The following is a 108,651-nucleotide window of genomic DNA, read 5'->3' as shown; positions in this document are numbered from 1 at the left end:
GCGTCTTCACCGCCCGGGTGGTCGAGCGGACCGGCGAGGGCGTGGTCGTGGCGATCGACGGCATGGCCTACCGGACCGGGCGGCACGTCTTCGAGCTCGACCCCGACGACCCGTTCCCGACCGGGTTCACGCTGCGATGAGCGGGCTACCCTACCTCGACGCCGCCACGCTGGAGCGGCTGGTGCCCGTCGGCCGGGCCGTGGCGGTCCTGGAGGACGCGCTGCGGGCCGGCCTCGACCCGGAGGCCACGCCGCCGCGGCCCATCGTGGACGTGCCCGCGGGGCAGCTGCTGCTCATGCCCGCGTCCATGCGCCGGTACGTCGGCGTCAAGGCCGTGAGCATCGCGCCCGGCAACGCGGAGCTGGGGCTGCCCCGGATCCAGGGGACGTACCTGCTGTTCGACGGCGCCACCCTGGCCCCGCTGGCGGCCATGGACGGGATCGCGCTCACCTCGCTGCGCACGCCCGCCGTCTCCGCCCTCGCCGTGCGGCACCTGGCGGAGCCGGGGGCCCGGCGGCTGGTGGTGTTCGGCAGCGGGCCGCAGGCGTACGGGCACGTGCTGGCGCTGCGCGAGGTGCGGCCGGTCGAGGACGTGACGGTCGTGGCCCGCGACCCCGGCCGCGCCGAGGCCCTCGCCGCCCGCTGCCGCGACCTGGGCCTGACCGCCCGCGCCCGGACGGATCCGCCGGCGGCGGGCCCAACGGTGGGCCCAACGGTGGGCCCAGCGGTCGGCCCGGTGGCCGAGGCGGTGGCCGCGGCTGATCTCATCGCCTGCTGCACCACGGCCAGAGAGCCCCTGTTCCCCGGTAAGCTCGCCCGCGACGGCGTCACCGTCGTCGCGGTCGGGTCGCACGAGCCGGACGCCCGCGAGCTCGACGGCGACCTCGTCGCCCGCGCCACCGTGGTCGTCGAGGCCAGGGCGTCCGCCCTCGCGGAGGCCGGCGACGTCATCGTCCCGATTCGCCGGGGTACGATCACCTCCCGTCATCTCGCCGGAAACCTCGCCGAGCTGATCGCCGGAAGGGTGGTCGCCGGTCCGGGGCCGCGCGTGTTCAAGAGCACGGGCATGGCGTGGGAGGACCTCGTGGTCGCGGCTGCCGCTTACGAGGCGTGGACATAGAAGGGATGGGCGGATGGCTGCCGAGGACCGGCTCGACCTGCCGATGGTGGGGGAGCGGCAGAGCCTGCGCGAGCAGGTCGCGCACGCGCTGCGTGCCGCGCTGATCACGGGGGAGATGCGGCCGGGGGTGGTCTACTCCGCCCCGGTGCTGGCCGCCCAGTTCGGCGTCTCGGCCACGCCCGTGCGCGAGGCCATGCTCGACCTGGCCAAGGAGGGCCTGGTCGAGGCGGTGCGCAACAAGGGCTTCCGGGTGACCGAGCTGTCCGACCGCGATCTCGACGAGCTCACCGAGATCCGCCAGCTCATCGAGGTGCCCACGGTGGCCCGGCTGGCCGACAGCTCGCGGGCGGAGGAGTTCGAGCGGCTCAGGCCCATCGCCGAGGAGATCGTCTCGGCCAGCGAGCGCGGCGACCTGCTCGCGTACGTGGACGCCGACCTGCGCTTCCACGTCGAGCTGCTGTCGCTGTGCGGCAACGCCCACCTGGTCTCGGTGGTGCGCGACCTGCGCAACAGGGCCCGGCTCTACGGCCTGTCCCAGCTCTCCGAGCGGGGCACGCTCGGCGGTTCGGCCCGGGAGCACCTGGCGCTGCTCGACGCGCTCAAGAGCGGCGACAGCACGGCCGTGGGGCAGCTCATGGGAGAGCACATCGGCCACGTACGCGGCATTTGGGCCGAGCACTGAGCCGAGCACCGGTTCTGAGCCCCAAGTTCTGACATTCAGGGATCAGACACTCCCCGATGGCGGTAATCTCGGCTGTGAGCCGACCGAGCGACGCCTCGCGCGAGCGCCAGCGGCCCCGAGATCCTGGTCCTCAGCGGACCGGCCACCCCCGACCTCCGGTGGTGGCACCTGCCTGGTCACGCGGACTCCCGCACTCCGCTGACCGTCCCCGGGCTCGGCACACCCCGCCCACCGAGGCCGAGCCCCCCGCCGCGCGCCCGAGACCCCATCCCACGGGCGCGCGGCGGCCCTCCTCCGGCTGGTTCGGCCCGGCTACTTCCGCCGCCTGCCGCCCGCCCGGGTCGAGCCCAGGCTGGCCGCCACGATGCAGATGATCGCCGCCCACTGCTGCGTGTGCAGGAACTCGCTCAGCAGCAGCACCCCGACCAGCGCCGCCACGGCCGGCTCCAGGCTCATCAGGATGCCGAACACGTGCTTGGGCATCCGCCGCAGCGCCTGTAGCTCCAGCGAGTAGGGGATCACCGACGACAGCAGGCCCACGCCCAGCCCGATCAGCAACAACTCCGGCTCCAGCAGGTCGGCCCCGCCGGTCGCGACGCCGACCGGGGCGATCGCCACGGCCGAGACGATCATCGCGAACGACAGCCCGCTCGTCCCCGGGAAGCGCTGCCCGGCCGCCGCCGACAGCAGGATGTACCCGGCCCAGCCGGCCCCGGCCACCATCGCGAACCCGATGCCGACCCAGCTCACCGACTCGGACGCGCCCCACGGCGCCAGCAGCACCACGCCCGCCGCCGCCAGCCCGACCCACAGCAGGTCGATCCGGCGCCGCGAGGCGGCCACCGCCACGCCCAGCGGCCCGAGGAACTCGATCGCCACCGCGATCCCCATCGGCAGCCGGGACAGGGCCTCGTAGAAGGTCAGGTTCATGACGGCGAGCGTCAGGCCGAAGCCGACGCCCACCGCCCAGTCGCGCCAGGACAGCCCCTTCAGCCGGGGCCGGACCACCGCCGCCATGATCAACCCGCCGGCCGCGATGCGCAGGAACACCACCGCGCTCGGCGGCAGCGCCGCGAACAGCTCCTTGGCGAAGCCGGCGCCGAGCTGCACCGAGAAGATCGCCAGCAGCACGAGCCCGGAGGGCGGGATCGAGTCGGCCGCGGTGCGCAGCAGGTTTCCGGGCCTGGGCACGCCGGAGCCGCGGTCGAAGGGGTCGTCAAGGGCAAAGTCGGTCACAGGACTCCTCTGGAACGCGAGGCAACCGGCTCAGCCTACTCACCTGGGGAGACATCCCTTGATTTAAGGTGGTACTACTGCTTACTGGATCATTTATCCGGACAAATAGACCATGGACGCATGAAATCCCCCACCTTGCCCGTGAGCCTCTCCCGCCCGCCATTGGCCCTGTCCGTGGCCTCCTTCGTCAGCAGCTTCGACCGCTTCGCCGTGAGCCCCATGCTCGTGCTCATCGCCGCCGACCTCGGCGTCTCGCTGTCGGCCTCGGTCGGCGCCGCCAGCGGCTACTACCTGGCGTACGGGCTGACCCAGCCGCTGTGGGGCCTGCTGTCCGACCGGTTCGGCCGCGTGCGGGTGATGCGCTGGGCGCTGTTCGGCGCCGCGGTGGCCGGGGCGGCCTCGGCGCTGATGCCGGTGCTGGCCACGCTGGTGGTGGCCAGGGTCGTGACGGGCGCCTGCTTCGGTGCGGTGATCCCCACGGGCCTGACGTACGTGGGCGACACCGTCCAGCCGTCGGTACGCCAGCGCGCCCTCACCGACCTGATGGCCGCCGCCGCCCTCGGCACGGCGCTGGCCACGGGACTGGGCGGGGTGGTCGCCGGGCTGGTGGACTGGCGGGTGGCCTTCACCGTACCGGCCGCCTGCGCCCTGGCCTGCGCGGTGTCGCTGCGCTCGCTGCCCGAGCCGCCCCGTGAGGAGTCGGCCCTGAAGGGCGGGACGGGAGTGCGCCGGTACCTGGGGGCGGTGCTGGGGCAGCGGTGGGCGCTGCTGGTGTTCGGGCTCGCCTTCACCGAAGGGGCGATCATGCTCGGCGCCATGCCCTTCCTGGCCACCGCGCTGCAGCACACCGGGCTGGCCGCCGCCGTGGCGGGCCTGGCCATCACCGCGTACGGGCTGGGGCTCTGGGCCTTCTCCAAGCTCGTCAAGGTGCTGTCGGGCCGCTGGCCCGCGCCCCTGCTGATGGTCGTGGGCGGCACGCAGCTCTGTCTCGGGTTCGCGATCGTGGCGGTGCACGTCAGCGTGCCGGCCGTGGCCGTCACCGCGCTGCTGCTGGGCGGCGGCTGGTCCTTCCTGCACTCCTCGCTGCAGACGTGGGCCACCTCGATCGTGCCGGAGGCCAGGGGGACCACGATCGCGTTCTTCGCCTGCGCGCTGTTCGTGGGCAGCGCGGTCGCGTCATGGGCGGCCGGGCCGCTGGCCGAGCACGGCAGGTACGGGCTGCTGTTCGGCCTGGCCGCGGGCGCCGCGATCCCGCTGACCGCGGTGGCCGCCCTCACCCGCCACCGCTACGGCGCCCTGCCGGCCGACCGCCCGGACCCGCTCCCTGAATGACACCGGGTGCCCCGGGCTACTCCCAGCGGAAGGTACGCGACACCAGCCCCAGCGACAGCACCGCCCAGACGGCGAGGACGGCCAGCGGGACCAGCGGCAGCGCCGCGCCCTCGGCGAGCACCGCGCGCAACCCGCCGGTGAGCGCCGAGATGGGCAGCGCCTCCAGGAACGGCCGCACCGCCTCGGGGAACTTCGTCAGCGGGAACACCACCCCGCCCGCCCCCAGCAGCACCAGGTAGACCAGGTTGGCCGCGGCCAGCGTGGCCTCTGCGCGCAGGGTGCCCGCCATGAGCAGCCCGAGCCCGCTGAAGGCCGCGGTGCCCAGCACGATCAGCAGTGCCGCGCCCAGGAACGACCCCTGCGGCCGCCACCCCAGCGCCAGCCCCACGACCACGATGATCACGGCCTGGATGATCTCCACGCCCACGACCGCCGCCGTCTTGGCCAGCATGAGCCCGCTCCTGGACAGCGGGGTCGCCCCCAGCCGCTTGAGCACGCCGTAGCGGCGCTCGAAGCCGGTCGCGATGGCCTGCCCGGTGAAGGCCGTGGACATGACCGCCAGCGCCAGCACGCCGGGCACCAGGAAGTCCACCCGCCGCCCGCCGCCGACGTCGATCAGCGGCGCCAGCGAGAAGCCGGTCAGCAGCAGCACCGGGATGATCATGGTCAGCAGGAGCTGCTCGCCGTTGCGCAGCATCGCGCGGATCTCGGCGCCCGCCTGCGCCGCCACCATGCGCGGGAACGGCGCCGCGCCGGGCGCCGGGGTGAGGTCGAGGGTCGAGTCGGGCGCGGTCATCGCAGCTCTCCCGCGGTGGGATGGTCGGGCGCGGTGGTCGGGCATGGGGCGGTCATCGCAGCTCCCTGCCGGTCAGCTCGAGGAAGACGTCTTCGAGGGTGCGGCGCTCGATGCGCAGGTCGTCGGCCGTGACGCCCTCGGCCGCGCACCAGGCCGTCACCGTGGCCAGCAGCTCGGGGTCGACCAGGCCCTCGATGATGTAGTGGCCGGCCGGTGACTCCTTGGCCGCGCTGCCCGCCGGGAGCGCGTTGAGCAGCTCCTCCAGCGCCAGCCCCGGCCGGGCCCGGAACCTGAGCTGCCGCTCCGCCCCGGTCAGCGAGGCCGGGCTGCCCTCGGCCACCACCCGGCCCCGGTCGATGATCACGACGTGGTCGGCCAGCCGCTCGGCCTCGTCCATGTGGTGCGTGGTCAGCACCACCGACACGCCCGCCGCGCGCAGCTCGCCCACCAGCTCCCAGCAGGCGTGCCTGGCCTGCGGGTCCAGGCCCGCCGTCGGCTCGTCGAGGAAGACCAGCTCGGGCCGGCCGACGACGGCCGCGGCCAGCGACAACCGCTGCTGCTGGCCGCCGGACAGCCGCCGGTAGGGAGTGCGTACGTGCTCGGCCAGCCCCAGCCGCACCAGCAGCGCATCGGGGTCGAGGGGCCGGGCGTAGAAGCGCGAGACCAGCCGCAGCCACTCGCCGCAGCGCATCGCCGGCGGCACGCCGCCCGCCTGCAGCATGACGCCCACCCGCGGGCGCAGCTCGGGCAGGGCGGGCGCCAGGCCCAGCACCCTGACCGTGCCCGCGTCGGCCTTGCGGAACCCCTCGCAGATCTCCACCGTGGACGTCTTGCCCGCGCCGTTGGGACCGAGGACCGCGGTGACCGCCCCACGCTCGGCACGGAGCGTGAGGCCGTCTACGGCGGTGCTGCCGCCGTAGCGTTTGACCAGGTCGACGATCTCGACGGCTGGGGAGTCCATGGCCACGAGTTTAGGGACTTCCCCAGGCGGTCCGGGCCGCAGGTGAACATGACCCCATTTGGACATGTCCAGCCCCGCCGTTCCTTTCGCGCCGTTCCTTTTGCCCGCGCGCACGGAGTGGCAGCCTGGCGGTGAGATCCCCTGCCCAGGAGGTGGCAATGTCTCGACGCAGTGAGTACGCCCCCGGAGTGCCGTGCTGGGTGGACCTGTCCAGCACCGACGTCGGCGCCTCCGCGCGCTTCTACGAGGAGGTCCTCGGCTGGCGGGCGGAGACGATCGACGACCCGGCGGCCGGCGGCTACGGCATGTTCCTCCACGGGGACCGCAAGGTCGCCGGGCTGGTCCCGGCCATGGCCGGCCAGCCGGTCTCGACCTGGGACACGTTCGTCGCCACGGACGACGCCGAGGCCCTCGCCGACCGGGTCAGGCAGGCGGGCGGCACGGTCGCGATGAAGCCCACTCAGGTCTTCGAGCACGGCATCGTGACCGTCTTCCGCGCGCCCGACGGCTCGTTCGCCGCCGGCTGGCAGGCCGGCGACCATCCGGGGGCCGAGCTGGTCAACGAGCCCGTCTCGTTCTGCTGGAGCGAGCTGGTCACCCGCGACCTGCCGGCCGCCGAGACCTTCTACCCGGCCGTCTTCGGGTGGGACCCCCGCCCGCTGGAGACGCCGCCCGGCAAGTACACCGAGTGGCACGTGGGCGGGCACGCCGTCGGCGGCATGCTGGAGATGGACCCCGGTTACCCGGCCGCGACGCCCTCGTTCTGGATGACGTACGTCGCCGTCGCCGACCTCGACGCCACGACGGCGGCGGCCGAGCGGGCGGGCGCCCGGATGCTCGTGAGCGGCGTGGACGCCACTCCCGGCCGGTTCTCGGCGTTCACCGACCCGCACGGCGCGACGATCTCCATCATCCAGCTTCACGAGATTTCCTGAAATATCTGATAACCGGGAATTCGGAGGACCGGAACGTGGTTTGATCCCTCGGCCCTCGTGGGCCAGGCCTACGAGGGAAGGGGAGCACGCATGTCCGTGGCACAAATCGCCACGCCCACAGCCGTCCAGCCGGAGACGAGGAGCCGCCGCGGGCTGTTGCTGCTGATCCTCGGCGCCCTCTCGGCGATCGGCCCGCTCTCCATCGACATGTACCTCCCCGCGCTGCCCTCCATCGCCTCCGAGATGCTCAGCGCCCCCGCGCAGGTCCAGCTCACCCTCACCGCCTGTCTCATCGGCGTCTCCGTGGGCCAGGTGATCGCCGGTCCCATGAGCGACGTGCGCGGCCGGCGGGTGCCGCTCATGGTGGGGGTGGCCGGGTTCATGGTCGCCTCGCTGCTGTGCGCGTTCGCCCCCTCGGTGCCGATGCTCATCGCCTTCCGCCTGCTGCAGGGCATGCTCGGCGGCGCGGCGCTGGTGATCGTGCGGGCCGTGGTGCGCGACCTGTACGACGGCGCCGCCATCGCCCGCATCTTCGCCACGCTGATGCTCGTCAGCGGCCTGGCCCCGATCCTCGCGCCCATCGCCGGGGCGCAGCTGCTGGCGTTCACCTCGTGGCGGGGCGTCTTCGTGGCGCTCAGCCTCGCGGGCGTCGTGCTGCTGCTGGCCGTGCTGACGGGCGTGCGCGAGACGCTGCCCCCGTCCGAGCGCGAGAGCGGCGGTCTCAAGCACACCGTGCGCACGTTCTGGCAGCTCCTGCGCGACCGCGCGTTCATGGGCTTCGCCCTGACCGGCGGGCTGGCGTTCGCGGCCATGTTCGGCTACATCTCCGGCTCGCCGTTCGTCCTCCAGGAGGTGTACGGCGCCACGCCCCAGCAGTACTCCCTCATCTTCGGCCTCAACGCCCTGGCCCTGACCGCCACCGCCCAGCTCGGCGGCCGGCTGTCCGGGCGGGTGCCGCCGACCCTGCTGGTCCGCATCGGCCTGTTCACCGGCCTGATCGGCGCGGTGCTGCTGATGACCGCCGCGCTGGCCGACCTCGGTCTCTGGGGCATCGTGGCCGGGCTGTTCGTCATCATGCTGGGCCAGGGCCTGACGCTGCCCGGCACCGGCGCGCTGGCGCTCGGCTCCCAGCCGGCACAGATCGCGGGGAGCGCCTCGGCGCTGACGGGCGTGCTGCAGTTCGCGCTCGGGGCCGCCGCGGCCCCGCTGGTCGGACTTGCCGGATCGGGCACCGCCGTCCCCATGGCCTGTGTCATGCTCGGGCTCATCACCTGCTCGGCCCTGACATTCATGATCTTGGGCCGGGCAAAGGTTAGGTAAGGCTACCCTGCGTGACAAATTCCATTCCCGTCCCTGGCCGGATCCGTTTGTGAAGCGGGAAGGAATTACGGCACACTGATGTTGTGAAAAACATGCCCACGATGGAGCCAGGCAACGAGCGCGGCACCCGCGCCCGTGTCGCCAGGCTGATTCTTGAGCATGGTCCCGTCGCGGCCGCGGCTCTCGGCGAGCGGCTCGGGCTCACGCCCGCCGCCGTCCGGCGTCATCTCGACGCGCTGCTGGCAGACGGGATGATAGAGCCTCGCACCGTGCGCCCTCGCGGACAGCGCGGGCGCGGACGGCCGGCCAAGCTGTTCGCGATCACCGACGCGGGGCGCAGTGCTTTCGAGCACGCCTATGACGACCTGGCCGGGAGCGCCCTGCGCTTCCTGGCCGAGCGCATGGGGGAGCAAGCCGTGGCCGACTTCGCCCGCGAGCAGGTTTCGAGCCTGCTGCAACGGCTGGAGCCGGTCATGCGGACGGTGCCGGCGGACCAGCGCGTGCAGGTGCTGGCGCAGGCGCTGTCGGCAGAGGGGTATGCCGCCTCGGCCAGCAAGGCCAAGTCGGGCGGCGACCAGCTCTGCCAACACCACTGCCCGGTGGCGCACGCGGCCGCGGAGTTCCCGCAGCTGTGTGAGGCCGAGACGGAGGCGTTCGCGCAGCTGCTCGGCACGCCGGTGCAGCGCCTGGCCACGATCGCCCACGGCGACGGGGTGTGCACCACGCACGTCTCCCCGCAGTCCTTGGCCGATTCCGCACATAGAGACAAGAGCAAGGAGACCGGAAGGTGACTGTCACCGACCGCCCGGAGCTGGAAGGCCTCGGGAATTACAAGTTCGGCTGGGCCGACTCGGATGCCGCCGGGTCGGCGGCAAGGCGTGGCCTGTCCGAGGAGGTCGTACGCAACATCTCCGGACTCAAGAACGAACCGGAGTGGATGCTCGACCTTCGCCTGAAGGGCCTCCGCCTGTTCGACAAGAAGCCGCTGCCTACCTGGGGCTCCGACCTCACCGGCATCGACTTCGACAACATCAAATACTTCGTGCGCTCCACCGAGAAGCAGGCCGCTTCCTGGGACGAGCTGCCCGCCGACATCAAGAACACCTACGACAAGCTCGGCATCCCCGAGGCGGAGAAGCAGCGCCTCATCGCCGGCGTCGCGGCGCAGTACGAGTCCGAGGTCGTCTATCACAAGATCCGTGAGGACCTCGAGGAGAAGGGTGTCATCTTCGTCGACACCGACACGGGCCTGAAGGAGCACGAGGAGCTCTTCAAGGAATACTTCGGCTCGGTCATCCCGGTGGGCGACAACAAGTTCGCCGCGCTCAACACCTCCGTGTGGTCCGGTGGCTCGTTCATCTACGTGCCGCCGAACGTCGAGGTCGAGATCCCGCTGCAGGCCTACTTCCGGATCAACACCGAGAACATGGGCCAGTTCGAGCGGACCCTGATCATCGTCGACGAGAACAGCTACGTCCACTACGTCGAGGGCTGCACCGCGCCGATCTACTCGTCCGACTCGCTGCACAGCGCCGTCGTCGAGATCATCGTGAAGAAGAACGCCCGCTGCCGCTACACGACCATCCAGAACTGGTCGAACAACGTCTACAACCTGGTCACCAAGCGCGCCGTGGCCTACGAGGGCGCGACCATGGAGTGGATCGACGGCAACATCGGCTCCAAGGTCACGATGAAATACCCGGCCGTCTACCTCATGGGCGAGCACGCCAAGGGCGAGACGCTGAGCGTCGCGTTCGCGGGCGAGGGCCAGCACCAGGACGCCGGCTCCAAGATGGTCCACCTGGCGCCCAACACCAGCTCCAGCGTCATCTCCAAGTCGGTGGCGCGCGGCGGCGGCCGCACCTCCTACCGCGGTCTCGTGCAGATCGAGGAGGGCGCCCACGGCAGCGCCAGCACCGTCAAGTGCGACGCCCTGCTGGTCGACCAGATCAGCCGCTCCGACACCTACCCCTACGTCGACGTCCGCGAGGACGACGTCTCGATGGGTCACGAGGCCACGGTCTCCAAGGTCAGCGAGGACCAGCTGTTCTACCTCATGAGCCGCGGGCTCGGTGAGGACGAGGCGATGGCGATGATCGTGCGCGGCTTCGTGGAGCCGATCGCGCGTGAGTTGCCCATGGAATACGCGCTCGAGCTGAACCGGCTGATCGAGCTGCAGATGGAAGGAGCCGTCGGCTGATGGGCCTGAACGAGAAGCCCCTGTCGACCCTGCACGAGAAGGCGTCCTACGACCTGGGCGACTTCGAGGTCCCGACCGGGCGCGAGGAGGCGTGGCGCTTCACGCCGCTCTCGCGCCTGAAGGGCCTGCACAACGGCAAGGCCGAAGCCGTCGGTCACGTCCGGGTGGACGTGGACGCGGCCCCGGAGGTCACCGTGGAGACGGTCGGCCGCGACGACGCCCGCGTGGGCAAGTCGTTCGTGCCCTCCGACCGGGTGAGCGCGCAGGCGTGGAACAGCTTCGAGAAGGCCACCGTGATCACGGTGCCGCGCGAGGCCGTCACGTCCAGGCCCACCGTCCTGACGCTGACCGGCGAGCCGGGCGGCGACGGTGCCGGCGCCGCCTACGGCCACATCGTGGTCAAGGTGGAGCCGCTGGCCGAGGCCGTGATCGTGCTCGACCACAAGGGCAGCGCGGTCTACGCCGACAACATCGAGTTCGTCGTCGGCGACGGCGCCAACCTCAAGATCGTCAGCCTGCAGGACTGGGCGGACGACGCGGTCCACGTCTCGCACCACCACGCGCAGCTCGCCAAGGACGCGACGTTCCGCAGCTTCGTGGTGACGCTCGGCGGCGACCTCGTCCGCCTGTCGCCCACCGTCACCTACACCGCCCCCGGCGGCGACGCGGACATGTCGGGCGTCTACTTCGTGGACGCCGGGCAGCACCTGGAGCACCGCCTGCTGGTCGACCACTCGCAGCCCAACTGCAAGAGCAACGTCGACTACCGCGGCGCGCTGCAGGGCGAGGAGGCGCACGCCGTCTGGATCGGCGACGTGATCATCAGGGTCGAGGCCGAGGGCACCGACACCTACGAGCTCAACCGCAACCTCATCCTCACCGACGGCGCCCGCGCCGACTCGGTGCCCAACCTGGAGATCCTCACCGGTGAGGTCGCGGGAGCGGGGCACGCCTCCGCCTCCGGCCGCCTCGACGACGAGCACATCTTCTACCTCCAGGCCCGCGGCATCCCCTTCGACGAGGCTCGCCGCCTGGTCATCAGGGGCTTCCTCGGTCAGCTCATCGAGAAGATCCAGATCGACGAGATCCGCGAGCGCGTGCTCAGCGCCGTGGAGGCGGAGCTCGCGCGATGAGCGGTTTCGAGAAGGTGTGCAAACTCGACGACATCCCCGACGAGGGGGTCATCGGCGTCGAGGTGGGGGAGACCCCGGTCGCGCTCGTGCGCAAGGGTGAAGACGTCTTCGCCCTGCACGACATCTGCTCCCACGCCGAGGTCAAGCTCAGCGAGGGCGAGGTCTACGACGGCACGCTGGAGTGCTGGCTGCACGGCTCGTGCTTCGACATCCGCTCGGGCAAGCCCACCGGACCGCCCGCGACCCGACCAGTGAACGTCTACACAGTGAAGATCGACGGCGATGACGTCCTCGTCTCGCTCTCGAAGGAGTCCTAAGCACATGTCCACCCTTGAGATTCGTGACCTGCAGGTCGCCGTCGACGACAAGGAAATCCTGCGCGGCGTCAACCTGACCGTGAAGTCCGGGCAGACGCACGCCATCATGGGCCCGAACGGCTCGGGCAAGTCGACGCTCGCCTACGCGATCGCCGGCCACCCCAAATACACGATCACCGGCGGTCAGGTGCTGCTCGACGGCGTGGACCTGCTGGAGCTGTCCGTCGACGAGCGGGCCCGCGCCGGCCTGTTCCTGGCGATGCAGTATCCGGTCGAGGTCCCCGGTGTGTCGGTCTCGAACTTCCTGCGCTCGGCCGTCACCGCCGTCCGCGGCGAGGCGCCCAAGCTGCGCGAGTTCGCCAAGGACCTCAAGAACGGCATGGACGCGCTGTCCATCGACTCCGCCTTCGCCCAGCGCAACCTGAACGAGGGCTTCTCCGGCGGCGAGAAGAAGCGCCACGAGATCCTGCAGCTCGAGCTGCTCAAGCCGAAGATCGCGGTGCTCGACGAGACCGACTCCGGCCTCGACGTGGACGCGCTGCGCGTGGTGTCCGAGGGCATCAACCGCTTCCGCTCCACCGGCGAGACGGGCGTGCTGCTGATCACCCACTACACCCGCATCCTGCGCTACGTGAAGCCGGACTTCGTGCACGTCTTCGCGGCCGGCCGGATCGTCGAGGAGGGTGGCCCCGAACTGGCCGACAAGCTCGAGGCCGAGGGCTACGAGCAGTACACGAAGGCATCTGCATGAGCTCCAACAGCTTCGATGTGGAGAAGATCAGGAAGGACTTCCCGGTCTTCTCCCGCGAGCTGCCCGACGGGCGACCGCTCGTCTATCTCGACTCGGGCAACTCCTCACAGAAGCCCAATCAGGTCATCGAGACCATGCGGGAGCACCTGGCGCTGCACTACAGCAACGTCGGGCGGGCCATGCACGTGCTCGGGGCCGAATCGACCGACGCCTACGAGGGCGCCCGCGACAAGGTCGCGGGTTTCGTCGGGGCGCCGTCCCGCGACGAGGTGATCTTCACCAAGAACGCCTCCGAGGCGCTCAACCTGGTCGCCTACTCCTTCGGCAACCCCGCCAACACCGATCCGCGCTTCACGCTCGGCCCGGGTGACGAGATCGTCATCTCCGAGATGGAGCACCACTCCAACATCGTGCCGTGGCAGCTGCTCGTGCAGCGCACCGGGGCGACGCTGAAGTGGTTCGGCGTGACCGACGACGGGCGGCTCGACTACACGCCCGACCTGATCACCGAGCGGACGAAGATCGTCTCGATCGCCCACCAGTCCAACGTCCTCGGCACCGTCAACCCGGTCGCCGAGGTGGCCCGGCGGGCGCACGAGGTCGGCGCGCTGATCATGCTCGACGCGTCCCAGTCCGTGCCGCACCACCCGGTGGACGTCACCGAGCTGGGCGCCGACTTCGTGGCCTTCACCGGCCACAAGATGGTCGGCCCCTCCGGCATCGGCGTGCTGTGGGGGCGGGCCGAGCTGCTCGACGCCATGCCGCCGTTCCTGGGCGGGGGCGAGATGATCGAGGCGGTCTGGATGGACCACTCGACGTACGCGCCGCTGCCGCACAAGTTCGAGGCGGGCACGCCGCCGATCGTCGAGGCCATCGGGCTCGGCGCGGCGGTCGACTACCTCACCGAGGTCGGCATGGAGGCCGTGGAGGCGCACGAGCGCACGCTGACGGCCTACGCCTTGGAGGCCCTGCGCGAGGTGCCCACGCTGCGCGTCATCGGACCCGAGTCGCTGGAGGGCCGCGGGGGCACGGTGTCGTTCACGCTGGAGGGCATCCACCCGCACGACGTCGGGCAGATCCTGGACGACCAGTTCGGGGTCGCCGTACGCGTCGGGCACCACTGCGCCCGCCCGCTGCACCTGCGCTTCGGAATACCCGCGACCACGCGGGCGTCGTTCTACCTGTACAACACCACGGGCGAGATCGATGCCCTGGTGCGCGGCCTCCATCACGTGCAGAAGGTGTTCGCATAGCCATGATCGGTGAGTCGATGTACCAGGAGCTGATCCTGGAACACTACAAGCACCCGCAGGGGCGCGGTCTGCGCGAGCCGTACGACGCCGAGGTTCACCACGTGAACCCGACGTGCGGCGACGAGATCACGCTCAGGGTCAAGGTGGGCGACGCCGGCAAGATCCTGGACGTCTCCTACGACGGACAGGGCTGTTCGATCAGCCAGGCCGCCGCCTCCGTGCTGCACGAGCTGACCGCCGGCTCGACGATCGAGGAGTCGCTCTCGGTGGTCGACGAGTTCACCCGGCTGATGCAGGGCAGGGGACAGGTCGAGGCCGACGAGGAGGTCCTCGGCGACGCGGTCGCGTTCGCGGGCGTGGCCAAGTTCCCGGCGCGCGTTAAATGTGCGTTGCTTTCTTGGATGGCCTACAAGGACGCTGTTGTGAGGAGTGCTGCCGAATGAGCAAGCCAGTGGAGACCCCGACCGGCTTCGACGGTGACGCGACCGTCGAGGAGGTCATGGAGGCGCTCAAGGACGTCGTGGACCCCGAGCTCGGCATCAACGTGGTGGACCTGGGCCTGATCTACGGGCTCAACCTCGACCCGTCCGACGGCGGGCAGCCCGTGGCCACCATTGACATGACGCTCACCAGTGCGGCCTGCCCGCTGACCGACGTCATCGAGGACCAGGCCCACTCGGCCCTGGACGGCATGGTCTCCGACGTGAAGATCAACTGGGTCTGGCTGCCGCCGTGGGGCCCGGACAAGATCACCGACGAGGGCCGCGAGCAGCTTCGTATGCTAGGCTTTAACGTCTGATCTTTTCTGCTGTTACGGCTGGCGTAAAGCGTCAGCCCGTATCAGCGTGCCAATGGGGGTTTGGGAAAGTCGGTGCTCATGCCAAGGAATATCCGATAACATCCCCGGCGTTGGCAATCAGGTACACCTGACGTCTCATCGCGCGTCTCGCATCGCCTGCGGCCGGTGCCCAGGTGTATCCCCCCTCATTCATCCCGCCCCCATGACGGCGGGTGCCCTTGAACCTGTGCGGCCCGGTGCCGCACACCCTGGCTCGTCCTTTCGCAGAAGTGACGCGCCACTTCGACGGAAAGGCACGACTTTCGTGACCATGCTTGACGCTGTCATGCCCACGCTCGGTGAGACCCCCGAGCCGGGCCCGTCCGAGTTCGAGCTGCTGGGCCTGCCCAAGCCGCTGGTGAACGGACTGGCCAAACTGGGTTTCGACAGCCCGTTCCCCATCCAGAGCGCGACCATCCCTGACGTGCTCGCCGGGCATGACGTCCTCGGCCGCGGCCAGACCGGCTCCGGCAAGACGCTCGCCTTCGGTCTGCCCACCATGGCCCGCATCGCGGGCGTGCGGCCCGCCCAGGGCCGTCCCCGCGCGATGATCCTCGTGCCCACCCGTGAGCTCGCCCTCCAGGTGCACGACGCCCTCGAGCCCCTCGGGCGCGGCCTCGGCCTGCGCATGAAGGTCATCGTCGGCGGCATGTCCATGGGCAAGCAGATCGAGGCCCTGCGACGCGGCGTGGACGTCGTCATCGCCACCCCCGGCCGCCTGGGCGACCTGATCCGGCAGGGCGAGTGCTCGCTGGGCGACATCGAGGTCAGCGTTCTGGACGAGGCCGACCACATGTGCGACCTCGGCTTCTTCCCCGTCGTGACGGAGCTGCTGGCGCAGACCCCGTCCGACGGTCAGCGGCTGCTGTTCTCGGCCACGCTCGACGGCGACGTCGACAAGCTGGTGCAGCGCTTCCTCAAGGACCCGATCACCCACTCCGTGGCGCCGGCGACCTCGCCGGTCGACACCATGGAGCACCACGTGATGCAGGTCTCGCGCGACGACAAGTTCGACGTCACGGCCGAGATCGCCAACCGCGAGGGCCGTACGATCATCTTCGTCCGCACCCAGCACGGCGTGGACCGGCTGTGCAAGCAGCTGGCCAGGGTCGGCGTCAAGGCGGGCGGCCTGCACGGCGGCAAGCGCCAGAACCAGCGCACCCGCATCCTCGCCGAGTTCCGCGAGGGCTCCGTCAACGTGCTGGTCTGCACCGACGTCGCGGCGCGCGGCATCCACGTGGACAACATCAGCCTGGTGCTGCACGTGGACCCGCCGCAGGACCACAAGAGCTACCTGCACCGCGGCGGCCGTACGGCCCGCGCCGGTGAGAAGGGCACGGTCGTCACGCTGGTGCTGCCCAACGAGCGCCGCTCGACCGACGCCCTGACCCGCCGCGCCGGGATCCACCCGTTCCGCCTCAAGGCGACCCCGGGTCACCCCAGGCTCGCCGAGGTGGCCGGCGCCCGCAGGCCGAGCGGCGAGTCCATCCCCGTGTGGGAGCCGGACGTCCGCAAGCCGCTGCGCCCGCGCCGCGAGGGCGGCACCTCCGAGCGCAGGGGTCGTCGTGGCCGCCGGGATTTCGACGGTGACCGCCGCCCGCGCCGGCACGAGGACGGCGACCGTCCGTACGGTTCCGGCGACGACCGCCGCCCGAGGCGCGAGTTCGACGGCGACCGCCGTCCGCGGCGCCACGAGGACGGCGAGCGTCCGGTCGTGGCCGCCGACGACCGTCGTCCGCGCCGGCACGAGGACGGCGACCGTCCGTACGGTTCCGGCGACGACCGCCGCCCGTTCACGTCCGGCGACGACCGCCGGCCGCGCCGGCACACCGACGGTGAGCGGCCGTTCGGGCGCACGCAGGAGCCGCGCACGTTCAGCGACGACCGCCGGCCGCGTAGCGGGTTCCGCACCGACGACCGCCCGGTCCGTCAGGACGACCGCGGCCAGCGCGGTGCCGGTTACCGCTCCGACGACCGGGGCACGCGCTTCGGCACCGACCGTGGCCGGCCGTTCTCGGCCGACCGCGACCGCGGCAGCCGCACCGACGAGCGGGGGCCGCGTGACGGCTACCGGCCCGTCGGCGGCCGTACGGACGAGCGTGGCAACGGTGGTTTCCGCCGTAACTCGGGCGGCCGTCGCTTCGAGCGCTGAGCAGGTCTGACAGCACAAACGGCGCTGCCCGTCGTCGCATGAAGGCCCGTTCGATGTGGGTGGGATCTCAGCGACAACAGGAGGCCGGGTAAGTTCCATGGGCCGATGTCCCCCGACCCCCTAGGAACGTCCGTGTTCGTTGACATGCCACTCCCGCGACTTCGCGAGTACCTGCCGGAACGCGCCGAGCCCGGCGACTTCGACGCCTTCTGGCAGCGCACGCTCGCCGAGGCCCGCACCCACGACCTCGCGGCCGAGTTCACCCCCGTGCCGTCCGAGCTGACCGTCGCCGACGTCTTCGACGTCACCTTCGCCGGTTTCGGCGGCCACCCCATCAAGGGCTGGCTGCTCCTGCCGCGGCACGCCACCGGACCGGTGTCGTGCGTGATCGAGTACCAGGGGTACGGCGGCGGGCGCGGCCTGCCGATCGACTGGCTGCTGTGGCCCTCCTTCGGCTACGCCGTGTTCGCCATGGACAGCAGGGGACAGGGCGCCGGCGGGTGGCGGCGTGGCGACACCGCCGACCCCTACCCCGGCACCGGGCCGCAGACGCCCGGCGTCATGACCAGCGGCATCCACGACCCGGACGCCTACTACTACCGGCGGCTCTACACCGACGCCGTGCGCGCGGTCGAGGCCGCCAGGGCGCATCCCGGGGTGGGCGAGGTCGCGGTCGGCGGGGCCAGCCAGGGCGGCGCCATCGCGCTGGCCGTCTCGGCCCTGGCTCCCGGCCTGGCCTGCGCCCTGCTGGATGTGCCGTTCATGTGTCACATCAGGCACGCCACCCAGATCACCCCCGAATACCCCTACGCCGAGCTCGCCGCGTACTGCCGCGCGTTCAAGGACCAGGTGGAGCGGGTCTTCGAGACCCTGGCCTACTTCGACGGGGTCAACTTCGCGGCCAGGGCCGCCACGCCCGCGCTGTTCTCCGTGGGGCTGCAGGACGGCGTCACGCCGCCGTCCACGGTGTTCGCCGCCTACAACCACTACGCCGGTGAGAAAGACATCCGGATATATCCGTACAACGGGCACGAGGGCGGCGAGTCGGCGCACGCCATGGAACGGGTCGCCAGGGCGAAGAAGGCGCTCGGATGAACAGGTGACGGCGCCGTCTCGCGTGGCGGACGCGGGGCGGCGTCACTCCATGACGCAGACTAGGCTTATCAGGCACGCAGCCGACCGACGAGAGAGACCATGAAGACCTTCGAAGAGCTGTTCGCCGAGTTGTCAGAGAAAGCCACCACCCGGCCCGCGGGCTCGGGCACCGTGGCCGCGCTCGACGCCGGCGTCCATGCCATCGGCAAGAAGGTCGTCGAGGAGGCCGCCGAGAGCTGGATGGCGGCCGAATACGAGTCAGACGACAGGGCAGCTGAGGAGATCTCGCAGCTCCTCTACCACGTGCAGGTGCTCATGATCGCCAAGGGCATCGGCCTCGACCAGGTCTACAAGCATCTCTAGGGCGCCGGGCGCCCATGACCTGGAGACAGACATCGAGAGCGAGACACGTGAGGACCTGACATGCTGCGTCTGGCAGTACCCAACAAGGGCGCGCTCAGCGAGGCCGCCCAGAGCATGCTGAAAGAGGCCGGTTACCGGTCACGCAGGGACAGCAAGGAGCTGTTCGTCGTCGACGAGGCCAACGGCTGTGAGCTGTTCTTCCTGCGCCCCCGCGACATCGCCGTCTACGTCGGGGAGGGCACCCTCGACGCCGGCATCACCGGCCGGGACATGCTGGTCGACTCCGGCGCCCCGGTCGAGGAGATCATGCCACTCGGCTTCGGCGGCTCCACCTTCCGGCTGGCCGCCGCGGCCGGCACGATGACGTCGGTCGGCGACCTCAACGGCCGGCGCATCGCCACCTCCTACGCGGGCCTGCTCGACAAATACCTTTCCGACCAGGGCGTCGACGCCCGCGTGATCAAGCTGGACGGCGCCGTCGAGACCGCCATCCGGCTCGGCGTGGCCGACGCCGTGGCCGACGTCGTCGAGACCGGCACCACGCTGCGCAACGTCGGGCTCGAGGTGTTCGGCGAGCCGATCATGCGGTCGGAGGCGGTGCTGATCAAGCAGCAGAGCGCGCCGGAGACGGCTAACGTCGAGCAGCTCGTACGCCGCTTCCAGGGCGTCGTGCACGCCCGCGACTTCGTCATGATGGACTACGACATCCGCGCCGAGCGCATCGACGAGGCCACCGCGCTCACGCCCGGCATGGAGGGCCCCACGATCTCGCCGCTGCACCGCGAGGGCTGGGTCGCGGTCCGGGCCCTGGTCCGGCGCAAGGGTCACCAGAAGGTGATGGACCAGCTGTGGGACATCGGCGCAAGAGCCATCCTGGTCACCGACATCTACGCCTGCCGCCTGTGAGATATGCCCGCTAGGCCATCGTGCCGGCGGGCATATCCGGACCGTGCGTAACGAGTCAGTCGCTTGGCGTGGTAGTGCCAGGCAAACGTGGTCCTTACTCGAGCAGGGCAACCGGCGCTGGGCGGCGGGTCGATCCCACCGCCCGCACCAGGACCCCCGACGCAGGAAGCAGGTCGCGACGAGCCAGTCGCCCCGGGCGGTCGTGCTGTCGTGCATCGACTCCCGGGTGCCGCCCGAGGTCGTCTTCGACGTCGGCCTCGGCGACCTGCTGGTCGTCCGTACGGCGGCGCACACGCTCGACTCCCTCGTCACCGCGGCCGTCCAGTACGGTCCACAGGACCTGCGCTCCTGCCTCGTCGTGGTCCTGGGGCACCAGCGCTGCGGGGCGGTCACCGCCGCCGCCCGGGCCTTACGCAGGCAGGTCACCCTGCCCGGCGAGCTGCCCCACATCGTCGAGGCCCTCCAGCCCGCCTACTTCACCGCCGACGGCCGGGTCGAGCCCATGGTCCACGCCCACATCCGGCGGACCGTCTCGCGCCTGAGAGCCGATCCCCTCCTGTACGGCAGCGTCACCGTCATCGGCGCCTACTACAGCCTGGACACGGGGCTGGTGAGCCGCGTGACCTGACAGCCCACGTCAGCGAGCACCACGGGGACGTGCTCCCCGTGGACGGCCTCTCGCTCACCGTCGAGCCCTGCCGAACCGTTGCCCCTGCTCGGGCCGGACGGCGCGGGCAAGCCGACCGCCCTCAACCTGCCGCTCGGCCCGCTCACCCCCGGCCGGGGCGCGATCGCCGCGCCCCGGCCGAGGCGGGCAGGGACCGGGAGATGGGCATCATGCTCCGGAACGCCGGCCGTGCGGCGCCATGGTGCAGGGTCGGGTCCAGCCGGGGGACCCGTTCAGTAACGCAGCTCCGCCAGCACGGCGTAGTGGTCGGAACCGGGCTCTGGGCCGTCGCCCACGACCTCGCAGCGCACCGGATGCCCCGCGCCGCCCGCCCGGGGCCAGGCGCTCAGCACGTAGTCGAAGCGGCGGTCGGGATAGAGGCCCGGCCGCGCGTACGGGTTGGCGCTGCTCCACGTGTGGCCGGGGCCGCCGTCGCCGGCCAGCTCCCACGCGTCGTAGAACACCACGCCGGGCGTGGCCGGCGCGCTGCGCCCGGTCAGCATCCTCATCTCGTCGCTGTCGGGCCCGGCGTTGAAGTCGCCGCACACCAGCGTGGGATGCCGGCGCGAGGCCGCCTCGCGGACGAACGCGGTCAGCGCCCGCACCTGGGACTGCCGCATCTCGGACTCGTCCAGCCGGAACGAGCCGACCATCGAGCTGAACACCTGTAACGGCCCGCGCGGCCCGGCCAGCTCGCAGAACAGCGCGCTGCCCGCGAACTCGCCGCCGGGCAGGCGGCGCTCGTCCTGCCGGGTGATCGGCCAGCGCGACAGCACCGCGCAGGGCACACCGTCCGCGTAGGAGGCGACGTGCTCGTAGCCGAACGACTGGCCCGCCCACTCCTGCAGCAGGACCACGTCGGCCTCCTGCTCGCGCACCACCTTCTCGATCCGCCCTGCCCGCTCGGCGAACGGGCCGTGCTCGCCCCACACGTTCCAGGTCAGCACGCGCACGCGGGTCTCGATCAGCGGTCCGTACGGCTCGGCCCAGTTCATCGCAGCCCCTCCACGGCTCTGACAGCGCGGTCCACCTGCTCGGGCCCCGTCACGATACTCGTGCCGAAGCGCAGCAGCGAGGGCTGGTACGGCGTCACGCTCGCGACCACCTTCTGCCCGCGCAGCCGCTCCACCGCCTCGAACGGCTCCATGCCCGCCACCGAGCAGCACACCAGTCCCGCCGACAGCTCCGGCGCGTTCGGGGTGGCCAGCCTGACGTGCGGGATCGCGGCCAGGCCCGCCTTCAGCCTGGAGGCCAGCTCCTGCGTGCGCCGCTGGACGCGGTCCTTGCCGATCGCCGTCATGAACGCGAACGCCTGCGGCATCGCCCACCGGTGCTCGAACGCCTTGTAACCGCCGGGCGTGACCAGCTCGGCCGTGTTCGCGCCCGGCGCGCCGCCGCCCTGCCAGGCATCGAACGCGGCCTGGCTGAAGCTGGGCACGATCGGGGCGACCGCGTCCCAGGCCCGGCCCCACACGATGCCCGTGCCGCGCGGCCCGAACAGCCACTTGTGCGTGCCGCTGGCCAGGAAGTCGCAGCCCAGGTCGGCCACGCCGTCGGCCAGCGCGCCGAACCCGTGCACCCCGTCCACGCACAGCAGCGCCCGGTCCCGCTCGTCGCGGCCCCTGTTCGCCTCGGCCAGCAGGTCGGCGACGGCGCGCACCGGCACGCGCACGCCGGTGCTCGAATGCACCCAGGTGAGCGCCACCACCCGCGTGCGCGGGCCGAGGCCCTCCTTGATCGCCGAGACCATGCGGTCGGCCGAGGCGCGGGCCGGGTCGTCGTACAGCCTGACCCGGCGGAGCTTCGCCCCCGTGCGGGCGGCCAGCAGGCGCAGGCCCTCGTGGGTGGCCATGAAGTCGTGCTCGGTGGTCAGCACGTCCTGGCCGGGGCGCAGGCCGAGACCGGAGTAGAGCAGGCCCAGGCCCATCGTGGTGCTGTCGGTGAGCGCGATCGTGTCGGCGCGGGCGCCCAGGTAGCGGGCGGCGGCCTCGCGTACGGCCTGGTCGGGCGAGCCGCCCGGCGGGGTGTACTCGGGGTCGGCGTCGAGGGCGTCGCGGTGCGTTCTGATCGCCTGCCGGACCGGGGCCGGCGCGGGTGCCAGCACGAATGCGGCGAACTGCGCGTACGCGGGGTCCAGCGCGAACTGGGCCCGCACGGACGCCCAGTCGGCGGGGTCGAAGGCGGCGCCTTTGGGCGCGGGCGTGTCACCGGTGCACGCCGCCGCGCCTGTCAGGAGCCCGGCGCCGAGCAGGGCCCGTCTGTTGAGCATGCTGGCTTCCTACCCGGCACGGTCAGCTCCTGATCGCGGCAACCTGCCTGATCAGATCGGATACGCGGACGATGCCCAGGCAGCGGTTCAGCTCGTCGGTGACCACCAGGTCGTCGTAGACGCGGGTGGAGTCCCGGCCCGCGGCCTGCATGGCCGCTATCGCCGGCGTCGTGCGCGGCACCGTGCGCGGCGGGTCGGCCAGGCGCTGCGCCGGCTTCGAGCCGTGCAGGGCATGGCCGTAGCGGGCCGCGAACGACAGCAGGAACCGGCTGCGGTCGAGGCTGCCCTTGGGCCGCTGGAACTCGTCCACCAGGATCACGCTGGTGATCGTCGGCTCGTGCCCGAACGCCGCCACCGCCTCCTCCGCCTTGGCCTCCGCCGGGAGCGTCACGGCCGGCAGCAGCAGCTCCTGCACGCGGGGGCCGAGCAGGACCGTGTCGGGCGACTCGTCGGCGATCGGCAGCGGCACCCGTACCTTGCCGTCGGGGCCCGGGGCGAGCAGGGGGCCGTGCGCCAGGCGCACGCCCAGGCCGCGGACCATCCCGACCTGCGCCTCGCGCTCCACGCCCGGGGCCATGACGTGCGCGCCGATGGCGCGGGCCAGCGTGCCGACCGCCCGCGCCACCGCGATGGCCCGGTGGTCGCCGGGGATGCGCGCCACCACCTCGGGGTCGAGGGCCAGCAGGTACGGGGACGCGTCCGCGACCAGGTCCAGGGCCGCGCCGGAGGTGCCGACGTCGGAGAAGCCGAGCAGGTACCCGATCGTGCGCAGGCCGTCGAGCCCCACCTTGAGCAGCGGCCGGTCCTGCTCCTGGCACGGTCCAGTGAGCAGCAGGATCGCCTCGCGCGGATGCCGGCCCGCCCTCCTCAGCGCCTCGTGCAGCGGCGCCAGCGCGCCCGCGCCCGACAGCACCACCCGTACCGGGAGCTCCAGCACCATCGGCAGGGGCGCCGCTCTCAGGGTGCCGGTGTTGTCCACGATGGCCGGGTGCGCGATGACAGCACCCGTGTCGAGATCCACCATGGGACTGGTGAGCAGGGAGGACACGTACAGATGGTGCTCCTGTCACAGCTGCACCAGAAGCCCCCCGAAACAAAATTTACCGACATTTCCGTTTCGGTTCCCTACTGGACCGGAGGGGAACGTCGTTCGTTAGTCTTCGCGCATGAACGCGCGTCCGGCGAGGGGCGGCGGCCGGTGGGTCACGGTGCCGCCGGAGCGTCTGCATCCATGGATCGACGGGTTCGCGGCGCGTCACGGGCCCTTCACGGCGAGCGGGGACGCGCGGGTCGTGCGGCTGCTGGCCGGCGACGGGGCGCTGGCCGAGCTGCACGTGCCCTTCCCGCCTCTGGCGCCGCCGGGGCCGCCGCACGTGAGCCGGTTCGTGGCGCACGCCGGGGCCGAGCGGCGGGTCGGGGTGTTCCTGGTGCGGCTCGGCGGCTACGCGGCCGGGGTCTTCCACGGGAGCGCGCTCGTGGCGTCCAAGGTGGGGTCGCGGCTGGTGCAGGGGCGTACGGCGGCGGGCGGGTGGTCGCAGCAGCGCTTCGCCCGGCGGCGGAAGAACCAGGCCGCCCAGGCGTTCGACGACGCGGTGGAGACGGCGGTGCGGGTGCTGACGCCGTACCTGGGGGAGCTGGACGGGGTGGTGCTCGGCGGGGACCGCAGGGCGGTGGACGCCCTGCGGCCGGACCGCCGGCTGGCGCCGCTGCTGGAGCTGGAGCGGGAGCCGTTCCTCGTGGTGCCCGATCCGCGGCTGGCGGTCCTGCGGGACACGCCCGCCCAGTTCAGGTCGGTACGCGTGCGGGTGGTCGATCCGGATCAGGCGGGGAACGCGTCCCGGTGATCGGCGAGGAAGGCTGACAGGGGGCGGGGCGGGCGGCCGGTCACGTCCCGCACCGCCGTCGTGGTCGCCGCCCAGCGGCCGTCGCCGGTCTCGGCCATGAGGGCGGCCAGGTCGCCGGCGTGGGGCTGGGGGATGCCCTGGCGTTCCAGGTGGGCGGTCATCTCGGGGACGGGCAGGTTCACGTAGCGGACCGGGCGGCCGAGGGCCCTGCCGATCTCCTCGGCGATCCGGTCGTGCGACAGGGACTCGGGGCCGGTGAGGACGAGGTCGCGGTCGGGGCCGACCGGGGCCGTCAGCAGGGCGGCGGCCACGTCGGCGATGTCGCGGGCGTCGATGTAGTTGACCGGGGTGGTGCCGTACGCGCCGTACATGCTGCCGTGCTCGAAGTCGCGCGGCAGGTTCTGCATGAAGCCGCTGGGCTGGAGGATCGTCCAGGGCACGCCCGACTTCCTGAGGTGGGCGTCGACGGCGCCGTGCATGCCCATGCCGAGCTTGGCGCCCGGCTCGGCGTCGCGTACCGACACGGCGACGATCTGCGCCACGCCCGCGCGGGCGGCCAGGTCGATGACGGCTCGGTGCGCGTCGACGTAGCCGGGCCAGAGCGAGCTGTTGAGGAAGAGCCGGTCGCCCGGGTTGAGCAGCCCGCCGATCGTGTCCGGCCGGTCGAAGTCGGCCTTGGCGTAGGGGACGCCCAGGTCCTCGGCGTCGCGCCGGACGGCGGCGAGGACGTCGTGGCCGCGCAGCCGCCCGACGAGCGCGCGGCCGATGGAGCCGGTGGCACCGGTTACCACGATCATGGGGACCTCCGTAAGTGGAATCTCGAATTCCGGTTAGCTGGACGCTACACTAAGCGGAATCGGATCGTCCACTTTGGAGTCGTACGTGCGAGCGGATGCCAGGCGGAATCTGGACAAGATCGTCGAGGCGGCCGCCGCGGTCGTCGCCGAGCGCGGCGTCAACGCGCCGATGGAGGCCGTCGCCAAGCGGGCCGGCGTCGGCGTCGGCACGCTCTACCGCCGCTTCCCCGACCGCGGCGCCCTGATCGCGGCCGTCGGCGACCACTACATCCACACGATGGCGGACGCGCTGGACACCGCCGCCGGCGCCACCGCCGACGCGTGGAGCGCGATCTGGGACTTCGTCTGCTGGGCCGCCGAGCCGGGCCGCACGGCGCTGGCCACCGCGCTGGCGGTGCTGCCGGAGGAGGCGATCGTGGACCGGGCCGAGTTCGCGCGGGTGCGGGGGGAGTGGGTGGAACGGTTCGACGGGCTCGTCCGCCGCGCGCAGGCCGAGGGCTCGATGCGGCCCGACGTCGGCGTCGAGGACCTCATCCACCTCTTGAACGTCTTCACCTGCCACCCCGACGACCTGCCGGCCCCGGTGGCCGCCGATCCGGGCCGCTACCTGCGGCTGATGCTCGACGGGATGAAGGCCGGCGCCGCCACGCCGCCGCCCGGCGCCGGAGCGTGACCGCTCCGCGTCGTTGAGACGATTCAAAAAAATCTTGAATGCCGCTATGATGAGCCGAAGTTCTCGGTGGACCGCGTTCTGCGGTCCACCTTCAGCAGCGGATCCTGCGCTTTCCGGTGGGCGGCCGCGTCCAGCGGAGCACCTCGGGCGGCGCACTCCGCTCATTCAGCAGCACGGCTCTTTCAGCAGCACGGCCTCGTGAGGATCGATGGCGACCAGGAACATCAAGGAGGTCGCGCAGCTGGCGCGCGTCTCGGTGGGCACGGTGAGCAATGTGCTCAACCGCCCGGAGATCGTGTCCCCCGCCACACGCGAACGCGTCTTCGAAGCGATCAAGAAACTCGGTTTCGTCCGCAATGAGGTGGCCCGCCACCTGCGGGTGGGCCGCAGCCGCACGGTCGGGCTCGTCGTGCTCGACGTGTCCAACCCGTTCTTCGTGGACGTGGCCCAGGGCGCCGAAGCGGTGGCCGACGACCACGACACGATGGTGGTGCTCTGCAACAGCGCCGGCGACCCCGGCCGCGAGCGCCGCCACCTCGACCAGCTCGAACAGCAGCGGGTGATGGGAATACTGATCACCCCGGTCGAGATGGAGACCCCCTGGCTGGAGGAGCTCGCCGCCCGGGGCACCCCCGTGGTGCTGGTCGACAGCCCGGCGACCGGCCTGCAGTGCTCGGTGGCCGTCGACGACCGGCTCGGCGGGCAGATCGCCGGCGCCCATCTCATTGAACGCGGGCACCGGCGGATCATGTTCGTCGGCGGGCCGCCGTCCATCAAACAGGTGGCCGACCGGCACGCGGGCGTGACCAGCGCCGTCGCCGCCGCGGACGGTGCCGTTGAACTGCTCACCTCCACCGCGCCCACGCTCACCGTGGCCGAGGGGCGGGCGATCGGCGAGCGCGTGGCGGCCCTGCCCGCCGCCGAACGGCCCACGGCGGCCTTCTGCGCCAACGACATGATGGCGCTGGGATTTTTACAGGCCATGGCCTCGCACGGGCTCCGAGTCCCAGAGGACCTGGCCATCATCGGGTACGACGACATCGACTTCGCCGCGGCGGCCGCGGTGCCGCTGTCGTCCGTCCGGCAGCCCCGGGAACTGCTGGGGCGTACGGCGATCGATCTGTTGCTGGAGGAGGTGGCCGAGCCTGAGCAGCATCGGCACCGGCAGGTCATCTTCCAGCCTGACCTGGTGATTCGCGAGTCCAGCGCGTTGCGTCGCGAGGGGTGACCCTCGGCCCTCCGGCCCTCCGGGCCTCCGGGGGCTGGTGGCTCGGTGGCTCGGGCTTTCTGCCCGCTTCTGTGCTTCTTGTGTCCGGGCTTCCTGCGTCCGGTGTCGCGGTGATCGGGTGCGCCGGTCGCCGTACGCGTTGCGCCGGACCCCTCCGTACGCCTTCCCGCCGACGCGGCGCGCCAGGGGCCGGGCGGCGCGGGGCACATGAGGCCCCCGTCCGCGTGCGCGTGCGCTTGTCCGATCGCCGAGAGGAGTCATTCCTTGACCGAGATCTACCGCAACCCCCTGGCCACCCCCGAGGACCTGGCCGGATTCCGGATGGAGGGGGACGGCGCCATGTCCTTCCCCCAGGGACGGATGCGGCTGGAGAGCCTCAGGCCGGCCTCCGACGGGCAGGCGGCCAATCTGGTGCTCTGGTGTCCCGAGGAGTTCCCCGCCGACGTGCGGATCGAGTGGGACTTCTGGCCCGTCAGGGAGCCGGGCCTGGCCATCATGTTCTTCCATGCCAGGGGCCGGAACGGTGAGGACGTGTTCGATCCCGCCCTGACCCCGCGCAACGGGCCGTACGAGCAATATCACCACGGCGACATCGACGCCTACCACGTGTCCTATTTCCGGCGCATGTGGGAGTCCGAGCGCGCCCTGCACACCTGCAACCTGCGTAAGAGCCACGGGTTTCACCTGGTCGCGCAGGGGGCTGACCCGCTGCCGGGGGTGCTGGACGCCCGGGGGCCCTATGCCGTCCGGATCGACGTCAAGGGAGGCGCGGTGAGCTTCTCAATCAACGATTTGGTCTCGTTCCGCTGGCAGGACGACGGCTCGATCGGCGGTTCCTCCCTGGCAGGAGGCAAGGTCGGGTTCCGGCAGATGGCTCCGCTGATCGGAGAGTACGCAAATCTCCGCGTATCTCGTCATTGACTTTGAGTCGATTCAACACTAATTTCGCACCAACCGCCGTTCACTCGCTTGTAACTGGGCAGGAACCACGGTGCAACACTCCACCCCCGTATCCGTGCACATGCCACGAAAGGTGGTGCCGGATGAACCACCCCGCCTTGTCAATCAGGATTCAAGCTGCCTGCTCAGAGCTGATCTGGGCGGTGCGGCTGAATCTGATCTGGCTCGTCTTCACCCTCGCGGGAGGCGTGATTCTCGGGCTCGGGCCCGCCACCGTTGCCGCCTACACCCTGGCTCGGAGGCATGCCCGGAATGAAACGATTCAGGTTTGGCGCGAATTCTGGCTCGTCTACCGACGGGAGTTCGTCCGGGCCTCGTTGCTGGTCCTGCCGGCGGCGCTGGTCGCCACCGTGCTGGTCGGCAACTACCTCTACTTCTCGGCCCTGGGGCCCGACATGGGGGCGCTGCGAATCGCGACCTTCGTGGCCCTCATCGCACTGGCGGGTGTGGGGGCGTACGTAGGGCCGCTCTACGCGCACTACGACCTGCCGCTCTGGGCCTACTGGCCCAAGGCCACCCAGCTAGCGCTGCTGCGTCCGGCATCGTCCGCGCTGTTGCTGCTAGCGCTCTCAGCCATCGCCTTCGCGACCTCGGTGGCGCCCATCCTGGCGCCGATGATCAGCTTCGGCGCGTGGATCTATCTCAACACGTGGCTCTGCCTGCGCTTCTTCCAGGAGAACGAGGCGCGCCTGCTTTCGAAAGGGAACTCATGAGCGCACCCCGTCGCCGGCGGCTCCTTGCCGGTGTGTTAACGCTAACGGCTGCCCTCACCGCCTCGGCCTGCTCTGGCGGTGGCGACGCGCCTCAGTCCGACCCGAACACGATCACGTTCATGGCGAAGCTGTTCGGTACGGCCCCTGAGCCGACCGGCGAGATGCAGCAGGCCATCGAGAAGTTCCTCGGCAAGAAGATCAAGGTCACCTGGGTCCCGAACGCCGAGTACACCGAGAAGATGAACGTCACGCTGGCCTCGGACAGCATTCCGCAGGTCGTGGTCGTGGACCCGAAGATGCCGGCGTTCGTGAAGGCCGCGCAGGCCGGGGCGTTCTGGGATCTGACCGACAAGCTGGACAAGTACCCGAACCTGAAGCCGGCGGACGCGCAGACCGCGCTCAACTCCTCCATCAACGGCAAGACCTACGGCCTCTACCGGATGCGCCCCCTGCTCCGCTCGGCGGTCGTCATCCGCAAGGACTGGCTGAAGAAGGTCGGTCTCGAGGAGCCGAAGACGATCGACGAGTTCTACGAGGTCGCCAAGGCGTTCACGGAGAAGGACCCCGACGGCAACGGCAAGAAGGACACCTACGGCCTCATCATCCCGAAGTGGCCGGGTAACTACGCCAGCGCCAGCCCGTACGACGTGATCGAGACCTGGTTCGGCGCCCCGAACGGCTACGGCGAGCGCGACGGCAAGGTCGTGGCCGGGTTCGACACCCCGGAGTTCATCGAGGCCAACAAGTGGCTCAAGAAGATGGTCGACGAGGGCCTGGTCAACCCCGACTTCGCCACCCTCGACTCCGCCAAGTGGAACGAGCCGTTCTTCCACGGCAGGGGCGGCATGATCATCGACGTCAACATCCGCTCCCGCCAGGTCCTCGACCTGTTCAGGGAGGACGGCGACCAGAACTACGGTGACAAGGTCACCATGGTCGGCAACCTGGCGCGCTCGGACGGCCAGAAGTTCTCCTACCCGTTCACGGGCTACGCCGACTCCCTGGCCATCTCCAAGCAGAGCGTGCGGACCGACGCCGAGCTGGACAACGTGCTGAAGACGCTGGACAAGCTGGCCACGAAGGAAGGCCAGGTCCTGCTGCAGAACGGCATCGAGGGCCGCAACTTCAAGGTCGAGAACGGCGACACCGCCGCGCTGATCAACGAGGACGACACGGCCGTCAAGACCGTCCAGGACAACGTGGACGACGCGTTCACGCAGCTCAGCACCAAGGGCACGATGGACATCGGCGGCATCGCCTACCAGCGCGTCCCCTCCGGTCAGCCGTACCGGGACATCCTCGCCCTGCAGAAGAAGCTGGTGGAGGAGGACCTCAAGACGGCCGTGCACAACGTCGCGCTGCCCGTGGTCCCCCCGACCCAGATCGAGAAGGGCGCGCAGATCGACAAGATCATCCCTGACGCGCGGGTGAAGTTCCTGTCGGGCGCGATCGACGAAGAGGGCCTCAAGGCCGAGATCAAGAAGTGGCACGACGGCGGCGGCACCCAGATCGTCACCGAGATCAACGACCTGCTGGCGAAGCTGCCCAAGTAGTTCACGACCCCCCGCCTGAGGGGCCCGGACCTCGTCCGGGCCCCTCATAGGAAAGGAGGCCGCTGTGGCCACCGACCTGGCGACGCCTCCGGTGAAGGCGGCGCCCAAGGCCAGGAAGCGCAGGCCGGACCGGGTGCCGCTGGGCACCGCGCTGCTGCGCTACCGCTGGCTCTACCTGATGCTCCTCCCGGGCCTCGCCTACTTCGTGATCTTCAAGTACGTGCCGATGTACGGCGTGACGATCGCGTTCCAGGACTTCCTGCCGTTCCTCGGCTACTCGGGCAGCCCCTGGGTCGGCCTCAAGCACTTCGAGCAGCTCTTCTCCGGCCCCGACTTCGGCCGGCTGATGGCCAACACGCTGATCCTGGCGCTGCTGCACATCGTCTTCGTCTTCACCGCGCCGGTCATCGTCGCGCTGATGCTGAACGAGCTGCGGGTCAACATCCTCAAGCGCTCGGTCCAGTCGCTCATCTACATCCCGCACTTCCTGTCGTGGACCATCGTCGCGTCGCTGACGTACGTGCTGTTCGCGGCCGACTTCGGCGTGCTCGCCGGCTGGATGCGGGACCTGCTCGGCGACACCGCGAAGATCGACTACATGGCGCAGGAGCAGTGGTTCCGCCAGCTGATCATCCTGCAGCAGCTCTGGAAGATGACGGGCTGGGGCACGATCATCTACCTGGCCGCGCTGGCCGGCGTGGACCCCAACTTGTACGAGGCCGCCCGCATGGACGGCGCCGGCCGCTTCCGCCAGCTCTGGCACGTCACGCTGCCCGCGATCCGACCGACGGTCGTCGTCATGGCCATCCTCGCCTCCGGCAACCTGCTGGACTCCGGCTTCGAGCAGATCTGGCTGATGACCACGTCGCTGAACCGCGAGGTGGCGGAGGTGTTCGACACCTACGTCTACTACGCCGGCATCCAGAACGGGAACTACAGCTACTCCACCGCCGTCGGCCTGTTCAAGGGCGTGGCCGGCGTCATCCTGATCTTCGGCTCCAACTGGCTGGCCAAGCGCCTCGGCCAGCGGGGACTGTTCTAGGGAGCCCGGCCATGACCACCATGACTGAGACCAAGCCCAAGAAGCTCGCGGTCAACAACAACAGCTCGCCCGGCAGCCGCGTCTTCGACGTGTTCAACGTCGTCGCGCTCGTCGGCCTGGCGCTGATCACGGTGCTGCCGCTGATCTACGTGCTGGCCGCGTCGTTCGCCAGCGAGCCGGAGATCGCCTCGCGGCCGTTCTTCCTGTGGCCGGAGAAGGTCGTCACCGAGGCGTACGAGTACATCTTCGCCACCCCCACCTTCGTCCGCTCCCTGCTCACGACCGTGATCGTGACGGCGGTCGGCATGGTGGTGCAGGTGATGCTGACCTTCACCATGGCCTACCCCCTGGCCAAGCGGTACCTGCCAGGACGCGCGCTGGTGCTGAACCTGGTCATCTTCACGATGGTCTTCACCGGCGGCATGATCCCCACCTACCTGGTGGTGCGCGACCTGGGGCTGCTCGACAGCTACTGGGCGCTGATCCTGCCGCTGGCGATCAACCCGTTCTACCTGATCATCGTCAAGAGCTTCTTCCAGGAGCTGCCGCAGGCCCTGGAGGAGGCGGCCAGGATCGACGGCTGCAACGAGATGGGCGTCTTCTTCAAGATCGTCCTTCCGCTGTCCAAGCCGATCATCGCGACGTTCTCGCTGTTCTACGCGGTGGCGATTTGGAACGACTACATGTCGCCACTCCTGTACATCACCGACCCGAACAAGTGGACGCTGCAGATCCTCGTCCGCCAGCTCACCAACACCGACGCCGCGGCCGCCCTGTCACAGATGGACCGCACCTGGGTGCCGCCGGAGCAGGGCCTGAAGTTCGCCATCATCGTGATCGCGACGCTGCCGATCCTGTTCTTCTACCCGTTCCTGCAGAAGCACTTCGCCAAGGGCGTGCTGATCGGGGGCGTCAAGGAGTGACCCGCACCGTGCTGCTGGCCGGGGACTCGACGGTCGCCTCCTGCCCGGCCTTCGAGGCGCCCATGTCCGGGTGGGGGGCGCACCTCGGGTCGTACACCGGCGGCCCGGTGCGCAACTTCGCCAAGGGCGGCGCCACCACGGCCAGCCACCGGGAAGAGGGGCTGTGGGCGGCGCTGCTGCGCGAGGTCGCGCCCGGCGACCTCGTGGTGATCCAGTTCGGGCACAACGACCAGAAGGAGCCCGGACTGCCCTACCGCGACAACCTGCGCGCCTTCGTCGCGGAGGCGCGCGGGGCGGGCGGGCTGGCGGTGCTGTGCACGCCGGTGCAGCGGCGCAGGTTCGAGGGCGGTCGGCTGGTGCCCACGCACGGGGACTACCCCGAGCGGGTGCGCGCGCTGGCCGCCGCCGAGGACGTACCGCTGATCGACCTGACCGCCGCCACCACCGAGCTGTACGAGCGGCTCGGCCCCGACGGGTCCAAGGCCCTGTTCACGCACTTCCCGCCGGGCACGCATCCGCTCTACCCGGACGGCGTGGCCGACGACACCCACTTCTGCTTCCGCGGCGCCGACGAGGTGGCCGCGATCGTCGCCGAAGGACTGAAGGAGATCTCATGACCGTACTTCGCTGGCTGGACCGACCGGGTGAGCAGGGGGTGACCTGGGGAGTTCCGTGGCCACGCGGTGCGGTCGAGCGGGGCACGCCGTTCGCGCTGTCCGACGCAGAGGGGAGCGAGGTGCCCCTGCAGAGCTGGGTGACCGCCACCTGGCCCGACGGCTCGGTCAAGTGGTCGGCCCACGCCACGGGGGCCGGGCCCGGCTCCCCGGCGTACCGGCTGGAGCCCGGCCGCGAGCCCGCCGCCCCCGACACCGCGGTCACCGTGACCCGGCAGGGCCGGGACCTGGTCGTCGGCACCGGCGTGGTCACGTGGACGATCGGCGGTGGCACGCTGGCCCGCTCGATCTCGCGCGGGAGCCGCGAGATCGCCAGGGACGTGCGCCTGGTCAGCCTCCGCCAGGCCGAGCCCACCCCCGACGAGGGCGGCTGCGTGGCCCGCGAGCAGGCAGACGGCGTCGTCGAGAGCGTCACGGTCGAGCAGGACGGCCCCGTCCGCGCCGTGGTGCGGCTGGAGGGCCGGCACGGCGACTGGCTGCCGTTCACCGTGCGCCTGTACTTCTACGCGGGTGCCGAGCACGTGCGGATCATGCACACGTTCGTCTGGGACGGCGACCCCGAGCGCGACTTCCTGGCCGGGCTCGGGCTGCGCGCCGACGTGGTCATGCGCGACGAGCCGCACGACCGGCACGTACGCCTGGCCGGCGGCGACGGCTTCCTGACCGAGGCCGTACGCGGGCTGACCGGCCTGCGCCGCGACCCCGGCGAGGCCGCCCGCCGCGCCCAGGTCGAGGGCCGCCCGGCCGGCGAGCTCGACCCGGAGGTCGCCAACCGGTTGCACCTCATCCCGGCCTGGAACGACTACACCCTCGACCAGGGCTCCGCCGACGGCTACACGCTGCGCAAGCGCACCAAGGAGGGCCACGCCTGGGTGACGATCCCGGCCGGCGCCCGCTCCGCCGGGTACGGCTACGTCGGCGGTGTCAGCGGCGGCCTCGGCTTCGGGCTGCGCGACTTCTGGCGCCTGCACCCCACCCGCCTCGACGTCCGGAACGCGGCCACCGACGTGGCCACCGCCACCGTCTGGCTGTGGTCGCCGTCCGCGCCGGCCATGGACCTGCGCTTCTACCACGACGGCATGGGCCAGGACACCTTCGCCGAGCAGCTCGAGGGCCTGGAGATCACGTACGAGGACTACGAGCCGGGGTTCGGCGACGCCCGGGGCATCGCGCGTACGCACGAGCTGAGCCTGCGCTTCCACGACGCCACGCCCGCCGCGCACGAGCTCGCCGCGCACGCCGCCGCCATGAACGAGCCCGGGCTGCTCGCCGCGAGCCCCGAGCGGGTGCGCGAGGCGGGCGTGTTCGGCGTGTGGGGCCTGCCCGACCGCGGCACGCCCGCGCACGCGAAGATCGAGGACCGCCTCGACTTCCTGTTCGACCTGTACGCGCGCGAGCGCGAGCAGCGCCGCTGGTACGGCTTCTGGGACTACGGCGACGTCATGCACACCTACGACGAGGACCGGCACACCTGGCGCTACGACGTCGGCGGCTACGCCTGGGACAACTCGGAGCTGTCGCCCGACCTGTGGTTGTGGCTGCAGTATCTGCGCACCGGCCGGGCCGACGTCTTCCGCTTCGCCGAGTCCATGACCCGCCACACCGGCGAGGTGGACGTCTATCACCTCGGCCGGTGGAAGGGCCTGGGCAGCCGGCACAACGTGCAGCACTGGGGGTGCAGCTGCAAGCAGCTGCGCATCTCCAACGCCGCCTACCGGCGCTTCTACTACTACCTGACGGCCGACGAGCGCACCGGCGACCTCATGGACGAGCTCAGCGTCCCCGAGGAGACGTTCCTGGTCATCGACCCGCAGCGGAAGGTGCGCGAGGACGTCTACACCCCGGACCCCACCGCCCTGTCGGTCGGGCTCGGCACCGACTGGGGCTCGCTGGCGGCGGCCTGGCTGACCAGGTGGGAGCGGCACGGGGACGAGCGCGCCAGGGACCGGCTGCTGGGCACGATGGCCGACATCGGCGCGATGCCGCGCCGGTTCCTGTCCGGCGACGGGCGGATGGACCTGGAGAGCGGGCGTTTCGACACCTCCCGTGACCAGGTCTCCATCTCGCACCTGTCGTCGTTGTTCGGGCTGCCGGAGATGTGCGCGGAGCTGATCGCCCTCGATCTGGACGTGCCCGGGTTCGAGGAGGCGTGGCTCGAGTACTGCCGGCTCTACCTCGCCACCCCCGAGCAGCAGGAGGCGGAGGTGGGGCAGCGGCTGAGCGGGATCTCGCTGATCCAGGCGCACAGCCGGCTCACCGCGTACGCGGCGGCGCGCACCGGCGACGCCGACCTGGCGGCCTGGGCCTGGCGCAAGTTCTTCCTGGGAGAGGGCGACCAGCTCAACCGCAACCCCTTGCAACATCAGGAGAACTGGGAGCTCACCCTGGTGGACGGCCCGGAGGTGCCGCATCCGGTGCACGAGGCGGCGTTCGTCAGCACCAACAGCGCCGCGCAGTACGGCCTGGCCGCGATCCACAACCTGGTGCTGATCGGCAAGCACTTGACAGAGCACTGATCGGAGAGGTGGGGCTCCCGCCGGGAGCCCTACACTGATCGGTATGCATGCTCCCGATTGACCGGCGTCGCACGCCCAATCCTCGTTTCCTAGCTCGGGAGTGTTCCGGTCACCATGATCATTGCCCATGATATCGAGCTGCGCGCGGGCGCGCGCCTGCTCATCGAGAAAGCCTCCTTCCGGGTCAACCCCGGTGACAAGATCGGGCTCGTCGGCCGCAACGGCGCGGGCAAGACGACGCTGACCAAGGTGCTGGCGGGCGAGGGCCTGCCCGCCTCGGGCAGCGTCACCGCCACCGGCAGCGTCGGCTACCTGCCCCAGGACCCGCGCACCGGCGACCTTCAGGTGCTGGCTCGCGACCGCATCCTGTCCGCGCGCGGCCTCGACCAGGTCATCAGGGAGCTGCGCGAGGCGGAGGTCGGCATGTCCTCCGCCGACGAGCGCACGCGCGAGAAGGCCGTCAGGCGGTACGGCAGGCTCGAGGACCAGATGCACGTCCTCGGCGGATACGCGGCCGAGTCCGAGGCGGCCTCCATCGCCTCCAGCCTCGGCCTGCCCGACCGTGTCCTGGGACAGCCGTTGCAAACGCTTTCCGGCGGTCAGCGCAGGCGCGTGGAATTGGCCCGAATTCTTTTCAGCGGAGCGGAAACTCTCCTTCTCGACGAGCCGACAAACCACCTAGATGCGGACTCAATCGGGTGGCTTCGCGATTTTTTGCGAAGTCATCAAGGTGGCTTGGTGATCATCAGCCACGACGTCGGCCTTCTTGAAGCCACGGTCAACAAGGTCCTGCACCTGGACGCCAACCGGGCGGTCGTCGACCACTACAACGTCGGCTGGAACGCCTACCTCGCCCAGCGCGAGACCGACGAGAAGCGCAGGAAGCGCGAGCGGGCCAACGCCGAGAAGCAGGCCGGGGCGCTGCTGGCGCAGGCCGACAAGATGCGCGCCAAGGCGACCAAGGCCAAGGCCGCCCAGGACATGATGCGGCGCGCGCACCGGTTGCTGTCCGGCACCGAGGAGGAGCGCAAGAGCGACAAGGTGGCGCGGCTGCGCTTCCCCGACCCGCAGCCGTGCGGGCGCACCCCGCTCATGGCCGAGGGCCTGTCCAAGTCGTACGGCTCCCTTGAGGTCTTCACCGACGTCGACGTGGCCATCGACCGAGGTCACAGGGTCGTCATCCTCGGCCTCAACGGCGCCGGCAAGACCACGCTGCTGCGCCTGCTGGGCGGGATCGAGCAGCCCGACACCGGCGCGATCAAGCCGGGACACGGCCTGAAGATCGGCTACTACGCGCAGGAGCACGAGACCCTCGACAGCGGCCGGACCCTGCTGGAGAACATGCGCTCGGCCGGCGGCGAGTTCACCGACACCGAGTTGCGCAAGGTCCTCGGCTCGTTCCTGTTCACGGGTGACGACGTGGACAAGCCGGCCGGCGTACTTTCCGGCGGTGAGAAGACCCGGCTCGCGCTCGCCATCCTGGTGCTCTCGAGTGCCAATGTCCTGCTTCTCGACGAGCCCACGAACAACCTCGATCCGGTCAGCCGCGAGCAGGTTCTCAATGCTCTGAGGTCCTATTCAGGAGCAATCGTCCTAGTCACACATGACGAGGGTGCCGTTGACGCCCTGTCACCGGATAGGGTGATCTTGCTACCGGACGGAACTGAAGACGCGTGGAGCGATGAATTTTCCGATCTTGTGGCACTTGCCTGATCTTAATTTGAGTGGGTACGGATCTTTTCCCGTGGAGTAGGTAGCCGATCCCGCTGAAATGACTGATCATGGCGGAGTAACGCTGCGGAAGTCCGGCACTACAGGAGGTACTCGTGGCCGAGACACTGAAGAAGGGCACCCGGGTCACCGGGGCCGACCGGGAAAAACTGGCCGGCGATCTCAAGAAGCGCTACGCCGCGGGCGAAAGCATCCGCGCGCTGGCCGCTTCTACCGGTCGGTCTTACGGGTTCATCCATCGCATCCTCAGCGAGTCCGGTGTGACTCTGCGCGGGCGCGGCGGGGCGACCCGAGGCAAGTCCAAGCGCTGACGGCCGCCTCGGAACGTGCGACCGCAGCCGCCCGTCCCTAGTCAGCCGCCGTCGCGCCCGGGCCAGAACCATATTCTGTAGGCTCGGGCGCGACGGTCAGCAGGACAGAGGAGCGGGCGATGGCGGAAGCGCAGGCGCAACAGCGCGGGGGGTACGCGGACGACGGCTCTGCCGCGGCAGGGAGCGGAGTTCGCTTCGAGGTGGACGGTGAGATAGCGACGATCACGCTGGACCGGCCGGAAAAGCGCAACGCACAGACGTTCGCGACATGGTCGGAGCTGGCCCGCATCGGCGAGAGCCTGCCCGGGCAGGTGCGCGTCGTCGTCGTGAAAGGTGAGGGACCGTCCTTCTCGGCAGGGATCGACCTGCGAATGTTCACACCTGAGGGGGTGCCCGGACAGGGCTCGTTCAGTTCGGCGGCCAAGACCGACGACGCCGGCTTCGAGCAGCGCATCAGACAGGCCCAAGCGGGGTTCCTGTGGCTGCGCCGCCCGGAGATCGTCTCCATCGCCGCAGTGCAGGGGCACGCGATCGGCGCGGGGTTCCAGCTCGCGCTCGCCTGCGATCTGCGGATCGTGGCCGACAATGTTTCGTTCTGCATGAAAGAGCCCGCACTGGGCCTGGTGCCCGACCTGACGGGGACCAAGCCCCTGGTCGAGCTGGTCGGCCTGGCCAAGGCGATCGACATCTGCCTGACCGCCAGGACCGTGCACGCCGACGAGGCCATACGCATCGGCCTCGCCGAGAGAGTGGTCGCCGGGGGCGACCTGGAGCAAGCGGTACAGGACAAGGTCGCGCAACTGCTGTCGACCAACCGGGACGCGGCTGTGGCGACCAAGCGACTCCTCCAGGGGGCGCAGGGACGCACCCTGGAGGAGCAGAGTGTGGCCGAGGGGATCGAACAGGCCGCACGCATCAAGGCCCTCTTCGGGTGATTCATCGCTCAGAGGTGCTCTTGGGGTGATTTTCCGCTCTGTGGTCTCTTAAGTGGTTTCTTCGCGCAAGGGCCTCTTGGGCTGACTCGCGGCTCAGGACTCTTCCGCCTGACTTGCTACGCGATGCCGGCGGGAGCGTCTCTGGAACGCCCGCAGCCGGGCCCAGAGGCTCCGTGCGCGCGCGATCAGCGGCAGTTGGGACTCCGGGCTGGAACGCGGCGCGATGGGGCCTCAGCGGCGATCACAGCCGCAACCGTGACAATGCGCCCCCGCTTCACGGCGGCGTGCCTCCTGCGGCGGCGACTGCAGCGTGCTTCCTGTCGCGGCACCCCAGCGGCACCCCAGCGCGGCCGGAGAGGGGGCGCCCACGGCGGTGCTCGTGGGATGGGGGCGCAGCGTCCGGTTGGGTGCCGGCGGGGCGCAACGTCCTGGCGGTGGTGGGTGGGCGTGAGCTGCGGGGACGGGGGAAGGGGGCGGTGGAGTGCGGGGTGGGGTTTCGCGCTGAGCTGAGCCGGGAATCCCGGCGTGCCCCTGGGACGCTGTCTCCGGCGGAGGAGGAGGGATCCCCCGGATGGCGATGATGGGTGGCGGCTTCGGGCCCCACGTGATGGCGTCCCTGCGGCGCGACGGATCGGTGACCAAGCAGCGGCTGCGGCCGGGCACCGTGCGGCGCATCGCCCGTTACGCGCGCCCGTACACCCGGCAGTTCGCGGTCTTCCTGGCGCTCGTCGTGGCCGGGGCGGTGATCGTGATCGCCAACCCGCTGCTGATGAAGGCGATCATCGACGACGGCATCCTGCCCAAGCGGCCCGGCGTGGTGGTCTGGCTGGCCGTGGCGATCGCCGCGCTCGCGCTGGTGGACGCCGGGCTGACGCTCGTGCAGCGGTGGTTCTCCTCCCGCATCGGCGAGGGCTTGATCTACGACCTGCGCACCGAGGTGTTCGACCACGTGCAGCGCATGCCGGTCGCGTTCTTCATGCGCGCCCAGACCGGCGCGCTGGTCAGCCGGCTCAACACCGACGTGATCGGCGCCCAGCGCGCCCTGACCAGCACCCTGTCGTCCGTCGTGTCCAACGTGGTCAGCCTGATCCTGGTGCTGGGCGCGATGCTGGCGCTGTCGTGGCAGGTGACGCTGGTCGCGCTGGTGCTGCTGCCGATCTTCATCGTGCCCGCGAAATACGTCGGCCGCCGCATGTCGGTGCTGACCCGCGAGCAGATGCAGCTCGACGCCGAGATGAGCTCGGTCACCACCGAGCGGTTCAACGTGGCCGGCGCGATGGTCGCCAAGCTGTACGGCCGGCCGGAGGACGACGCCGAGATGTTCGGCAGCCGCGCCGCCAGGGTGCGCGACGTGGGCGTGACGGTCGGCATGTACGGCACCGTGTTCCGGGTCGCGCTCGGGCTGATCGCGGCGCTGGCCACCGCCCTGGTCTACGGCATCGGCGGCGTCCTGTCCGTCTCCGGGGCCTTCGAGCTCGGCACGCTGGTGGCGCTGGCCGCCCTGCTGATGCGCCTCTACGGCCCGCTCACCTCCCTGTCCAACGTGCACGTGGACGTGATGACCGCGCTGGTGAGCTTCGACCGCGTCTTCGAGATCCTCGACCTCAAGCCCATGGTGGCGCAGAAGCCGGACGCCGTGCCGGTGCCGGAGGGGCCGGTGACGATCGAGTTCGACGACGTGCGCTTCCGCTACCCGGCCGCCGAGGAGGTCTCCCTGGCCTCGCTGGAGTCGGTCGCCAGGCAGGACGCCGGCGGCCCGTCCCACCCGGTGCTCAAGGGCGTGTCGTTCACGGCCGCGCCCGGGCAGCTCATCGCGCTCGTCGGCCACAGCGGCGCGGGCAAGACCACGATGACCTCCCTGGTGTCACGGCTCTACGACGTCAACGAGGGCGCGGTGCGGATCAACGGCCTCGACGTGCGCGACGCCACCCTCGACTCGCTGCGCGACACCGTCGGCGTGGTCATGCAGGACGCCCACCTCTACCACGACACGATCGGCGCCAACCTGCGCTACGCCAGGCCGGAGGCGAGCGACGAGGAGATCTGGGAGGCGCTGCGCGCCGCGCAGATCGGCGAGCTCGTCGAGAGCCTGCCCGACGGGCTGGAGACCGTGGTGGGCGATCGCGGCTACCGGCTGTCCGGCGGCGAGAAGCAGCGGCTGGCGCTGGCCAGGCTGCTGCTGAAGGCGCCGCGTGTGGTCGTGCTCGACGAGGCCACCGCCCACCTCGACTCCGAGTCGGAGGCGGCCGTGCAGGTGGCGTTGAAGACCGCGCTGCAGGGCCGTACGTCGCTGGTCATCGCGCACCGGCTGTCCACGATCAGGGAGGCCGACGAGATCCTCGTCGTGCACGACGGCCGGATCGCCGAGCGCGGCGGGCACGAGGAGCTGCTGGCCCGGGGCGGGCTCTACGCCGAGCTCTACCGCACCCAGTTCAGCTCTGCAGGTAGCCCAGCCGCCTGAGCTCCTCCCTGGCCACCTTCTCCACCAGCTCCAGGTCGTCGCGCCGGAGCCGGGTCCGCCAGGCGCCGACCTTGGGCACGTTGTCGTCGTACAGGAAGACCTTCGGCACCCGCGTCTCCAGGAACTCCGACAGCGTGGCCACCGTCTGCGGCGGCCTGCGGACCAGGTCCTCGTACCGGACGGTGAGGAGTTGCCGCTCGGGCAGCGTGCGGCGCAGCTCGGCGCTCAGGCGTACGGCGCCGCGCCAGCGCAGCGCGCTCTTGCCCGCCGACGGCATGGTCTTCCAGCGTTCGAGGTGCTCGTCCTTGTTGACGCCCAGGAACGCGTTGGGGAACTCGGTCCCCTCCGCCAGCATCGCCGGCTTGAACCAGGCCAGGCACGCCGGGTCGCCCAGCATGCCGGCCACCGCGTCCCTGCCGTCGCGGATGAGCTGGACGAACCGGGCGTCGGGGAAGGCCCGCAGCAGCACCGGAGCGCTGTAGATCAGGTCGGGGCTGGCGTCGCCGAAGCGGGTGACGTCGCTGGTGGAGACGCACGGACCGGTTCCCGTGACGCCGCCGGCCTCCCGGCACGGCTCGGCGCACTCGCCGCAGGAGCGGGGCAGCACCTGCCACGACTCGGCGAGGGCGTCTCTCATGACGCGTACGGCTCCGTCGGTGCGGGCGATGGACGGCTTGCGGGCGAAGGCGTACACCACGTGCGCCACGCTCGCGCGGCCCATCGTCACGTGGAAGCCCGGGGAGCGTTTCAGGGCGCGGGCGAGCAGGTCCGCGCCGGAATGCGGCGCTCCGAGCAGGAAGACCGGCCGGCGGACCTTGATGCCGTTGACCACGAGGATGTGGGGCGGAAGTCGCATACGAGAGGTAAGTGTGACACCGTTTGCCACGTGAACGAGCCAACCTCCGTGTCGGTGCTCACGGGAGCGGGCATCTCCACCGACTCCGGGATCCCCGACTACCGGGGCCCGCAGGGTGTATGGACGAAGAACCCGCAGGCGGCGGCGAACGCGCAGATCGATCGTTACCTGGCCGACCCCGAGATCAGGCGCGCCTCGTGGCGGGCCAGGATCGACCATCCGGCCTGGGGCGCCCGGCCGAACGCCGCCCACGCCGCGCTGGTCGACCTGGAGCACGCGGGGATGCTGCGCGCCCTCATCACGCAGAACATCGACGAGCTGCACCAGCGGGCCGGATCCGCGCCGGAGAAGGTCATCGAGCTGCACGGCACCCTGCACCGGGCCGAGTGCGTGTCCTGCGACCTGATCACGCCCATGGACGAGGTGCTCGCCCGGGTCGCCGCCGGTGAGGAGGACCCGCCGTGCCCGCGCTGCGGCGGCATCCAGAAGTCGAACACGATCTCGTTCGGGCAGACGCTCAAGCCCGAGGTGCTGGGCGCCGCGCTGGACGCCGCCCAGTCGTGCGACCTGTTCGTGGCGGTGGGCACCTCGCTGACCGTGCATCCGGCCGCTGGGCTGTGCGGCGCGGCGCTCGACGCCGGCGCCCGCCTGGTGATCGTGAACGCCGAGCCCACGCCCTATGACCCCTTCGCCGATCGGGTGATCAACGAACCGATCGGCCAGGCACTGCCCGCGCTCGTCAAGGAGCTGATCGATGCAGCAAGGTGACACCGTCGCCGTCGTCTCGCCCTCCGGCCCGCCCAGCGCCGACCTGCTCAAGCGGGGCGTCGAGCGGCTGGAGGGCCTCGGACTGAAAGTCGTGGTGAGCCCGCACGCGCTCGACCGCCAGGGGCTGGACTATCTGGCCGGCGACGACGCCGACCGGGCGGCCGACCTCCAGGCGGCGTGGTGCGACCCGGCCGTGTCGGCCGTGTTCTGCTGCCGGGGCGGCTACGGCGCGGGCCGCCTGCTCGGCCTGCTCGACTGGGAAGCCATGCGGGCGGCCGGGCCCAAGGTGCTGCTCGGGTCGAGCGACATCACGGCGCTGCACAACGCGTTCGCCATCGAGCTGGGCGTGCCGACGCTGCACGGGCCGATGGCCGCCTGCGACGTCATCGCGGGCGACGAGGCGGGACCCGAGCCGCGTACCTGGGAGAGCCTGCGGGCGGCCCTGTTCGGCGCGCCCGCGCCGGTGCGGGGCGACCGGGTGCTGGCGCCGGGGCGGGCGGAGGGCGTGCTGGGCGGCGGTAATCTGTCGCTGCTGGCCTCGATGTGCGGCACCCGGTGGCAGCCGTCGTTCGACGGCGGGATCGCGTTCCTGGAGGACGTGGGCGAGGAGCCGTACCGGATCGACCGCATGCTCACCCAGCTTCTGCAGGCCGGGGTGTTCGACGGGGTGCGGGGGATCGCGCTCGGGTCGTGGGTGGGGTGCGGGGATCCGTACCCGGTTCTGCGGGACCGGCTGGGGCCGCTCGGGGTGCCCGTGGTGGCCGGGTTGCCGGTGGGGCACGGGTCGCCACAGATGAGCGTGTGGCTGGGGGCACTTGGTGTTATCGATACCGAATCGTGCTCCCTAACGGACATGAGTGGGAATGAGCAGCAGGCAAGGTAGGAGGGACGAAACCGACAGAAAGGGACACGGCGCGTGAACTGGTTCAGGCGTGACCGCGAGCCCGCGCGCCGGCCGGTCGAGGACGTCGATCTCGACTCGCTGCTCGCGCTCGTCGCGGAGTCCCACGGATATTCCTTCACGTTCGCCCCCGACGGCTCCGCCGTGACGCTCAAGGGCGAGGCCGACCTGGTCGTGCAGCTCAAGGGGCTGCGGCGCGAGGCCGGGCGCAGGGCCAGGGAGGACTGGCCGATGCTGGTCTCCGAGCACCTCGCGCACGCCGTGGCCACCGCCGGCGAGCGGCTGGACGTGTGCGACCTGGAGCAGGCCCGGCCCCTGATGCTGACCCGCGTGGAGTCCGTGGACGAGGTGCCCGACCTGACCCGCGTCGTCGGCCGCCACCTGAACGCCGACCTGGTCGAACTGCTCACCGTCGGCTCGCGGACCGTGCGGCCGGAGGAGGCCGGGTGCTGGCCCCTGCCCACGGGACAGGCCCTCGACCTGGCCGTCGCCAACGTGCGCGGGCAGGAGCGGCTGCGCGTGGAGGGCATCGAGCTGTCGGGCACGCCGGTGACCCGGCTGACCGCGCCGAGCCCGTCGGCCGCCACGCATCTGCGGTGGCTGGGGGACTACCTGACGGTGCCCGCGGACGGGGTGCTGGTGGTGCTGCCGGATCCGTACACGCTGCTCGTGCATCCCGTGGACGGGATCGGTGTGGTGCGGGCTCTTGAGCGGTTGCGGGTGCACGCGGTGCGGACCGACGGGCTCAGCTCGCAGGTCTACTGGTGGCATGAGGGGCGGTTGACCCTCATCAGGGCGGACATCGTCGCGCGGGGCGGGCACACCAGGCTTGTCGTGGCGCCGCCGCCGGAGTTCGCCCGCGTCCTGGCCCGCCTGGCCGTCTGAGGTTCCCGGGTGGCCGTCCGAGGTCCCCGGGCTCGGCTTCCCGCAGGTTCCTGCGCCGTTTTCGCACGTCCGCGCCTTCGTCCCGCCGTACTCCGGTCGGGGAGGGCCGCCGGGCGCGCGGGGCGCCCGGCGGGGCCGGTCAGAGGCGGTTCACGTAGTCGCGCAGGTGGATGGCGGTGAGGGAGGTGCCGGTGGCCAGGAGGTCGCCGGGGGTGCCGGAGAAGACGACCTGGCCGCCGTCGTGGCCGGCGCCGGGGCCGAGGTCCACGATCCAGTCCGCGTGGGCCATGACGGCCTGGTGATGCTCGATCACGATGACCGTGTTGCCGGCCTCCACCAGGCGGTCGAGCAGGGCCAGGAGCTGGTCCACGTCCGCCAGGTGCAGGCCCGTGGTGGGCTCGTCCAGCACGTACGTGGTGCCGTTCTTGGCCATGTTGATGGCGAGCTTGAGCCGCTGCCGCTCACCGCCCGACAGCGTGGTCAGCGGCTGGCCGAGCCCCAGGTAGCCGAGGCCGACGGCGACGAGCCGGTCGAGGATCGTGCCGGCCTGGCCGGTGGGGAAGAAGTCGCGGGCCTCGGCCACCGGCATCTCCAGCACCTCGCTGATGTTCTTGCCGCGCAGCCGGTACGTCAGCACCTCGGGCGTGAACCGCTTGCCCTCGCACTCCTCGCACACCGAGGCCACCTCGGCCATCATCGCCAGGTCGGTGTAGATCAGCCCGATGCCCTTGCACGCCGGGCAGGCGCCCTCGGAGTTGGCGCTGAACAGGCCGGGCTTGACCCCGTTCGCCTTGGCGAAGGCCGCGCGGATCGGGTCGAGCACCCCCGTGTACGTGGCCGGGTTGCTCCTGCGCGAGCCGCGGATCGGTGACTGGTCGGCCACCACCACGCCGTCCAGGCCCGCCACGTGCCCGTGGATCAGCGAGCTCTTGCCCGACCCCGCCACCCCGGTCACCACGGTCAGCACGCCGAGCGGCAGGTCCACGCTCACGTCGCGCAGGTTGTGCAGCGTGGCGTTCCTGATCGGGAGCTGCCCGGTGGGCTTGCGGACCTCCTCGCGCAGCCGTACGCGGTGGTCGAGGTAGCGGCCGGTCAGCGTGCCGGAGGAGCGCAGCCCGTTCAGGTCACCCTCGTAGCAGATGCGGCCGCCGTCCTTGCCCGCGCCCGGGCCGAGGTCCACCACGTGGTCGGCGATCGCGATCGTCTCCGGCTTGTGCTCGACCACGAGCACCGTGTTGCCCTTGTCGGTGAGCTGCAGCAGCAGCCTGTTCATCCGCTGGATGTCGTGCGGGTGCAGCCCGGCCGTGGGCTCGTCGAAGACGTACGTGACGTCGGTCAGGCTCGAGGTGAGGTGGCGCACCATCTTGACCCGCTGCGCCTCGCCGCCCGACAGCGTGGCCGACTCCCGGTCCAGGCTGAGGTAGCCCAGGCCGATCTCGACCAGCGAGTCCAGCGTCGAGCGCAACCCCTCCAGCACCGGGCCGACCGCCGGGTTGCCGATGCCGCGGACGAAGTCGGCCAGGTCGTTGATCTGCATGGCCGAGCACTCGGCGATGTTCCGGCCCTGGATGCGGGCCGAGCGGGCGGCCTCGTTCAGCCGGGAGCCGCCGCAGGCGGGGCAGGGGGCCAGCTTGACCGCCCGGTCGGCGAACGCCCGCGCGGCATTTTGCAGCGACTCGCGGTCCTTGCCCAGGTAGCTGCGCTTGACCCGGACGACCAGGCCCTCGTAGGTGAAGTTGTTGGCGCCGTACTTGATCTTGGTGGCGGGCTTGTGGAGCAGGTCGTCCCACTGCTGCTGGGTGAAGTCCTTCAGCTTGACGTCGGGGTCGAACAGCCCGGAGCCGGCCACGATCTGCCAGGGCCAGCTGTCCACCGCGTACCCGGGGGCCTTGATCGCGCCCTCGTTCAGCGACAGCTCCCTGTCGACCAGCTCGTCCACGTCGATCTCGGACGCCTTGCCCAGCCCCTCACAGGTGGGGCACATGCCCTCCGCCATGTTGAAGCTGAAGGCTGAGGCCGAGCCGACGTGCGGCTCGGCGATGCGGCTGAAGATGATCCGCAGCATGGTGTGCGCGTCGGTGGCGGTGCCCACGGTGGAGCGCGGGTTGGCGCCCATCCGCTCCTGGTCCACGATGATCGCCGCGCTGAGGTTGTACAGCGCGTCGACGTCGGGGCGGGCCAGGCTCGGCATGAACGCCTGGATGAACGCCGTGTACGTCTCGTCGATCAGCCGCCTGGACTCCGCGGCGATGGTGTCGAAGACGAGCGAGGACTTGCCGGAGCCGGACACTCCGGTGAAGACGGTGAGACGCCGCTTGGGGATGTCCAGGGAGACGCCCTTGAGGTTGTTCTCCCTGGCGCCGCGGACCTGGATGCGGTCGTGGCTGTCCGCGGCGGTGTGGTCGCGGGGCTGGACGGTGCTTGCCTGGTGGCTGGAGCGCACGGAACCCTTCCATCGTCGGCCGACTATTTATGCCGTAAGGGGATTAGCCGGGACAGCTTACATCGGCTCGGGACCGGTCCGGCATGGCGTGGGCGTGCCAACGGTCCGTGAAATCGAAAGGAACGCCGGACGATGGCCGCCTCAGCCCCCGGCCTGCGCGGATAGCGTGTCAGCAATCGCCTGTGGTCGTCCGTCGGAGTTCGTTCAGTTGCGTGAGAATCACCGGGAGGCCGGCGTGCGCGCCGTCCTCGAGAAGGGGAGGCTCGTCTCGCTGGGGGTCGAGCCCCGGCTGCTGCGTGAGCCGGCCGACGTCGTGGCCGGCCTGGTGGCCGAGGCGGTGGACGCGGCCTTCGGCCGGGCGTCGTCCGCCGCCGACGACGGGGTCGTGCCGTTCGTCGAGCCGCTGGCGCTGGCGCGGGAGCTGCGCGCCGTGCGGGCCGAGCTGGATGCCCGGATGGCGCGGGTGACGGCGTCGATCGAGGTGAGCGCGGCCGCCCTGCGCGCCGGAGCCCGCGCCGGGGCCGGGGCAGTGGGCGGGGTGCCGGGCGGAGTGCCCTCGCTGGCCTTCGGCGAGCTGTTCGACCAGCTCATCGACATGCTGGAGACGATCGGCGGCGTGCCGGACGCGGACCTGCGCGGCGTCTCGGAGGGGCCGGTGAGCGCCGTGTGCGCGCCGGGGCCGCGGCTGGTCTCGCTGAGCGTGGCGCCGTGGGCCCTGTACGGCGGGACGAGGGCGCTGGGCGAGCGCGTCGTCCGCTCGGTGAACGCCGCCCTGGACGATTTGGAGGCCGGGGTGCTGCGGCGGCGCGCGGAATCCGGCGCCGGCGCCGACCGGGTCATGGCCAGGGTGGCGGAGCTGCGGGAGGAGGGCGTGCTGCGGATGCGGGCGTACACGCAGGGGATGGCGGGGCTGATGGCCGGGATCCGGCCGCGAGCGTGAAGGGGGAGCGGATGGTGGACGGGCTGGGGGAGCCGGGCCGCGCGGCGGATGGCGGCGCGGGCGCGCGAGGGGGTGCGCGGTGAGCATGGAGCTGCCCGCCGCGCTGGCGCCGATGGAGGTGTTCCTCGGGCGGCGGTACTCCGACGGGGACGAGGACGCGCTGATCCGGATGGGTGACGAGCACGAGGGCCACGCCGCCGCGTTGCTGGGACTCGACGGCATGGGACGGGGCGACACGGGACGGGGCGACACGGGCCCGGGTGGCACGGGTCCGGGTGACATGGGACCGGCCGGCACCGGCGCCCAGGTCGTCGGGCTCGGGCTGAAGGCGTCCGCCGGGATCGTGCTCGCCCACAAGGGGATCACCCTGCTGCAGTACGCCCTCACCGCGGCCGCGCTGGCCGAGACGCTCGCGACGGGCGGAACGCTGGCGCCGGTCGTGCGGCAGGCCGGGCAGCGGGCACTCGACGCGGTCTCGACCGTCACGGTGAACGAGCTCCCGACCTGAGGTCACGGCCAGGGAGGGGCTCTCCCGCCGGGGCCCGGCTCCGGCCGGGTCACGCGGACAGCGGGTTGGCGCGCCTGTGGTGCAGGCCGATCACGGGGATCTCGTGCAGGCTGCCCGAGTACAGGAACTGCGTCATGCCGATCAGCAGCCGGCGCACGTCCTCCTGCGGGCGCACGACCAGGCGCAGGAACTGGCTGGTGGTGCCCAGCTTGTTGCCACACTCGCGGACGTACACGCCGTGCTCGGTGAGCAGGTGGTCGCGCAGCGGCACCCCGTCGTGCCCGGGCGGCAGCTTCACCAGCAGGAAGTTGCCCTGCGAGGCGAACACCGACAGCCCCGGCATGGTGCTGAGCTGCTGGAACATCGCCCGCCTGTCGCCGCCGAGCCGCTTGAGGCTCTCCTGGTACTCGGGCATGAACTGCCGCATCATGAACACCACGACCTCGGCGAACGAGTTGAGGTTCCACTTGGGCAGCGCGTCGCGCACCCGGCCCGCGAGCGCCGGGTTGGCGACCATGTAGCCGAAGCGGATGCCGTGCAGGCCGAAGTTCTTGCCCAGGCTGCGCAGCACGATCACGTTCGGCCGCACGGCGGCCTCCGCCGCCACCCCCGGGTACGGCTCGGCGTCCACGAAGTCCCCGAAGGACTCGTCCACGATCACCAGGTCCAGGTCGATGAGCTGGTCGAGCAGGTGCAGGACCTCGTGCTTGGGCAGGTAGCCGCCGTCGGGGTTGTTCGGGTTGCAGATGACCGCCACCCGGGAGCCGCGCATGCGGATGAACGAGACGTAGTCGTTCACGTCCAGCGTGAAGTTGCGGCTCTCCAGCAGCGGGTACATGTCCACCCGCTTGCCCGTCTCCAGCGGCTGGTCGGTCCAGCGGCCGAAGGTGGGGATCGGGATCGCCAGGCTCTCGCGCACCAGCAGGTGGTCGATCCACGTGATCAGCTCCGTCGAGCCGTTGCCCATCGCGACCGTCTTGGGGTGCAGCCCGAGCGTGGAGCAGAGCTCCTCGGTGATCGTCCCCGCGTCGCTGGGATAGAACTTGAGTATCGTCTCCAGGTTTCTCCCGAGGTGATCGAAGATCTCCGGCGTGGGGAAATACGGGTTGCACGGTATGCAGAAGTCCACCGGGGCGAGCTCTCCCGTCGAGCTGCGCATGAGTGAGAAGTACGACGGGCTGTGCGCTTGTGCCCGCAAGAGACTGAGCTCCACGACACCTCCATGGACCACGTGTCCGATGTGTGTAGGTACGCGCCAGTGGAGCGAGCGGTTCATGATGTTGGGCGGAAGAGCCTCAGGGATGTTTCCGTCCTGCGGAGCGTGAGGACGGCGATGTCGTCGCGCGGGGCGGCCCGGGTGAACTCCCGCAGGTCGGCCCCCAGCGTACGGGCGAGCCCGGCGGGCGGGTCGAGGGCCCACGCGCGCAGCCGCTCCTCCAGCGGGTAGAAGGCGCCGTCGGGGTCGCGGGCCTCGGTGACGCCGTCGGTGCACAGCAGCAGCGTCGCGCCCGGCGGGAACGCGAACCGCACGCCCCGGCGCGGCGTCTGCGTCAGCGACGCCAGGCCGAGGGGCACCGCCGCCTCGCCCAGGTTCGCCTGGTGGGCGTCGCCGTCGTGGATGACGTACGGGGCGATGTGGCCGCAGTTGACCGCCTCCACCCCCGGCTCCTTGCCGATGTCCAGCACGAGGGCGGTGACCAGCCGCTCGGGCTCGCCGGTCATGGAGGCGAAGGTGTTCTGACGGACCACGGTGTTCTCCAGGGCGGCCACGACGCCGGTGAGCGTCTCCTCCCGGTAGGCCGCCTCCCTGAACGAGCCCAGCACGGCCAGCGCCGTGCCGATCGCCGGCAGGCCCTTGCCCTGGACGTCCGCGATCAGCACCCTGGTTCCGCGCCTGGAGGGCGCCACCTCGTACATGTCGCCGCCCACCATCGTGTCCTCCTCCACCGGCTGGTAGAGGCCGTCCACCACCACGTCCGCGGTGCGCAGCGGCAGCGGGCGCACGATCAGCCGCTGCAGGGCGGCCGCCGCCGAGCGCAGCCGGTGGACCTCCTCCTCGCGCCGTACGCGGTAGCGGCAGCCCAGCACGCTCAGCACCCCGAACAGCGCCGTGAAGCCGGTCGCCAGCAGGATGTCGTCCGTCTCCCCGCGCAGGTGGATGCCGGTGATCACCTCCACCACGACCACCCACACCGAGGCGACCACCGTCTGCCACACCTCGCCGAGGCCCGAGACGATCGCCGGCAGGAAGATCAGCAGCGGGAACAGCCGCACCGCCGTGCCCGTGGTCACGTCCAGCGCGATCACCACTCCGGTGACGAGGAGGAGCCCCGCCACGAACACCGGTGTCCACAGGTGGGGCCCGTCGCCGCGCCGCCGCCGCCGTCCGTCTTCCGTCACTGCTCCCCCTTCACCCCCGTGTCACCTTCTATCAGTCCGTTTCTCCTCTCCGGCGTGCTGGCACGCGCCCTTGACCCCACCTTGCCCTGGCGCGGAAATGGGAACCCGAATTAAACGCGATTGAACGAACGGCCGCGAGAAATCATCGGCCGGCGGTTCGGCCGCGTATTGAATGGGCGGCTGAATCGGCGGGCCGGGGCGCTGTTGCCGAATTTAATCGGGCGTTCTCGCGAGAGAGCATCGATGACCCTCTGTGCTGCAAGGATAGGTCGAATGGCTACGCAAAGTAAACAGCTGTGCCCCTTATGGCGGGGTTTGTTTGTGTTGGCGGTCAATTCTCCGTTGGGATTGGCGGTTCTCATTTTCTTCTAATCCGGCAACTCATTGACACATGAAAATGATCTTGTAAATATCTGAGTTGAGGCGCCGTGCGGCGAATTCACGCCAGGAAAGGGAGAAGTCCATATGGGCATCGAGCACGACTGGACCCTGCTGCCTGCCGTGGTCGTACGGAGTGCCGGGTTTCCCTGGGAGCTCGTCCTGTCCCTCGTCCACCCCAGGGCGGCGGAGGCGGCCGCGGCCGTCGTACGGCTGGAGCGGCAGGCGCTCGACCTGCTCGACGACGGGCCCGGCCACGGGGCGGACGCCGGTTCTTCCGGCGGGGGAAGGCCGCCCCGTGGCTTCCGCGGCCGCCTGCGCGCGCTACGCCCGCTGCCACCCGGCTCGCCCGGTCCCGACGACTGGCTGGCGGCCTGGAACGACGTGACCGGCCAGCTGGAGGAGGCGCGCCTCACCCTGGCCGGCATGGTCGCGGGCGACGCGGCGCTCGTCCGGGCGGCCATGGCCGGGATCGTGGCCGACGAGCGGTTCCTCGACGCGCTCGTGTGCTCCTCGCCCGGCCTCTACCGCGACCTGCGGCACGGGGCCAAGGGGAGCGAGATGCGCCGGCAGGTCGCCGCCCACGTGCAGCGGCTGTCGGCCTCGTGCGAGACGGAGGGCTGCTACGGGCCGCTCGGCTACGGGGCCGTCGAGGCGGGGGCCGGCGGCTACACCTGGGCGGGGCATCGCGAGTGCGACCGGCGGGTGGCGTTCGCGGCGGCGCGCGTGGAGGAGGCGCTGCAGCAGCGCGTCCTGGCCGACCCCGCGCTGGTGGCGGGGCTGGTGCCGCGGCGCAGGACGTGGACGGGGGAGGCGCCCGACGGCGCCGCGTTCGCCGGGCACTGCGACGGGCGGCGCACGCTGGCCGAGATCGCGGCCGAGACGGGGACGGGGCTGGAGCGGGCGTCGGCGGCGCTGGCCGTGGCGGTGCGGCGGGGGCTGCTCACCCACGACCTGTGCCCGCCCGCCACCGTCTCCGACACCCTGGGCTGGCTCCGGGAGCGGCTCGCCGCCCGGGGGGTGCCGGTCGTGCCGGGGGCCGGGGGGAACGGCCCAGCGGTGGCGGGTGAGGCACCGGGGCGCGACCGGGATGGTCCGCGAAGCGCCCTCGGCGGGCCGCCCGGGCGTGACCGGGGCGGTCAGCGAGGCGGCGTCGGCGGGCCGCCCGGAAGGGACCGGGGCGGTCCGCGGGGGGCCTTCGGCGGGCCGCCCGTCTCCGGGCGCGGCCGGGCGGGTCTCGCCGGCGCCTGCGAGTGCGGTCTCGCCGGCCCCTTCGAGGAGGGGGTCGGCGGCGCCCGGAGCCCCTCCGAGCGGGAGGCGGGTCCTTCCGAAGAGGGTGCCGCCGGGGCATCGGGTTCCTCGGGGAGGGGCGCGGCGGGGGCGGCTCCTGCCGAGGACGGTGCCGGCGGCGGCGCGGGAGAGGGTGCCGGGGGGTCGGATCCCTCCGGGCCGGGCGGTGGCGGGTGCGGGCACGGAGGCGCGCGGGAGGTGCGCGGGCGGGGGCTCGCGGAGGCTCCCGGCGTGCCGGGGCAGGGGTTCGTGGCCCCTGCGGTCGTACCGGAGCGGGGGGACGGCCCGGCCGGGGTGCCGGCGCAGCGGGAGCACGTGGCCCCCGGCCATCGCGTGGCGGACGCCGACCTGCCGCTGGGCAGGCGCGTCGGCGAGATCGGCGAGCTGCTCGGGCAGTACCCCGCCGCCTCGCCCGATGTGAAGCTGGCCGTGCAGCGGCGGATCGAGGCGCTGGCCGGCGGGGGGCAGCGCGACGACCGGGTGATCGTGCACGAGGCGGCGGCCGGCACCCTGCGGGTCACGGTCGGCGACGCGCTCGCGGCCGACCTCGAGAGCCGCGTGCCCCGGGTGCTCGACCTGCTCGCCGAGGAGGCCGAGCTGACCAGGCTGCGTACCAACCGGCTGGTGGCGGGGCGGCTCGGGGCGGGCACGTTCCCGCTGGCCGAGGCCCTGCGGGCGACCGGCGACCTGGAGATCGAACACGGTGACCGGCTCGCGCGGCGCGTCGCGGCCATCGTGCGCGACGCGCCGGCGGGGGCGGCCGAGCTGAACCTCGCCGGCCTGCTGGACGAGCCCGCCCCGCCGGCCGTGCCCGTGCTCTGCTCGGCCGACGTCATGGTGGCCGCGCCCTCGCTGGAGGCGTACGAGCCGGGGGTGACCCCGCTGGTCCTCAGCCGGCTGCACGACGCGGTGCTGCTCACGCCGTGGGCGCTGCAGTTCCACGAGGAACGCGCCATGTGCCTCGCCCAGCGGGACACGGAGATCAGGCTGGCGCTGTCCGGGTTCACCGTGCTGAACGTCATCTCCCGCCGCTCCGACGGCGTGCCACCGCTGGAGCTGCCCGGGCCCGTCCTGGAGCTGGGCGGGGTGGCGGCCGACCCGGGGCGGCGGCGGATCGGGCTCGACGAGCTGTACGTGCACAGCGACGGGCAGCGGGCCCTCCTGTACGCCAAGGGGCTGGACGAGCCGCTGCTGCTGCACAACGGCGGGCACGACCCGGCCCTGCACGCAGCGCTGCACACCTCACTGCACACGGCCCTGCACACGGCCCTCGCCCTGCCCAGGATCAGCCTGCCCCGCCTCCATGGCCTCGCCCGGGTCCCCCGGCTGACGTGGGACAACGTCGTCGTGTCGGGGCGGCGGTGGCGGGTGGGCCGATCGTCGTTCGAGGCGCTCGGGCAGGCGGCCGGCGATCGCGAGCTCCTGGTGGCGATGGCGCGCCTGCGGGAGGATCACGACCTGCCGGTCGCGTTCTTCGCCTCGTCGGCCCGGGAGCGCGAGCCCGTCTACGTGGACACCCGCGCGCCCGCGCTCCTCGAAGGGCTGGCCCGCCTGGCGGCCATGGCCGATGAGGTCACGGTGACGGAGGTGCCGGCGGGGCCGGACGAGTGCTGGCTGCGGGAGGGCGAGCAGCGTTTCGCGGCCGAGCTGCGCTGTGTCTACCTGCGACCGGCCAGAAAGGGGCGCCGCGACGGCCACCGGGACCCCGGCCGGGGCGCGTCCGAGAGACCCGGCCGGGGCGCTCCTCCGAGTCTTCCGGGCGGTCGCCATGAACCGGCGGCGCATCCGTACCCGTGGCCTGGAGGGGGCTGCTGATGGAGCTGCTCGTCATTCCGCCGTTCACCGACTTCACGACCGAGGTCGTTCCGCCGGCCGGGGTCGAGGTGGTCGATCTGGGAGCGCTGCTCGTCGAACGGCTCGCCGAGCCGGCGCGGCTGCGGGCCGCCGCCGAAGGGCTGCCTGACGGGCCGCTCACCGCGCTGTTCGGGCGGGCGGCGGCGGCCATCCTGGAGCGCGAGGCGTACGACGACGCCCATCTGCGGGCGGTCGGCACGGCGCTCCGGCTGGCGGGCGACCCCGCGGTCCGGCTCAGCATCGACGATCTGGAGCTGGCCGAGGGCAGCACGCAGAGCAGCCGGGACGTGCTCGGCGCGGCCGCCCGGTGCCGGTTGTTCCGGCCCGAGGTCGAGATCGCCCTGGAGGTGGCCAGGGGGCGGCGGGCGCACGTCGTGGTGGACGGCGAGCAGCAGCTTCCCGCCGCGTTCGCGCTGGTCAAGGCGCTGGGGGCGGAGCGGGTGACGTTGTGCGGGCGGCTGGTGGCCGAGCAGGTCGCGGCGCTGCGGCGGGTGCCGGAGCTGGCCGGGGTCGAGTGGCTGGACTGGTCGCCGGATCGGGTGATCAGGCGCTGCTGGACCGCCGGGCACGACGCGGCCGTGCGCTGGGTGACCGGGGCGGACCGGCCGCCGGTGAGCGGTCCCTGGGCGGGGTGGCTGGACGTGGTCCGGGCGGGGGCGTTCTCGCGGGAGGCGCTGGCCCGCTGCCGCGGCCTGACGATCACCGTGACGCGGATCGACTTCCTGGCCGCCGCCACCGGGCTCAACGGCGTGACCGTCAACCTGCGGCGGCTGCTGGCCGCGATCCCCGCCGAGGTGCCGGTGACGTGCGAGCTGGCGGTGGGCGCGCCGGGGATGGCCGCGGGCGTCGTGGGGGAGTCGCTGGAGCTGCTGGCGGACGGGCCCGGCGGGGTGCGGCCGGCGGGGCTGCGGCCGTACCGGATGGGCATCCGTACGGTCTGGGCCGGTCAGAGCGTGCGCTTCCCGCCACGCGCCGGGAACGACCTGGCCCGATGGATCGAGTTCGACGCGCCCGAGACCATGCGCGCCCGCGAGGTGACGGCCATGATCCGGGGGTGGCTGGACCGGCTTCCCGGGTTGCCGCCCGGCAGGCTCGCCGCCTGTTCCGTCGCGGGGCAGGCGCTGCCCGTGCCGGCGTGTGCGTGGGACCCGTGCGCGGAGGTGGTCGCGGGGGCCGGGCCCGACGGGCGGGGGCCGGGCACGTTCGCCGTGAGCCTGCGGTCCGGGCGGTCGTTCCGGTTGCATCAAGGGCTGGTCTCGCCGGTCGCGCGGCTGGCCGCCGACGACCCGCACGCCCTCGACGGCCTGACGGACGGGGCGCGGGAGCGGCTGACGGCGGAGCTGGCCGAGGCCGGGGTGTTGAGGGGGCGCGGGTGAGCGGCACGTGGCAGGGGGAGGAACCGCCTGGCGCCCGGGCGGCGGCGTTAGGCGGGGACGGCGGCGTCTCGGGCTCCGGGGAGATCTCGTGGCGGATCCGGGCCGGTGTCGCTGAGCTGGTCGTCGAGCTGCGTCCGTGGTTCCTGCCGCGGACCCCCGGGCTGCCGGCGCGGCTGCTCGACGGGATGGGCCATCCTGATCTGCGGCGGCTCACCGAGCGGCTGCTCGACGCCCGCCGGCGCCTGGCCGCCGAGCGCGAGCGCTTCCTGCGGCAGGCCGCGCCGCTGCGGGACGCGGTGCTGAGGCTGCCGCCCGAGCGGTGCGCGCTCGCCGGGCAGTGCCTCAGGAGCGTACGCGCCGGGGCGCCGCTCACCGGGGACGAGATCCGGCTGCTGGAGTCGCTCGGCATGGGGGAGCGGGCGCGGCGGTGGCAGTCCGCCGTCGTCGCGGCGGGTTCGGCGCGGGCCGCGGCCAGGAGTGCCCACGCCGCCGCCTGGCTGGTGACGCGGCGCAGGGTCGCCGAGGCGTACGACGACGAGTCCGTACGGCATGCCGCCTTCCTCGCCGATCCCGCCTTCCACCGGGAGATCGAGCGGCATCCGCTGGCCCGGCGGCCCGGGGACGGCACGGCCCGGCGCTCCCGGCTGCGCACCGCGGCCGCTCACCGGCTGCTGCGCCGCTTGGCGGTGGAGGGCGGCGGGCCCCGGCTGCGGGCGCGGTTCGAGCCCGGGGGCGGCGGGTCGTCGCGCGTGCGCGAGCCCGGATCGGAGCCGGTGGTGATCGGCGGGGCCGCGCTGGAGCGGTTGCGGGAGGCGTTGACGGCGGTGGTGCCGTTGTGGTGCCTGGCTGCCCTGCTCGCCCGGGAGGGCGGGGCCCGGCGGGAGCTCGGCGCCGTCCTGGCCGGGATGGCGTCGGAGGCGCTCCGCTCCGGAGAGGGGCAGGAGGTTGTCCGGCTGGACGCGCGGGCCGTGGTCCTGGCGACCGCTGGGTGGTGGGCGGAGGTGGGGGAGTGGCCGGACCCGGTGCCGCCCGGTCCCGAGCTGGTGGCCGCCGGGGCTGAGCCGGGTGCCGCGACGTGGCTGCTGTCCGGGACGGGACCCGGCCGCGGGCCCCTCTACGAACGGCCCGGGACCGCGCCGGTGGAGGTCGACCTCGGCGCGCGGACCCCGCGCATCATGATCGGCGACCTCGTCTACCAGCGGGCGCGCTGGCGCCTGCACCTGCCCGAGGAGCGGGGCGCGGACCCCTTCGACCGCTGGCTGGCCATCCACCGCCTCCGCCGCGAACGTGGCCTGCCCCGGCACGTCTTCGTCCGCCACCCCGCCGAGCCCGGCCCCTTCCCCGTCGACTTCTGCGATCCCCTCGCGGTCGAGGACCTGGCCCGGCACGAACCGGCCGAGGTCCTGGTCACCGAGATGTCGCCGGTTCCCGGTCAGGAGCGGGGCGACGGGCAGGCATGGTGCGCGGAGCTGCGCGTGGCCTGCCTCGTACGAAGGGCGCGCTGAAAATCGGTTGCCCGGAGGCGGCCCCGGCTGGTGTACTCCCCGGCGGAAGCAGATCGACCGGCGAAGGAGGCCCGCGATGCGGGAAGCGTTCTTGTCCCCCCAGCTCAGCGAATCCTCCTACGCAAAGGGCATGACGCTTCTTGACCCCGTACGAGCTCCGGACCCCACCACCTGACCCTTCCGTCCTGCGCCTGCTCGGCCCCGGGCGCCGCGCCACCGCCGGGCTGGCCGCGGCCATCGCCGCCGCCACCGCGCTCCCGCTGGCGGCGCCCCAGATCACCCGGCGCTTCGTCGACGACGCCATCGCCGGCGCCGGCATCCGCCACCTGACGCTGATCGCCCTCGGCTACCTCGCGCTCGCCGTCGCGGGCCAGGCCGCCAGGATGGTCACGGCGTGGCTGGCCAGCAGGCTCGCCTGGGACGGCACCAACCGCCTGCGCGAGCGCCTCGCCCAGCACGCGCTCGGCCTCGACCTCGACTTCCACGGCAGGCACACCCCCGGCGAGCTGATCGAGCGGGTGGACGGCGACGTCGTGGCGGTCGCCGACTTCGTCGTCGCGTTCGTGCTGGACGTCGTGGCCAGCGCGCTGCTCCTGGCCGGCGTGGTCGTCGTCGTGTTCGGCGTCGACTGGCGCATCGGGTGCGCGCTGCTGGCGTACTGCCTGCTCATCGGGTACGGCATGGCGCGGGCGCAGCGGCTGGCCGTGCCGTCGGCGGCGCGCTCCCGGGCGGCCGGCGCCGCCCTGTTCGGCACCCTCGAAGAGCGCCTCGCCGGGGCCGAGGACATCAGGGCGAACGGCGCCGGCGAGCATGTCGTACGCCGCTTCCACCAGGTCAGCGCCGCCCTCTTCCGGGCCGAGAACCGCGACGCCCGCGTCGGCACCATGCTCCTGGCCGGCACCTCGGTGGCCTTCGCCGCGGGCACGGCGATCATGCTGGGCCTGGCCGCGTGGACCATGGAGGCCGGCGCGCTCACGGTCGGCACCGCCGTGCTGCTCTTCCAGTACACGCTCATGGTGCGGGCGCCGTTCGAGCGGCTGATCGACCAGATCAGGCAGTACCAGGCGGCCCTGGCCGGCCTGGCCCGCATCGCCGGCCTGCTGTCCGAGCGGCCCGCGCTGACCCCCGGCACCCGCCCCCTCCCCGGCGCCGGCCCGCTCGGCCTGCGCTTCGAGGGCGTCGGCTTCTCCTACCCCGGCGACGACGAGCAGGTGCTGTCCGGCATCGACCTCACGCTCGCCCCCGGCGAGACGCTCGGCCTGGTCGGGCGGACCGGCAGCGGCAAGACCACCCTGGCCCGGCTCGTGCTCCGGCTGCACGACCCCGTCGAGGGCACCGTGCGCGCGGGCGGCGTGGATCTGCGCGAGGCCGACCCGCGCTCCCTCCGGAGCCGGATCGGCGTGGTCACCCAGGACGTGCAGCTCTTCGCGGCGAGCGTGCGGGACAACCTGACCCTCTTCCGCCCGCCGCCGGGCGACGAGCGGCTGCGCGAGGTCCTCGACGCCGTCGGGCTCGGGGAATGGGCGGCGGCCCTGCCCGACGGGCTCGACACCGAGCTGGGACCGGGGCTGCGATCGGAGCTCGGCGCCGTGTCGGCGGGCGAGGGCCAGCTGCTCGCGCTCGCGCGGGCGTTCCTGGCCGACCCCGGGCTCGTCGTGCTCGACGAGGCGTCCAGCCGGCTCGACCCGGCCACCGAGCGCCGCATCGAGGACGGCATCGGCCGCCTGCTGGCGGGCCGGACCGGCGTGATCATCGCGCACCGCCTGTCGTCCCTGGCGCGGGTGGACAAGATCGCGGTGCTCGACCGGGGCAAGGTCGTCGAGTACGGCTCCCGCGCCGACCTCGCCGCCGACCCGCACAGCAGGTTCGGCCGGCTGCTGGACCTGGCGGGGGTGGCCCGGTGAAGCCCGTGCTGCTGGTGGCGCTGCCGCTGCCGCTGGCGGGGGTGGGCCGGTGAGGCCGGTGCTGCTGGTGGCCACCCGGCTGGCCACGTTCGACCTGCGCCGGTACCTGGTCGGGGCCCTGCTGTGGCTGCCGGTCCACGTGATCCCGCTGGCCTCCGGGCTCCTCCTGCAACAGGTCTTCGACCAGATCAGCGGCCACCAGCCGGCCGCCCTGCGGGCGACCCTGTGGTTGTGCGCGGCGTTCGTGGCGGTCGAGGTCGTGCGGGGGATGGTGATCGTCGTCGCGTGGACGTACGGCGTCTACTGGTGGACCGCGGCGGCGACCCTCCTGCGGGCCAACGTGCTGCGCTCGGTGCTCACCGCGCGCGGGCCCGCCGCCGCCCGGCTGCCGCACTCGTCCGGAGAGGCCGTCTCCCGCATGCGCGACGACGTGGCCGACGCGGTGGACCTCACCGACGAGAGCGTCAGCCTGGCGGGCACCACGCTGTTCGCCGCCGCGGCGCTGCCGATCATGGCCTCCGTCGATCCGGCGATCACGCTGGTGCTGGCCCTGCCGATGATCGCGGTGGGCGTGCTCAGCCGGATGATGCGGCGGGCGATCGCCCGGCTGCACGGGCGGGCCAGGCGGCTCGGGGCGGCCGTCACGGCGTACGTGGGGGAGATGTTCGCCGGCGTGCTCGCGCTCAAGACGGCCGGGGCCGAGGCCGCGGCGCTGGAACGGCTGCGCGAGCACAACCGGCGGCGGCGCGACGCCGCCGTCAAGGACCGGATGGCCACCGACCTGCTGGACGCCGCGACGACCACGACCGTCGAGCTCAGCACCGGGCTCGTCCTGCTCCTGGCCGCCCCCGCCATGCGCGGCGGCGACTTCACCGTGGGCGACCTGGCGCTGTTCACCAGCTACATCGGCTGGCTCACGGCGCTGCCGCGGTCGATCGGCACGGTCCTGTCCCGGCTGCCCCAGGCGGCGGTCGCGACGGAGCGGCTCACCCGGCTCATGGCGCCGCACGAGGACGCCGGCGACCTGTCGCGCGGCACCGGCGTCTGGCTGCACCGCGACCCGCCGCCCGCCCCGCCACCGCCGCCGCCCGCCGACCGCCTCCAGGTGCTGGAGGCGCGCGGGCTGACCGTGCGCGGGGTGCTGCACGGCGTCGACCTGCGCGTCGAGCGCGGCTCGTTCACGGTCGTCACCGGTGCCGTGGGCGCGGGCAAGACCACCCTGGTACGCGCCCTGCTCGGCCTCCTCCCGCTGGACGGCGGGACGATCTCGTGGAACGGCACCGCGGTCGCGGACCCGGGCACGTTCCTGGTCCCCGGCCGGGCCGCGTACGCCGGCCAGGTCCCCCGGCTGTTCTCCGAGACGCTGCGGGAGAACGTGCTGCTCGGCCGGCCCGCCGGCGACGACGAGGTCCGGCGGGCGCTGGAGCTGGCGGCGTTCGAGCGGGACCTGGCCGAGCTGCCCGAGGGGCTCGGCACGGTGGTGGGGCCGCGCGGGGTGCGGCTGTCCGGCGGGCAGGTGCAGCGCGCCACCGCCGCCCGCGCCCTCGTCCGCGCCCCCGACCTGCTCGTCGTGGACGACCTGTCGTCCGCCCTGGACGTCGAGACCGAGCGGCTCCTGTGGGACCGGATCGCCGGGCGCGGCCCCGAGACGGTCCTGGTCGTCTCCCATCGGCAGGCCGCGCTCGAACGTGCCGACCAGGTCATCGTCCTCGACCGGGGCCGCGTCGCCGGCCGGGGGCGGCTGGCCGGGCTGCTGGAGAGCTGCCCGGAGATGCGGCGGCTGTGGTACGCCGAACGCGTCGTGGAGGCGGAGGAGCGGGTGGGCGATCGATCGTGGGCTGCCGATCGTGGGCTGGGGCGGGAGCAAGCGGGCGGCTGATGCACCATAGGGATGTGACACCTAGCACCACGAAGGTGGCGGAGCTGGTCGAGCTGGTCGCCAGGGGACAGGTGGCCGTGCTCAGCGGGGCCGGGCTGTCCACCGAATCGGGCATCCCCGACTACCGGGGGCCGACAGGGCGGGCCCGGCGCGCCGAGCCGATGACCTACCAGCGGTTCGTCGGCAGCGCGCAGGCGCGGCAACGCTACTGGGCGCGCAGCCACGTCGGCTGGCGGCAGATCGGGCAGGCCCGCCCGAACGCCGGGCACCGGGCGGTGGCCGAGCTGGAGCGGCGCGGGCTGCTGGCCGGCATCGTCACCCAGAACGTCGACGGCCTGCACCAGGCGGCCGGCGCGGAGCGGGTGATCGAGCTGCACGGCGGGCTCGACCGCGTCGTCTGCCTGTCGTGCCGGGAGCGCACCCCGCGCGCCGAGCTGGAGCGCCGCCTGCGCGAGGCCAACCCCGACTGGGAGGGCAGCGGCCGGATCAACCCCGACGGCGACGCCGTGCTCACCGACGAGCAGGTCGCCGGGTTCCGGGTGGTCGACTGCTCCGGGTGCGGCGGGGTGCTCAAGCCGGACGTGGTGTTCTTCGGCGAGAACGTGCCCAAGCCGCGCGTGGACGAGTGCTACGCGGTCGTGGGCGGGGCGCGGGCGCTGCTCGTGCTCGGGTCGTCGCTGGCGATCAGGTCGGGGCTGCGGTTCGCCGGCAAGGCCGCCGCGCTCGGCATCCCCATCGCCATCGTCAACCAGGGGCCGACCGGCGCCGACGCCGACGCGGCCCTCACCCTGGACGCCCCGCTCGGCCCGACCCTGACCGATCTCACGGTCCGGCTGGGGGCAGAATAGGGCGCATGCCTCCTCGTACGTGTCTCTGCGGCCTGCCCGCCCCCTACCAGGACTGCTGCGGCAGGCTGCACCGGGGCGAGGCGGCGGCCACCACCGCCGAGCAGCTCATGCGCTCCCGCTTCAGCGCGTTCGGCGTCGGGGACGAGGCCTATCTGCTGCGCACCTGGCACCCCTCCGCCCGCCCGGCCACCGTCGGCCTGGACAGGAGGGTGAAGTGGGTACGGCTGGAGGTGCTGGAGACCAGCGGCGGCAGCGTCGTGCACACCGAGGGCACCGTCCGCTTCCGCGCCCACTACCTGGACCGGGGACGGCCCGGCGAGATGGAGGAGAACAGCCGGTTCGTGCGCCACGAGGGCCGCTGGGTCTACGCGGGAGTGGCCTGACCCTTGCGGCCGACCGCCCCGACGAAGGTGTGGTAGGTGATGCCGGGCTCGGCCCGGTCGTCGGAGTCCGGCCGCCACTCCGGGAGCGGCACCAACCCCGGCTCCAGCAGCTCCAGCCCGTCGAAGCAGGCGAGGATCTCCGCGCGGGTCCGCCACCGGCCGGTGCCCAGCGTCTCGTTGAAGATCTTCTCGGCCGCGAACGCCTGCCGAGACACCTCCGGATGGGCCAGGCCCGGGTTGTGGAAGTGGGAGACGGCCAGGTAGCTGCCCGGGGCCAGGCGGTCCACCATGCGGCGGGCGATCCCGGCCGGGTTCTCCTCGTCGGCCAGGTGGTGCAGGATCGCGAACATCAGCAGGCCCACCGGCCGGTCGAAGTCGATGAGGCGCCGGACCTCCGGATCGTCGATGATCCCGTCGGGGTCCCTCAGGTCGGCCTCCACGACCGTGGTGGCGTCGTCGTCCACGGCGAGCAGGGCGCGGCCGTGCACCAGGACGGTCGGGTCGTTGTCGACGTAGACGACGCGGGCGCCGGCGGTGGCCGACTGGGCGATCTCGTGGACGTTGCCCTGCGTGGGCAGCCCCGAGCCGATGTCCAGGAACTGGCGGATGCCGGCCTCGGCGGCCAGGTAACGGACCACCCGTCCGAGGAACTCCCGGTTGGCGCGGGCGGCCTCCGGGGCGTCGGGGGCGATCTCGAGCGCCAGCTCCGCCATGCGGCGGTCGGCCTCGTAGTTGTCCTTGCCGCCGAGCATGAAGTCGTAGACGCGGGAGACATTGGGTTTGGTGGTGTCGATGTTCCCCGGCGCCCGCTCCCGCTCGTAACCAGCCATCGCAGGCTCCTTCGGGTACGTCAGCTGGCGTGATCGTACTGCGGAAACTCCGGCAAGAGGGGCAAAACACCTCAGGCCGACTCGCGGATCACCAGCTCCGTGGGCAGTATCACCGGATCGACGTGCTCGGCCCCGTCGATGAGGGCCAGGAGCAGCCGCATCGTCTCCTGGGCCATCTCCGCCAGCGGCTGCCGGATCGTGGTCAGCGGCGGATGGGTCGAGATGGCCACCGAGGAGTCGTCGAAGCCGCCCACCGCCACGTCGTCGGGCACCCGGCGGCCCGCCGCGCGCAGCGCGGCGAGCGCCCCGGCCGCCATCAGGTCGGAGGCCACGAAGACGGCGTCGATGTCGGGCGCCCGCTCCAGCAGCTCCGTCATCGCCCGCTCGCCGCTGGCCTGCGTCCAGTCGCCGTGCGCGATCAGCTTCGAGGTCGCCTTGCGCCCGAGCACGTCGGCGAAGCCCTCCAGCCGCTGGATGCCGCCCGGCGTGTCCATGGGGCCGGTGATCATGGCGATCCGCCGGCGGCCGAGGGAGACGAAGTATTCGGTCATCTGGCGGGCGCCGAGCCGCTCGTCGGCGGCGGCGTACGGGATGACGGTCTCGCGGCCGATGACCGCGCCGCAGGAGACCGCGGGCGGGCCGGTGCGCAGCGCGTCGAGCAGCGGGTCGCCCGCGTGCGTCGAGACCAGCAGCACCCCGTCGGCGTGGCCGCCGCGCACGTAGCGCACCACCCGCTCGCGGTCGCCCTCGTCGCCGGCCAGCATCATCACCAGCGACAGGTCGCGCTCGGCCAGCATCCTGATGGCCACCCGGATGAGCGTGCTGTAGTTGGGGTCCTCGAACAGCTTCTCGTGCGGCTCGGACAGGACCATCACGACCGAGCCGGTGCGCTGCGTGACCAGGCTGCGGGCGGCCCGGTTGACGATGTAGCCGGTCTGCGAGATGGCCCGCTCGATGGCCACGCGCGCCGCGGGGCTGACGTATTTGTCCCCGTTGAGGAGGCGGGACACCGTGCCGCGGGACACGCCCGCAGCGGCGGCGACGTCGTGGATCGTAGGGCGCTTCACTTCACGGCTCCGGAGGACAGGTCGGTCTTCCAGTATCGCTGCATCGTGAGGAAGAGCGCGATCAGGGGCACGATCGACAGGAACGCGCCCGTGAGGATCAGGTTGTAGAGGGCGGGCTGGTTCGCGCCGGCCGCCAGCAGCGTGTAGAGGCCGACCGTGAGCGGGAACTTGCCGTCGTCGCCGAGCATGATGAACGGCAGCAGGAAGTTGTTCCAGATCGCCACGAACTGGAACAGGAAGATCGTCACCATGCCCGGCACCATCAGCGGCATCGCCACCCGCGACATCAGCCGCCACTCGCCGGCCCCGTCGATCCGCCCCGCCTCCAGCAGGGAGTCGGGGATGGCCGCGGTGGCGTAGATGCGGGCCAGGTAGATGCTGTACGGGTGCAGGATCTGCGGCAGCAGCACGGCCCAGTGGCTGTCGGCCAGGCCGATCTTGGAGAACAGCAGGTACTGCGGGATCGCCAGCACCACGGCGGGCACCAGGATGCCGCCGATGAGCAGGTTGAAGATAGCGTCGCGGCCGGGGAAGCGGAATTTGGCCAGCGCGTACCCGGAGATCGCCGAGACCGCCGTGGACAGCAGCGCGCCCCCGCCAGCGTAGATCAGCGTGTTGCCGGCCCAGAGCCAGAACACCCCGTCCCGGTAGGCGAACAGCTCGGCGACGTTGTCGAGGAAGCCGGTGCCGAAGGAGAGCGTCGAGGTGCTGAACAGCTCGGCCGGCGACTTGGTGGCCGCGATCAGCACCCAGGCCACCGGGAACAGGCAGTAGAGCGCGCCGATCAGCAGCAGCGCGGTCGGCACGGCGCCGATCGGCCGGCCCGCGCCCACGCGGGCCCGGCGGCGTGCGGGGGTCGCGGTGACCGTGACCATCAGCCCTCCCCGAAGGCGCGGTTGCGGACCACGCGCAGGAATCCGAACGACAGGACGAGCGAGACCGCCGCGATGACGATCGAGGTGGCGGCGGCCGAGTACAGGTCGCCGGTGACGAAGGCGTCGCGGTAGACCTTCATGAGCGGGCTCCAGGTGGAGCTGATCGTGTTGGTCAGCGGGCGCAGCGTGGTGGGCTCGGTGAACACCTGGACGGTCGCGATGATCGAGAACACGGTGGTCAGGATGATCGCCGGGGTCAGGATCGGGATCTTGACACGGACGGCGATCTGGAACTCGGAGGCGCCGTCGAGCCGCGCGGCCTCGTACAGGTCGCGCGGGATCGCCCGGAGCGTGGTGTAGAGCACGAGCATGTTGAAGCCGACCCCGCCCCACACCGCCACGTTCGCCATGGAGTACGTGACGGTGGTGGCGCCCAGGAAGTCGATGTCCAGGAGCTCCCTGATCGGGCTGAGCGAGGGCAGGTAGAGGAAGCCCCACAGCAGCGTGGCCGCCACTCCCGGCACCGCGTACGGCAGGAAGATCGCGATCCTCGAGAACCGGGCCAGCCGCACCCGCGCCGAGTCCAGCAGCAGCGCGAACAGCAGCGCCAGCCCCAGCATCACGACCAGCACCAGCGCGCCGTACCCGAGCACCCGCAGCCACCCGCTCCACAGCTCGCCGTCGGCCAGGGCGGCGGCGAAGTTGTCGAACCCGACGAACACCTCCCGCCGCGCGCCCCTGCCCAGCCCCAGCCCGGAGACCTTGGTACGGCGCGTCGCCAGGTAGACGGTGTAGCCGATGGGCACCGCGAGGAACAGCGTGAACAGCACCATCGCGGGGGTCAGGAAGAGATACGGCCAGACCCCCCGTTCCGAGCGCTTCATGACGCGAGCTGGAAGCCGGCCTTGCGCATGTCCGCGACCGTGGCGTCCTGCATGGCCCGCACGGCGTCGGCGAACGGGGTCTTCGCCTGCAGCGCCTTGTCGAAGCCGTCCCTGAAGGCGTTGTACGTCACGCCGACGTTCGGGCCGAAGGTGAACCCGCGGGCCCCGGCGGACACGGCGGCGGCCTGCTGCCAGAAGTCGGGCTGGCCGGCGAAGTACTCGGGAGCCGCGCCGAGCGCCGCCTGCGCCTTGGTCGAGGCCGGGTAGATCGCGGCCTCCTTGACGAGCAGGTCGATGGCGGCGGGGTCGGTGTTGAGCCACGTGATGAACCGGGCGGCGGCGGCCTTGTGCGGGGTCTTGGCCGACACGGCCGTGGACGAGCCGCCCCAGAAGCCGCTGTAGCTCTCACCGGCGTTCCACTGCGGCAGCGGCGCGACGGCCCACTTGCCCTTGGCCTTGGGCGCGTTGCTGGACAGCACGCCCGGCGCCCAGATCGCCGACGGCCAGGTCAGCAGCTTGCCGTCGTTGAGCGCCTTGTTCCAGTCCGGGGTGAAGTAGGGCATGTCGTCGATGGCGCCCTCCTTGACCAGGCCGTCCCAGTAGTCGGCGACCTTCTTCGTGGGCTCGTCGGCGATGTTCACCTTCCACGACTCGCCGCTGATCGACCACCACTGCGCCCCGGCCTGCTGCGCCAGACCTGTGAACGCTCCCGGATCCTTGCTGGAGAACGTGCCGAGGTACGCCTTCGGGTCCTTCTTCCTGACCGTGCGGGCCGCGTCCCCGTACTCCTGCCAGGTCTTGGGGACCGCGATGCCGTACTTGTCGAACAGGTCCTTGCGGTAGAAGAGCATCATCGGGCCGCTGTCCTGCGGGACGCCGTAGACGGACTCGGTGCCCAGCGTCACCAGGCCCCACAGACCCTCGGTGAACTCGCCCTTGATCGCGGCGGTCTCGGCCTTGAGGTCGGCCACCGCGTCGGCGGCGATGAAGGACGGGAGGTGCTGGTACTCGGCCTGCACCAGGTCGGGCGGGTTGCCGGCCTTGGCCGCGGTGAGGAACTTGGCCGCCGCGTCGTCGCCGCCGGCCTGCTTGCTCACCGTCACCTGGATGTCCGGATGGGCCTTGTTCCAGACCTCGACGATCTTGTCCATGTTGGGGGCCCAGGTCCAGTACGTGAGCTTGACCGGACCCTGGGCGGCGGCCGTGGGGCTCTGCGCCGCCTCGGTGCTCTCGACGGGCTCGCTGGAGCCGCAGCTCGCGAGGGTGGCCGTGAGTGCGACGGCCAGGGCTGCTCCAAGGCGGGGGGCGCGCATGCGTACCTCCAGAGGGTTCTGTGAACGTGCACAGAGTGGAACAGCGCCGAAACGGTCGTCAAGGGGTCGTTACGTTCTCGTTAATCTCCTGCAAGAGCGTGAAATTAGCGGGCAACGGTTCCCAAGCAGGCCCGGTCAGCCTTACTGTGCACGTTCACAGAAGTATTTCGAGGGGGATGGATGTATCCGGAGCGTCCTGCCGGGATCGCCTTTGGCGGCGACTACAACCCGGAGCAGTGGCCGCGCGAGGTCCTGGAAGAGGACGTGGCCCTGATGCGCGAGGCCGGGGTGAACCTGGTCAGCCTGGGCATGTTCTCGTGGACGCTGATGGAGCCCGCGGAGGGGCGCTACGAGTTCGGCTGGCTGGACGAGGTCATCGACCGGCTGCACGCGGCCGGCGTCGCGGTCGACCTGGCCACCCCGACCGCCGCCCCGCCCGCCTGGTTCGTGGCCGCGCACCCCGACGTGCTGCCGGTGACCAGGGAGGGGCTGCGGATCGGGTTCGGCGGCAGGCAGAGCGCCTGCTCCAGCGCGCCGGCCTTCCGGGAGGCGACCGCGCGGCTGGTGCGGGCGCTGGGCGAGCACTACCGCGGCCATCCGGCCGTGGTCATGTGGCACGTGCACAACGAGTACGGGGCCCCGCTCGGCGAGTGCTACTGCGGGCACAGCGTGGCGGCGTGGCGGAGGTGGCTTGAAGCCACATATTGCGATATTTCCGCATTGAACGATGCCTGGGGCGCCACGTTCTGGGGCCAGACGTACACCGACTGGTCCGAGATCGACGCCCCGCGCGCCAACCACACGGTCGTCAACCCGGCCCAGCGCCTCGACTACGCCCGCTTCAGCGACGGCCAGCACCGCGAGCACTACGCGCTGCAGCGCGACATCCTGCGCGAGCTGGCACCCGGCCTGCCGATCACCACGAACTTCGCCGGCACCGTGAACTGCAAGTCCACCGACCTGTGGCAGTGGGCCCGCGAGCTGGACGTGATCGCCAACGACCACTATCTCAAGGCCGAGCGGCCCGACAACCACATCGAGCTGGCCATGTCCGCCGACCTCGCCAGGTCCGTGGCGGGCGGGGCGCCGTGGATGCTGATGGAGCACTCGGCGGGCGCGGTCAACTGGCAGCCGCGCAACCTCGCCAAGCGGCCCGGGGAGATGCGCCGCAACAGCCTGGCGCACGTCGCGCGCGGCTCGGACAGCGTGCTGTTCTTCCAGTTCAGGGCCTCGCGGTTCGGCGCCGAGAAGTTCCACTCGGGCATGGTGCCGCACGCCGGGACGGACTCCGAGCAGTGGCGCGAGGTCGTGCGGCTGGGCGCCGACCTGCGGCGGCTGGCCGGTCTGCGGGGCAGCCGGGTGCGGGCCGAGGTGGCGATCGTCTGGGACTGGGAGTCGTACTGGGCGCTGGAGCTGGACTGGCGGCCGTCGGTGGACCTGACGTTCCGGGAGCGGGTGGACGCCTTCTACGAGGCGTTGTGGCGGGAGCACGTCACGGTGGACTTCGTCCACCCTTCCGCCGATATTTCGGGATATCGGGTGGTGGTGGCGCCGAGCTCGTACCTGCTGACCGAGGCCTCCGCCAAGAACCTGCACCGGTACGTGGAGGCGGGCGGGAACCTGCTCGTGTCGTACTTCTCCGGCATCGTGGACGAGTACGACACCATCCACCCCGGCGCCCACCCCGGCGCGCTGCGCGAGCTGCTGGGCCTGTCGATCGAGGAGTTCCACCCCCTCCGCGAGCACGAGACGGTGGCGCTGACCGGCGGCGGCCCCTCCCCGGCCAGGGCCCGCGTCTGGTCCGAGCGGATCCGCCCGGCGGGCGCGGTCGCCGTCCGGGACTTCGCCGACGGACCCGATGCCGGCCACCCCGCCTTCACCCGCCACGACCTGGGCGCCGGCACCGCCTGGTACCTCGCCACCGCGCCGGTCACCGGCCTGCGCGACCTGCTCGCCCAGGTGCTCGACCGCGCGGAGGTGTCCCGCCCGCGCGGCCTGCCCGACACCCTCGAACTGGTGCGCAGGGGCGCCCACGTCTTCCTGATCAACCACGGCGACCGGCCCGTGACGGTGGAGGGGGTGAGCGGCGTGAGCGTGTTCGACGGCGCACGGCACGACGGGCCGGTCACCGTCGAGGCCGGAGCGGTCACGGTCGTCGTGGAAGCCCCCCAACCCTAGGGAGACCCGATGAAACGGTTACTCACCGCGCTGCTGCTGGTCACCGCCCTGGCCGTGGCACAGCCGGCCCAGGCGCAGGCCGGCCCCGGCCGCCTGCAGATCAGGGGCGCGGACGTCTCCAGCCTGGCCAAGTCGGAGGCCTTCGGCGGCGTCTACCGCGACGCCCGCGGGCGCCAGGGCGACGCGCTGCGGATCCTGTCGCAGGCCGGGCTCAACTACATGCGGCTCAAGGTCTGGGTGAACCCGGCCGACGGCTACAACACCAAGACGCAGGTGCTCGCGGTGGCCAGGCGGATCAAGGCGCTCGGCATGGGCCTGCTCGTCGACTTCCACTACTCCGACACCTGGGCCGACCCGGGCAAGCAGTTCAAGCCGGCCGCGTGGGAGCCGCTCCCGTTCGACCAGCTCAGGCAGGCCGTGTACGACCACACGTACGACGTGCTCGACGCGCTGCGCCGCCAGGGCACCACGGCCGACATGGTGCAGGTCGGCAACGAGATCAACGGCGGCCTGCTCTGGCCGGACGGCTCCAACGCCAACTGGGCGAACACCGCCGCGCTGCTGAACGCCGGCTACGACGCGGTCAAGCGCGTGTCCGGCTCGACCAAGGTCGTGCTGCACCTGGCCAACGGCGGCGACAACGGCCTCTACCGGTGGTGGTTCGACAACGCCGCCGCCCACGGCATCCGGTACGACGTGATCGGCCTGTCGTACTACGCCTACTGGCACGGCACGCTGGAGGCCTTCCAGGCCAACATCAACGACGTGGCCACCCGGTACGGCAGGCCCGTGGTCGTGGTCGAGACGGCCTACCCGTTCACCACGGCCGACGACGACGGCTGGGAGAACATCATCGTCTCCGCGGAGCCGTACCCCGGCTACCGGGCCACGCCGCAGGGCCAGTCCGCGATGCTGACCAGGGTGGCCGACATCGTCCGCGCCGTGCCGAACGGCCTGGGCCTCGGCCTGTTCACCTGGGAGGCCACCTGGACCGGCGTCAAGGGCAACGGCTGGGACCCGGCCGACCCGGCGTCGGGCAACGGCTGGGAGAACCAGGCGCTGTTCGACTACGCCGACCGGGCGCTCCCGGCGATGTCGGTGCTCGGCCGCCTCTGACGCCGTCCCCCGGGCTGCCCCGGTCCTGACGGGCGGGGCAGCCCGCGCCGGCGCCTACCGTAAGAAATATGCGCCTGACCGCCTTCACCGACATCTCGCTGCGCCTCGTGATGCGCCTGGCCGTGGCGCGCCCGGACGAGCTGCTGACCACCCGCACCGCCGCCGGCATGCTGGCCGTCCCCTACACCCATGCCGCCAAGGCCGTGGCCAGGCTGAGCGAGCTGGGCGTGGTGGAGGCCAGGCGGGGGCGGGGCGGCGGGCTCCAGCTCACCGAGGCCGGCCGCGGCGCGTCGGTCGGGAGCCTGGTGCGCGGCCTGGAGGCCGAGGGCGACGTGGTGGGCTGCGAGGACGACCCGCCGTGCCCGCTGCGGGCGGCCTGCCGGCTGCGTTCCGCGCTGCGCCAGGCGCAGGAGGCCTTCTACGCCTCGCTCGACACGATCACGGTGGAATCCCTGGTCGGCACCCCCACCGGCCCGGTCCTGCTGTCCCTCACGGCACCCGCCGACACGACCGCCCCACGGACCAAATAATATGAATCTCAGATGCAAATTAATTTGGTCTGGGTGCTTCATGCTGTCCCCCGAAGCCGCGGCCGTCGTCCGGGACGCCCGCTCCGCCGTATGAACCCCAGACACTCATTCAGCTGTGTGGAGGTTCATCATGCTGTCCGCCAAAGCCGCGGAGCTCGTCCGTGCCACCCTGCCCGTCGTCGGGGCCGAGCTGGAGACGATCACGGCGCGGTTCTACGACACCATGTTCGCCGACCATCCCGAGTTGCTCGACGGCCTGTTCAACCGCGGCAACCAGCGCAGCGGCGAGCAGCGCAAGGCCCTGGCCGGAGCGGTGGCGGCCTTCGCGGGCGCGCTGCTGGCCAACCCCGGCGAGCGGCCCGACGCGCTGCTGGCGCGCGTCGCCCACAAGCACACCGCCGTGGGCGTGACCGACGACCAGTACGTCATCGTGCACAAATACCTGTTCGGGGCCATCGCCGAGGTGCTCGGTGACGCGCTCACGCCCGACATCGCGGCGGCCTGGGACGAGGTCTACTGGCTGATGGCCGGCGCGCTGATCGCCATGGAGGCCCGCATCTACGCCGAGGCCGGGGCACGCGACGGCCGGACCTGGCGCCAGTGGCGGGTGGTCGAGCGGCGCGAGGAGACGGCGGACGCGATCTCCCTGGTGCTGCGGCCGATCGGCGACGAGCCCGTGCCGCCGGCCCGGCCCGGACAGTACGTCAGCGTGCGGGTGACCATGCCCGACGGCGTGCGCCAGCTCCGGCAGTACACGCTGTCCGGGCACGGCGGCGACGGCTGCCGCAGCATCACGGTCAAGCGGGTGCGCGGCGACGGGCAGCCCGATGGGGAGGTGTCCTCGCTGCTGCACGCCACGGTCAAGGTGGGCGACGAGCTGACCCTGTCCGCGCCGTTCGGCGACGTGTCCCTCGAGGACGGCGACGCGCCGCTCGTCCTGGTCTCGGCGGGCATCGGCTGCACCCCGATCGCCGCGATGCTGCGCCACCTGGCCGACACCGGGTCCACCCGCCGGGTGCTGGTGCTGCACGGCGACCGCTCCAGGGACGGCCACGCGCTGCGCGCGGACATGGAGCGCCTGACGGACGCGCTGACCGACGGCGAGCGCGTCTTCTGGTACGAGGAGGGCGAGCACGAGACGGCCCGCCCCGGGCGGATGGACCTGGACGGCGTCGAGATCCCCGAGGGCGCGGTCGTCTACATGTGCGGGCCGGTCGAATTCATGCGCGCCGTCCGCGGCGGGCTCGTCGAGGCCGGGGTGGCCCCGCGCGACATCCACTACGAGGTGTTCGGCCCGGACCTCTGGCTCGGCGCGGCCTGACACGCGGCGACGGGTGGTCTGGAGCGGACGTCCGGATATGGGCATGATGACCACATGATGATCTCAGCCGACGAGCTGCTCACCACCACCCGAAGCGTGCGCAAGCGCCTCGACCTCACCCGTCCCGTCCCGATGGAGCTGGTACGCGAGTGCCTGGAGATCGCCCTCCAGGCACCCACCGGGGGCAACTCGCAGGGCTGGCACTGGATCGTGGTGACCGACCCCGAGCTGCGCAAGGCCATCGGCGGCTACTACGCGCGATCCTGGCAGGCGTACTACGGCTCCGGCGGCGGGGCGCGCTCGCTGTTCAGGGACGACCCGGTGCGTTCGGCGGCCCAGGAGCGGGTCTCCGACAGCGCCGCGTACCTGGCCGACCACATGAGCGAGGTGCCCGTGCTGGTGATCGGCGGCATCACCGTGCCCGGCGGGCTGCCCGAGGGCAACCAGTCGGGGCTGTGGGGCTCGCTGCTGCCGGCCGCGTGGAGCTACATGCTGGCCGCCCGCGCCCGCGGACTGGGCACCGCCTGGACCACGCTGCACCTGGCGTACGAGAGCGAGGTCGCCGAGCTGCTCGGCATCCCCGGGAACGTCCGGCAGGGCGTTCTCCTGCCCACCGCGTACTACACCGGTGAGACGTTCCGTCCCGCCAACCGCCAGCCCCTGGACGAGGTGCTCCACCTCGACCGCTGGTAACCCCCGCGGGGCGGGGGCACAGTGGAGGCCAGGACCGACGTGAGGGAGGGCCCCCGTGATCTCCTTGCCGCTGCTGCCGACGTCGCTGGTCGGCAGCTACGCCCAGCCCGAGTGGCTGATCGACCGTGCCAAGCTGGCCGGCCGGTTCCCGCCCCGCGTGCGGGCCAGGGAGTTGTGGCGGGTCCCGCCCGGCCTGCTGTCCCAGGCCCAGGACGACGCCACCGAGCTGGCGATCAGGGCGCAGGAGCGCGCCGGGCTGGACATCGTCACCGACGGGGAGATCCGGCGCGAGAGCTACTCCAACCACTTCGCCACCGCCCTGGAGGGCATCGACCTGGACAACCCGGGTACGGCGCTGGACCGCAGCGGCCATCCGAACCCGGTGCCGCGCATCTCCGGGCCCATCCGGCGGCCCCGCCCGGTCGAGGTGGACGACCTGAACTTCCTGCGCGCGCACACCGATCACGTGGTGAAGATGACGGTGCCGGGGCCGTTCACGATGAGCCAGCAGGCGCAGAACGACCACTACCCCGACGCCGAGGCCGCCGCCATGGACTACGCGGCGGCGGTCAACGCCGAGATCCGCGACCTGTTCGCCGCCGGGGCCGACATCGTGCAGATCGACGAGCCGTACATGCAGGCCCGGCCCGAGGCGGCGCGCGCCTACGGCCTGGCCGCGCTGAACGCCGCCCTCGACGGCGTCACCGGCATGACGGCGGTGCACATCTGCTTCGGCTACGCGGCGATCATCCACGAGCGGCCGGAGGCGTACTCGTTCCTGCCGGAGCTGGCCGGCTGCCCGGTCCGGCAGGTGTCGATCGAGACCGCGCAGTCGGGGCTGGACCTCGGAGTGCTGTCCGACCTGAAGGACAAGACGGTCATCCTCGGCGTGATCGACCTGTCCACGCCGGAGGTCGAGCCGGTCGAGGTGGTGGCGGACCGGGTGCGCCGGGCGTTCGAGCGGGTGCCGCCCGAGCGGATCGTCATCGCCACCGACTGCGGGATGAAGTATCTGCCCAGGGCGTCGGCCGAGGGCAAGATGCGGGCCATGGCCGGCGCGGCCCGCCTGCTGCGCCGTGAACTGGGCCGTGAACCGGGCCGTGAACCGGGCCGTGAACCGGGCCGCGAACTGGATCGCGACATTTCCTGATGATTTTCCCGCCCGTACGGGAAACTCGCAATTAGGATCATGGGCCTGACCCCCTGAAGCATCGCAAGGAGCCGACAGTGCCCGACAGCGAGCAGGAGAGCGCGCCCAGCGGGATCGACACCAGCAAGCCGAGCGTGGCCCGCGTCTACGACTACTTCCTCGGCGGCAAGGACAACTACGAGATCGATCGCCACGTGGCCACGGCGGCGCTGCAGATCGCGCCGGACGCGCCCGAGGCCGCCCAGTCCAACCGGCAGTTCCTGCGGCGCACGGTCCGCCACCTCGCCGCCGAGGCGGGTGTCCGGCAGTTCCTGGACATCGGCTCGGGCCTGCCCACGCAGGGCAACGTGCACGAGGTCGCCCAGTCCGCCGCCCCGGGCGCCCACGTCGTGTACGTCGACCACGACCCGATCGTCCTGGCCCACGGCCGCGCCCTGCTCGCCGTCGACGAGACCACCGCGATCGTCGACGCCGACGTCCGCGAGCCCGAGAAGATCCTCGACGACCCCAGGACGCGCGCCCTCATCGACTTCAGCGAGCCGGTCGGGCTGCTGATGTTCGCGATCCTGCACCACCTGTCGGACGAGGAGGACCCGGCGGGCCTCGTGACCCGGCTCCTGCGCCCGCTGGCCCCGGGCAGCCACGTGGTGATCTCGCACTTCCACAACCCCGGACAGGTTCACCCCGAGGTGTCGCAGCAGGCCTTCACCGCGGAGAAGCTCTTCAACGAGCACCTCGGCACCGGCCGGTGGCGCACCCACGAGGAGATCCTCGCCTATTTCGACGGGCTCGAACTGCTGGAGCCCGGTCTGGTGCCGCTGCCGGAGTGGCGTCCGGACCCCGGCGAGCACCAGGCCGAGCTGGGCATCACGTATCACACCTTCGTGGGAGGCGTGGGCCGCAAACCCTAGCCGGGGAGCTTGCCCGAAGCCACCACGTCCTTGTACCAGTGGGCGCTGTCCTTCCAGGTGCGCTCCATCGTCTCCCGGTTCACCCGGACGATGCCGAACCGCTTGGCGTAGCCGTGCGCCCACTCGAAGTTGTCCATCAGCGACCACACGAAGTAGCCCCGCACGTCCGCCCCGGCCGCGATCGCCTCGGTCACGGCCGTCAGGTGGCGGTGCAGGTAGTCGACGCGGTCCGCGTCGTGGACCAGCCCGTCGGGGGAGACCGGGTCGGGGAACGCGGCGCCGTTCTCGGTGATCATCGTCGGCAGGTCCGGGTAGTCGCGGTGCAGGCGCAGCAGCAGCTCGGTCAGGCCGGTCTCGTCGATGTTCCAGCCCATCTCGGTGTACGGCCCCGGCTGCTTGACGAACTCGATGTCCTCGCAGGCGATCCACGGGGAGACGGCCCCGTCCTGGTGCCCGTCGGCGGTCTCCCGCGGGGTCACGCCGTCCCACTGCCGCACCAGCGTCGGGTTGTAGTAGTTGACCCCGAGCACGTCCAGCGGCTGGCAGGCGGTGGCCTCGTCGCCGTCGCGCACGAACGACCAGTCGGTCACCGAGGCGGTGTCGGCGATCAGGTCACGCGGGTAGGCGCCCTCCAGCATCGGGCCGAGGAAGGCCCGGTTGGACAGGGCGTCCGCGCGCCGCACCGCGTCGGCGTCGCGCTCGGACACGCCGCGCACGTGGTGCAGGTTGAGCGTGACCGACATCTGCGCGTCCTTGGCGGCGGTCGTCCGCAGCGCCTGCACGGCCAGGCCGTGGCCCAGGTTGAGGTGGTGCACGGCGGCCAGGGCGGCGGCCGGGTCGGTCCTGGCCGGGGCGTGCACGCCGGAGGCGTAGCCCAGGTAGGCCGAGCACCACGGCTCGTTCAGGGTGATCCAGGTCCGGACGCGGTCGCCGAGCGCCCCGCCCATGAGCCGGGCGTACTCGGCGAAGCGCTCGGCGGTGTCGCGGTGCGGCCAGCCGCCCGCGTCCTCCAGCTCCTGCGGCAGGTCCCAGTGGTAGAGCGTGGCCACCGGGGCGATGTCCCTGGCCAGCAGGCCGTCCACCAGCCGCTGGTAGAAGTCCAGGCCCGGCGCGTTGACCGGGCCGCGGCCGCCCGGCTGCACGCGCGGCCAGGAGATGGAGAACCGGTAGGCGCCGACGCCCAGCCCGGCGAGGAGGTCGAGGTCTTCCTCCAGCCGGTGGTAGTGGTCGCAGGCCACGTCCCCGGTGTCGCCGTTGGCCACCAGGCCCGGCGTGTGGGAGAAGGTGTCCCAGATCGACGGGCCGCGCCCGTCCTCCGTGGCGGCGCCCTCTACCTGGTAGGCGGCGGTTGCGGTGCCCCACAGGAAGTTCTCGGGGAAGGCAGGCATGTCACTCCTTGGCACTGACGATGATCTCGATGTGGTCGGTCTCCGGAGCCGCGGCGGCGTTCGTCCCGGCGTGGCGCAGGTTCCAGGGGGCGGGCGTGCCCGCGAGGCGGCGGGCGCTCAGGCGGTCACCCTCGCGGGAGACCTCGAACACGGCCGCGGCGCCGCCGCCGAGCGCCGGCACGGGGGAGGGCACGGGGGAGGGCACGGGGGAGGGCACGGTGACCGTCCTGGCGGCGCCGTCGGGGCGCTCGTGGACGGCCTCGAACCCGCCGATGTCGTGGCTCCAGAACCCGAACCCGGCCAGCCCCGGCGACAGCCCGCCCCGCAGCGACTCGGCCATCGCCTCGAACGTCGACTCGCAGTCGCCGCCCCAGCGCACCGGCAGCCGCTGCCCGCCGGTCGTGGCCGAGCGCGCGAACAGCACGACCTCGCCCGGCCCGCGCCGCTCGGCCGGCACGTCGTGCACGGTCTGGTTGTAGAGCCGGCTGTAGTAGTTGTGCATCCGCTCGGGGTCGGAGCCGTCGGCGTAGCCGACGTCGGTCGGGATGCGCTCGCCGAAGTCGGTCTTGAACGCGTCCACCCCCATGTCGAGCAGCCCTCGCAGCTTGCCCGCGTACCATTCGCGGGCCGCGGGCGAGGTGAAGTCCACCAGCGCCCGCCCGGCCTGCCAGCGATCATCCTGCCAGACCGTGCCGTCCGCTCTGCGCAGCAGGTGCCCGGCCGCGGACGCATCCGCCGGTAGCCGTCTTTGACCTTCATGCCAGTCCGTTCTCGGGGTGAGGTCGGGGGTTCAGGGACGCAGGGCGGCGACCGCTCGGGGCGCCAGCGTGACGTGGCCCTCCGCGGGGGAGCCGGTCAGCAGGTCCTCGGCGGCGTGCGGGATCGGCACGCGTACGGTGGCGCCGCCGTGGTTGAGCAGGAACAGCACCTCGCCGCGGCGGACCGCCTCGACACCCTCCGGCAGCCCGGGGATCAGGCCGCTCACGCCGGCGTCGGCCAGCACCCGGCCGGCCAGCGCGCCGAGTGCGGCCGGCTCGGGCATCGTGGCCACGTACCAGGCGACGCCCGCGCTCGCGCGGTGCCGCGTCACGGCGGGCCGCCCGTCCAGGTCGCCCCCCGCGAACTCGGCCACCACCTCGGCGCCCTCGGCGGTGAGCAGCTCGGTCCAGGTGCGCGCCGCGAACTCCGCCCCGTCCTCCGCCCCGTTCTCCGGGCCGCCGGTCCAGCGGCAGCGCACGGGCGGGTCCTCGGGGGCGGGCAGCCACTCCTCGCCGGAGGCGCCCAGCACCTCCCGCAGCGGCGCGGGGAACCGCCCGGTACGCACCTGCGCCCGCGGGTCCACCACCCCGGAGAACGGCCCGACCACCAGCACGCCGCCACCGCGCACGTACGCGGTCAGCCCGGCCGCGTCCTCGTCGCTGACCAGGAACAGGTTCGGCGCCACGACCAGCGCGTACGCCGACAGGTCGGCGGCGGGCGGCACCACGTCCACGCTCACCCCGCGCTCGAAGAACGGCACGTAGTAGCTCAGCAGCTGGTCCACGGCGTTGAGCCGGTCACTGGGCCGGCCCCGCTCCTCCAGCGCCCACCAGCTCTCCCAGCCGAACACCATCGCCACCCGCGCCGGCACCGGCTCGCCCGCCAGGTCCGCCAGCTTCCGCAGCTCCTGCCCGTGCGCGCGCACCGCCGCGTGCAGCCGCGTATCCGCGCCGGCGTGCGGCACCATCGCGGCGTGGAAGCGCTCGGCGCCGAACCGGGAGGCCCGCCACTGGAAGTAGCACAGCCCGTCGGCGCCGCGCGCCAGCGCCTGCAGCGACTCCAGCCGGAACTGGCCGGGCGGCTTGGGCAGGTTGTGCGGGCGCCAGTTGACGGCGCTCGTGGACTGCTCCATCAGCAGCCACGGCCGGCCCCCGGCCAGGCCGCGCATGAGGTCGTGGGTGAGCGCCGTCCTGGCCGGGGCGAGCGGGTCGCCCGGCTCCGGGTACCAGTCGTTGGCGACCACGTCCTCCTCGGCGGCGACCGACCAGTAGTCCACCCGCTTGAACAAGCCCATGAAGTTCGTGGTGACCGGCGTGCCCGGAGTGCGCGCCCGCAGGACGTCCCGCTCGGCGCGGAAGTGGTCGAGCAGCGCGTCGGAGCAGAAGCGCCACCAGTCGAGGCGCTGGGAGGGGTTGATGAGGTACGGGGCGCGGCGCGGCGGCACCACCTCGGCCCAGTCGCCGTACCCCTGGCTCCAGAACGTCGTGCCCCACGCCTCGTTGAGCGTGCCGAGGTCGCCGTACCGCTCCCGCAGCCAGGCGCGGAACGCCGCGGCCGAGACGTCGCAGTGGCAGACCTCGCCCAGCTCGTTGCCCACGTGCCACAGGGCCAGCGCCGGGTGGCCGGCGTACCGGTCGGCCAGGGCGGTCACGATCTCCAGCGCCCGCTCCCGGTAGACGGGGGAGGAGGGGCAGAACTGGTTGCGCGAGCCGTACCAGAGCCGGTGCCCGCCCTCGTCCACCGGCAGCGTCTCCGGCCACCGGTGCCCCAGCCACGGCGGCGGCGAGGCCGTCGGCGTCGCCAGGTCCACCGCGATCCCGTGCTCGGCCATCAGGTCGAGCACCCGGTCGAGCCAGCCGAAGTCCCGCCTGCCCGGCTCCGGCTCCAGCCGCGCCCAGCTGAACACGCCGACCGTGACCAGGTTGACCCCGGCGGCCCGCATCAGCCGGGCGTCCTCCGCCCAGACCTCCTCCGGCCACTGCTCCGGGTTGTAGTCCCCGCCGAACAACAGCCCGCGGCCCTCGGTGAGCGTGTGCATCCCCAGCTCCGACGACGTGACTCCCGCACCGGGCTTCATGACGTGACTCCCTCACGTGGCGGCGCGGAGCTGTCCCCGACCACCAGACGGCAGGGCACGAGCCGCTGCCGCGGCGGCGCGTTCCCCTGCAAGCGGTCGATGAGCATCCGCGCGCCGAGCCGCCCCAGCTCGGTGCTGGGCGGCTCCAGCGTCGTGAGCCGGGGGTGGAACATCTCGGCGACCCGGGCCGACGACAGCACCAGCATCAGCGTCAGGTCGCCGGGAATGCGCCAGCCGCGCCGCGCCACGGCCGCGATCACGCCGACCGCCGCGTGGTCGTCCATCACCGCCAGAGCGGTCACGTCGGGGTGCCCGGCCAGCAGCCGGTCGAACGCCTCGGCGCCCTCCTCGGGGGAGCCGGGGTGGAAGTCGTCCACGTACGCGATGCCGGCCTGCCGCGCGGCGGCGGCGAACTCCGCGCCGGCCCGGATCGCGGGGCCGTACCCGGCCGCGTACACGTCGGCGGAGAGGTTGAAGAAGGCCAGCTTGCGATGCCCGAGCCCGGCCACGTGCGCCACGGCGTCCCGGGCCGTCGCGGCGAAGTCGATGTCGGCGTGGTCGATCGGCCCCGGGTCGCGGGTGCGCCCGATCATGCCGAACGGCACCCCGGCCGCCGCCAGGAACTCCGCGCGCTCGTCGTCGAGCCGCACCTCTATCAGCAGCACGCCGTCCACCAGCCCCAGGCCGGTCAGGTGGCGCAGCTCCTCGATCGGGTCGGCGTTCTCGGGGGAGAGCAGCAGGTGGTAGCCCAGCTCGCGGGCCGCCTCGGCGGCGCCGGTGGCGAACTGCATCTCGGTCGGGCCGAAACCGCCGCGCGGGGCCGGGAACAGCAGGGCCAGGATGCGGGTGCGCTTGCTCTGCAGGCCGCGGGCCAGCAGGTTAGGGCGGTACCCGAGCTCTTCGGCGGCCCGCTCGACGCGCCGCCTGGTCGCCGCCGCCACTGGACGGGTGCCGTTGAGCGCCGCGGACGCGGTGCTGACCGCGACCTGGGCGCGCTCGGCCACGTCACGCAGCGAGGTCATGGAGCGAGGCCATGGAGCGAGGTCATGGAGGGCTCCGGGGACGGACCGATACGGGAGTCGAAACGTTTCGCACAACGCTAAAGTCCGGTTTGTGGGGATGTCAATGATTTGTATTTGGATGCCCGAAAAGGAAGCCCTCAGGGCAGCCGCCGGCCCGGGCGGTCGGAGCCTGCCCGGGCCGGCGTCCCCCTAGTACACGTACGGCCAGCCGGCCGAGTCCCAGCCGATGAGGTTGATCCCCAGCTTGGGCGTGCCGTTGTCGGCTCCGTCGTAGTAGTGGTAGACGAGCAGGTCGCCGTCCACGTCGGACATGACGCTCTGGCCGCCGGGCCCGATGTAGCGGCCGTGGGTCTCCAGGACCGTCGTGCCGCCGCCGCTCAGCATGGACCTGCCCGAGCGGTCCACGTACGGGCCGGTGGGGCTGGTGGAGCGGCCGACCTTGATCTTGTACGTGCTGCTCGTCCCCGCGCAGCACCGGTCGTAGGAGGCGAACAGGTAGTAGTGACTGCCGTGCCTGACGATGTCGGGCGCCTCGACGGCGTAGGGGGCGTCGGGCCGGGTGGCCAGGTGGTGCAGCGTCCGGTCGGTGGAGTGGCGCCTGCCGGTCGAGGGGTCGAGCCGGATCATGCGGATGCCGGTCCAGTAGGAGCCGAAGCTCAGCCACCACCGTCCCGAGGAGTCGACCAGCAGGTTCGGGTCGATGGCGTTGTGGTCGTCGCCGGTCGTGGTCGCGTGGACGACGCCCTGATCGCTCCACGTGCCTGGCTGGCCGGTGGGGCTGGTGGCCAGGCCGATGGCGGAGTTGTTGGAGCCGAAGCTGGAGACCGCGTAGTACATCAGGTATCTCCCGCCCTGCTGGGAGATGTCCGGCGCCCACGGGTCGTTGCCCGGCGAGTACGTCCGCCACCACGACGGCGGGGTGCGGAAGGCCGATCCCGCCCGGGTGAAGTCGACCCGGTCGGTGGAGGTGCGGGCCTCCAGGTAGCCGTGGGTGGAGTAGAGCACGTAGCCGGACGACGTGCGGATCATCGTGGGGTCGTGCACGACGACGTCCCCGGTGACCCGGCCGGGAGCGGGGTAGGCGAGCGCGGCGCCCAGGAGCGGGAGCGCGGTCGCGGCGGCGATGACGAGACGGGACAGGCGGCGCAAGGGTCCTCCTCGGCATGGGGGTATGCCGGTTCGCCTGCCGGGGACGCTGCGCCGGTGCGTCGGCCCGCACTTTAGGCGCGGCCTTTCGCGGCCGTCAACCGGCTGTGAAACTTACATCGCCGCCTGTCCTCGGCTGAGCTGCGGCTACCCCGGGCCACTTGGGGCGACCTTGACAGGCCCTGTCAGAGTTCGTAGGTTCGGGCCGCTTTCAACCGGTGATGTTAACGCTAACATCGCCGCCTGCCCGGGACGCTGCGCCGCGTCACCGTCCGGCCGGACCGCTCGTGTCCGGCCGGTTCCCGCCATGGCAGGAGTCAGCTCATGACCGGACTCATCGGTTCGGGGGAGCGGTCGAGCGGCGCTGGATCAGCTCGATCGGGCCGGCCAGCACCTCGGCCACCGTGTCGTCGGGCTTCAGGCTGCCCAGCAGCGTCACGCCCCGCCGGCCCAGCTCCGCCAGCGGCATCCACACCGTGGTCAGCGCCGGGTAGAGGTAGCTGGCCAGGTCGAGGTCGTGCACGGCGACGATCGAGACGTCCCGGGGGATCTCCATCCCGGCCGCGCGCACCCCCTCCATCGCCCCGATGGCCGAGGCCACGTTCGCCACGAACACCGCCGTCGGCGGCTCGGGGACGGCCAGCAGCCGGGCCATGGCCGCCGCCCCGCCCGCCGGGGTGGTGTCGGCCGCCACGATCGGGCCCTCGGGCAGGCCCGCGTCGCGCATCGCCGCCGAGTAGTCGGCCGACCTGCGGGCGGCCGTGTCGGCGCGCGACAGGCCGGCCAGGTGGGCGATGCGGCGGTGGCCGAGGCGTACGAGGTGCTCGACCGCGAGCGCGGCGGCCCGCTGGTCGTCGAGGACGACGTACCGCTTGACACCCCTGCTGCGGTTGTTGAGCATCAGCCACGGGATGGCCGCCTGGTCGAGCTGCGCGGTGAGCCCCGACTCGTCGCCGGCCCCGGCCAGCAGCAGCCCGTCGATGCGGCCCTGCCCGATCCGGTCCATGTACTCGCCCAGCCCGGCGCCCGTCGCGCTGCCGGTGACCAGCACGTATCCCTGCGCGGCCGCCTCCGCCTCCGCGCCCTTGATGATCTCGGCGTAGACCGGGTTGGCGAAGTCGGGGATGAACAATCCGAACATGTGCGCCCGCGAGGTGCGCAGGCTGCGCGCGGCGACGTTGGGCCGGTAGCCCAGCGCCTCGATCGCGGCCAGCACCCGCTCCCGCGTCTCCGGCCGGATGTTGAGCGTGGGGTCCTTGTTGACGACGCGGAGACGACGGCCCGATCCACCTTCGCGATGGCCGCCACGTCGGCGAGCGTGACCCGGGTGCGCTTCATGAGGACGATCCTGGCCGCCGGCTCTCGCCGCTGTCCATCGAGCGGTAGAGCGCGTCGAGCAGGCGCAGCGTGCCGAGGTTGTCGGCGCCGGAGGTCTCCGGCTCGCCGCCCTCGGCGATCGCCCGCAGCAGCGACCCCATCGGCCCGGCCACCGCGTCGGGCAGCCAGCGCCGGGTCACCGGGTACGGCAGCCAGCCGTCCGTCGGCAGTGCCCGGCTGTTGACCTCCAGGGTGTCGGGGCGGCCGTGCGGATAGTCGTACAGCAGGCCGAGCGTGCCCTTGATCGCGCCCTCGGTCCCGTCGATGCGGAAGGACGCCTCTCCGTCGCCGGCGCGGTTCTCATGCGTGGCGTGCACCAGAGCGCGTACCTCGCCCGGGTAGACCAGCGTGCTCATCGTGCGCGTCTCGCCCTTGGCGACCTGGCCGGGCGTGCGGCTGCCGGTGCAGAAGACCACCTCGGGGTGGCAAGGGGCTCACAAACCGAACAAGAGTGAGGTCAATCGTTTTTATTCGGAAATTTCCCCACCTTTAACGGCTCCTCCAGCCGAGCTCCTCGTAGAACGCCGCCCGGGCCCGCCCGAAGGCGTCCCGGTCGAGCACGGCCCCCTTGTACCGCCCGTCGGTGATCGGCTCGTCGTGCAGCCGCGCCGGCAACTCCTCGTCGAGCGGGCCCGGCCACCCGCCCGGCGCGCCTGCGGCCGGGTGCGGGGAGGTCGTGTGGGGGGCGGGCTCGGGGGCGGCCGCGGGCTCAGGGGTGGTCTCGCGCAGGGCGTACGCGCGCATCCCGTCCAGCCGCGCCTGGCCCGCCGCCAGCAGGTCCTCCCGCGTGAACTCCGTGCCGAGCACGGCCGTGACCAGGGCGGTCAGGTGGTCGATGGTCAGCGGTCTGGTGGGGGAGGAGGCGAACACGCACAGGTTGAGCGCGTCCAGCCCGCTCCACAGCCGCAGCAGCCGGGCGCTGCGCCGCCCCCGCTCCTCGTCCAGCACCCCGGCCGGGGCGGGCTCGGCACCGACCCGGGCGGCCTCGGGGAAGCTGTACGCCAGCCCGGCGACCGGGTCGAAGTCGAGGTCGTGCTCCAGGGCGTCGTAGCGCGGGCCGCCGGGGGCCAGCGCGTACCCGAGGCCGATGCCCGGCTGCGGGCGCGGGTCGAAGCACGGCAGCTCGGCGCCCTTGACCGTCATCGCGTACGCCTCCGCCCCCGGCCCTAGGCACCGCGCCGCCCGCGCCGACCCCTCGGCGAGCAGGTCGCCCAGGGCCCCGGACCGCGCGGCCACGTCCTCGATCAGCGTGGCCAGCGCCGCCGCGTCACCGAAGGCGGGACCGCCGGGCAGCAGGCCGTGCCCGGCGCACTCCATGGCGAAGGCGAGCGTCCCGCCGAGGGAGACGGGGTCGAGGCCGAGGTCGTTGCAGCGGGCGTTGGCGTCCAGGACGGTGTCGAGGTCGTCGATGCCGAGGTTCCACCCGAGCGACAGGAACGCCTCCTGCCCCAGCCCACCGGCCCGCCGCTCCCCGGCGGCCTCCGCGCGCCCGCCGGGTCGCCGTCCGGCGGGGGGAAGCGGTGAGGCGTACACCTTCAGGCAGTCGTTCGGGCAGCCCGGGCAGGCGCCGGTGGTCGAGACCGCGCGGCCGTCGTAGTCGCGGGCGGCCGGGACCCGCAGCCCCGGCGCGCCCGGTACGGAGAAGTTGCGGACCGAGGCGTAGCCCGGATCGAGCGGATCGCCCGCCCAGCCCGCGAACCCGGGCAGCCCCGCCTGGAGCGCCGCCAGCGGGTTCGTGGCCATGGACGCCCGGTAGTAGGCGGCCAGCCCGGCGAGCGCCTCGGGATCCGCCACCTCGGCCGGCGCGTCGCCGTGGCACACGATGGCCTTGAGGTTCTTGGCGCCGAAGACCGCGCCCAGGCCGTACCGCCCGGCGGCGTAGGCGTAGTCGGTCACCACGCTCGCGTACCGGACGAGGTTCTCCCCGGCCGGCCCGATCGCCGCCACGTGCGCGCTCTCACCGTGCCGGGCCCGCAGCGCGTCGGTCGTGGCGGCGGTGCCGAGCCCGCGCAGGTCGCCCGCGTCGTGCACCGTCACCTCCCCGCCCGCCACCAGCAGGTACGACAGCCGCTCCGCCCGCCCGAGCACGGCCAGCGCCTTCGCCCCGGCCCCCCGCATCCCGGCCGCGAACGGGCCCAGCGCGTGCGCCTCCCCGGCCACCCCGGTCAGCGGCGACTTGGCCAGGAACACCGCCTTGGCCAGCCCGGGCGCCGCCGTCCCGCCCAGCATCCCGGCGGCCACGTAGAGCAGCGCCCGCGGATCGTACGGATCCAGCCCCGGAACGGTCCGCTCGCCCATCAACCGCAGCCCGAGAACGGACCCGCCATAGTGCCCCTTCTCCGAAGATCGGTGTTCCTTCTCCACGTTCCCGCTGGTCAAGTCCACAATGAACGGCATGACAAAGCCTCCTAGAGCCGGCGAGGGGACCAGGAGCGGCACCACATCACACACCACCCGGCCCACGCAACCCTGAGGAGGCTCCGGTGGGCTCCTTCCGGCGGGGGCGCCGACCGCTCGATGAACGTGGCCGCGGGCCGGGGACGGCTCGATGCCGGTCCGCCGGCGGGCGGGCACGACCGGGCACCCTGCGGCGGGAGGGCAGCCGGCCCGTGCGGCCGTGGTGAAGGTGCTGAGCATCGCCGCATTTCGGGCGGCGTAAATGAATGGCGTGCACGGATCCGGCCCGGGTGGCATTTCCCTGGGCCCGCGTCTCGGCGCGACGGCGGGTGTGGACCGGGCCGGATCCTTGGAGGCGGAGGAGGACGCTGGAGAGGGATCAGGGGTGCGGCGCGCGAGGGTGCGGGGCGGGCCGGAGGTTCGGTGAGCGCGTCGGGTACCACCTCCGGGTTCGCGCCCGTCCGGCGCGGAGAGCTCGGAAATCGCCGGACTTGCCCGGAAATTTCGCCCGAGCACCGCATATGTCCGGCATATTTCGGGACGATAGATCCGACTTTTAATTCTTGTCAACATAAGTCGGTCGATCTCCGAAGTAAGGTAGATCCATGCCAAGCGATTCCAGCGGCCAGAGCGCCGGGGCGGGGGCGCTGCTGGCGATCCTCCGGGATGGGCAGGCCCGCACCCGAGGGGAGCTGGCCCGGCTCACCGGGTTGTCCAGGTCCACCGTCTCCCAGCGGCTGGACGGCCTGATCGGCCAGCGCTGGGTCGTGGCCGGCGAGGGCTCGATCTCCTCCGGGGGACGGCCGGCCGCGGTGTTCGCGTTCAACGGCGCCGCGCGTGTCGTGCTCGCCGCCGACCTGGGCGCCACCCACGCCCGCCTGGCCGTCCTCGACCTCGGCCTCAACGTGCTGGCCGAGCGGGCCGCCGAGCTGCTCGTCGACCGCGGGCCGGAGCGCACGCTGGGGGAGGTGGTCGCCGGTTTCCGGGAGCTGCTGGCCGCGACCGGACACGACCTCACGCAGGTGTGCGGGGTCGGGGTCGGCCTGCCAGGGCCGGTCGAGCACGGCTCGGGACGGCCGGTGAACCCGCCGATCATGCCGGGCTGGGACGGCTTCCCCGTGCCCGGCTGGCTCCAGGCGCGGCTGGAGGCCCCCGTGCTGGTGGACAACGACGTGAACGTCATGGCGCTGGGCGAGCACTGGGCCGCCGGACCGGCCGTCGACCACCTGATCTTCATCAAGATCGGCACCGGCATCGGCTGCGGCATCATCTCCGGCGGCCGCCTGCACCGGGGCGCGCAGGGCGCGGCCGGGGACGTCGGCCACATCCGGGTCCCCGCCTCGGAGGCGCCGTGCCGGTGCGGCAACGCCGGCTGCCTGGAGGCCGTCGCCGGGGGCGCCTCGATGGCCGCCGTGCTGCGTGCCGCCGGGATCGAGGCGCGCGGCAGCAGGGACGTGGTCGCGCTGATGCGCGCGGGCGACCTGCACGCCACCCGGCTGGTCAGGCAGGCCGGCCGCGAGGTCGGCGCGGTGATGGCCTCCATCGTGAACTTCTTCAACCCCTCCGTCATCGTGATCGGCGGGGACGTGGCCGAGGCCGGCGAGCAGGTGCTCGCGGGCGTGCGCGAGACGATCTACAGCCGGTCGCTTCCGCTGGCCACGCAGCACCTCGGCATCCGGGCCAGCGAGCTGGGCGACCGGGCCGGGGTCGTCGGCGCCGGCGTGATGGTGGTCGAGCACGTGCTCGCCCCGGACGCCATCGACCGGATCGTCGCCAGATGAGCGTCATTGACCGGATCACCGCGGCGTAGTAACAATGGTGATCGTCTCGAGCTCCAGGGCGGTGGCATGCCCGGGGGACGGGCACAGATCCGCCGCGACGTGGTCGGCGCACGCGTCCCTCAAGGAAGGGAACCCTCGCGTGAGCCATCACCGTGCCCCAGAAGAGCCGACTCCCGACGATCAGGTCCATGAGGAGCGGGAGCGGGCCGAGACGCTCCGCCGCCGGCTCGGGCTGAGCCGCCGCGGGCTGCTCGCCGCCACCACGGGCCTGGCCGCCGCGGCCGCCATCCCGTTCGTCCAGCCCACAGCGGCCGCCGCCCAGACCGCCGGTACGGGATCGAGGCGAGTGCTCGTTCCGCCGGGCAAGCGCGGCATCATCCTCTACACCGTCCGCGACGCGATCTCCCGCGACCCGCTGGCCACCACCCTCCCCTCGGGCTTCCGCCGCGTGCTGGAGGCGCTGTCGGCCATCGGGTTCAGGCAGGTCGAGTTCGCCGGTTACCGCCAGCACGCCAACTCCGAGGGCGGGGCCAACCTGGAGAGCGTCGAGGGCGCCCGGCTGCTGCGGAGCTGGCTGGACGACAACGGGCTGCAGGCCGAGGGCAACCACGGCTTCATCCCGGGCTCGTGGCCGCTGACGCAGGCCGACCTCGACCGGTTCAAGCAGACGCTGGAGATCGCGAACATCCTCGGCCTGGGCCACGTCGGCACCGGCTCCGACCCGACCGGGAGCGCGTACAAGGCCGACTGGGACGTCGCGGCGGAGAAGTGGAACGAGCTCGGCTCGATCGCCTGCCAGGCCGGGATCAAGCTCTACACGCACAACCACGACGCGGCCTACGCGTTCCTGCTCGACAGCGGACCCCTCGACGAGCAGGGCCGGCCGACGCGCTCGTCCGGCATCCGCAAGCTGGAGTACTTCTTCACGATCAGCGACCCCGGGCGGGTCTACTTCGAGATGGACATCTTCTGGGCGCACGTGGCCCAGTTCAAGCACCGCACGTACACCGCGCCCGACGGGTCGGTCCAGACCGACGTCTTCGACCCGCTCGCCACCGTGCGGGCCCAGGAGAAGCGCTTCCCGCTGTTCCACGCCAAGGACGGCGCGTCCAACCCGGCCGTCCCGAACGGCTACGACATGGTGCCGTTCGGCACCGGCCACATCGACTACCGCCGCTTCTTCTCCAAGCTGCGGTCCCCCGGCTACCACAACCCGATGTACGAGCAGGACAACGCGCCCGGCACCGACCCGGCCCAGTCGCTGCGGTTCGCCGAGCTGAGCTACCGGAACATGGCCGCATTACGCGGCTGACGTAGACCGGACCGCCACGGGATCCCCCGCCGTTGCAGCGGCGGGCGTGGCGGCCCGGGTTCGTGACACTCCTCGTCCTAGGAGCGGCATCACCATGCAGCGTACCCTCGCGGTGCTCGGCGGCCTCGTGCTGACCGTCGCCACGCTGGCCTTACCGGCCCGAGCGCACGACCCGGCCACCGAGTGGTCGAGCTACGAGAAGATCACCCTGACCAAGAACGTGGGCGAGCCGATCGACCTGGCCGTCCTGCCCGACCGGCGGGTCCTGCACACCGCCCGCAACGGCGACATCCGCCTGACCGACCCCGCCACCGGCGTCACGAAGGTCGTCAACACGATCCCGGTCTACGCCAACTCCGAGGACGGTCTGCAGACGATCGCCCTCGACCCGGCCTTCGACGACAACAAGTGGGTCTACGTCTTCTACGCGCCCAAGACGATGTCGGCGCCGTACCCGGAGACCACGCCCACCGGGTCGGCGCCCAACACGCTGCCCGCCGGAGCCGACGAGACGTACTGGAACCAGTGGAAGGGCTACAACCAGCTGTCCCGCTTCAAGTGGACGGGCAGCGCGCTGGACCTGTCCACCGAGCAGGTCATCATCAAGGTCGAGGTGCAGCGCGGCCAGTGCTGCCACGTCGCCGGTGACGTCGACTGGGACGCCGACGGCAACCTCTACCTCGCCACCGGCGACAACACCCCCGCCGGCACGCCCGGCGCCAACGGGATGGCGCCCAACAACGACGCCCCCGGCATGAACCCCGGCCTCGACTCCCGGCGCGGCGCGGGCAACAGCAACGACCTGCGCGGCAAGATCCTGCGGATCAAGGTGGCCGCGGACGGGACGTACACCGTCCCGGAGGGCAACCTGTTCGCGCCGGGGACGGCGGGCACCCGGCCGGAGATCTTCGTGACCGGCGTGCGCAACCCGTTCCGCATGGACGTGGACGCCGAGACCGGCACCCTGTCCTGGGCCGACTACGGCCCCGACGCCGGGACCGCCGACCCCAACCGGGGCCCGCTCGGCTACGTCGAGTGGAACATCACCCCGATCGACAAGCCCATGAACAGCGGCTGGCCGTACTGCACGGGCAACAACTTCAACTACAACGACTGGGACTTCGCGACCGCGCAGCCGGGGCCGTGGTTCGACTGCGCGGCCGGGCCGCGCAACACCTCCCGCTGGAACACCGGTCTCGACCAGCTCCCGCCCGCCGTGCCCGCCGACCTGTACTACGGCGACAACAACACCCACCAGCCGGCCGAGTGGGCCGGGCTCGTCGACTTCGACCCGCAGGGCGGGCAGGGGCCGATGGGCGGGCCGGTCTACCACTACGACCCGGACAACCCGGCGCCCGGCAAGCTGCCCGAGTACTGGGACGGCAAGGCGTTCTTCGCCGAGTTCTCCCAGGACTACCTGGCCGCGTTCACCTTCACGGGCGCCGACGGCCCCGTCACGAAGATCGAGCACTTCCTGCCCAACAGCGCGCTGCGCACCGCCGCCCAGCCCATCACCGACAGCCCGATGGACATCGAGTTCGGCCCGGACGGCTCCCTGTACGTGCTGGACTACGGTGACGGGTTCTTCCGCGCCAACCCCGACGCCGGCCTCTACCGCATCGACTACACCCCGGCCAACAAGACGCCCCAGGCCCGGATCACCGTGGACAAGACGTCGAGCAGCACCGCGCCGCTCACGGTCGCCTTCGACGCCACCTCCTCGCGGGACACCGAACCGGGCGCCCTGACGTACGAGTGGGACTTCGACGGCGACGGCACCTTCGACGGGACCGGCGCCACGGTCACCCACACCTACACCGAGCTGGGCCAGTACGCGGCCCGGCTGCGCGTCACCGACTCCGGCGGGCGGGCCGGGCTCACCTCCGTCGAGATCACCGTGGGCAACACCGCGCCCGTGGTGACCGTCCAGACGCCACCCGACGGCGGGTTCTTCGACTGGGGGAACGCGCTGCCGTACCGGATCGGGGTGACCGACGCCGAGGACGGCGACAACCCGGTGTGCTCGCGGGTGCAGTGGACGTTCGGCCTGGGCCACGACACGCACGCGCACCCGGAGACCACCGGCACGGGCTGCGCCGGCGCCTGGCCGACCCCGGCGAGCGCGCCCGAGCACGGCGAGACGGAGAACATCTACGGCGTGGTCGTCGTGAGCTACCGCGACAACGGCGCCGGCAACATCCCCGGCGCGCTCGGCGAGGACACGCTCACCCTCAACCCGAAGCTGGCGCAGGCCGAGCACGCCGACGAGAGCAGCGGCGTCACGGAGACCCCGGACGACACCGCCTCGGCCAAGGCGAAGGTCACCTCGTTCGACCCCGGTGACTGGATCGCCTACGACCCCGTCCACTTCGCCGGGATCACCGGCGTGCGCACCACGGCCTCCGGCGCCGGCACGCTCTCCCTGAGGTGGAAGTCGCCGACGGCCGAGCCGTTCGCCACCGTGACGATCCCCGCCGGGGACGGCTGGCAGACGGTCACCACCGCGCTGGAGGGGCTGCCCGAGGGCACCGGCCGGCTGTACGTCACCTCCTCCGGCGGCGTGGAGCTGGACGCGTTCACCTTCCAGGGCAGTGGCGTGGCCGACACCACCCCGCCGGTCGTCACCGCCGCCCTCGCCCCGGCCCAGCCGGACGGCAAGGACGGCTGGTACACCGGCAACGTCACGCTCACCGTCACCGCCACCGACAACGGCACGGTCGCCGGACGTCAGTACTCCCTCGACGGCACCACCTGGGCGAACGCCAACAACCCGGTCACCCTGAGCACCGAGGGCGCCAAGGAGGTCCGCTTCCGGGCCACCGACAACGGCGGCAACGTCTCACCGGCCGGCACGCTCACCGTCAAGATCGACAAGTCGAACCCGGTCCTGTCGATGACAGGAGTGGAGGCCAAGCCGTACGGCGACTCGGCGACGGTCACCCCCGTCCTGACGGCGACCGACGCGGTGTCGGGCGTGGCCGGGGTCACCGCCGAGATCGACGGCAAGGCCGTCGCGCCCGGGAAGCCGGTGCCGCTCTGGACGCTGCCGCTCGGCGAGCACCAGCTCACCGGCACCGCGACCGACCGGGCGGGCCGGACGGCCACCGCGACCGTGACGTTCCAGACCACCACCTCCTACGCCGACGTGCGGGCGCTGATCTCGCGGTTCCGGCAGTCTGGGGCGGTGACCGGGAAGGCCGCGTACGAGCTGCTGGAGCAGCTCGAACAGGCCGAGCGGCACGAGAAGAAGGGCAGGCGGGCGCTGGCCGTCTCGGCGCTCGAGCGGTTCGTGAAGATCGCCGAGCAGCGCGGGAACGTGCGGGACGCGGCGGCGCGGGCCGCGCTCGTACGCGATGCCAAGGCCCTTATCGAACGGCTGCGCACGGCGTAGCCGAGTGATCGCGCGCCCGGCCCGGCGATCGGGTTCCCGGACCGGGCGCGCCACCCCTTGCCCGCCGGAGGGATAAGGGGCGATCTTGGGGGCAGCTGGCCCGGGATGTCCACCCTCGACCTCATCCTGGCCCTCGGCGGAGCCGCCGCCCTGCTCGCCGCGATCCTCCCCGAGGTGCTCGCCGGCCGCCCCCTCTCCCTGCCGCTGGTCTACCTGCTCGCCGGCGTGGTCCTGTTCGCGCTGCCCATCGGGTTGCCCGACCCCGACCCGATCGCCCACCGCACGGCCCTGGAGCACATCACCGAGCTGTGCGTCGTCATCTCCCTCATGGGCGCCGGCCTGGCGATCAACCGCCGGGCCGGGCCGCGCGGCTGGTCCACGACGTGGCGGCTGCTGGGCCTGACCATGCCGCTGACCGTGGCCGGGGTCGCCGCCGCGGCCATGGCCCTGCCCGGCTGGCCGATCGGCGCGGCGCTGCTGCTGGGGGCCGTGCTCGCGCCCACGGACCCGGTGCTCGCCTCCGACGTGCACGTGGGCGAGCCCGTGGACGCGGCGAACGCCGACGACGAGGTCCGCTTCGCCCTGACCTCGGAGGCCGGGCTCAACGACGGGCTGGCCTTCCCCATCGTGTACGCGGCCATCGCCGTGGCCACCGCCGGCGGCGCGGGCTGGCTGGGGGAGTGGGCGCTGGTGGACGTGCTCTACCGGACCGCTGCTGGCGTCGTCTCGGGGTTGCTGATCGGCCGCCTGCTCGGCAGGCTGTTCTTCCGCGCCAGGTCGGGCGGGCTGCGCCTGTCGGAGCGGCGCGACGGGTTCGTGGCGCTGGCCGCCACGTTCCTCGCGTACGGGGTGACGGAGCTCGCCCACGGGTACGGCTTCGTCGCGGTGTTCGTCACCGCCTGCACCATCAGGCGGGCGGAGCACGGGCACGGCTACAACAACGTCCTGCACGGCTTCGTGGAGCAGGTCGAGCGCCTGCTCACGGCCTGGCTGCTGCTCCTGCTCGGCGGCTTCGTCGCCACCGGCGGCCTGGCGGCGCTCACCTGGCGCGGCGCCGCCGTCGGGCTCCTGCTCCTGCTGGTGATCCGGCCGCTGGCCGGCTGGCTGACCCAGTGGCGCGGCCGGGCGGGGCCGAGGGAGCGGCTGGCGATCTCGTTCTTCGGGATCCGGGGGATCGGGTCGCTGTTCTACCTGGCGTACGCGCTGGGCGAGGCGGGCTTCGGGGTGCCCGCCGAGGAGCTGTGGGCGGTGACCGGCTTCACCGTCCTGGCCTCGGTCGTGCTGCACGGGGTCACGGCCACCCCGGTGATGGACCGCGTGGACGCCATCCGCGCCTCACGCCGGGCCGAGGCTCCAGACCTGTAACAAACCCCCGTCGTCCGCGCCGGCCAGGACGGGCCGGCCGTCCAGCTCGGCCAGCGCCAGCCGGCGGATCGAGCCGCCCTCGCCGGCCCCCAGGACGCCGATGACCTCGCCGTCGTCGAGGTTCCGGACCCGCACGACGACGTCGCCGCCCCACGGGGCGTGGGCCACGGCGGCGACGGGCACGTCACCGAGCCGCCCCGCCACCAGGGCGGCGGCCCCCCGGTCGTCGGGGCTCCGGACGCTGAAGTCCCACTTCTTCCGGCGCTTGCCCGTCGCCAGGTCGTACACGCGCAGGGTCGCGTCCAGGTGCGTGGACACGAGGACGGGCTTGCCCTTCAGCTCGCCGCAGGCCAGCAGCTCGATGCCGCCGATCTCGCCCGTGTGGAAGGAGTGCGTCTGCCGGCCCGTGGACAGCCGCCACACCCGGACCCGCTGGCCGCCGTCACCGGTGACGAGCACGTCGTGGCCGCCCAGCCTGCCGAACGCGAGCCCGCGGATGCCCTGGAAGTGGTCGTTGATCGTGGGGCCGATCTGCTTGCCGGTGGAGATGTCCCACAGGCGCACCACGCTGCGCAGGTCCTTCATGCCGTCGTACTTCTGCGACACCGCGACCGCCCGGCCCGCGACCGTGACGGCCACGATGGGGTCGCCCGCGCGGTGGGTGGCGAGGCTCTCGCCCCGCGGGCCCCACAGCCGCATCCGGCCGTCACCGTGCCCGGAGGCCGTCACCTGCCGGCCGCCCAGCTCGCCGACGGCCATGGCCGTCACCGCGCCACCGCCGTCGCCGAGCGGGGTGACGGCCGCGTTCAGATCCCACGCGACCACCGTCCCCTTGGTGGTCCCGCACACGACGGTGGCTCGGCTCGCGGCCATCGCCGCCGGCTCGCCGCCGCCGCTCGCCACCGGAACGGGCCCCTTGACCGGCGTGCCGAACGGCTCGGCGGCCACGGCCGAGCCGGGCGACGGGGACGCCGACGCCGACGCCGACGCCGACGCCGACGCCGACATGGACGGAGGTGGCGACGTGGACGCGGTGGCCGACGGTGACGTGCCGCCGTCCGCCCGCAGCGAGCCGCTTCCCGGGCGGAGGACGGCGAACGCCGACACACCGATGGCAGCCGCGGCGGTGAGCCCCCCGATGAGCGCCCGCCGGCTGACCGGCCGCCCCTCGCTCGGCGCCGCGTCCTGCGCCGGCCTCACCCCGGAAGGAGGCAACGGCGGAGCCCCGGCATCCACCCGGCCCGGAGACACAGGCGCCGCATGTGAGGCGGGCGCGGGGGCACCGTGCGACGGGGACGCGGGCGCCGCCTGCGACGAGGCCGCTTGGGACGGGGTCGCCTGGGATGAGGCCGCTTGGGACGGGGCCGCCTGCGATGAGGGTGCCTTGGACCAGGCCGCTTGGGGCGAGGGTGCCTGGGGCGAGGGTGCGGGGTCGGGGGAGGAGGGTGGCGGGGACGTGGGGGCGGGGGCGGGTACGGACGCGGCGGCGCTTGCCGGCCCGATCAGCCGTCGCAGCAGGTCCGTAGGCTGTGGCCGCTGCGCCGGGTCCTTGGCCAGGCACCGCTCGATCAGCTCGCGCATCAGCCGCCCGGGCACCCCGGACAAGTCAGGAGTCCCGGTGAGGATCGCGTTCATGATGACCGGCACCGAGTCCCCGGCGAAGGGCGGGCGGCCGGTGGCGGCGAAGACCATCGTCCCGGCCCAGCTGAACACGTCGGAGGCGGTGCCGACCCGCTCGCCCCTGAACTGCTCGGGCGACATGTACGCGGGCGTCCCCACCGCGCCGGAGGTCCGGCTCGTCGCGTCGAGCGCCTTGGCGATCCCGAAGTCGATCACGATAGGCCCGTCCGGCCCGATCAGGACGTTGCCCGGCTTGAAGTCCCGGTGCACGATCCCCGCCTGGTGGATCGCGGCCAGCGCGGTCAGCGTGGAGATCGCCAGCCGGTCCAGCGCCCCGCCGCGCCGCGGCCCGGAGGCGCGGACGGCCGCGTACAGCGTGTCGCCGGGGACGTATTCGCTGACGATGTACGGCCGCTCGTCCAGCACCCCGACGTCCAGCACGGCGGCCGTGCAGAACGCGGCCACCCGCCGCGCGGCCTCCGCCTCCCGCAGGAACCCGCGCGCGATGGCGTCGTCCTGGACGAGGTGCGCGTGCAGCAGCTTGATCGCCACCTCACGCCCCGACCCGGTCACCCCCCGGTAGACCACGCCCTGCCCGCCGGACCCGAGCACGCCGACGAGCCGATGGTCACCGATCCGCTCGGGATCCCCCGGCCGGAGCGGGCGCAGGTCGGGCATCCCACTCCTCTCTCAGGCCCCCAGTCTCTCAGACCCGGATGACGCGGCGATCGCCGCCGCGAGCCCGGGAAGCCCGTACGCTGCGCCCGTACACCGCTCATCTCGCGCTGAGAGGGCGCATGTCGGTCCACACCTCCTCGATGTACGCCAGGCAGTCGTCCCTGCCCCCGGCGAACCCGGTCGCCCGCCACCCGGCCGGGATCTCCCGGTCCGCGGGCCACACCGAGTACTGCTCCTCACCGTTGATCACGACCTGGTACTCGTCCACCTTTTCTCCTTCGCCAGGGCCCCGCGGCTGCGCAGGGCCTCGAATCCGATCACGTCGTCGGGCAGGGCGTCGGGCACGAGGTCGTCGAAGTCCCACAGCACCCGGCGGCGCCGGGCGACCAGCACGCACAGCGCGATGGCGGCGCCCAGCAGCAGGTACAGGAAGCCGATGCCGCGGCCCTCGCCGGTGCCGATCAGCAGGCCGACCGTGTCCGCGAGCGCGCCGCCCTCGGCGAACATCGGCTCGAACAGGGCGGTGCCCACCGGCGCCACGACCGCGTACCCCAGCGGCAGCGTCGAGAAGGCCACGAGCTGGTTGAGCGCGAAGACCCGCCCGTGATAGCGCTGCGGGATCTTGACCTGCACGATCGTCGTGTAGACCCCGTTGAGCAGGGTCAGCGACAGGAACAGGCCGAACACCCCGGCGGTGATCACGACGAGGTCCTCCCGGACCCCGATCACCACCGCCGACACCGCCAGCGTCAGCGTGAACATCAGCTGCCCGCGGAACCGCCGCACGCGCGGCCCGCCCCACACCGCCATGCCCAGCCCGCCGAGGAACACCCCGAGCCCGCCGAAGAAGGAGACCCGCCCCACGTCGGCGAGCGACCCGAACGACAGCACCAGCGGCGAGATCATCAGGAACAGCGCCGCCATGAACAGGTTGACCACCGCGAAGAACGTGACCATGCGGCGGAAGCCCTTGTTGCCCCAGGAGTAGCGGAAGCCGTTCACCAGCTCGGCCGCCATCGACTCGCGGCGGCGCAGGCCCATGGTGGCGGGGAAGCGGATGAACAGCAGGGTGCCGATGGCGATCGCGTAGCTGATCACGTCGATGGCCAGGATGCCCTCCAGGCCGATGACCGCCATCAGCCCGGCCGCGGCGAGGGGCACGATGAGCTGCGCGACCCCGTTGATCATGCCGACCACGCCGTTGGCGTGGCCGAGGAAGCGCTTGGGCACGAGCTGCGGGATGGCCGAGCCGTACGCGATCCGCTGGAAGGACAGGGCCACCGACAGGCAGAACAGCAGCGGGTAGATGTGCCAGGTCTGCAGGTTGCCGGTCCACAGGAGCAGGCCCAGCGCCAGTTGCGAGCCGCCGGCGCCGACGTCGCCGAGCAGCATGACGCGGCGCCGGTCGCTGCGGTCCACGACGGTGCCGGCCAGCGGCGCCACCAGCATCCCGGGTACGAGCGCCAGCACGGAGAACAGCGCGAAGTCGACCAGGGAGTCCGTGGTCAGGTAGATCCAGATGGGCACGGCGAACTCGGTCAGCGCCGAACCGACGATCGACAGCGCCTGCCCGGCGGCCACCCCGAAGAAGCGCCGCATGCTCGGCCGCGGCCCATCCCGCTCCGCCGTCCGCACGCCCACGCCACCCGAACCGCCCGCCCGCCCGTTGCCATCGGCGTCGTTCGCGCCGCCCGCCAGGCCGTGGCGATCCGCGCCGTCACCGCTGCCCGCGACCTCCGGAATGCCGGCGGTGGCGAGGGTGCTCGGGGTGCGGGGGGCGTTCGAGGTGCCGGGGGATGCCGTCGAGACGCCCTCCAGCCACCACGTACGCTCCCCGTCCCCCCGTTCCAGCCCGGTGGTCCCGCCGGTCGTGATGGCCACGTGCGTACGGGTGACGATCTCCGCCAGCTCCTCCGCCCGGTACCGGAGGAAGAAGTGCGCGGCCTCGTCCAGCACCGCGCACCCGGTGACGGGCGACAGGACGTGCCACTCCCGGTACCGCTCCTGGTAGTACTCCATGACCGGATCCCGCTCCCCGGCCACCGCGATCACCGGCGCCGCGAGCCGCTCGGCGTCCTCCTCGAACAGCCGGGTGAAGTACCGCTCCGCCGCCCGCGTGCCGTGCCGCCGGTTGCGGACGATCAGCTTGAGCTCCTCCGGCGTCAGGTCGGAGACGTCGAGCCCGGCCGCCGTGAGCGCGTTCACCCGGCCCTGGTCGCCGCGCAGATCCTCCAGCCGGTGCCGCAGCCGCGTCAGCCGTCCCTCCGGCCGCGCGAACGGGAAGATCCCGCCCAGGTAGACGGCCTCCACCGCGCGCCCCTCGGCGTGCAGCCGCCGGGCGATCTCCGCGGCGATCATGGCGCCGAGCCCGCAGTGGCCGTACAGGACGAGCGGCCCCCGGACGTTCGCCAGGATCTCCCCGGCGCAGGCCCGCGCCACCTCGTCCGGCGGCATGGGCTCCTCGCCGAGCTCGTGACCGGGCACGGCGATCGAGTACAGCGCCCAGTCGTCGGGCAGGGCGTCCGCGAGCGGCTTGTAGATCACCGCGCTGCCCCCGCCGTACGGGGCGCAGACGAGCGTGGTCGCGGCGGCCCGGGGCGGCGTGAGGAGGTGCAGCAACCCGCCCGCCGCGGCACCGGACCCGCCGTCGAGCAGCGCGGCCAGCTCCGCGACGGTGGAGTGCTTGAACAGGTCCATCAGCGTCAGCCGCCGGTCCGGGACGGCCTTGCGCAGCCGGGCCAGCACCCGCATGGCCAGCAGCGAGTGCCCGCCCAGCTCGAAGAAGTCGTCCAGCGCGCCGACCCGGGCCAGCCCCAGCACGTCGGCCCAGATCGCGGCGACGCTCGCCTCGGCGGGGGTACGCGGCGGGACGAACCCGGCGCCCCCGGCGAGCCGGTCGTCGCCCGGGTCGGGCAGCGCGGCCCGGTCCACCTTGCCATGCGACTTCAGCGGCAGGTAGTCGAGCCAGACGAACCGTACGGGGATCATGTAGTCGGGCAGCCGCTCACGCAGCCACGCCCGCAGCTCGGCGGCGGGAGCCCGATCGGCGCTCCCGGAAGGGCCGTCGGCGGGCAGGAGGTAGCCGACCAGCCGGTCGCCGCGCAGCTCGGCCACGGCCTGGGCGACCCCGGGCAGCTCCGCCAGCACGGACTCGACCTCGCCCAGCTCCACCCGGTATCCGCGCACCTTGACCTGAAGGTCGCGGCGCCCGAGGAACTGCAGGCTGCCGTCGGGCAGCCACCGCCCCAGGTCGCCGGTGCGGTACATGCGCGCCCCCGGCCCGCCCCCAGGATCGGGCAGGAACCGGTCGGCGGTCAGCGCCGGCTTGCCCAGGTACCCCCTGGCCAGCCGGGCGCCGCCCAGGTAGATCTCGCCGATCACGCCCACGGGCACCGGCCGCAGCCGCTCGTCCAGCACCTGGACGCGCGCGCCGGGCAGCGGGCGGCCGATGGGCAGCGTGGTCTCCCGCGCGGGCTCGGCCGGGTCCACCAGGAACGTGGTGATGCCGACCGTGGCCTCCGTGGGGCCGTAGTGGTTGACCACCGCGCAGCGGCCGAGCGCGGCCAGCTCCCGCGCCCAGGCCCAGCCGGACGCCTCGCCGCCGAGGACGAGCAGCCGGCGCGGCAGCAGGTCGGCGGGATCGGCCTCGGCCAGCAGCGCCGCCAGGTGCGACGGGGTGATCTTGAGGTAGTCGGCGGGCGCGCGGCCGAAGTACTCGGCCAGCTCCGGGGCCGACGTCCTGGACGGGATCAGGTGCAGGCAGCCGCCGGTCATCAGGGCCAGGTAGAAGGTGGTGACCCCGAAGTCGAAGGCCAGCGACTGCAGCAGCGCGAAGGAGGAGCCGGGCTCGACCGCGAAGCGCTCGCGCACCCCCGCCAGGTACGTCACCACCTCGCGGTGCTGGATCGCCACCCCCTTCGGCCGCCCGGTGGTGCCGGAGGTGTAGATCACGTACGCCAGGTCGGACGGGCCGATCCCGGCCGCCACCGGCTCGGCGGGCCCGTCCGGCGGCTCCGGGCCGTCGATCGGCACCTCGGTGAGCCCGTCCGGCAGCGGCCCCCGGGACCCCGCCGACGTGATCGCGGTGCGGACCCCGGCGTCGCCCGCCATGTACGCGATCCGCTCGGCCGGCTGCTCCGGGTCGAGCGGCACGTACGCCGCCCCGGCCTTGAGCACGCCCAGCAGCGCGACGGCCAGCTCCGCCGACTGCTCCAGGCACACCGCCACCCGGTCGCCCGGCCGCACCCCGGCCCCGCGCAGCTGCCGCGCGAGCCGCCCGGCCCGCCGTTCGAGCGCCTCGTAGGTCAGCGTCCGCCCGCCGAACACCACCGCCGGCGCGCGCGGGGTGCGGGCCGCCTGCGCCGAGACCAGCTCGTGCAGCAGCTCGCTCCCCGGCGGCGCGGGCGCGGGGGCCGTGCCCAGCGCGGCCAGCCGGTCCCGCTCGGCGGCGGGCAGCAGTTCCAGGTCCGCCAGGCGGGTGTCCGGCGCGGCCACGGCCGAGCGCAGCAGCGCCGCCAGCCCCGCCGCCAGCCGCTCGGCCGTGCCCTCCTGGAACAGCGCGGTGTTGTAGACCAGCGTCCCGTCCAGCCCGCCGCCGGCCTCGTGCAGGTACAGGCTGAGGTCGAACCGGCTGACCACCGTGTCCGCGGCGAACCACGACAGCTCCCGCGCCCCCGGGTCGACCGGCTGGGCGGTGTAGTTCTGCAGCGCGAACATCACCTGGAACACCGCCGGCCGGGAGACGTCCCGCTCGACGTGCAGCTCGTTGACGAGCTGGTCGAACGGCAGCTCCTGGTGCGCGAACGCGTCCAGCGCCGTGTCCCGCACCCTCGACACCAGCTCGGCGAACCCCGGATCCCCCGCCAGGTCGGCCCGCAGGGCCAGCGTGTTGACGAACATCCCCACCAGGCCGTCCAGCTCCGGCAGCCCGCGCCCGCTGACCGGGCTGCCCACGGCGAACGAGCTCTGCCCCGACCACCGCCCCAGCAGTGCCTGGAACGCGGCCAGCAGCACCATGTACGGCGTCGCCCCCTGGGCCTCGGCCAGCGCCCGCACCCCCGAGACCAGCCCGGCGTCCAACCGGAACCCGTGGGCGGCCCCGGCGAACGCCTGCTCGGCCGGCCGCGGCAGGTCGGTGGGCAGCTCCAGCGGCGGCACCCCGCTCAGCTGCCGCCGCCAGTAGTCCACATCGGCCAGGTAGCCAGGGGTGCCGACGCGCTCGCGCTGCCACAGGGCGTAGTCGCCGTACTGCACCGGCGGCGCGGCCAGGGGCTTCCCGTCGTGCAGCGCGAACAGCTCGTTCAGCACCACGTCCCAGCTCCACCCGTCGGCGACGGCGTGGTGCGCGGCCAGCATGAGCACATGGTCGGCGGCGTGATCAGCCGGGCCGAGCCGTACCAGCAGGACGCGCAGCAGCGGTCCCGCCGCCAGGTCGAACGGGCGGGCCAGCACCGCCGACACCAGCGCGCGGGCCTCCTCCGGCGACCCCGCGGAGGTCGTCCAGAACTCGGGGGCCGCCACCGGGTCGATCACGACGCGCGGCATCCCGTCGTCGGAGGTGACGAACCGGCTGCGCAGGCTCTCGTGCCGGGCGGCCACCTCGTGCACGGCCCGCCGCAGCGCGTCGTGGTCCAGCTCGCCCCGGACGCGCGCGGTGCAGGAGACGGTGTAGGCGGGGGTGCCGGGGACGTACTGCTCCAGGAACCACAGCCGCTCCTGGGCGTGGGACAGCGGCGGCGCGGTCCCCTCCGGGCGCGGTGGGATCGTGGTCGTGGCGGTGCGCCGCCGCAGCCGCTGTGCCAGCAGTGCCTGCTTGGCGGGGGACAGGCCGGTCACGACACCTCCGTGGAATCGAGCAGGCGGATGGCCTCCTCGTCGGACAGGCCTTCCAGGTCGGCCAGGAGGAGGTCCTCCATCGCGGCCGCGAACTCCTCCACCGTGCGATGGGTGAAGAACGTCCTGATCGGTACGTCGACGTCGACGGTGGCGCGCAGGCGGGCCGCGGCGCGTACCGCGAGCAGGGAGTGGCCGCCGAGGTGGAAGAAGTCGTCGGCCGCCCCCACGCGGGAGACGCCGAGCAGGTCGCTCCACACGTCGGCCACCAGCGCCTCGGCGTCGGTGCGCGGGGTGACGTACCCGGGCCGGAACCCGCGCCCCGACCCGCCCCCCGACCCGCCCACGGTGGCCGCGGCCGGCAGCCGCTCCACCCGCCCGTCCGGTCCCGGCCGAGCCCGCTCCCCGGTCGCGCGCGGCACGCCGTCCGCCCCGGCCTCCCACACCTCGCCGACGTCCCCGGGCGCGACCGGAACGCCCCACGGATCCAGCACCCGCACCGGCCCGGCCGTCCCATCCGCGGCCGGGCCGTGCGGCTCGCCCCCGGCCGTCCGGTCGGCGGCGGGCGTTGCCAGTTCGGAGAGATGCCGGTCCGGGGCGGCCGCCACCTCGTCGAGCAGCGCGGCGTACCGCCCGGCGAGCCGCTCCACGCCGGCCGCGTCCAGCAGCGAGGCGTCGTACCGGAAGGCCAGCGTGAGCCCCTCGCCCCCGGCCCAGGCCTCCAGGGCCAGGTCGTAGACCGTCTCCGGCGGCCGGGGCGCGAAGGGCACGTGCTCCAGCCCGCCGAAGGTCCCCGGCTCCGGCGGCGCCTCGTGCAGCGTCAGCGTCGTCTGGAACAGCGGCTCCTGCGCCGGATCCCGCTCCACGCCCAGCGCGGACACCAGCCGCTCGGGCGACAGGTCCCCGTGCTCGGCCGCCTCCCGCTCGGCCGCCCGGGTACGCCGCAGCAGTTCCGCGAACCCCGGATCCCCCGACAGGTCACCCCGGACCACCAGATGCCGGGTGAGGTGCCCGACCACCCCCTCCAGCCCGTCCGCCTCGCGCCCGCTCACCGGCCGCCCCACCATGAACCCCGTCTGCCCGGCCCGCCGGGCCAGCACCACCTGGTAGGCGGCCAGCAGCACGGTGTACAGCGTCCCGCCGGCCTCCCGCCCCAGCCGCTCCAGCGACGCGGCCAGCTCCGCGGTCAGCCGCAGCTCGACGAGCCCCCCGGTGCGGGCCGGTGGCCGGGGCCGGTCCAGCGGCAGGTCCAGGACCGGCGCCCCGGCCAGCCGCCCGCACCAGTGCTCCAGCCCCGCCTCCGCCGCTGCCTCGCGCCGGCCGCGCCAGAGCGTGACGTCCCCGGCCTGTACGGGCGGCGCCGGCAGCTCGCGCCCCTCGTACAGCGCGGCCAGATCGCGCACCAGCACGCCCAGCGCCCACGCGTCGGCCACGATCGGATGCGCCGCCACGCACAGCACGTGGTCCTCCGGCGCCAGCCGGATCAGCGCCATCCGCACCGGCGGCGCCGCGGCCAGGTCGAACGGCTCGCCGGCGCACGCGCCGACCAGCCGCGCGGCCTCCTCCTCGGCGTCCGGCCGCCCGGTCAGGTCGTGGCGGGCGAGCGGCGGCTCGAACGTGTCCTGCACCACCAGCAGCGGCCGGCCCTCGTCGCCGGGGAACCGGCTCCGCAACCCCTCGTGCCTGGCCGCCACCCCGGCGACGGCCGCCGCCAGCGCGCCCTCGTCCAGCGGGCCGCGCAGCCGGCGGGCCACGCACAATGGGGCGGCGCCCTCCCCGCCGAGGTAGTCCAGGAACCAGAGCCGCTCCTGCGCCGGGGACAGCGGCACCGGCGTGCCCGCGTCCCGCGCGCGCAGCGGCACCTCCGCGCCGCCCGGCGCCGGCAGCGCCTTGCGGTCGACCTTGCCGTTCGGGGTGAGGGGCAGGGCGTCGAGCGGGACGAAGACCTGGGGGATCATGTACGGGGGCAGGCTCGCGGAGAGGTGGGCGCGCAGCGCGGCGGGCTCGGGGGCGTCGCCCGCCACGTACGCGATCAGCCTGTCCTGGTGGACGGCGGCGACGGCCTGGCGGATGGCGGGGTGGGTTTCGAGGGTGGATTCGATCTCGCCGAGTTCGATGCGGTGGCCGCGGAGTTTGATCTGGTTGTCGGTGCGGCCGAGGTAGTGGAGGGTGCCGTCGTCGTGGAGGCGGACGATGTCGCCGGTGCGGTAGAGGCGGGCTCCTGGTGGGCCGTAGGGGTCGGGGATGAAGCGGTCGGCGGTGAGGGCGGGGCGGTGGTGGTAGCCGTGGGCCAGGCCGAGGCCGCCGATCAGCAGCTCGCCCGTGGAGGCCGGTCGGAGGCGGTCATCGACGATGTGGATCCGGGTGTTGCCGATCGGGCGGCCGATGGAGACGTGGTCCGGGTCGCCGGGGACCTCCCAGGCGGTGGACCAGATGGTGGTCTCGGTGGGGCCGTACACGTTGAACAGCCGGCCGGTCCTGCTCCTCAGCTCGGCCGCCAGCGGGACCGTCAGCGCCTCGCCGCCGACCAGGGCCGTGACGGCGGGGTCGGCGTACCCGCCGGCCAGCAGCACCCGCCAGCCCGACGGGGTGGCCTGGACGTGGGTGACGCCCTCCCGCCGGATCAGCTCGGCCAGGCGGTGACCGTCACGCGCCGTGCCCGCGTCGGCGATCACCGTACGGGCGCCTGTGACGAGCGGTAAATACAGCTCAAGGCCGGAAATATCAAAGGAAAGCGAGGTCAGGGCCAGCCAGGCGTCGTCTTCTCCGGCGTCCAGCAGGTTTTCCATGGAGACCAGGAAGTTCAGCAAGGCCCGGTGCGGCACCACCACGCCTTTCGGCCGCCCGGTGGAGCCGGAGGTGTAGAGAATATAGGCGGGATCGGCCTCATCAATAACTTTGTCCAGATTACTGCCGCTATATGCTGATAAATCGTCACCTGTTTCCAGCACGGTGCCGTCGAAGGCGGGCAGCCGGTCGCGCAGGGGTCCGGGCACCAGCACGGTGCGGGCGCCGGAGTCGGCGAGCACGAGCTCGATCCGCGCGGCGGGGTAGCCGGGATCCAGCGGCAGGTACGCGGCGCCGGCCTTGAGTACCGCCAGCATGGCCACGAGCGCCTCGGCCGACCGCCCGGCGAAGATCGCCACCACGCCCGGATCCCCGGTGTCGAGCAGGCGGCGGGCCAGCCGGTTGGCGGCCGCGTTCACCTCCCCGTACGACAGCGCCCGGCCACCGTCCACCACCGCCACCCGCTCGGGAGCCTTCGCCGCCCAGGCCTCGAACAGCGGCACCATCCCCGGCAGGGCCGGCAGCGGCAGAGCCGTGTCGTTGACCCCGTACAGCAGCCGCTCCCGCTCGTCCCCCGTCACCCGCGACAACCACGACAGCCGGGCACCGGGCGCGGCGGCGACGTCCCGCAGCAGGGCGGCGAACCGGTCGGCCAGGTGCTCGATCGTCGCCGGGTCGAACAGGGAGGACTCGTACCCGAACGCCATCTCCAGCCCCCCGGCGTCGGGCCAGGCGTCCAGCGTGAGGTCGAAGCGGGCGGGCGTGTAGCCGGCGTGGAAGACCTCGGCGGTGGCGGCCCCGAGCCGCGTCGTGCCGCCGTCGTCCTGGGTGTGCAGGATCAGCATGGTCCGGAACAGCCCGGACCCGCCGCCGAGCCGCTCCATCGGCACGTCGCCGTGGGTGAACGCGTCGAGCACGGCGTGCCGCGTACGTACCAGGAGGTCGGTGAAGGCGGGGTCGCCGGACAGGTCGCCGCGCAGCACCAGCGTCTCGGCCAGGAAGCCGAACAGCGGCTCCAGCTCGACCCGGTCCCGCCCGGCGACGGCGGTGCCCACCGCGAGGTCGTGCTGCCCGCTCAGCCGGGCGAGCAGCGCCTGGTAGGCGGCGAGCAGCACCATGAACAGCGTCGTCCCGGTGCTGCGGCCGAGGTCCTCCAGTGCGGCCACCGTCTCGCGGGGCAGCCTGGCCCGGTGGACCGCGCCGTGCCGCTTCGTCCCGGCCGGGCGCGGGCGGTCGGCGGGCAGGTCGAGCGCGGGAAGCCCGTCCAGTCTCGCCCGCCAGTACGCCAGCGCGGCGTCACCCTCGCCGGCCGCCTCCCGCTCCCGCCTCCAGTACGTGACGTCGCCGTGCTGCAGCGGCAGAGCGGGCAGCTCGCGGCCCTCGTAGCAGGCGGCGAGGTCGGACAGTAGGACGTTCTGCGACCAGCCGTCGCCGATGACGTGATGGAACACCACGCACAGCACGTGCTCGCCGGCCGCCAGGCGGATCAGGGTGGCGCGCAGCGGGGGAGCGGCGGCCAGGTCGATGGGGGTGTTCACCCGTACGGTCACCAGCCGCCGCGCCTCCGCCTCGCGCTCGCCGGGCGGCAGGTGGGCCAGGTCGAGCCGCTCGACCGGGACCGGAGCGGGCGGCTCGACCACCGCGACCGGGATCCCGCCCGCCTCGGGGAAGCGGGTGCGCAGCGTCTCGTGCCGCGCCGCGACGCGGGTGAGCGCCGCGGCCAGCAGGTTCGCGTCCAGCGGCCCGCGCAGCCGCTGCGCCAGGTAGACGTTGTAGGAGGCGTCCTGCGGGTCCAGCCGGTACAGGAACCACAGCCGCTCCTGAGCGGGGGAGAGCGGCGGGGCGGTGCCGGCCGGCCGCGGGCGCGGCGGCGCCGACGGGGCCTCCAGCTCCTGTACGGCGGCGGCCAGCGCCTCCACCGTGGAGTGCGCGAAGAACGCCGCGACCGGCACCTCCACGCCGAGCCGCCGCGTGATCCGCGCCGCCGCCCTGGCCGCGAGCAGCGAGTGCCCGCCCAGCAGGAAGAAGTCGTCCCCGGTGCCCACCACGTCCAGGCCGAGCACCTCCGCGAACACCTCGGCCACCTGCCGCTCGACGGCCGTCCCCGGCACCCGCCCCGCGCCGCTCTCCGCGAGCTCCGGCGCGGGGAGCGCCTTGCGGTCGACCTTGCCGTTCGGGGTGAGGGGCAGGGTTTCGAGCGGGACGAAGACCTGGGGGATCATGTACGGGGGCAGGCGGTCGGCGAGGTGGGCCCGTAAGGCGGAGTCGTCCGGGAGGTCGCCGACGAGGTAGGCGACCAGGGTCTCGCGATGCACGGCGGCGACGGCCTGGCGGATGGCGGGGTGGGTTTCGAGGGTGGATTCGATCTCGCCGAGTTCGATGCGGTGGCCGCGGAGTTTGATCTGGTTGTCGGTGCGGCCGAGGTAGTGGAGGGTGCCGTCGTCGTGGAGGCGGACGATGTCGCCGGTGCGGTAGAGGCGGGCTCCTGGTGGGCCGTAGGGGTCGGGGATGAAGCGGTCGGCGGTGAGGGCGGGGCGGTGGTGGTAGCCGTGGGCCAGGCCGAGGCCGCCGATCAGCAGCTCGCCCGTGGAGGCCGGTCGGAGGCGGTCATCGACGATGTGGATCCGGGTGTTGCCGATCGGGCGGCCGATGGAGACGTGGTCCGGGTCGCCGGGGACCTCCCAGGCGGTGGACCAGATGGTGGTCTCGGTGGGGCCGTACACGTTGAACAGCCGGCCGGTCCTGCTCCTCAGCTCGGCCGCCAGCGGGACCGTCAGCGCCTCGCCGCCGACCAGGGCCGTGACGGCGGGGTCGGCGTACCCGCCGGCCAGCAGCACCCGCCAGCCCGACGGGGTGGCCTGGACGTGGGTGACGCCCTCCCGCCGGATCAGCTCGGCCAGGCGGTGACCGTCACGCGCCGTGCCCGCGTCGGCGATCACCGTACGGGCGCCTGTGACGAGCGGTAAATACAGCTCAAGGCCGGAAATATCAAAGGAAAGCGAGGTCAGGGCCAGCCAGGCGTCGTCTTCTCCGGCGTCCAGCAGGTTTTCCATGGAGACCAGGAAGTTCAGCAAGGCCCGGTGCGGCACCACCACGCCTTTCGGCCGCCCGGTGGAGCCGGAGGTGTAGAGAATATAGGCGGGATCGGCCTCATCAATAACTTTGTCCAGATTACTGCCGCTATATGCTGATAAATCGTCACCTGTTTCCAGCACGGTGCCGTCGAAGGCGGGCAGCCGGTCGCGCAGGGGTCCGGGCACCAGCACGGTGCGGGCGCCGGAGTCGGCGAGCACGAGCTCGATCCGCGCGGCGGGGTAGCCGGGATCCAGCGGCAGGTACGCGGCGCCGGCCTTGAGTACCGCCAGCATGGCCACGAGCGCCTCGGCCGACCGCCCGGCGAAGATCGCCACCACGCCCGGTTCCCCGGTGTCGAGCAGGCGCCGGGCCAGCCGGTTGGCGGCCGCGTTCACCTCTCCGTACGACAGCGCCCGGCCACCGTCCACCACCGCCACCCGCTCGGGAGCCTTCGCCGCCCAGGCCTCGAACAGCGGCACCATCCCCGGCAGGGCCGGCAGCGGCAGAGCTGTCTCATTCAGCTCTGCCAAGGCAGCCAAGGGGGCTGGTGGGTGGATCGGGATCTCCCTCTGCGGCATTTCGCGCATCGCGCCATCCTTCGTCGGACAGGCGTGCTCGCCCCAGCTCGGAGGTGGGACCAGACGCCCGCTACGAGCACCCGCGGAACAGATTTCGTGGGAACGCTCCCACGGGCAGTCAGGTTAAGGAGGCGTTCGCTCTGCGGTCAACATCAATTGAAGATTTAACTTGATTGGTCTACCAAAAGGCCGCTATGTGCTCTCTAGCTGGGGTTCCTTACAACGGCGTTTCGGAAACATTACTGAGACTGTTCTCTTGACATCTCTCCGCCGTGATCCCAGGCTCGTCCTGGGGGCCTTCCAGGGGTGTTTTTTGGGAGCGCTCCCATGACTCTGCCTGCCCTCTGAACGTCCGGAGAACGGTAATGACACCGACAGAGGAAGCCGTCATGGGGATCTGGACCGAGCTCCTGACCACCCCGCCACGCTCCCTCACCGACGACTTCTTCGCGCTGGGCGCGCAGTCGCTCACCGTGGTGCGGTTCCTGGCGAGGGTCCAGGAGCAGTACGGCGTCGAACTGCCCGTGGACGAGCTCTTCTCCGCCGAGTTCACCGTGTCCGCGGCGGCCCGCCTCATCGACGATGCGCTGCTCGGCGGGCTCGCCGACGACCAGCTCGCGGAGCTGCTCGACGAGCTGGACGGCATGTCCGAGGAGGACGTACGGGCACTGCTGGACGAGACCTCGCCGCTCGGCGAGACCTCGACGTGACGGGCCGGGCGACCGCACCCGCGTCGAGCATGCTGCTGGTGACCCACGGGTCGGACGGCGACGTGCTGCCGTTCGTCCGGCTGGGCCGGGTGCTGCGGGAACGCGGGCACGAGGTGACGCTGCTGACCCACTCCCCGTACCGGGGGCGGGTCGAGGAGGCGGGGCTCGGGTTCGTACCGATCGACACGCCGGACGGGTTCGAGCGCTACTCCGCCGACACCGCCCTGCTGCCCGGCGGGAAGGCCACGCTGGACTGGCTGGGCTTCTACCGCCGCAACGCCCTCTTCGACCAGCTCGCGACGGAGTGCCGCGCGCTCGCCGCCCGTGTCCTGCCCGGCCGCACGGTCCTGGTCGGCCGGCACACCTCCGCCCTGTCCGTGCTCCTGGTACGGGAGCTGCTCGGGGTGCCCGCCGCCTGGGTGGCGGTGGCCCCGATCCAGCCCATGGCCACCGACGTCGCCCGCCACCTGCACCAGCACGTGCTCGCCGGCGGCATCGACGAGGTCCGCGCCCGCCTCGGGCTGGGGCCGGTCGGGGACTGGCGGGCCTGGTTCTCCTCCGCCGACCTCCAGCTCGGCCTCTGGCCCCGCTGGTTCGACGAGGCCGGCCCCGGCACGGGCGCCGCAATCGTCCTGACCGGTTTCCCCCTCCCGGACGACCCCCCGAACCCACCTCCCACGACC

General features: G+C 72.4%; 84 protein-coding genes and 1 pseudogene. 57 read left to right on the top strand and 28 right to left on the bottom strand.

Annotated features, from left to right (window positions below; all coding sequences use genetic code 11):
* Window positions 1-136: 136 nt before the first annotated feature.
* Both ACTWPW_RS26490 and ACTWPW_RS26485 read left to right on the top strand, forming a co-directional pair.
* A complete protein-coding gene (locus ACTWPW_RS26490) occupies window positions 137-1,120 on the top strand; it encodes an ornithine cyclodeaminase family protein (protein WP_443170211.1) in 984 nt (327 codons plus the stop codon).
* A gap of 13 nt (window positions 1,121-1,133) precedes the next feature.
* Window positions 1,134-1,802 carry a GntR family transcriptional regulator gene (locus ACTWPW_RS26485; RefSeq protein WP_364120263.1) on the top strand — a complete coding sequence of 223 codons (669 nt, stop codon included), beginning with the start codon at window positions 1,134-1,136 and terminating at the stop codon, window positions 1,800-1,802.
* A gap of 312 nt (window positions 1,803-2,114) precedes the next feature.
* Here ACTWPW_RS26485 and ACTWPW_RS26480 read toward each other — a convergent pair whose 3' ends face one another.
* Window positions 2,115-3,038 carry an EamA family transporter gene (locus ACTWPW_RS26480; protein WP_375114117.1) on the bottom strand — a complete coding sequence of 308 codons (924 nt, stop codon included), beginning with the start codon at window positions 3,036-3,038 and terminating at the stop codon, window positions 2,115-2,117.
* Window positions 3,039-3,158: 120 nt separating this feature from the next.
* Between ACTWPW_RS26480 and ACTWPW_RS26475 the strand changes: the two genes are divergently transcribed.
* Window positions 3,159-4,370, top strand: coding sequence for an MFS transporter (locus ACTWPW_RS26475; RefSeq protein ID WP_375114116.1), 1,212 nt, complete (start codon window positions 3,159-3,161; stop codon window positions 4,368-4,370).
* A gap of 16 nt (window positions 4,371-4,386) precedes the next feature.
* Here ACTWPW_RS26475 and ACTWPW_RS26470 read toward each other — a convergent pair whose 3' ends face one another.
* On the bottom strand, window positions 4,387-5,166 hold the full coding sequence (locus ACTWPW_RS26470; RefSeq protein WP_375114115.1) for an ABC transporter permease: 780 nt from the start codon (window positions 5,164-5,166) through the stop codon (window positions 4,387-4,389).
* 52 nt (window positions 5,167-5,218) lie between these two features.
* On the bottom strand, window positions 5,219-6,127 hold the full coding sequence (locus ACTWPW_RS26465; RefSeq protein ID WP_375114114.1) for an ABC transporter ATP-binding protein: 909 nt from the start codon (window positions 6,125-6,127) through the stop codon (window positions 5,219-5,221).
* A 158-nt stretch (window positions 6,128-6,285) separates the two neighbouring features.
* On the opposite strand from ACTWPW_RS26465, the gene ACTWPW_RS26460 reads away from it, so the two are divergent.
* From ACTWPW_RS26460 to ACTWPW_RS26390, 15 genes are all read left to right on the top strand, one after another.
* On the top strand, window positions 6,286-7,062 hold the full coding sequence (locus tag ACTWPW_RS26460; RefSeq protein WP_443170210.1) for a VOC family protein: 777 nt from the start codon (window positions 6,286-6,288) through the stop codon (window positions 7,060-7,062).
* Window positions 7,063-7,152: 90 nt separating this feature from the next.
* Window positions 7,153-8,382, top strand: a complete 1,230-nt coding sequence (locus ACTWPW_RS26455; RefSeq protein ID WP_375114112.1) for a multidrug effflux MFS transporter — start codon at window positions 7,153-7,155, stop codon at window positions 8,380-8,382.
* A gap of 92 nt (window positions 8,383-8,474) precedes the next feature.
* On the top strand, window positions 8,475-9,173 hold the full coding sequence (locus ACTWPW_RS26450) for a helix-turn-helix transcriptional regulator (RefSeq protein ID WP_364120244.1): 699 nt from the start codon (window positions 8,475-8,477) through the stop codon (window positions 9,171-9,173).
* Window positions 9,170-10,582: a Fe-S cluster assembly protein SufB gene (sufB, locus tag ACTWPW_RS26445; protein WP_364120242.1), complete on the top strand. Its 1,413-nt coding sequence runs from the start codon at window positions 9,170-9,172 to the stop codon at window positions 10,580-10,582. The genes ACTWPW_RS26450 and sufB overlap by 4 nt, the downstream gene beginning before the upstream one ends.
* A complete protein-coding gene (sufD, locus tag ACTWPW_RS26440; protein WP_375114111.1) occupies window positions 10,582-11,715 on the top strand; it encodes a Fe-S cluster assembly protein SufD in 1,134 nt (377 codons plus the stop codon). Before sufB ends, sufD begins: the two co-directional genes overlap by 1 nt.
* Entirely contained in the window at window positions 11,712-12,032 is a 321-nt protein-coding gene (locus ACTWPW_RS26435) for a non-heme iron oxygenase ferredoxin subunit (RefSeq protein WP_364120237.1), read from the top strand. Before sufD ends, ACTWPW_RS26435 begins: the two co-directional genes overlap by 4 nt.
* Window positions 12,033-12,036: 4 nt before the next feature.
* The gene (sufC, locus tag ACTWPW_RS26430) at window positions 12,037-12,783 is read left to right on the top strand and encodes a Fe-S cluster assembly ATPase SufC (RefSeq protein WP_375114110.1); all 747 of its coding nucleotides are present in this window, start codon (window positions 12,037-12,039) and stop codon (window positions 12,781-12,783) included.
* A complete protein-coding gene (locus ACTWPW_RS26425) occupies window positions 12,780-14,036 on the top strand; it encodes a cysteine desulfurase (protein WP_375114109.1) in 1,257 nt (418 codons plus the stop codon). Before sufC ends, ACTWPW_RS26425 begins: the two co-directional genes overlap by 4 nt.
* 2 nt (window positions 14,037-14,038) lie before the next feature.
* Entirely contained in the window at window positions 14,039-14,479 is a 441-nt protein-coding gene (gene sufU, locus ACTWPW_RS26420; protein WP_375114108.1) for a Fe-S cluster assembly sulfur transfer protein SufU, read from the top strand.
* Entirely contained in the window at window positions 14,476-14,835 is a 360-nt protein-coding gene (locus tag ACTWPW_RS26415; protein WP_364120225.1) for a metal-sulfur cluster assembly factor, read from the top strand. Before sufU ends, ACTWPW_RS26415 begins: the two co-directional genes overlap by 4 nt.
* Before the next feature lie 310 nt (window positions 14,836-15,145).
* Entirely contained in the window at window positions 15,146-17,026 is a 1,881-nt protein-coding gene (locus ACTWPW_RS26410; protein ID WP_443170209.1) for a DEAD/DEAH box helicase, read from the top strand.
* A gap of 132 nt (window positions 17,027-17,158) precedes the next feature.
* Window positions 17,159-18,121, top strand: coding sequence for an acetylxylan esterase (locus ACTWPW_RS26405; RefSeq protein ID WP_443170208.1), 963 nt, complete (start codon window positions 17,159-17,161; stop codon window positions 18,119-18,121).
* A gap of 99 nt (window positions 18,122-18,220) precedes the next feature.
* A complete protein-coding gene (locus ACTWPW_RS26400; RefSeq protein WP_080037115.1) occupies window positions 18,221-18,484 on the top strand; it encodes a phosphoribosyl-ATP diphosphatase in 264 nt (87 codons plus the stop codon).
* Between the two features lie 60 nt (window positions 18,485-18,544).
* Window positions 18,545-19,390, top strand: a complete 846-nt coding sequence (hisG, locus tag ACTWPW_RS26395) for an ATP phosphoribosyltransferase (protein ID WP_364120215.1) — start codon at window positions 18,545-18,547, stop codon at window positions 19,388-19,390.
* Window positions 19,391-19,592: 202 nt separating this feature from the next.
* Window positions 19,593-20,018 carry a carbonic anhydrase gene (locus ACTWPW_RS26390; RefSeq protein WP_375114105.1) on the top strand — a complete coding sequence of 142 codons (426 nt, stop codon included), beginning with the start codon at window positions 19,593-19,595 and terminating at the stop codon, window positions 20,016-20,018.
* Between the two features lie 272 nt (window positions 20,019-20,290).
* Here the strand turns inward: ACTWPW_RS26390 and ACTWPW_RS26385 are convergent, their stop codons facing one another.
* From ACTWPW_RS26385 to ACTWPW_RS26375, 3 genes are read right to left on the bottom strand one after another with little or no spacing between them, the layout of a single operon-like run.
* Window positions 20,291-21,052: an endonuclease/exonuclease/phosphatase family protein gene (locus ACTWPW_RS26385; RefSeq protein WP_375114104.1), complete on the bottom strand. Its 762-nt coding sequence runs from the start codon at window positions 21,050-21,052 to the stop codon at window positions 20,291-20,293.
* Window positions 21,049-22,326, bottom strand: coding sequence for an aminotransferase class V-fold PLP-dependent enzyme (locus ACTWPW_RS26380; protein ID WP_443170207.1), 1,278 nt, complete (start codon window positions 22,324-22,326; stop codon window positions 21,049-21,051). The genes ACTWPW_RS26385 and ACTWPW_RS26380 overlap by 4 nt, the downstream gene beginning before the upstream one ends.
* Window positions 22,327-22,348: 22 nt before the next feature.
* A complete protein-coding gene (locus tag ACTWPW_RS26375; protein WP_364120203.1) occupies window positions 22,349-23,374 on the bottom strand; it encodes an EAL domain-containing protein in 1,026 nt (341 codons plus the stop codon).
* 118 nt (window positions 23,375-23,492) lie between these two features.
* Here ACTWPW_RS26375 and ACTWPW_RS26370 point away from each other — a divergent pair, with 118 nt between their 5' ends.
* Window positions 23,493-24,170: an acVLRF1 family peptidyl-tRNA hydrolase gene (locus ACTWPW_RS26370; protein ID WP_375114102.1), complete on the top strand. Its 678-nt coding sequence runs from the start codon at window positions 23,493-23,495 to the stop codon at window positions 24,168-24,170.
* Here ACTWPW_RS26370 and ACTWPW_RS26365 read toward each other — a convergent pair.
* On the bottom strand, window positions 24,146-24,967 hold the full coding sequence (locus ACTWPW_RS26365; RefSeq protein WP_443170206.1) for an NAD(P)H-binding protein: 822 nt from the start codon (window positions 24,965-24,967) through the stop codon (window positions 24,146-24,148). The genes ACTWPW_RS26370 and ACTWPW_RS26365 overlap by 25 nt on opposite strands.
* An 85-nt stretch (window positions 24,968-25,052) precedes the next feature.
* Here ACTWPW_RS26365 and ACTWPW_RS26360 point away from each other — a divergent pair, with 85 nt between their 5' ends.
* The 13 genes from ACTWPW_RS26360 to ACTWPW_RS26300 all read left to right on the top strand — a co-directional run bounded on the left by ACTWPW_RS26360 (window position 25,053) and on the right by ACTWPW_RS26300 (window position 40,687).
* On the top strand, window positions 25,053-25,640 hold the full coding sequence (locus ACTWPW_RS26360) for a TetR/AcrR family transcriptional regulator (RefSeq protein WP_375114100.1): 588 nt from the start codon (window positions 25,053-25,055) through the stop codon (window positions 25,638-25,640).
* Between the two features lie 208 nt (window positions 25,641-25,848).
* The gene (locus tag ACTWPW_RS26355) at window positions 25,849-26,868 is read left to right on the top strand and encodes a LacI family DNA-binding transcriptional regulator (protein WP_443170205.1); all 1,020 of its coding nucleotides are present in this window, start codon (window positions 25,849-25,851) and stop codon (window positions 26,866-26,868) included.
* Window positions 26,869-27,132: 264 nt separating this feature from the next.
* Window positions 27,133-27,789: a DUF1961 family protein gene (locus tag ACTWPW_RS26350; RefSeq protein ID WP_443170204.1), complete on the top strand. Its 657-nt coding sequence runs from the start codon at window positions 27,133-27,135 to the stop codon at window positions 27,787-27,789.
* Window positions 27,790-27,911: 122 nt separating this feature from the next.
* Window positions 27,912-28,541: a YesL family protein gene (locus tag ACTWPW_RS26345; RefSeq protein WP_443170203.1), complete on the top strand. Its 630-nt coding sequence runs from the start codon at window positions 27,912-27,914 to the stop codon at window positions 28,539-28,541.
* Window positions 28,542-28,660: 119 nt separating this feature from the next.
* Window positions 28,661-30,094 carry an extracellular solute-binding protein gene (locus tag ACTWPW_RS26340; protein WP_375114096.1) on the top strand — a complete coding sequence of 478 codons (1,434 nt, stop codon included), beginning with the start codon at window positions 28,661-28,663 and terminating at the stop codon, window positions 30,092-30,094.
* 64 nt (window positions 30,095-30,158) lie between these two features.
* Entirely contained in the window at window positions 30,159-31,136 is a 978-nt protein-coding gene (locus tag ACTWPW_RS26335; protein ID WP_443170202.1) for an ABC transporter permease, read from the top strand.
* A gap of 11 nt (window positions 31,137-31,147) precedes the next feature.
* Entirely contained in the window at window positions 31,148-32,059 is a 912-nt protein-coding gene (locus tag ACTWPW_RS26330) for a carbohydrate ABC transporter permease (RefSeq protein WP_375114094.1), read from the top strand.
* Window positions 32,056-32,676 carry a rhamnogalacturonan acetylesterase gene (locus ACTWPW_RS26325; RefSeq protein ID WP_443170201.1) on the top strand — a complete coding sequence of 207 codons (621 nt, stop codon included), beginning with the start codon at window positions 32,056-32,058 and terminating at the stop codon, window positions 32,674-32,676. Before ACTWPW_RS26330 ends, ACTWPW_RS26325 begins: the two co-directional genes overlap by 4 nt.
* Complete coding sequence (locus ACTWPW_RS26320; RefSeq protein WP_443170200.1) at window positions 32,673-35,249, top strand: exo-rhamnogalacturonan lyase family protein; 2,577 nt, start codon at window positions 32,673-32,675, stop codon at window positions 35,247-35,249. Before ACTWPW_RS26325 ends, ACTWPW_RS26320 begins: the two co-directional genes overlap by 4 nt.
* 114 nt (window positions 35,250-35,363) lie before the next feature.
* Window positions 35,364-36,962, top strand: a complete 1,599-nt coding sequence (locus tag ACTWPW_RS26315; protein WP_375114091.1) for an ABC-F family ATP-binding cassette domain-containing protein — start codon at window positions 35,364-35,366, stop codon at window positions 36,960-36,962.
* Window positions 36,963-37,075: 113 nt separating this feature from the next.
* Window positions 37,076-37,291, top strand: coding sequence for a helix-turn-helix domain-containing protein (locus tag ACTWPW_RS26310; RefSeq protein ID WP_020547488.1), 216 nt, complete (start codon window positions 37,076-37,078; stop codon window positions 37,289-37,291).
* Window positions 37,292-37,410: 119 nt separating this feature from the next.
* Entirely contained in the window at window positions 37,411-38,226 is an 816-nt protein-coding gene (locus tag ACTWPW_RS26305) for an enoyl-CoA hydratase/isomerase family protein (protein WP_443170199.1), read from the top strand.
* A 571-nt stretch (window positions 38,227-38,797) separates the two neighbouring features.
* Window positions 38,798-40,687, top strand: a complete 1,890-nt coding sequence (locus ACTWPW_RS26300; protein WP_375114089.1) for an ABC transporter ATP-binding protein — start codon at window positions 38,798-38,800, stop codon at window positions 40,685-40,687.
* Here ACTWPW_RS26300 and ACTWPW_RS26295 read toward each other — a convergent pair.
* Entirely contained in the window at window positions 40,659-41,543 is an 885-nt protein-coding gene (locus ACTWPW_RS26295; protein WP_375114088.1) for a sulfotransferase family protein, read from the bottom strand. The two genes, ACTWPW_RS26300 and ACTWPW_RS26295, sit on opposite strands and share 29 nt — an antisense overlap.
* Before the next feature lie 30 nt (window positions 41,544-41,573).
* Between ACTWPW_RS26295 and ACTWPW_RS26290 the strand changes: the two genes are divergently transcribed.
* From ACTWPW_RS26290 to ACTWPW_RS26280, 3 genes are read left to right on the top strand one after another with little or no spacing between them, the layout of a single operon-like run.
* On the top strand, window positions 41,574-42,311 hold the full coding sequence (locus ACTWPW_RS26290) for an SIR2 family NAD-dependent protein deacylase (RefSeq protein ID WP_375114087.1): 738 nt from the start codon (window positions 41,574-41,576) through the stop codon (window positions 42,309-42,311).
* Complete coding sequence (locus tag ACTWPW_RS26285) at window positions 42,298-43,194, top strand: S66 peptidase family protein (protein WP_443170198.1); 897 nt, start codon at window positions 42,298-42,300, stop codon at window positions 43,192-43,194. The genes ACTWPW_RS26290 and ACTWPW_RS26285 overlap by 14 nt, the downstream gene beginning before the upstream one ends.
* A 33-nt stretch (window positions 43,195-43,227) precedes the next feature.
* Window positions 43,228-44,097 (top strand): hypothetical protein, encoded by an 870-nt coding sequence (locus ACTWPW_RS26280; protein ID WP_375114085.1) that lies wholly within the window; start codon window positions 43,228-43,230, stop codon window positions 44,095-44,097.
* Between the two features lie 139 nt (window positions 44,098-44,236).
* On the opposite strand, the gene ACTWPW_RS26275 is transcribed toward ACTWPW_RS26280, so the two are convergent.
* Complete coding sequence (locus ACTWPW_RS26275) at window positions 44,237-46,162, bottom strand: ATP-binding cassette domain-containing protein (protein WP_375114173.1); 1,926 nt, start codon at window positions 46,160-46,162, stop codon at window positions 44,237-44,239.
* A gap of 613 nt (window positions 46,163-46,775) precedes the next feature.
* Between ACTWPW_RS26275 and ACTWPW_RS26270 the strand changes: the two genes are divergently transcribed.
* Together ACTWPW_RS26270 and ACTWPW_RS26265 are read left to right on the top strand one after the other, a co-directional pair.
* Window positions 46,776-47,480, top strand: coding sequence for a hypothetical protein (locus ACTWPW_RS26270; protein ID WP_375114084.1), 705 nt, complete (start codon window positions 46,776-46,778; stop codon window positions 47,478-47,480).
* Window positions 47,481-47,559: 79 nt separating this feature from the next.
* Window positions 47,560-47,988 carry a hypothetical protein gene (locus ACTWPW_RS26265; protein ID WP_443170197.1) on the top strand — a complete coding sequence of 143 codons (429 nt, stop codon included), beginning with the start codon at window positions 47,560-47,562 and terminating at the stop codon, window positions 47,986-47,988.
* A gap of 49 nt (window positions 47,989-48,037) precedes the next feature.
* Here the strand turns inward: ACTWPW_RS26265 and ACTWPW_RS26260 are convergent, their stop codons facing one another.
* Window positions 48,038-49,201, bottom strand: coding sequence for a pyridoxal phosphate-dependent aminotransferase (locus ACTWPW_RS26260; protein WP_443170196.1), 1,164 nt, complete (start codon window positions 49,199-49,201; stop codon window positions 48,038-48,040).
* 59 nt (window positions 49,202-49,260) lie between these two features.
* Window positions 49,261-50,388 carry a PP2C family protein-serine/threonine phosphatase gene (locus ACTWPW_RS26255; protein WP_443170195.1) on the bottom strand — a complete coding sequence of 376 codons (1,128 nt, stop codon included), beginning with the start codon at window positions 50,386-50,388 and terminating at the stop codon, window positions 49,261-49,263.
* 465 nt (window positions 50,389-50,853) lie between these two features.
* Here ACTWPW_RS26255 and ACTWPW_RS26250 point away from each other — a divergent pair, with 465 nt between their 5' ends.
* The 7 genes from ACTWPW_RS26250 to ACTWPW_RS26220 all read left to right on the top strand — a co-directional run bounded on the left by ACTWPW_RS26250 (window position 50,854) and on the right by ACTWPW_RS26220 (window position 61,805).
* Entirely contained in the window at window positions 50,854-53,871 is a 3,018-nt protein-coding gene (locus ACTWPW_RS26250) for a lantibiotic dehydratase (RefSeq protein ID WP_443170194.1), read from the top strand.
* The gene (locus tag ACTWPW_RS26245) at window positions 53,871-55,286 is read left to right on the top strand and encodes a hypothetical protein (RefSeq protein WP_443170193.1); all 1,416 of its coding nucleotides are present in this window, start codon (window positions 53,871-53,873) and stop codon (window positions 55,284-55,286) included. The genes ACTWPW_RS26250 and ACTWPW_RS26245 overlap by 1 nt, the downstream gene beginning before the upstream one ends.
* Window positions 55,283-56,791, top strand: a complete 1,509-nt coding sequence (locus ACTWPW_RS26240; RefSeq protein WP_443170192.1) for a hypothetical protein — start codon at window positions 55,283-55,285, stop codon at window positions 56,789-56,791. Before ACTWPW_RS26245 ends, ACTWPW_RS26240 begins: the two co-directional genes overlap by 4 nt.
* Before the next feature lie 140 nt (window positions 56,792-56,931).
* Complete coding sequence (locus ACTWPW_RS26235; protein ID WP_443170191.1) at window positions 56,932-58,695, top strand: ABC transporter ATP-binding protein; 1,764 nt, start codon at window positions 56,932-56,934, stop codon at window positions 58,693-58,695.
* A 49-nt stretch (window positions 58,696-58,744) separates the two neighbouring features.
* Window positions 58,745-60,574 (top strand): ATP-binding cassette domain-containing protein, encoded by a 1,830-nt coding sequence (locus tag ACTWPW_RS26230; RefSeq protein ID WP_443170190.1) that lies wholly within the window; start codon window positions 58,745-58,747, stop codon window positions 60,572-60,574.
* Window positions 60,574-61,422 carry an NAD-dependent protein deacetylase gene (locus tag ACTWPW_RS26225; RefSeq protein WP_443170189.1) on the top strand — a complete coding sequence of 283 codons (849 nt, stop codon included), beginning with the start codon at window positions 60,574-60,576 and terminating at the stop codon, window positions 61,420-61,422. Before ACTWPW_RS26230 ends, ACTWPW_RS26225 begins: the two co-directional genes overlap by 1 nt.
* 5 nt (window positions 61,423-61,427) lie before the next feature.
* Entirely contained in the window at window positions 61,428-61,805 is a 378-nt protein-coding gene (locus ACTWPW_RS26220) for a YchJ family protein (RefSeq protein ID WP_443170188.1), read from the top strand.
* On the opposite strand, the gene ACTWPW_RS26215 is transcribed toward ACTWPW_RS26220, so the two are convergent.
* The 5 genes from ACTWPW_RS26215 to ACTWPW_RS26195 form a co-directional block, all read right to left on the bottom strand.
* Window positions 61,787-62,635 carry an SAM-dependent methyltransferase gene (locus ACTWPW_RS26215; protein WP_443170187.1) on the bottom strand — a complete coding sequence of 283 codons (849 nt, stop codon included), beginning with the start codon at window positions 62,633-62,635 and terminating at the stop codon, window positions 61,787-61,789. The two genes, ACTWPW_RS26220 and ACTWPW_RS26215, sit on opposite strands and share 19 nt — an antisense overlap.
* A 71-nt stretch (window positions 62,636-62,706) precedes the next feature.
* On the bottom strand, window positions 62,707-63,702 hold the full coding sequence (locus ACTWPW_RS26210) for a LacI family DNA-binding transcriptional regulator (RefSeq protein WP_443170186.1): 996 nt from the start codon (window positions 63,700-63,702) through the stop codon (window positions 62,707-62,709).
* Window positions 63,699-64,577, bottom strand: a complete 879-nt coding sequence (locus ACTWPW_RS26205; protein ID WP_375114070.1) for a carbohydrate ABC transporter permease — start codon at window positions 64,575-64,577, stop codon at window positions 63,699-63,701. Before ACTWPW_RS26205 ends, ACTWPW_RS26210 begins: the two co-directional genes overlap by 4 nt.
* Window positions 64,577-65,461 carry a carbohydrate ABC transporter permease gene (locus tag ACTWPW_RS26200; RefSeq protein WP_375114069.1) on the bottom strand — a complete coding sequence of 295 codons (885 nt, stop codon included), beginning with the start codon at window positions 65,459-65,461 and terminating at the stop codon, window positions 64,577-64,579. Before ACTWPW_RS26200 ends, ACTWPW_RS26205 begins: the two co-directional genes overlap by 1 nt.
* On the bottom strand, window positions 65,458-66,774 hold the full coding sequence (locus ACTWPW_RS26195; protein ID WP_375114068.1) for an ABC transporter substrate-binding protein: 1,317 nt from the start codon (window positions 66,772-66,774) through the stop codon (window positions 65,458-65,460). Before ACTWPW_RS26195 ends, ACTWPW_RS26200 begins: the two co-directional genes overlap by 4 nt.
* Window positions 66,775-66,954: 180 nt before the next feature.
* Between ACTWPW_RS26195 and ACTWPW_RS26190 the strand changes: the two genes are divergently transcribed.
* From ACTWPW_RS26190 to ACTWPW_RS26160, 7 genes are all read left to right on the top strand, one after another.
* Window positions 66,955-68,952: a beta-galactosidase gene (locus ACTWPW_RS26190; protein WP_375114067.1), complete on the top strand. Its 1,998-nt coding sequence runs from the start codon at window positions 66,955-66,957 to the stop codon at window positions 68,950-68,952.
* A gap of 9 nt (window positions 68,953-68,961) precedes the next feature.
* Window positions 68,962-70,068: a glycoside hydrolase family 53 protein gene (locus tag ACTWPW_RS26185; RefSeq protein WP_375114066.1), complete on the top strand. Its 1,107-nt coding sequence runs from the start codon at window positions 68,962-68,964 to the stop codon at window positions 70,066-70,068.
* 68 nt (window positions 70,069-70,136) lie between these two features.
* Complete coding sequence (locus ACTWPW_RS26180) at window positions 70,137-70,598, top strand: RrF2 family transcriptional regulator (protein WP_443170185.1); 462 nt, start codon at window positions 70,137-70,139, stop codon at window positions 70,596-70,598.
* 130 nt (window positions 70,599-70,728) lie between these two features.
* Window positions 70,729-71,919 carry a globin domain-containing protein gene (locus ACTWPW_RS26175; RefSeq protein WP_375114064.1) on the top strand — a complete coding sequence of 397 codons (1,191 nt, stop codon included), beginning with the start codon at window positions 70,729-70,731 and terminating at the stop codon, window positions 71,917-71,919.
* A 54-nt stretch (window positions 71,920-71,973) separates the two neighbouring features.
* Complete coding sequence (locus ACTWPW_RS26170; RefSeq protein ID WP_375114063.1) at window positions 71,974-72,612, top strand: nitroreductase family protein; 639 nt, start codon at window positions 71,974-71,976, stop codon at window positions 72,610-72,612.
* Window positions 72,613-72,667: 55 nt separating this feature from the next.
* Window positions 72,668-73,762 (top strand): uroporphyrinogen decarboxylase family protein, encoded by a 1,095-nt coding sequence (locus ACTWPW_RS26165; protein WP_375114062.1) that lies wholly within the window; start codon window positions 72,668-72,670, stop codon window positions 73,760-73,762.
* Between the two features lie 77 nt (window positions 73,763-73,839).
* Window positions 73,840-74,673: an SAM-dependent methyltransferase gene (locus tag ACTWPW_RS26160; protein WP_375114061.1), complete on the top strand. Its 834-nt coding sequence runs from the start codon at window positions 73,840-73,842 to the stop codon at window positions 74,671-74,673.
* Here ACTWPW_RS26160 and ACTWPW_RS26155 read toward each other — a convergent pair.
* The 8 genes and pseudogenes from ACTWPW_RS26155 to ACTWPW_RS26120 all read right to left on the bottom strand — a co-directional run bounded on the left by ACTWPW_RS26155 (window position 74,670) and on the right by ACTWPW_RS26120 (window position 84,839).
* Window positions 74,670-76,061, bottom strand: a complete 1,392-nt coding sequence (locus ACTWPW_RS26155) for a GH1 family beta-glucosidase (protein WP_443170184.1) — start codon at window positions 76,059-76,061, stop codon at window positions 74,670-74,672. The two genes, ACTWPW_RS26160 and ACTWPW_RS26155, sit on opposite strands and share 4 nt — an antisense overlap.
* Before the next feature lies 1 nt (window position 76,062).
* A pseudogene (locus ACTWPW_RS26150) lies at window positions 76,063-76,782 on the bottom strand (TIM-barrel domain-containing protein); the annotation flags it as partial.
* A 69-nt stretch (window positions 76,783-76,851) separates the two neighbouring features.
* On the bottom strand, window positions 76,852-78,897 hold the full coding sequence (locus tag ACTWPW_RS26145) for a beta-galactosidase (RefSeq protein WP_443170183.1): 2,046 nt from the start codon (window positions 78,895-78,897) through the stop codon (window positions 76,852-76,854).
* Window positions 78,894-79,919: a LacI family DNA-binding transcriptional regulator gene (locus tag ACTWPW_RS26140; protein ID WP_443170182.1), complete on the bottom strand. Its 1,026-nt coding sequence runs from the start codon at window positions 79,917-79,919 to the stop codon at window positions 78,894-78,896. Before ACTWPW_RS26140 ends, ACTWPW_RS26145 begins: the two co-directional genes overlap by 4 nt.
* 189 nt (window positions 79,920-80,108) lie before the next feature.
* Window positions 80,109-81,068, bottom strand: a complete 960-nt coding sequence (locus ACTWPW_RS26135; RefSeq protein WP_375114056.1) for an arabinan endo-1,5-alpha-L-arabinosidase — start codon at window positions 81,066-81,068, stop codon at window positions 80,109-80,111.
* A 331-nt stretch (window positions 81,069-81,399) separates the two neighbouring features.
* Window positions 81,400-82,281: a LacI family DNA-binding transcriptional regulator gene (locus ACTWPW_RS26130; RefSeq protein ID WP_443170181.1), complete on the bottom strand. Its 882-nt coding sequence runs from the start codon at window positions 82,279-82,281 to the stop codon at window positions 81,400-81,402.
* Between the two features lie 118 nt (window positions 82,282-82,399).
* A complete protein-coding gene (locus ACTWPW_RS26125; RefSeq protein ID WP_443170180.1) occupies window positions 82,400-82,858 on the bottom strand; it encodes a hypothetical protein in 459 nt (152 codons plus the stop codon).
* A gap of 73 nt (window positions 82,859-82,931) precedes the next feature.
* Window positions 82,932-84,839 carry an aldehyde ferredoxin oxidoreductase C-terminal domain-containing protein gene (locus ACTWPW_RS26120; RefSeq protein WP_443170179.1) on the bottom strand — a complete coding sequence of 636 codons (1,908 nt, stop codon included), beginning with the start codon at window positions 84,837-84,839 and terminating at the stop codon, window positions 82,932-82,934.
* A gap of 605 nt (window positions 84,840-85,444) precedes the next feature.
* Between ACTWPW_RS26120 and ACTWPW_RS26115 the strand changes: the two genes are divergently transcribed.
* From ACTWPW_RS26115 to ACTWPW_RS26100, 4 genes are all read left to right on the top strand, one after another.
* A complete protein-coding gene (locus ACTWPW_RS26115; RefSeq protein WP_375114052.1) occupies window positions 85,445-86,620 on the top strand; it encodes an ROK family transcriptional regulator in 1,176 nt (391 codons plus the stop codon).
* A gap of 139 nt (window positions 86,621-86,759) precedes the next feature.
* Window positions 86,760-87,932 (top strand): sugar phosphate isomerase/epimerase family protein, encoded by a 1,173-nt coding sequence (locus tag ACTWPW_RS26110; RefSeq protein ID WP_375114051.1) that lies wholly within the window; start codon window positions 86,760-86,762, stop codon window positions 87,930-87,932.
* Between the two features lie 94 nt (window positions 87,933-88,026).
* A complete protein-coding gene (locus ACTWPW_RS26105; protein ID WP_443170178.1) occupies window positions 88,027-91,323 on the top strand; it encodes a PQQ-dependent sugar dehydrogenase in 3,297 nt (1,098 codons plus the stop codon).
* A 105-nt stretch (window positions 91,324-91,428) separates the two neighbouring features.
* Window positions 91,429-92,688, top strand: coding sequence for a cation:proton antiporter (locus tag ACTWPW_RS26100; RefSeq protein ID WP_443170177.1), 1,260 nt, complete (start codon window positions 91,429-91,431; stop codon window positions 92,686-92,688).
* On the opposite strand, the gene ACTWPW_RS26095 is transcribed toward ACTWPW_RS26100, so the two are convergent.
* The 4 genes from ACTWPW_RS26095 to ACTWPW_RS26080 all read right to left on the bottom strand — a co-directional run bounded on the left by ACTWPW_RS26095 (window position 92,659) and on the right by ACTWPW_RS26080 (window position 107,210).
* Window positions 92,659-94,986, bottom strand: a complete 2,328-nt coding sequence (locus ACTWPW_RS26095; RefSeq protein WP_443170176.1) for a WD40 repeat domain-containing serine/threonine protein kinase — start codon at window positions 94,984-94,986, stop codon at window positions 92,659-92,661. The genes ACTWPW_RS26100 and ACTWPW_RS26095 overlap by 30 nt on opposite strands.
* Window positions 94,987-95,083: 97 nt before the next feature.
* Window positions 95,084-95,254 carry an MbtH family protein gene (locus tag ACTWPW_RS26090; protein WP_364137353.1) on the bottom strand — a complete coding sequence of 57 codons (171 nt, stop codon included), beginning with the start codon at window positions 95,252-95,254 and terminating at the stop codon, window positions 95,084-95,086.
* Complete coding sequence (locus ACTWPW_RS26085; protein ID WP_443170175.1) at window positions 95,233-100,821, bottom strand: amino acid adenylation domain-containing protein; 5,589 nt, start codon at window positions 100,819-100,821, stop codon at window positions 95,233-95,235. Before ACTWPW_RS26085 ends, ACTWPW_RS26090 begins: the two co-directional genes overlap by 22 nt.
* On the bottom strand, window positions 100,818-107,210 hold the full coding sequence (locus tag ACTWPW_RS26080) for an amino acid adenylation domain-containing protein (protein WP_443170174.1): 6,393 nt from the start codon (window positions 107,208-107,210) through the stop codon (window positions 100,818-100,820). The genes ACTWPW_RS26085 and ACTWPW_RS26080 overlap by 4 nt, the downstream gene beginning before the upstream one ends.
* Window positions 107,211-107,647: 437 nt before the next feature.
* Here ACTWPW_RS26080 and ACTWPW_RS26075 point away from each other — a divergent pair, with 437 nt between their 5' ends.
* Together ACTWPW_RS26075 and ACTWPW_RS26070 are read left to right on the top strand one after the other, a co-directional pair.
* A complete protein-coding gene (locus ACTWPW_RS26075) occupies window positions 107,648-107,968 on the top strand; it encodes a phosphopantetheine-binding protein (protein ID WP_375114045.1) in 321 nt (106 codons plus the stop codon).
* A 38-nt stretch (window positions 107,969-108,006) separates the two neighbouring features.
* The coding region (locus ACTWPW_RS26070; protein WP_443170173.1) for a glycosyltransferase at window positions 108,007-108,651 on the top strand (645 nt) is incomplete at its 3' end.

Source organism: Nonomuraea sp. KM90, from assembly GCF_052246675.1.
GTDB lineage: Bacteria > Actinomycetota > Actinomycetes > Streptosporangiales > Streptosporangiaceae > Nonomuraea.
The sequence above is the reverse complement of the archived record's forward strand: the minus strand, read 5'-3'. Positions and strand labels throughout refer to the sequence as shown.

Coding starts and splice junctions, on each gene's coding strand:
- ACTWPW_RS26245 (WP_443170193.1), top strand. CDS start 53,871: ATGGAGCTGCTCGTCATTCCGCCGTTCACCGACTTCACGACCGAGGTC.
- ACTWPW_RS26220 (WP_443170188.1), top strand. CDS start 61,428: ATGCCTCCTCGTACGTGTCTCTGCGGCCTGCCCGCCCCCTACCAGGAC.
- ACTWPW_RS26425 (WP_375114109.1), top strand. CDS start 12,780: ATGAGCTCCAACAGCTTCGATGTGGAGAAGATCAGGAAGGACTTCCCG.
- ACTWPW_RS26365 (WP_443170206.1), bottom strand. CDS start 24,967: ATGATCGTGGTAACCGGTGCCACCGGCTCCATCGGCCGCGCGCTCGTC.
- ACTWPW_RS26225 (WP_443170189.1), top strand. CDS start 60,574: ATGCACCATAGGGATGTGACACCTAGCACCACGAAGGTGGCGGAGCTG.
- ACTWPW_RS26195 (WP_375114068.1), bottom strand. CDS start 66,774: ATGCGCGCCCCCCGCCTTGGAGCAGCCCTGGCCGTCGCACTCACGGCC.
- ACTWPW_RS26315 (WP_375114091.1), top strand. CDS start 35,364: ATGATCATTGCCCATGATATCGAGCTGCGCGCGGGCGCGCGCCTGCTC.
- ACTWPW_RS26355 (WP_443170205.1), top strand. CDS start 25,849: ATGGCGACCAGGAACATCAAGGAGGTCGCGCAGCTGGCGCGCGTCTCG.
- ACTWPW_RS26145 (WP_443170183.1), bottom strand. CDS start 78,897: ATGAAGCCCGGTGCGGGAGTCACGTCGTCGGAGCTGGGGATGCACACG.
- ACTWPW_RS26450 (WP_364120244.1), top strand. CDS start 8,475: ATGCCCACGATGGAGCCAGGCAACGAGCGCGGCACCCGCGCCCGTGTC.
- ACTWPW_RS26340 (WP_375114096.1), top strand. CDS start 28,661: ATGGCGAAGCTGTTCGGTACGGCCCCTGAGCCGACCGGCGAGATGCAG.
- ACTWPW_RS26200 (WP_375114069.1), bottom strand. CDS start 65,461: ATGAAGCGCTCGGAACGGGGGGTCTGGCCGTATCTCTTCCTGACCCCC.
- ACTWPW_RS26370 (WP_375114102.1), top strand. CDS start 23,493: ATGAACGCGCGTCCGGCGAGGGGCGGCGGCCGGTGGGTCACGGTGCCG.
- ACTWPW_RS26400 (WP_080037115.1), top strand. CDS start 18,221: ATGAAGACCTTCGAAGAGCTGTTCGCCGAGTTGTCAGAGAAAGCCACC.
- ACTWPW_RS26185 (WP_375114066.1), top strand. CDS start 68,962: ATGAAACGGTTACTCACCGCGCTGCTGCTGGTCACCGCCCTGGCCGTG.
- ACTWPW_RS26485 (WP_364120263.1), top strand. CDS start 1,134: ATGGCTGCCGAGGACCGGCTCGACCTGCCGATGGTGGGGGAGCGGCAG.
- ACTWPW_RS26455 (WP_375114112.1), top strand. CDS start 7,153: ATGTCCGTGGCACAAATCGCCACGCCCACAGCCGTCCAGCCGGAGACG.
- ACTWPW_RS26435 (WP_364120237.1), top strand. CDS start 11,712: ATGAGCGGTTTCGAGAAGGTGTGCAAACTCGACGACATCCCCGACGAG.
- ACTWPW_RS26215 (WP_443170187.1), bottom strand. CDS start 62,635: ATGGCTGGTTACGAGCGGGAGCGGGCGCCGGGGAACATCGACACCACC.
- ACTWPW_RS26140 (WP_443170182.1), bottom strand. CDS start 79,919: ATGACCTCGCTGCGTGACGTGGCCGAGCGCGCCCAGGTCGCGGTCAGC.
- sufC (WP_375114110.1), top strand. CDS start 12,037: ATGTCCACCCTTGAGATTCGTGACCTGCAGGTCGCCGTCGACGACAAG.
- ACTWPW_RS26300 (WP_375114089.1), top strand. CDS start 38,798: ATGGCGATGATGGGTGGCGGCTTCGGGCCCCACGTGATGGCGTCCCTG.
- ACTWPW_RS26170 (WP_375114063.1), top strand. CDS start 71,974: ATGATGATCTCAGCCGACGAGCTGCTCACCACCACCCGAAGCGTGCGC.
- ACTWPW_RS26460 (WP_443170210.1), top strand. CDS start 6,286: ATGTCTCGACGCAGTGAGTACGCCCCCGGAGTGCCGTGCTGGGTGGAC.
- ACTWPW_RS26475 (WP_375114116.1), top strand. CDS start 3,159: ATGAAATCCCCCACCTTGCCCGTGAGCCTCTCCCGCCCGCCATTGGCC.
- ACTWPW_RS26095 (WP_443170176.1), bottom strand. CDS start 94,986: ATGCCCGACCTGCGCCCGCTCCGGCCGGGGGATCCCGAGCGGATCGGT.
- ACTWPW_RS26250 (WP_443170194.1), top strand. CDS start 50,854: ATGGGCATCGAGCACGACTGGACCCTGCTGCCTGCCGTGGTCGTACGG.
- ACTWPW_RS26155 (WP_443170184.1), bottom strand. CDS start 76,061: ATGCCTGCCTTCCCCGAGAACTTCCTGTGGGGCACCGCAACCGCCGCC.
- ACTWPW_RS26190 (WP_375114067.1), top strand. CDS start 66,955: ATGTATCCGGAGCGTCCTGCCGGGATCGCCTTTGGCGGCGACTACAAC.
- hisG (WP_364120215.1), top strand. CDS start 18,545: ATGCTGCGTCTGGCAGTACCCAACAAGGGCGCGCTCAGCGAGGCCGCC.
- sufU (WP_375114108.1), top strand. CDS start 14,039: ATGATCGGTGAGTCGATGTACCAGGAGCTGATCCTGGAACACTACAAG.
- ACTWPW_RS26180 (WP_443170185.1), top strand. CDS start 70,137: ATGCGCCTGACCGCCTTCACCGACATCTCGCTGCGCCTCGTGATGCGC.
- ACTWPW_RS26305 (WP_443170199.1), top strand. CDS start 37,411: ATGGCGGAAGCGCAGGCGCAACAGCGCGGGGGGTACGCGGACGACGGC.
- ACTWPW_RS26295 (WP_375114088.1), bottom strand. CDS start 41,543: ATGCGACTTCCGCCCCACATCCTCGTGGTCAACGGCATCAAGGTCCGC.
- ACTWPW_RS26345 (WP_443170203.1), top strand. CDS start 27,912: ATGAACCACCCCGCCTTGTCAATCAGGATTCAAGCTGCCTGCTCAGAG.
- ACTWPW_RS26075 (WP_375114045.1), top strand. CDS start 107,648: ATGGGGATCTGGACCGAGCTCCTGACCACCCCGCCACGCTCCCTCACC.
- ACTWPW_RS26105 (WP_443170178.1), top strand. CDS start 88,027: ATGCAGCGTACCCTCGCGGTGCTCGGCGGCCTCGTGCTGACCGTCGCC.
- ACTWPW_RS26115 (WP_375114052.1), top strand. CDS start 85,445: ATGCCAAGCGATTCCAGCGGCCAGAGCGCCGGGGCGGGGGCGCTGCTG.
- ACTWPW_RS26415 (WP_364120225.1), top strand. CDS start 14,476: ATGAGCAAGCCAGTGGAGACCCCGACCGGCTTCGACGGTGACGCGACC.
- ACTWPW_RS26175 (WP_375114064.1), top strand. CDS start 70,729: ATGCTGTCCGCCAAAGCCGCGGAGCTCGTCCGTGCCACCCTGCCCGTC.
- ACTWPW_RS26330 (WP_375114094.1), top strand. CDS start 31,148: ATGACCACCATGACTGAGACCAAGCCCAAGAAGCTCGCGGTCAACAAC.
- ACTWPW_RS26205 (WP_375114070.1), bottom strand. CDS start 64,577: ATGGTCACGGTCACCGCGACCCCCGCACGCCGCCGGGCCCGCGTGGGC.
- ACTWPW_RS26380 (WP_443170207.1), bottom strand. CDS start 22,326: ATGCTCAACAGACGGGCCCTGCTCGGCGCCGGGCTCCTGACAGGCGCG.
- ACTWPW_RS26465 (WP_375114114.1), bottom strand. CDS start 6,127: ATGGACTCCCCAGCCGTCGAGATCGTCGACCTGGTCAAACGCTACGGC.
- ACTWPW_RS26470 (WP_375114115.1), bottom strand. CDS start 5,166: ATGACCGCGCCCGACTCGACCCTCGACCTCACCCCGGCGCCCGGCGCG.
- ACTWPW_RS26275 (WP_375114173.1), bottom strand. CDS start 46,162: ATGCTGCGGATCATCTTCAGCCGCATCGCCGAGCCGCACGTCGGCTCG.
- sufD (WP_375114111.1), top strand. CDS start 10,582: ATGGGCCTGAACGAGAAGCCCCTGTCGACCCTGCACGAGAAGGCGTCC.
- ACTWPW_RS26320 (WP_443170200.1), top strand. CDS start 32,673: ATGACCGTACTTCGCTGGCTGGACCGACCGGGTGAGCAGGGGGTGACC.
- ACTWPW_RS26100 (WP_443170177.1), top strand. CDS start 91,429: ATGTCCACCCTCGACCTCATCCTGGCCCTCGGCGGAGCCGCCGCCCTG.
- ACTWPW_RS26385 (WP_375114104.1), bottom strand. CDS start 21,052: ATGAACTGGGCCGAGCCGTACGGACCGCTGATCGAGACCCGCGTGCGC.
- ACTWPW_RS26285 (WP_443170198.1), top strand. CDS start 42,298: ATGCAGCAAGGTGACACCGTCGCCGTCGTCTCGCCCTCCGGCCCGCCC.
- ACTWPW_RS26490 (WP_443170211.1), top strand. CDS start 137: ATGAGCGGGCTACCCTACCTCGACGCCGCCACGCTGGAGCGGCTGGTG.
- ACTWPW_RS26120 (WP_443170179.1), bottom strand. CDS start 84,839: ATGCCGTTCATTGTGGACTTGACCAGCGGGAACGTGGAGAAGGAACAC.
- ACTWPW_RS26410 (WP_443170209.1), top strand. CDS start 15,146: ATGCTTGACGCTGTCATGCCCACGCTCGGTGAGACCCCCGAGCCGGGC.